The 115343-nt window shown below is 43.1% G+C and carries 110 protein-coding genes and 5 pseudogenes (1 of these 115 running past the window's edge); 44 read left to right on the plus strand and 71 right to left on the minus strand.

Going from position 1 to position 115343, the window contains the following annotated elements:
* Positions 1–397: helix-turn-helix domain-containing protein (locus C5471_RS02145; protein WP_166295576.1), on the minus strand; the 397-nt coding region annotated here is incomplete at its 3' end.
* 461 nt (positions 398–858) lie between these two features.
* Here C5471_RS02145 and C5471_RS02150 point away from each other — a divergent pair.
* Genes C5471_RS02150 through C5471_RS02160 form a run of 3 tightly spaced genes read left to right on the plus strand, consistent with a single transcriptional unit; the run spans position 859 to position 1567 of the window.
* On the plus strand, positions 859–1110 hold the full coding sequence (locus C5471_RS02150; protein ID WP_133813059.1) for a type II toxin-antitoxin system Phd/YefM family antitoxin: 252 nt from the start codon (positions 859–861) through the stop codon (positions 1108–1110).
* Positions 1107–1394, plus strand: a complete 288-nt coding sequence (locus C5471_RS02155) for a type II toxin-antitoxin system RelE family toxin (RefSeq protein WP_133813058.1) — start codon at positions 1107–1109, stop codon at positions 1392–1394. Before C5471_RS02150 ends, C5471_RS02155 begins: the two co-directional genes overlap by 4 nt.
* Positions 1395–1399: 5 nt before the next feature.
* Positions 1400–1567 (plus strand): hypothetical protein, encoded by a 168-nt coding sequence (locus C5471_RS02160; protein ID WP_166295578.1) that lies wholly within the window; start codon positions 1400–1402, stop codon positions 1565–1567.
* A gap of 54 nt (positions 1568–1621) precedes the next feature.
* Here C5471_RS02160 and C5471_RS02165 read toward each other — a convergent pair whose 3' ends face one another.
* Together C5471_RS02165 and higB are read right to left on the minus strand one after the other, a co-directional pair.
* The gene (locus tag C5471_RS02165) at positions 1622–1936 is read right to left on the minus strand and encodes a HigA family addiction module antitoxin (protein ID WP_133813057.1); all 315 of its coding nucleotides are present in this window, start codon (positions 1934–1936) and stop codon (positions 1622–1624) included.
* Positions 1936–2109: pseudogene (gene higB, locus C5471_RS02170) on the minus strand (type II toxin-antitoxin system toxin endoribonuclease HigB); the annotation flags it as partial. The pseudogene higB and the gene C5471_RS02165, both read right to left, overlap by 1 nt.
* A 347-nt stretch (positions 2110–2456) precedes the next feature.
* On the opposite strand from higB, the gene C5471_RS02175 reads away from it, so the two are divergent.
* The 4 genes from C5471_RS02175 (at position 2457) to C5471_RS02190 (ending at position 5172) form a co-directional block, all read left to right on the plus strand.
* Positions 2457–3335: an Insecticial toxin gene (locus C5471_RS02175; RefSeq protein ID WP_133813056.1), complete on the plus strand. Its 879-nt coding sequence runs from the start codon at positions 2457–2459 to the stop codon at positions 3333–3335.
* A 260-nt stretch (positions 3336–3595) separates the two neighbouring features.
* Positions 3596–4036: a cupin domain-containing protein gene (locus tag C5471_RS02180; protein ID WP_207627122.1), complete on the plus strand. Its 441-nt coding sequence runs from the start codon at positions 3596–3598 to the stop codon at positions 4034–4036.
* Positions 4037–4530: 494 nt separating this feature from the next.
* Positions 4531–4713 carry a type II toxin-antitoxin system HicA family toxin gene (locus C5471_RS02185; RefSeq protein WP_133813055.1) on the plus strand — a complete coding sequence of 61 codons (183 nt, stop codon included), beginning with the start codon at positions 4531–4533 and terminating at the stop codon, positions 4711–4713.
* 51 nt (positions 4714–4764) lie between these two features.
* Positions 4765–5172 (plus strand): type II toxin-antitoxin system HicB family antitoxin, encoded by a 408-nt coding sequence (locus tag C5471_RS02190; RefSeq protein ID WP_133813054.1) that lies wholly within the window; start codon positions 4765–4767, stop codon positions 5170–5172.
* A 274-nt stretch (positions 5173–5446) separates the two neighbouring features.
* Here the strand turns inward: C5471_RS02190 and C5471_RS02195 are convergent, their stop codons facing one another.
* Positions 5447–5809 (minus strand): hypothetical protein, encoded by a 363-nt coding sequence (locus tag C5471_RS02195; protein ID WP_133813053.1) that lies wholly within the window; start codon positions 5807–5809, stop codon positions 5447–5449.
* A gap of 2 nt (positions 5810–5811) precedes the next feature.
* Positions 5812–6201, minus strand: a complete 390-nt coding sequence (locus tag C5471_RS02200; protein WP_133813052.1) for a hypothetical protein — start codon at positions 6199–6201, stop codon at positions 5812–5814.
* 178 nt (positions 6202–6379) lie between these two features.
* Between C5471_RS02200 and C5471_RS02205 the strand changes: the two are divergent.
* Positions 6380–6683, plus strand: a pseudogene (locus tag C5471_RS02205) (phage/plasmid replication protein, II/X family); the annotation flags it as partial.
* Between the two features lie 349 nt (positions 6684–7032).
* On the plus strand, positions 7033–7206 hold the full coding sequence (locus C5471_RS02210; RefSeq protein WP_166295581.1) for a hypothetical protein: 174 nt from the start codon (positions 7033–7035) through the stop codon (positions 7204–7206).
* Between the two features lie 94 nt (positions 7207–7300).
* Here the strand turns inward: C5471_RS02210 and C5471_RS02215 are convergent, their stop codons facing one another.
* The 5 genes from C5471_RS02215 to C5471_RS02235 all read right to left on the minus strand — a co-directional run bounded on the left by C5471_RS02215 (position 7301) and on the right by C5471_RS02235 (position 15305).
* The gene (locus C5471_RS02215; protein ID WP_133813051.1) at positions 7301–8038 is read right to left on the minus strand and encodes a hypothetical protein; all 738 of its coding nucleotides are present in this window, start codon (positions 8036–8038) and stop codon (positions 7301–7303) included.
* Positions 8039–8247: 209 nt separating this feature from the next.
* The gene (locus C5471_RS02220) at positions 8248–10764 is read right to left on the minus strand and encodes a S8 family peptidase (protein WP_133813049.1); all 2517 of its coding nucleotides are present in this window, start codon (positions 10762–10764) and stop codon (positions 8248–8250) included.
* A gap of 39 nt (positions 10765–10803) precedes the next feature.
* Positions 10804–11979, minus strand: coding sequence for an AAA family ATPase (locus tag C5471_RS24165; protein ID WP_133813048.1), 1176 nt, complete (start codon positions 11977–11979; stop codon positions 10804–10806).
* Between the two features lie 792 nt (positions 11980–12771).
* Positions 12772–13980, minus strand: coding sequence for an HlyD family secretion protein (locus C5471_RS02230; RefSeq protein ID WP_242688539.1), 1209 nt, complete (start codon positions 13978–13980; stop codon positions 12772–12774).
* Between the two features lie 101 nt (positions 13981–14081).
* The gene (locus C5471_RS02235; RefSeq protein WP_242688540.1) at positions 14082–15305 is read right to left on the minus strand and encodes an ABC transporter permease; all 1224 of its coding nucleotides are present in this window, start codon (positions 15303–15305) and stop codon (positions 14082–14084) included.
* A 418-nt stretch (positions 15306–15723) separates the two neighbouring features.
* Here C5471_RS02235 and C5471_RS02240 point away from each other — a divergent pair, with 418 nt between their 5' ends.
* Entirely contained in the window at positions 15724–15996 is a 273-nt protein-coding gene (locus C5471_RS02240; RefSeq protein ID WP_133813046.1) for an LCI fold-containing protein, read from the plus strand.
* A 175-nt stretch (positions 15997–16171) separates the two neighbouring features.
* Here C5471_RS02240 and C5471_RS02245 read toward each other — a convergent pair whose 3' ends face one another.
* From C5471_RS02245 to C5471_RS24785, 4 genes are all read right to left on the minus strand, one after another.
* Complete coding sequence (locus tag C5471_RS02245) at positions 16172–17341, minus strand: DmpA family aminopeptidase (protein ID WP_133813045.1); 1170 nt, start codon at positions 17339–17341, stop codon at positions 16172–16174.
* Between the two features lie 92 nt (positions 17342–17433).
* Positions 17434–18765, minus strand: a complete 1332-nt coding sequence (gene aptA, locus C5471_RS02250) for an omega-aminotransferase AptA (protein ID WP_133813044.1) — start codon at positions 18763–18765, stop codon at positions 17434–17436.
* A gap of 144 nt (positions 18766–18909) precedes the next feature.
* Positions 18910–19470 (minus strand): PhzF family phenazine biosynthesis protein, encoded by a 561-nt coding sequence (locus C5471_RS24780; protein WP_278250139.1) that lies wholly within the window; start codon positions 19468–19470, stop codon positions 18910–18912.
* Positions 19415–19789, minus strand: coding sequence for a PhzF family phenazine biosynthesis protein (locus tag C5471_RS24785; RefSeq protein ID WP_278250140.1), 375 nt, complete (start codon positions 19787–19789; stop codon positions 19415–19417). The genes C5471_RS24780 and C5471_RS24785 overlap by 56 nt, the downstream gene beginning before the upstream one ends.
* Positions 19790–20364: 575 nt before the next feature.
* Here C5471_RS24785 and C5471_RS02260 point away from each other — a divergent pair.
* Positions 20365–20724 carry a hypothetical protein gene (locus C5471_RS02260; RefSeq protein ID WP_166295584.1) on the plus strand — a complete coding sequence of 120 codons (360 nt, stop codon included), beginning with the start codon at positions 20365–20367 and terminating at the stop codon, positions 20722–20724.
* Between the two features lie 295 nt (positions 20725–21019).
* Positions 21020–22186 (plus strand): cupin domain-containing protein, encoded by a 1167-nt coding sequence (locus C5471_RS02265; protein WP_133813042.1) that lies wholly within the window; start codon positions 21020–21022, stop codon positions 22184–22186.
* Positions 22187–22309: 123 nt separating this feature from the next.
* Here the strand turns inward: C5471_RS02265 and C5471_RS02270 are convergent, their stop codons facing one another.
* The 30 genes from C5471_RS02270 to bla all read right to left on the minus strand — a co-directional run bounded on the left by C5471_RS02270 (position 22310) and on the right by bla (position 59684).
* Positions 22310–22891, minus strand: a complete 582-nt coding sequence (locus tag C5471_RS02270; RefSeq protein ID WP_133813041.1) for a nucleoside deaminase — start codon at positions 22889–22891, stop codon at positions 22310–22312.
* A 309-nt stretch (positions 22892–23200) separates the two neighbouring features.
* The gene (locus C5471_RS02275; RefSeq protein WP_242688541.1) at positions 23201–26806 is read right to left on the minus strand and encodes a transporter substrate-binding domain-containing protein; all 3606 of its coding nucleotides are present in this window, start codon (positions 26804–26806) and stop codon (positions 23201–23203) included.
* A gap of 3 nt (positions 26807–26809) precedes the next feature.
* Entirely contained in the window at positions 26810–27436 is a 627-nt protein-coding gene (locus C5471_RS02280) for a response regulator (protein WP_133813040.1), read from the minus strand.
* A 16-nt stretch (positions 27437–27452) separates the two neighbouring features.
* Entirely contained in the window at positions 27453–28691 is a 1239-nt protein-coding gene (locus C5471_RS02285) for a hypothetical protein (protein ID WP_242688542.1), read from the minus strand.
* Between the two features lie 150 nt (positions 28692–28841).
* Complete coding sequence (tssH, locus tag C5471_RS02290) at positions 28842–31388, minus strand: type VI secretion system ATPase TssH (RefSeq protein ID WP_133813038.1); 2547 nt, start codon at positions 31386–31388, stop codon at positions 28842–28844.
* Positions 31381–34884 carry a type VI secretion protein IcmF/TssM N-terminal domain-containing protein gene (locus C5471_RS02295; RefSeq protein WP_133813037.1) on the minus strand — a complete coding sequence of 1168 codons (3504 nt, stop codon included), beginning with the start codon at positions 34882–34884 and terminating at the stop codon, positions 31381–31383. The genes tssH and C5471_RS02295 overlap by 8 nt, the downstream gene beginning before the upstream one ends.
* 15 nt (positions 34885–34899) lie before the next feature.
* Positions 34900–35523 (minus strand): DotU/TssL family secretion system protein, encoded by a 624-nt coding sequence (locus tag C5471_RS02300; protein ID WP_133813036.1) that lies wholly within the window; start codon positions 35521–35523, stop codon positions 34900–34902.
* The gene (gene tssK, locus C5471_RS02305; RefSeq protein WP_133813035.1) at positions 35520–36917 is read right to left on the minus strand and encodes a type VI secretion system baseplate subunit TssK; all 1398 of its coding nucleotides are present in this window, start codon (positions 36915–36917) and stop codon (positions 35520–35522) included. The genes C5471_RS02300 and tssK overlap by 4 nt, the downstream gene beginning before the upstream one ends.
* A gap of 4 nt (positions 36918–36921) precedes the next feature.
* The gene (locus C5471_RS02310; RefSeq protein WP_133813034.1) at positions 36922–37584 is read right to left on the minus strand and encodes a type VI secretion lipoprotein TssJ; all 663 of its coding nucleotides are present in this window, start codon (positions 37582–37584) and stop codon (positions 36922–36924) included.
* Entirely contained in the window at positions 37577–38674 is a 1098-nt protein-coding gene (gene tssA, locus C5471_RS02315; RefSeq protein ID WP_133813033.1) for a type VI secretion system protein TssA, read from the minus strand. Before tssA ends, C5471_RS02310 begins: the two co-directional genes overlap by 8 nt.
* Positions 38675–38687: 13 nt before the next feature.
* Entirely contained in the window at positions 38688–38987 is a 300-nt protein-coding gene (locus C5471_RS02320; protein ID WP_207626889.1) for a PAAR domain-containing protein, read from the minus strand.
* An 11-nt stretch (positions 38988–38998) separates the two neighbouring features.
* A complete protein-coding gene (locus C5471_RS02325; protein WP_133813031.1) occupies positions 38999–39583 on the minus strand; it encodes a DUF6931 family protein in 585 nt (194 codons plus the stop codon).
* Positions 39584–39616: 33 nt separating this feature from the next.
* Positions 39617–41623, minus strand: a complete 2007-nt coding sequence (locus C5471_RS02330; RefSeq protein ID WP_133813030.1) for a type VI secretion system Vgr family protein — start codon at positions 41621–41623, stop codon at positions 39617–39619.
* A 21-nt stretch (positions 41624–41644) separates the two neighbouring features.
* Positions 41645–42616, minus strand: a complete 972-nt coding sequence (gene tssG / locus C5471_RS02335) for a type VI secretion system baseplate subunit TssG (RefSeq protein WP_133813029.1) — start codon at positions 42614–42616, stop codon at positions 41645–41647.
* Positions 42607–44418, minus strand: a complete 1812-nt coding sequence (gene tssF / locus C5471_RS02340) for a type VI secretion system baseplate subunit TssF (RefSeq protein ID WP_133813028.1) — start codon at positions 44416–44418, stop codon at positions 42607–42609. The genes tssG and tssF overlap by 10 nt, the downstream gene beginning before the upstream one ends.
* Positions 44419–44426: 8 nt before the next feature.
* Positions 44427–44867: a type VI secretion system baseplate subunit TssE gene (gene tssE, locus C5471_RS02345; RefSeq protein WP_133813027.1), complete on the minus strand. Its 441-nt coding sequence runs from the start codon at positions 44865–44867 to the stop codon at positions 44427–44429.
* Positions 44868–44921: 54 nt separating this feature from the next.
* Positions 44922–45416, minus strand: coding sequence for an Hcp family type VI secretion system effector (locus tag C5471_RS02350; protein ID WP_133813026.1), 495 nt, complete (start codon positions 45414–45416; stop codon positions 44922–44924).
* Positions 45417–45482: 66 nt separating this feature from the next.
* Entirely contained in the window at positions 45483–46964 is a 1482-nt protein-coding gene (gene tssC, locus C5471_RS02355) for a type VI secretion system contractile sheath large subunit (protein WP_133813025.1), read from the minus strand.
* A 7-nt stretch (positions 46965–46971) separates the two neighbouring features.
* The gene (tssB, locus tag C5471_RS02360) at positions 46972–47508 is read right to left on the minus strand and encodes a type VI secretion system contractile sheath small subunit (protein ID WP_133813024.1); all 537 of its coding nucleotides are present in this window, start codon (positions 47506–47508) and stop codon (positions 46972–46974) included.
* A gap of 729 nt (positions 47509–48237) precedes the next feature.
* A complete protein-coding gene (locus tag C5471_RS02365) occupies positions 48238–48612 on the minus strand; it encodes a VOC family protein (protein WP_133813023.1) in 375 nt (124 codons plus the stop codon).
* A gap of 169 nt (positions 48613–48781) precedes the next feature.
* Positions 48782–50035: an arginase family protein gene (locus C5471_RS02370; RefSeq protein ID WP_133813022.1), complete on the minus strand. Its 1254-nt coding sequence runs from the start codon at positions 50033–50035 to the stop codon at positions 48782–48784.
* Entirely contained in the window at positions 50032–50748 is a 717-nt protein-coding gene (locus C5471_RS02375) for a cupin-like domain-containing protein (RefSeq protein WP_166295590.1), read from the minus strand. Before C5471_RS02375 ends, C5471_RS02370 begins: the two co-directional genes overlap by 4 nt.
* A gap of 5 nt (positions 50749–50753) precedes the next feature.
* On the minus strand, positions 50754–52610 hold the full coding sequence (locus tag C5471_RS02380) for an ABC transporter ATP-binding protein (protein WP_133813020.1): 1857 nt from the start codon (positions 52608–52610) through the stop codon (positions 50754–50756).
* A gap of 8 nt (positions 52611–52618) precedes the next feature.
* Positions 52619–53776 carry a cupin domain-containing protein gene (locus tag C5471_RS02385; RefSeq protein WP_133813019.1) on the minus strand — a complete coding sequence of 386 codons (1158 nt, stop codon included), beginning with the start codon at positions 53774–53776 and terminating at the stop codon, positions 52619–52621.
* Positions 53777–53836: 60 nt separating this feature from the next.
* Entirely contained in the window at positions 53837–54967 is a 1131-nt protein-coding gene (locus tag C5471_RS02390) for a cupin domain-containing protein (RefSeq protein ID WP_166295593.1), read from the minus strand.
* A 166-nt stretch (positions 54968–55133) separates the two neighbouring features.
* A complete protein-coding gene (locus C5471_RS02395; protein WP_166295596.1) occupies positions 55134–55274 on the minus strand; it encodes a hypothetical protein in 141 nt (46 codons plus the stop codon).
* 580 nt (positions 55275–55854) lie between these two features.
* Complete coding sequence (locus tag C5471_RS02400) at positions 55855–57576, minus strand: phospholipase D-like domain-containing protein (protein WP_133813017.1); 1722 nt, start codon at positions 57574–57576, stop codon at positions 55855–55857.
* A 196-nt stretch (positions 57577–57772) separates the two neighbouring features.
* The gene (locus C5471_RS02405) at positions 57773–58288 is read right to left on the minus strand and encodes an N-acetyltransferase (protein WP_133813016.1); all 516 of its coding nucleotides are present in this window, start codon (positions 58286–58288) and stop codon (positions 57773–57775) included.
* On the minus strand, positions 58272–58565 hold the full coding sequence (locus C5471_RS02410; RefSeq protein WP_133813015.1) for a type II toxin-antitoxin system TacA family antitoxin: 294 nt from the start codon (positions 58563–58565) through the stop codon (positions 58272–58274). Before C5471_RS02410 ends, C5471_RS02405 begins: the two co-directional genes overlap by 17 nt.
* A gap of 231 nt (positions 58566–58796) precedes the next feature.
* The gene (gene bla, locus C5471_RS02415; protein WP_133813014.1) at positions 58797–59684 is read right to left on the minus strand and encodes a class A beta-lactamase; all 888 of its coding nucleotides are present in this window, start codon (positions 59682–59684) and stop codon (positions 58797–58799) included.
* Positions 59685–60118: 434 nt separating this feature from the next.
* On the opposite strand from bla, the gene C5471_RS02420 reads away from it, so the two are divergent.
* On the plus strand, positions 60119–61972 hold the full coding sequence (locus C5471_RS02420; RefSeq protein ID WP_133813013.1) for a polyurethane esterase: 1854 nt from the start codon (positions 60119–60121) through the stop codon (positions 61970–61972).
* 116 nt (positions 61973–62088) lie between these two features.
* Here the strand turns inward: C5471_RS02420 and C5471_RS23880 are convergent, their stop codons facing one another.
* The gene (locus C5471_RS23880; RefSeq protein ID WP_207627126.1) at positions 62089–62343 is read right to left on the minus strand and encodes a hypothetical protein; all 255 of its coding nucleotides are present in this window, start codon (positions 62341–62343) and stop codon (positions 62089–62091) included.
* A gap of 118 nt (positions 62344–62461) precedes the next feature.
* Between C5471_RS23880 and C5471_RS02430 the strand changes: the two genes are divergently transcribed.
* Entirely contained in the window at positions 62462–62776 is a 315-nt protein-coding gene (locus C5471_RS02430; RefSeq protein WP_133813012.1) for a hypothetical protein, read from the plus strand.
* 124 nt (positions 62777–62900) lie between these two features.
* Here the strand turns inward: C5471_RS02430 and C5471_RS02435 are convergent, their stop codons facing one another.
* From C5471_RS02435 to C5471_RS02470, 8 genes are all read right to left on the minus strand, one after another.
* Entirely contained in the window at positions 62901–63341 is a 441-nt protein-coding gene (locus C5471_RS02435; protein ID WP_133813011.1) for an OsmC family protein, read from the minus strand.
* Positions 63342–63461: 120 nt separating this feature from the next.
* The gene (locus tag C5471_RS02440; protein ID WP_036837260.1) at positions 63462–63896 is read right to left on the minus strand and encodes a DUF29 domain-containing protein; all 435 of its coding nucleotides are present in this window, start codon (positions 63894–63896) and stop codon (positions 63462–63464) included.
* A 102-nt stretch (positions 63897–63998) separates the two neighbouring features.
* Positions 63999–65207: a tyrosine transporter TyrP gene (tyrP, locus tag C5471_RS02445; protein WP_133813010.1), complete on the minus strand. Its 1209-nt coding sequence runs from the start codon at positions 65205–65207 to the stop codon at positions 63999–64001.
* A 44-nt stretch (positions 65208–65251) separates the two neighbouring features.
* Positions 65252–67162 (minus strand): pyridoxal phosphate-dependent decarboxylase family protein, encoded by a 1911-nt coding sequence (locus C5471_RS02450; RefSeq protein ID WP_133813009.1) that lies wholly within the window; start codon positions 67160–67162, stop codon positions 65252–65254.
* Positions 67163–67619: 457 nt separating this feature from the next.
* A complete protein-coding gene (locus C5471_RS02455) occupies positions 67620–68636 on the minus strand; it encodes an NAD(P)H-quinone oxidoreductase (RefSeq protein WP_133813008.1) in 1017 nt (338 codons plus the stop codon).
* A gap of 321 nt (positions 68637–68957) precedes the next feature.
* The gene (locus C5471_RS02460; RefSeq protein WP_133813007.1) at positions 68958–70337 is read right to left on the minus strand and encodes an ATP-binding cassette domain-containing protein; all 1380 of its coding nucleotides are present in this window, start codon (positions 70335–70337) and stop codon (positions 68958–68960) included.
* 220 nt (positions 70338–70557) lie between these two features.
* On the minus strand, positions 70558–70827 hold the full coding sequence (locus C5471_RS02465) for a hypothetical protein (protein WP_133813006.1): 270 nt from the start codon (positions 70825–70827) through the stop codon (positions 70558–70560).
* Positions 70828–70882: 55 nt separating this feature from the next.
* Positions 70883–71020, minus strand: a complete 138-nt coding sequence (locus C5471_RS02470) for a hypothetical protein (RefSeq protein ID WP_166295599.1) — start codon at positions 71018–71020, stop codon at positions 70883–70885.
* Positions 71021–71082: 62 nt separating this feature from the next.
* Between C5471_RS02470 and C5471_RS02475 the strand changes: the two genes are divergently transcribed.
* Complete coding sequence (locus C5471_RS02475; RefSeq protein ID WP_242688543.1) at positions 71083–71958, plus strand: hypothetical protein; 876 nt, start codon at positions 71083–71085, stop codon at positions 71956–71958.
* A 46-nt stretch (positions 71959–72004) separates the two neighbouring features.
* On the opposite strand, the gene C5471_RS02480 is transcribed toward C5471_RS02475, so the two are convergent.
* Positions 72005–72775: a glucose 1-dehydrogenase gene (locus tag C5471_RS02480; protein ID WP_133813005.1), complete on the minus strand. Its 771-nt coding sequence runs from the start codon at positions 72773–72775 to the stop codon at positions 72005–72007.
* Between the two features lie 407 nt (positions 72776–73182).
* On the opposite strand from C5471_RS02480, the gene C5471_RS02485 reads away from it, so the two are divergent.
* Positions 73183–74790 carry an ABC transporter substrate-binding protein gene (locus C5471_RS02485; protein WP_207627127.1) on the plus strand — a complete coding sequence of 536 codons (1608 nt, stop codon included), beginning with the start codon at positions 73183–73185 and terminating at the stop codon, positions 74788–74790.
* A 91-nt stretch (positions 74791–74881) separates the two neighbouring features.
* Here C5471_RS02485 and C5471_RS02490 read toward each other — a convergent pair whose 3' ends face one another.
* Entirely contained in the window at positions 74882–76219 is a 1338-nt protein-coding gene (locus C5471_RS02490; protein WP_133813003.1) for a hypothetical protein, read from the minus strand.
* 589 nt (positions 76220–76808) lie between these two features.
* Between C5471_RS02490 and C5471_RS02495 the strand changes: the two genes are divergently transcribed.
* Both C5471_RS02495 and C5471_RS25200 read left to right on the plus strand, forming a co-directional pair.
* The gene (locus C5471_RS02495) at positions 76809–77408 is read left to right on the plus strand and encodes a lytic polysaccharide monooxygenase (protein WP_133813002.1); all 600 of its coding nucleotides are present in this window, start codon (positions 76809–76811) and stop codon (positions 77406–77408) included.
* A 231-nt stretch (positions 77409–77639) separates the two neighbouring features.
* Complete coding sequence (locus C5471_RS25200; RefSeq protein WP_422630900.1) at positions 77640–77930, plus strand: hypothetical protein; 291 nt, start codon at positions 77640–77642, stop codon at positions 77928–77930.
* A gap of 182 nt (positions 77931–78112) precedes the next feature.
* Here C5471_RS25200 and C5471_RS02505 read toward each other — a convergent pair whose 3' ends face one another.
* Both C5471_RS02505 and C5471_RS02510 read right to left on the minus strand, forming a co-directional pair.
* On the minus strand, positions 78113–78403 hold the full coding sequence (locus tag C5471_RS02505) for a type II toxin-antitoxin system RelE/ParE family toxin (RefSeq protein ID WP_133813001.1): 291 nt from the start codon (positions 78401–78403) through the stop codon (positions 78113–78115).
* A complete protein-coding gene (locus tag C5471_RS02510; RefSeq protein ID WP_133813000.1) occupies positions 78391–78663 on the minus strand; it encodes a CopG family ribbon-helix-helix protein in 273 nt (90 codons plus the stop codon). The genes C5471_RS02505 and C5471_RS02510 overlap by 13 nt, the downstream gene beginning before the upstream one ends.
* 329 nt (positions 78664–78992) lie before the next feature.
* Between C5471_RS02510 and C5471_RS02515 the strand changes: the two genes are divergently transcribed.
* The gene (locus C5471_RS02515; protein ID WP_133812999.1) at positions 78993–79235 is read left to right on the plus strand and encodes a type II toxin-antitoxin system ParD family antitoxin; all 243 of its coding nucleotides are present in this window, start codon (positions 78993–78995) and stop codon (positions 79233–79235) included.
* A complete protein-coding gene (locus C5471_RS02520; RefSeq protein WP_133812998.1) occupies positions 79228–79521 on the plus strand; it encodes a type II toxin-antitoxin system RelE/ParE family toxin in 294 nt (97 codons plus the stop codon). Before C5471_RS02515 ends, C5471_RS02520 begins: the two co-directional genes overlap by 8 nt.
* A gap of 206 nt (positions 79522–79727) precedes the next feature.
* On the opposite strand, the gene C5471_RS02525 is transcribed toward C5471_RS02520, so the two are convergent.
* The 7 genes from C5471_RS02525 to C5471_RS02555 form a co-directional block, all read right to left on the minus strand.
* Positions 79728–80894: a glutathionylspermidine synthase family protein gene (locus C5471_RS02525; RefSeq protein ID WP_133812997.1), complete on the minus strand. Its 1167-nt coding sequence runs from the start codon at positions 80892–80894 to the stop codon at positions 79728–79730.
* Positions 80895–81007: 113 nt separating this feature from the next.
* The gene (locus C5471_RS02530) at positions 81008–81925 is read right to left on the minus strand and encodes a DUF1190 domain-containing protein (RefSeq protein ID WP_133812996.1); all 918 of its coding nucleotides are present in this window, start codon (positions 81923–81925) and stop codon (positions 81008–81010) included.
* Between the two features lie 15 nt (positions 81926–81940).
* Positions 81941–82378 (minus strand): DUF350 domain-containing protein, encoded by a 438-nt coding sequence (locus tag C5471_RS02535; RefSeq protein WP_133812995.1) that lies wholly within the window; start codon positions 82376–82378, stop codon positions 81941–81943.
* Positions 82379–83041 carry a YjfK family protein gene (locus tag C5471_RS02540; RefSeq protein WP_133812994.1) on the minus strand — a complete coding sequence of 221 codons (663 nt, stop codon included), beginning with the start codon at positions 83039–83041 and terminating at the stop codon, positions 82379–82381.
* Between the two features lie 72 nt (positions 83042–83113).
* Complete coding sequence (locus C5471_RS02545) at positions 83114–83800, minus strand: PspA/IM30 family protein (protein WP_133812993.1); 687 nt, start codon at positions 83798–83800, stop codon at positions 83114–83116.
* Between the two features lie 20 nt (positions 83801–83820).
* Entirely contained in the window at positions 83821–84207 is a 387-nt protein-coding gene (locus tag C5471_RS02550) for a DUF2170 family protein (RefSeq protein WP_133812992.1), read from the minus strand.
* A gap of 178 nt (positions 84208–84385) precedes the next feature.
* Positions 84386–85003, minus strand: a complete 618-nt coding sequence (locus C5471_RS02555; protein ID WP_133812991.1) for a LysE/ArgO family amino acid transporter — start codon at positions 85001–85003, stop codon at positions 84386–84388.
* Between the two features lie 264 nt (positions 85004–85267).
* On the opposite strand from C5471_RS02555, the gene tus reads away from it, so the two are divergent.
* Both tus and C5471_RS02565 read left to right on the plus strand, forming a co-directional pair.
* The gene (gene tus, locus C5471_RS02560) at positions 85268–86194 is read left to right on the plus strand and encodes a DNA replication terminus site-binding protein (RefSeq protein WP_133814206.1); all 927 of its coding nucleotides are present in this window, start codon (positions 85268–85270) and stop codon (positions 86192–86194) included.
* Between the two features lie 41 nt (positions 86195–86235).
* Positions 86236–86316: pseudogene (locus tag C5471_RS02565) on the plus strand (toxin-antitoxin system antitoxin component); the annotation flags it as partial.
* Between the two features lie 76 nt (positions 86317–86392).
* On the opposite strand, the gene fumC reads toward C5471_RS02565, so the two are convergent.
* Positions 86393–87787, minus strand: a complete 1395-nt coding sequence (gene fumC, locus C5471_RS02570) for a class II fumarate hydratase (protein WP_133812990.1) — start codon at positions 87785–87787, stop codon at positions 86393–86395.
* A 179-nt stretch (positions 87788–87966) separates the two neighbouring features.
* Between fumC and manA the strand changes: the two genes are divergently transcribed.
* The 4 genes from manA (at position 87967) to C5471_RS02590 (ending at position 92621) form a co-directional block, all read left to right on the plus strand.
* Positions 87967–89142, plus strand: a complete 1176-nt coding sequence (manA, locus tag C5471_RS02575) for a mannose-6-phosphate isomerase (protein WP_133812989.1) — start codon at positions 87967–87969, stop codon at positions 89140–89142.
* Between the two features lie 134 nt (positions 89143–89276).
* Positions 89277–90827: a YdgA family protein gene (locus tag C5471_RS02580; RefSeq protein ID WP_133812988.1), complete on the plus strand. Its 1551-nt coding sequence runs from the start codon at positions 89277–89279 to the stop codon at positions 90825–90827.
* A gap of 76 nt (positions 90828–90903) precedes the next feature.
* Entirely contained in the window at positions 90904–91905 is a 1002-nt protein-coding gene (gene add, locus C5471_RS02585) for an adenosine deaminase (RefSeq protein ID WP_133812987.1), read from the plus strand.
* Positions 91906–92351: 446 nt separating this feature from the next.
* Positions 92352–92621: a CCDC90 family protein gene (locus C5471_RS02590; protein WP_133812986.1), complete on the plus strand. Its 270-nt coding sequence runs from the start codon at positions 92352–92354 to the stop codon at positions 92619–92621.
* Positions 92622–92898: 277 nt separating this feature from the next.
* Here C5471_RS02590 and C5471_RS02595 read toward each other — a convergent pair whose 3' ends face one another.
* The gene (locus C5471_RS02595) at positions 92899–93876 is read right to left on the minus strand and encodes a bile acid:sodium symporter family protein (protein ID WP_133812985.1); all 978 of its coding nucleotides are present in this window, start codon (positions 93874–93876) and stop codon (positions 92899–92901) included.
* A gap of 65 nt (positions 93877–93941) precedes the next feature.
* Positions 93942–94979: an oxidoreductase gene (locus tag C5471_RS02600; protein ID WP_133812984.1), complete on the minus strand. Its 1038-nt coding sequence runs from the start codon at positions 94977–94979 to the stop codon at positions 93942–93944.
* A gap of 161 nt (positions 94980–95140) precedes the next feature.
* Here C5471_RS02600 and C5471_RS02605 point away from each other — a divergent pair, with 161 nt between their 5' ends.
* From C5471_RS02605 to C5471_RS02645, 9 genes are all read left to right on the plus strand, one after another.
* Positions 95141–95581: a DUF2569 domain-containing protein gene (locus C5471_RS02605; protein ID WP_133812983.1), complete on the plus strand. Its 441-nt coding sequence runs from the start codon at positions 95141–95143 to the stop codon at positions 95579–95581.
* 106 nt (positions 95582–95687) lie between these two features.
* Positions 95688–96269, plus strand: coding sequence for an electron transport complex subunit RsxA (gene rsxA / locus C5471_RS02610; RefSeq protein WP_011146612.1), 582 nt, complete (start codon positions 95688–95690; stop codon positions 96267–96269).
* Positions 96269–96901 carry an electron transport complex subunit RsxB gene (gene rsxB, locus C5471_RS02615; protein ID WP_133812982.1) on the plus strand — a complete coding sequence of 211 codons (633 nt, stop codon included), beginning with the start codon at positions 96269–96271 and terminating at the stop codon, positions 96899–96901. Before rsxA ends, rsxB begins: the two co-directional genes overlap by 1 nt.
* Positions 96894–99011 (plus strand): electron transport complex subunit RsxC, encoded by a 2118-nt coding sequence (gene rsxC, locus C5471_RS02620; protein WP_133812981.1) that lies wholly within the window; start codon positions 96894–96896, stop codon positions 99009–99011. Before rsxB ends, rsxC begins: the two co-directional genes overlap by 8 nt.
* A gap of 12 nt (positions 99012–99023) precedes the next feature.
* Positions 99024–100103 (plus strand): electron transport complex subunit RsxD, encoded by a 1080-nt coding sequence (rsxD, locus tag C5471_RS02625; protein WP_133812980.1) that lies wholly within the window; start codon positions 99024–99026, stop codon positions 100101–100103.
* Between the two features lie 9 nt (positions 100104–100112).
* Positions 100113–100742, plus strand: a complete 630-nt coding sequence (gene rsxG / locus C5471_RS02630; RefSeq protein WP_133812979.1) for an electron transport complex subunit RsxG — start codon at positions 100113–100115, stop codon at positions 100740–100742.
* On the plus strand, positions 100739–101437 hold the full coding sequence (locus C5471_RS02635; protein WP_133812978.1) for an electron transport complex subunit E: 699 nt from the start codon (positions 100739–100741) through the stop codon (positions 101435–101437). The genes rsxG and C5471_RS02635 overlap by 4 nt, the downstream gene beginning before the upstream one ends.
* A 1-nt stretch (position 101438) precedes the next feature.
* The gene (nth, locus tag C5471_RS02640; protein ID WP_133812977.1) at positions 101439–102074 is read left to right on the plus strand and encodes an endonuclease III; all 636 of its coding nucleotides are present in this window, start codon (positions 101439–101441) and stop codon (positions 102072–102074) included.
* A gap of 251 nt (positions 102075–102325) precedes the next feature.
* Positions 102326–104269 carry an exoribonuclease II gene (locus tag C5471_RS02645; protein WP_133812976.1) on the plus strand — a complete coding sequence of 648 codons (1944 nt, stop codon included), beginning with the start codon at positions 102326–102328 and terminating at the stop codon, positions 104267–104269.
* A gap of 330 nt (positions 104270–104599) precedes the next feature.
* Here the strand turns inward: C5471_RS02645 and C5471_RS24790 are convergent, their stop codons facing one another.
* Complete coding sequence (locus tag C5471_RS24790; RefSeq protein WP_278250141.1) at positions 104600–104722, minus strand: hypothetical protein; 123 nt, start codon at positions 104720–104722, stop codon at positions 104600–104602.
* Between the two features lie 387 nt (positions 104723–105109).
* Between C5471_RS24790 and C5471_RS02650 the strand changes: the two genes are divergently transcribed.
* On the plus strand, positions 105110–110104 hold the full coding sequence (locus C5471_RS02650) for a putative adhesin (RefSeq protein ID WP_207627131.1): 4995 nt from the start codon (positions 105110–105112) through the stop codon (positions 110102–110104).
* Between the two features lie 69 nt (positions 110105–110173).
* Here C5471_RS02650 and C5471_RS02655 read toward each other — a convergent pair whose 3' ends face one another.
* Complete coding sequence (locus C5471_RS02655) at positions 110174–110410, minus strand: hypothetical protein (RefSeq protein ID WP_242688544.1); 237 nt, start codon at positions 110408–110410, stop codon at positions 110174–110176.
* A 319-nt stretch (positions 110411–110729) separates the two neighbouring features.
* Between C5471_RS02655 and C5471_RS02660 the strand changes: the two are divergent.
* The 8 genes and pseudogenes from C5471_RS02660 to C5471_RS02695 form a co-directional block, all read left to right on the plus strand.
* A pseudogene (locus tag C5471_RS02660) lies at positions 110730–110897 on the plus strand (IS1 family transposase); the annotation flags it as partial.
* A gap of 138 nt (positions 110898–111035) precedes the next feature.
* Positions 111036–111485 carry an Ati1 family type III secretion system chaperone gene (gene ati1 / locus C5471_RS02665; protein WP_133812974.1) on the plus strand — a complete coding sequence of 150 codons (450 nt, stop codon included), beginning with the start codon at positions 111036–111038 and terminating at the stop codon, positions 111483–111485.
* A gap of 42 nt (positions 111486–111527) precedes the next feature.
* Complete coding sequence (locus tag C5471_RS02670) at positions 111528–112988, plus strand: VPA0450 family T3SS effector inositol phosphatase (RefSeq protein ID WP_133812973.1); 1461 nt, start codon at positions 111528–111530, stop codon at positions 112986–112988.
* Positions 112989–113168: 180 nt separating this feature from the next.
* Positions 113169–113246, plus strand: coding sequence for an IS1 family transposase (locus tag C5471_RS25205; protein ID WP_133814204.1), 78 nt, complete (start codon positions 113169–113171; stop codon positions 113244–113246).
* Positions 113247–113657 (plus strand): annotated as a pseudogene (locus C5471_RS02680) (transposase); the annotation flags it as partial.
* 93 nt (positions 113658–113750) lie between these two features.
* On the plus strand, positions 113751–113987 hold the full coding sequence (locus C5471_RS02685) for a type II toxin-antitoxin system CcdA family antitoxin (protein WP_133812972.1): 237 nt from the start codon (positions 113751–113753) through the stop codon (positions 113985–113987).
* A 2-nt stretch (positions 113988–113989) separates the two neighbouring features.
* Positions 113990–114304, plus strand: a complete 315-nt coding sequence (locus C5471_RS02690; protein ID WP_133812971.1) for a CcdB family protein — start codon at positions 113990–113992, stop codon at positions 114302–114304.
* Between the two features lie 88 nt (positions 114305–114392).
* Positions 114393–114572, plus strand: a complete 180-nt coding sequence (locus tag C5471_RS02695; protein ID WP_133812970.1) for an AbrB/MazE/SpoVT family DNA-binding domain-containing protein — start codon at positions 114393–114395, stop codon at positions 114570–114572.
* A 98-nt stretch (positions 114573–114670) separates the two neighbouring features.
* Here the strand turns inward: C5471_RS02695 and C5471_RS02700 are convergent, their stop codons facing one another.
* Positions 114671–115150, minus strand: a complete 480-nt coding sequence (locus C5471_RS02700; RefSeq protein ID WP_133812969.1) for a nuclear transport factor 2 family protein — start codon at positions 115148–115150, stop codon at positions 114671–114673.
* A gap of 36 nt (positions 115151–115186) precedes the next feature.
* Positions 115187–115343, minus strand: the 3' end of a protein-coding gene (locus C5471_RS02705; protein WP_133812968.1) for a TetR/AcrR family transcriptional regulator. It continues 449 nt past the right edge of the window; 157 of the gene's 606 nt are visible here — the last part of the coding sequence; its start codon lies off the right edge, out of view — the gene reads right to left on this strand; it ends in the stop codon at positions 115187–115189.

Consider the following 115343-nt stretch of genomic DNA (forward strand, 5'->3'; position numbering starts at 1 on the left):
GTTTTTTATAAGAAAAACCCTGACGGTGTAGCCATTTATTCATGCCTGGAATGCTAAAGGTAATATTCCAGAGCTGAGCAACATAGGCCACGATTTCATGGGTGTGATGGAAAAGATGTTGAGATAAATGGTTGATTAAAAAATCAGTTTGTTCTTGGGAAAGCAAACTATCAGACCCCCCATTATCAGATTTAAGTTTCCCCTGATTGAGGTAATCACGGATATGGCGGTCAACGGTGGTCTGATGGAGTCGCAATGCCTGGGCTATCATGACAGAACTCCAGCCTTCAGAAGCCAGAAGGATAGCTTTTATTCTGTCTCGTACTTGACCATCACGAGTGGTGTCGTGAAGACGTTCAAGTTTGATTTTTTGTTCTGATGTAATAAATATTTTCATAGCGAGGATAATGATCTCCATTTCGGATAAAATCAAGCATCTTCAATGATTACGGGTATAACCGATTACGTCGGGATTTCTTTCAGCAAGTCCTAACATACCGAGTGCATTCTGTAGCTTTTTTATTTGCTTTTTTTTCATAGTGAATTTTGTCTATTATGTGGCATTTTGTTGCTGCCCGGTAGTTTAATCGAGGCTTCTTTTTGGGCTGCCAGATCTTGTTTATCGTTAAAGATTGGTATCGTACCATTTATATGACAAATTTCATCTGGGATTTATTGCTGGCATTGAAGAAATGGTGTTTGATTCATGTAATCCAGACTGGGACCTTGCAAGATACAAAAGTCACTTTTATTGGAGCTTGGACGCAAAGCCAATTCTGGTTAGTAGAAAAAAGACTGGTTAAAAGGTCTTTTGAAGCATAAAATTAAGACCTGTTTTATGGTCTCTAAAGGTGTACTATGCCAAATATTATCCTAAGCGATACAAGCGCCAGCGTCAGCGAACTGAAGAAGAACCCAATGGCGACAGTCAGCGCCGGTGATGGATTTCCTGTCGCAATACTGAACCGTAATCAGCCTGTCTTTTACTGTGTTCCAGCAGAACTATACGAAAAGATGCTCGATGCCCTAGATGATCATGAACTAGCTAAATTGGTGATTGAGCGCAGCAATCAACCATTGCTTGATGTGGATCTGGATAGCTACGTATGAGCTACACCGTCAAGTTCAGGGAAGATGCGTTGAAGGAATGGCAAAAGCTGGATAAAGCCATTCAACAGCAATTTGCCAGAAAATTGAAAAAATGCTGTGATAACCCACATATCCCGTCAGCAAAACTACGGGGAATAAAGGATTGCTATAAAATAAAACTCCGTTCATCAGGATTTCGTCTTGTATATCAGGTAATAGACGATAAATTAATTATCGCAGTGGTTGCCGTGGGTAAACGTGAGCGTAGTGATGTTTATAATCTGGCAAGCGAACGGATGAGGTAATATCAATGACTGGCATGATAGGTAGCGGTCTGAAATTCAGAATGGTTTATGAAAATGACGCTGGAGAAAAGAGGATTGTTGTTTCTGTTACTGATTCTGTTGTGACATGGAAAACCGCAAACTCAGATCTCCCGGAAGGTGCAAAGTCACAGACTGGGGTAGTGACCGGGTAGCTGCGATAATTGCCAACAAATGCAGGGCTGGCGTAGCCCCGCATTTACTATTGCTTAATGCTTTGAGATGACCTGCGACATTTCGTCCTGTTCGCCATATAAAACGATCCCGGACGTGTCGATTTGATTTTCCAACTGACGCAGGTCATAAGCGCTCTGGAGACGCAACCAAAACTCAGGTGTACTTCCCAGTGCTGCGGCAATACGAATTGCCAGTGGTGGAGTTAACGCAGTTTTACCGGCAAGAAAACGCGATACCGTAGCGGGTGTTACTCCAATATTGAGTGCAAAGCGACGACCACTAACACCCATGTCCTCTAAATCTCTGGCTATAATCTCTCCAGGATGGGAAATTTTAAACTGTCTCATTAGTGATAATCCTCATAATTCAAAATGTAAGCATCACCGTTAATGAACTGAAAAGTAATGCGCCAGTTAGCCCGGACAGTAATAGACCAGTAACCTTCGCGATCTCCTTTCAACGGGTGAAGTTTATAGATTTGACGGTTTAACTCGCCTATTTCATTTGCCGCATCAATAGCGGTTCTGTCGCATTAAGGTGTGGTCGGATAACATGCTGTTTTTTTTATAATGTTGTCTGACTATGTCACTGACCCGAAAAGCCTTCAAACTTGAAATTTATTGGGTATAGCATTTTGAGCACTACGCAATGAAATTCCAACAATTTCATTACCGAAGTGGACTTTTAGCGTTGTGTTTACAGTTTCTGATTTGTCATAAAATTAATATTTAATCGTGATGTAGGCATTAACTTGGTTTAGAGTTATTTTATATAAATATACAATATAGAGTGGAGGACATTTAAATAAGTTAATATTAATCTTATTTTTATTATTCCGCGCTTAGACTATTCAAAGGATTTATAAGTATGTTCGAGAATGACTTTGGTGTTCGCCAGCAAGTTAAGAGAGAATTTATTTGGGAAGGGCACATGAAGGCGATTGAAAAAGCGTCTAAAATGGGTAATTTTGCTGTCAGTTTTCGGGCAGCAGGTGAACCAACTCTGAAAACGCTGAGTAAAGGTGCCGCCGCGAAAGGACACGATATTCTTGAAAAAACAATTAAACCTGGTTCAATTAGAAAAGCGTATTCTGGAGATGAAGCTTCAAATGTCATAAATAAGGTACGGAAGGCATCTATTGAGGGTTATGTCGGTCACTGGGATAAAAAAAGTGGTCATCTTAAAGGCATATATATGAGCAGTGGTGACAGAAGAATTTACCCAATAGATTTAAACAATCTCGAGGCAAGTCTTTCTTCCTTAAAAAGAAAAGAGAACTGGGCCGCGCTGCCTTTCACGGGTGACTATGATATGCATGACATGATTAGTTTCACGACGCAACCACATTCAGTTCCATCTGCTTCATTAGAAGAAAAGAAAATAATTGATCTCATTAACCGATTTATTGCCCAATCTGATTTAAACCGACCATTTGAAGATATAGAACATAATGTTATCAGGCATGGTCCTCAGGTAAGTTATCCTGCTTTTGCTATGGACAAAGAGAGAGAAGAAGTCAAGAAACGTGGTGGGATTGTCAAAGCTGTTGCCGAACCTGGAGAGTTCCCAGTTGCTATCATCTGTAAAGGAAAATGGATAATAGCCAATGATATTTATGAATTAGAAAAGTTTTACAACAAGGTTGGTGCAAAAATGAAAGTGAGTTGGAGGCCAGGCGCTGGAAATCCGGGTTTTGTTCCTAATCCTGAAAAACCGGGTATGGCTAGCTTTAGTCGAAAAAAATAAACCCTACCAGCTCAGACCAAATCACCCTTTTCACGAATGAGTTAAAAGGGTGGTAAGACGTTTTGGATTTCATCGTGCCTCTTTGTTGGCACCGGTGACACTTGGTACGTCACTGGATGTAGAAGCATTTGTTAAATTAAGGCTAGATAGAGATGTATGTACTTATGACAAGAAATATAGTTCTCTCAATTGACGGAGTAACAGAAATAATTAGATAATCTTATATTGACTGCAATTATTTATGCACAAGGAATCCTATTATGTGGCTATCTATTCAAACCTTACCAGTCCTTACATCTTTTGCTTTCCTCATTGCTCCGTTTTTCACCCAAGCACATGACAACAATACTGCTGGTATTAACGTTGAAAAATTGCTTGAAACTGAAAAGTCTTGGGATGGCGTGCCTTATCAGGGATATCCTAAAGGTACACCTCAGCTTTCAGTTCTCAAAATTACTATTGCTCCAAATACCAGCCTTGACTGGCATCAGCACCCGATACCTAATGCCGCTTACGTACTGAACGGGGGGTTAACGGCAGAAAAAAAGTCCAGTGGTGAAAAACGTCTTATAAAGGCAGGAGAAGTGATATCCGAGATGGTTGACAGCACTCATCGCGGTTACACAAGCAAAGAAGGTGTTACTCTCTTGGTCTTCTACGCGGGACAAAAAGATATCCCTCTTTCTAAACCCGCTGAGTAAAAATCACTCAGGTACGAAGACGAAAGAACGTATCAGCGTTGGGATTAACATAGTCCGCTGGCGATCCACACGATACAGCAGTAAGTTGTTATTCCAAGTTTAAAATGTCACTCCATTTCCATATCAGTTACACGTAGCGAAAACCTGTTGCCAAACTAAAAATGCTGGCAACAGGTTTATGCAACATAGAACTTATGGGGGGTAAGATCAAAGATTATTCATTTAATTTATTACTTAAGACACCTTAATAAAAGACCATCCCTTATCAATGTTAGTAGAATGAGCAGAAAGACACATTCTAGTAATACCAAGACTAGGATCATATACATAATTAATATATTCATTGGATGATGAATATAAATCATAACCTGTAAGGCCTGATTGAAGCATTACTTCTAATCGAAAATATTGCTCATACCCACCATGGGTATTGGTGTTGATGGTGGGTATGATAGGTGCTATTATTCTCTTGGTTTTGATTAAAGAGAGGGATAATGTCTAGCGATGAACTAATAAAGCAAATCAAAGCGGTTGGCTGGAATTTTGTACGAGCCAATGGTTCGCACCATGTTTTTGAGAAATCAGGGGAACCCAGCCCGATAGTAATTCCGCATCCGCGCAAAGATTTGGCGGTCGGGACGTTCAATAAAATACTTAGACAAGCAGGACTGAAATAACTTAATTAAGCGGTTGAAAGGCCGCTCTTTAATCAAAGAGAAGGTGTAAGCATGAGATATCCTATTTATTTACATCAGGCTGACGACGGATCGTTTTCTGGTTTTGTGCCAGACGTGATCGGATGTTACTTTGCTGGCGATACCATTGACGACGCTATTAGCGATGCTCAAAACGCATTAGATACTTATTTTGAATACATGAGCGAAAAGGGTGAGGCTCCAGTACAAGCCAGAACTGTTGCTGACCATCTAAGCAATGAAGATTGCACTGGTGGTAGTTGGGCTTATGTTGATATGGATTTAACTAAATACGATGGAAAAGCCATCAAGCTAAACATTACTATGCCTCAATTTTTGTTGGGTAGAATTGATGAATACGTGAACTCACATCGTGAGTATCATAGCCGCAGCGGATTCTTGGCTGAATTGGCTCGGCGTGAGCTGTCGAAACACTCGTAAGATAATCCCTCTATCAAAACCATGAAAAGCCTGCTGTTAGCGGGCTTTTTCTTTTAATAATACATGACTATATTGCTGCTACAACATTGGTGCGCCTAATGTACGAATCGTTATGTTGAAAAGGCCGCTGCGATAATCAAATCCCGCAGCGGCCTCTTTAGCATAACGTCATTGTGCGAACCAACTCTTATTTACCGATACCTAAATAATTGCTAACTAACACAAGCAAAATAATAATAACAATTCCTGTGCTTAGGTCCATGATAAATCTCGCCTAAAATTGCCTTTCAGCTTTTGAGTGATAATAATATAGATATATCAATCCAACGGGAGCTATAAATATTGAGAATGCCCAACACAATCCCATTGTGATTAGCTTAGCCATTAGCATTACTGTTGTATTAATGTAAAAGATATTTTCACCTATTATAAATCCAATGATTTGCTCATATACAAACCTTGCGTATGGGTATAGTAAGGCATTGATAATAAAAAATATTACATTACCCACTTTCATCCCGGAAGGATTCTGCATACTCATATAAACCAAAAAAGATGAAATTAATGCCCCAAAGAAAAAATGACGAATATAATAACTTGCCTTTAAACCACCAAAGGTTTTATAGAGAAAACCCATAATTAATTCGTTTCCTTTTTCTTAACGAGAACTAATACACCTTCTGTGTAAGAGTAACCATATCCGTAACCATATCCACCTCTTCCATTTCCATTGCTGATAGACCCTGTATTATATTTATAAGTCCAGTTTCCTGACGTTACTGGAGTTATGCTGATAACTTCAAATCCCTCCGAGTTAAGTTTATCAATCGCCTCTATAACATCTTCATTCAATTTATCGCCATCAATTTGGCAATCCGACCATCCATCTTGCACAACTTCTTTTTTGCGAATTTTTTCTTCAATATCAAAGAATCCAAGAAATCGTTTTGTTTTTCCGGTTGGAACTTTAACCATTACTTCTTTGTAGATAGGTTGAAAGTAGCTTTGTACATAGACTGTTTTGTTCATAAATAACCCTTTTTATTAGCTTGAAAACCGTACGATCCAGAACGTGCAGTTATTGACAACAGATCTCAACATGTTTAGCATTCGTTTGTCCATGATTGAAAGACATATCTGTCTATTGACATGGTAAATACTGGTAAAAGTCATTTTGACTAATGTTTACTTGACTGCTGAGACACTGATGATCGACTGGTTTACCGGAATCCTGCCTTGTACACACCGACCATTACCGGCCGGTAGCGTCGTCAGCGTCGATGCTGACGGAGCGATTGACTGTTCGCGGCTCACATGAAGCAACGATGAAAGTGCGCTCGGTAGGCTCAAATGGCGAAGGAAAAGCAACACACCTGTATATCGATGGCAATCCGTCCAAGTTTTTGCAGGGCCATTCCGTTGTTGGCTCAGACGATATGCAAGGGCTTATGCTGACCGCATATGCCAGAATTTTATCTCTGTTACAGATCCCGCATGATCTTTCGTCTTATGTTGTCCGGCAGCGTCGCGCCGCCTGAGCCGTTTTTCACAAACGGCCTGAATGACATTAATACGGCGTAATTCTTTATCTGACATAGTCACCAACATCCGAATGTCCTTGTTGCAGAAAAGGTTTTATCCTTTATGCCGCAAAAAGTGACATTTCTATATTGCTGCTACACCATTGGTTCGCCTAATGTATATTATGTTAAATAATCTACAGAGATTCATTAGTTCACGATTGTCCTCCCCATCACGGTAGATCAGGCAGTTAGCTTTTATGAAGCTCCTCACTTTTTTGTTGTTATGTTCATAGTAGATTTTGGTTCATGTACATTATGTTCTCAGGACTAATAGTTCATGTTCTCACTCACCCAACTTGATGTGCTTGGCCAGCAACGCCAGTGGATATTAATGGATGTGGCGACCAGTTTGCCCCTTCTCTATCCATTGAGTTATTGCGCTGATCATCTCGGCTTCCGAGCATTATCAACTCAGGCGGCATCACTCCAGGCTATCATTATCCTGTTATGAAAAGTTGTCAGTGACCCTGAACAAGGTCTGTCCGAGCAGCAAACTGTCTGACACGATGGCAGATTGCTGCAAACAATCTCTACGGGTGCAGAGATTAAATAGCGTCCTTAACTTTGCCTGACAGTTTTGTGGCAAGTGATGACTCACCCAGCCCAAAAAATATCCCGGCTGCCAGCGCAATAATGCCGTTACCCGGAATCATCGCCGTTGAAACTCCCCCAATTTTGATCTCAAAGAATCCGGCCAGAAGGCAGAAAGTAACAGCCGACGATAGCGTACAGCAGTAAATCAGCCTCAGTAACAGGCTGCGATGCTGGCTGATGTTCTCATAGATTTCATCAAATACGATGCTTCCGGTTTTGATTGAAACAAACAGCCATGAGCCCAGACAGGTCCCGATGAGCACTGCAGGTACGTTCTTCAGTTCAGCATGAAAAAAGTACTGTGCCACGCCCAGAATAATCATCAGAAGCAGGGCATACAGACCGTATATTCCCATTATCCGATTTCTGACAAAGCTCCATGACGAACTGAGGATGTTTTTTTTCAGCTCATTGAGTGCCTGGCTTGCCGGAACAAAGTCAGCCTCCTGGCCTGAGAAACAGACCTGCGCAGCCTGAAATACCTGCTCGTAGGCTTCAAGCCACTTATCTTTATCTTTTTCAAACAGCGCAAGCGCATTGACAGTCTGAACAACTCGCTCCACATCAAGACGGAACGTCAGATACTCTTCGGGTACCTTCCCGTCGCCAACAGGGGAAAAGCCAATCCCCTTAGGTTCGGAATCATTCGGATATCGTGAGACGATAAAATAGCGTTTCTGTTCACTCATCGCAGAGCACCTGCTTTTTACAGATCGAGCATTCATCGGTTTCTTTGCGGGCAAGCAGAATTGAAGGCTCCAGTGAGAAATCAGGCCGCCTCTTCATTATTTCGATCTGTACAAGTATCGCCCTCACATTTTCACGGTGCTGTGGCGCTGATTCCAGCAGGTCACTAAAATAGGAGGTAAAAACCTCAAGATTTCTGGTTAACATTACTTTACTGGCCTGCCCTGATATTGAGATGTTGTGTAACGGTAATGTCTTCAAATTCAATGCCATAGGCGCTGAATTCCTGTCTGACTTCGTTGAAAAGGTCATTCGTTCTGTTCTGTGTGTCTTCGATCGTGAGCAGCGCAGTAAAGCTGACTTCCTCATCAGGGAATTCCCCCGGCGTCCTTTCTATTGAACTGATTTTCAGTCGCCACTGGTTGGAAGCTCCGACACCAGCCTGCGTTTTGGTTTCAAATTCATATTTTTTGACCGGCCACCACTTCAGGCCATGTTCAATCTGGCTTTTCTCATAGTTAACGTCTTTACCGAGCCGGACTTCCCAGACTGACTGACAGTTTTTCCGGTAAGCCCATTTATCTGTCGTGGTGTTCCGTTTGAATTGTTGAAGCACAGCATCAACGTTGATGCGGCAATATTCGGCGCCGTAGTTCTGATTTATAACGGGATCGTAGGCAATGGTCAGCGTGGCTTTGCCATGGCACTTTCCGCCTGCCGTGGTCAGGCTGCGGGGCCAGTTGAAATCAAACTCCATCACTTCGCTGCGCTTGAGGCTTCCGCTCAGAACCAGCGTAATACTGCTATCGTCACTGTTAAGCATATCTCGGGAGGTCAACGGCATGCCGAATCCGGCAAATCGCCTCGCTGAAGAGATATCAACGCTTTTGTCCTTAAGTGGCGGCGTCAGGTCTGAGTGATGAACCAGCATGGCGGCAAGGGAATTACGTGACAATTTGCCTGATGTCCTCTGATCCAGACTTGCGAGGATTTTGGATACCAGAGGCGCGGAGAAGCTGGTACCCGCCTCTTCCACGAGTTCTCCACTGCCGTCAATGGAAACCAGCCCAGTTTTACCCGATTTCAAGGAATACCCGCCATAGTGGACCACATCCGGCTTTACCCCCATAGCTACGCCAGGTCCGCGACGCGTATAGACCGTAGGCGCACCGTGAACGCTGACGTCACAACCTGGCGGGTTAATCGCACCCACGGTGATGGCGCTGACGGCCTCCCCAGGCTGAGAAATTCGGTCGACGTCCGAAAACTGCAGCGCTGCCGGTCTTGATGCCCAGGGCCCTCTGAAGTCGATACTGCGCAGGTTCCCGGATGAAATGACAAAGAGTACATCGTATTTTTTTGAGATGCGGTCGATTTGCGTGGCGGCAAAACTGTAGGAATCATCGCGGACAAACTCGCGGAAATTGAGACTGAAATTAAAGATGCGAAACCCCTTCCCAACTGCATCGCCAATCTCAAAATCCAGCCAGTCAAAAAAATCACCTGGGTCGGAAAAATAACTGGTGAACGTATTGGATTTGCTGTTGTGAACGGGGATCCAGATATCATAGAGCAGGCAGCCGTCATCATCAACTTGGGGAAGCTCCGGGTTCAGCATGCCCCCGCAGACCAGAAGGCTTGCCACCTGGGAGCCATGATTCGGATCGCAGTCATCAGCTTCAAAGCCATCGGATACTTCCACACACCACTTGACCAGTTCGTCATGGTGGATGCCGCTGTCAATAACGCCCACGCGGGGATAATCATCTCCCTTCGTTCTGACGGGCAGTGAGAAGTCCAGCGCTACCGGGGAACGCGACGGATGCGCCCGGGAAATTTTTGGCGGCAGAGAAACGCGTTTTACCAGCGGGCTGGCGCTGAGAACGAAGAGCAGAAGCCAGTGTCTGTCCGAAGAATTATCAACTTCAGAAGGTGAAAAATTTAGCTCCAGCCGCTTGTCAAAATTAACCTTAAAATCGTGGCCTGAGTCAGGTTTGAGAAGTTGGATCATGATGGTTTCAGATGAGGTCGGGTGGCGGCTCAGCTTAGTCGCATAGACGCCAGCCCCAAGTGTCTTCAACTGCTCTTTCAGAGATCGCTTCATTGAGAGTATAGCATCTCTGGTGACGGTAAACTGCCTGGCGTCAACGGGTCTGAAATCAACCAGCTCAACCTGGTAGCCAGCAAATCCCTCATCTTTATCGGCATGCCAGGCTGCGTTATCCTCTGGGGAAAAGGCTATTTTCTCTTCGCTGCCATAAAAGCTAATGCGATCGATGGCCCCAGTCTCACTTTTTGCTTCGCTGGGCTTAGCAACGATTTTGCGTTGCCTCTCGTCGTACACTTTATTGGTAAATTCTTCAGCGCTGTCAATCTTGCTGAACAGATGTACCAGATTTTTGTCTGTCACCTGAATCAGCAGTTCCCCTATTCCCAGCGCGCCCACAACAGGCGCTTTACTTACGGGAAAGAGGCTGTCAACCGGCCGGTGAGATTTCGCTAACGCCTGAGGATTCAGCTCAACTTTCACTAGACCGAGCTCATGGCCTGACCGATGAAGCTGGCTTCTGACATTCACCACTTCATCAAGGAGGTTCTTTTTATGCTTTCTGAAAGCGTCATCCCGATCGACGTAAAAATCAGTGTTGCTGCCCCCAGCTCTGGGTTGCGGTATACGTTTAAATTGTTCAGATTTTAAAATAACCTGAACTGGATTATTTCTCTTCATATATTACCCCATCCTTAGCAATCAACCTCCCGACGACAGTCAGGATTCTTTAATATTTCTGGAAACTTTTGGCTGAGTAACGCCAAAAACAAGTGCAATCTCTTTTTGGGTAAATTCATGCTTTTTGTGCAACAGGCTCATAATTACAGCATCCTGATTATGCGATAACAATTGCATGAACTCATTGACCTCACTGCCTGCATGAATAACTGCAAAGGACTGAACCATCTCAATAAAAGTCTGAGGACTTTTATTGATCGCGACCATTCTCTTGAAATTATTAAGCATTAATTGAATATCAGAACCGTTAAATCCGTCAGTTAAAACGGTCAGAAATTTTATCTCTTCAGGCGTAAAACTCAATGGATGAATATATTTTTCGATAATATTCATTCTTGCCGGATAATTTGGCTTAGGAATCAGTATCCGCATTTCAAACCTTCTCCATACAGCAGGATCCAACAATACCTCATGGTTAGTGATGGCCAGCGTCATACCACTTTTTGATCTGGCATCGATACACTGCAGCAATGTATTAACGATGCGCTTAATTTCACCTACTTCATGCTTGTCATTTCGCGCCTTTGCCACGGCATCAAACTCATCCAGAAGCAGCAGACAGTCATACTGGGCAGCAAAATCAAACAGGTTATTGATATTTCTGGCACTGGTGCCCAGTAAAGATGAAACAAGCCCATCCAGCCTGGCAAGCACGATAGGTAGTCCGAGCATTCTGGCTATATAAAAGGAAAGCATCGTTTTACCTGTTCCCGGTAATCCGAAAAGCAGGCAGCTCAGTGAGGGCATCACTCCATACCGGGCCAATTTGTCCAGATTGTTCCATTGTTCAATCAGCTGGCTGACCGCTGAAGCCAGCTCATCGGGCATAACCGGGAGCTCTGCAGTCGCGAGTTCTTCAGGAAATATAATCTGTGCAAGGGGTGACCCGCTTTCTTTGTCCACAGGCACTTTGACGTTTTCCCGGAGTTCCTGTTTTCTAAGAAATGAGACCCGGGAGAGTTCAATTCTGGCTGGCTCCAGTGTGTTGAGCGTACTGGCTCTGTTGATGAGCCCTCTGAGCAATTTTGCTTCTGCAGCCTGCTGTCCTTCTCTGAGAGCATCATAAAGGCGCTCCATCTGCTGTAAAGCACCTGCGGAGGCCCCATCCTTAATAATCTGTCGGCATAAAGCCGCCACTATTTTAAAGTTCTCCACATAACACCTGTATATTTATCCAGTTAAATGGTTTTTAGATTATAGAGAGCCCTTGTTCCACATGCAACCGCTAAAGAACATATTCGCATAAAAATCTTAAAATGTGAATCCACATCAGAGAAAAGTGCATCAAAACAAAGAAAATCGTTTTTTTATTAGCAAAAACGAATAACTCAGGAATTTACCGAGCATTTGTTTTTTCGAGTTTAAGAAATGATGTCCCCCTTTCATCTGTCAGGGCTTACAGACTTTTCTAGTGTGTTTCAGGAAGGTGGCTAAACAACGCCGATATGGAGGGCATCTGCAACCGAGCGTTAAACCCGTTTTGGCAACGATCCCTGAATCCCGGTAAGTTCAGACACATTGCGTGAAATCCTTTATTCAGTAGCATAGCATTCATGCCTGCTCGTGGTTATCAGGAGCAATTTTTCCTGCGTGCATACCGAAATGCAACGTAGGGAGAGTGAGAGATCAAGAGAACAATCGGAGAACTACTAAACTTCGTGGTTATCATAAATGTTGATTGATTCTCGGGCTGGTTCGTGAAGTTGAACTGAGCAAGTGACGATAAAATGCCTGAAAAGGCCGCATTCAGTGTTAGTTCATGAAGCAGGTGTGCTGATAAAACAATTTGATTATCAAAAAAATCATATAATACATAATGATAAGTGTTTTTTATCTTATGAACTGGATTCTCGTACAACATAAGTTAAATAAACTCCGGCGATATACAACTTCATATAGAACTGAGTGATTTTTGACAACCTTTCCTTTTCCAATTTAATGATGTATTCACCGGGCGGAACTTTCCGTCATATTCATATTAAGTGCGATAAACCCCTCTTCCAATCCATGGACCTCCATACCTTCCGGCATAGTCTCTCCAACGGTTACAGTTACCTGGCGAGACACAGCCTGACGTTTTAAATCCGGGCGCCAATTTACTATTAATTGTCCATTGCTATCGTGAGTGAGTGCGGCTTCTGGTACAACCATTCCCTGTTCATTGCGGTAAATAACAATATTAACTTTGGCACTCATACCGGGTCTTACGGGATAACTCTGGCTCATGGATGAAGTCACTTTAATCACAACATCATAATAAATCGCCGATCCTAGTTTGTCCGTACTCACACTTTGCATAGCAATGGTTTCAATTTCACCATCCAGCAGGTGGTCAGAAAATCCCTCCCCACTAATTTTTACTGTCTGCCCTTCTTTGAGTTTGGCGAGATCAGTTTCTTCAACCTGTGCCAGTACCTGATACTGTGTGGTGTCCATAATTTCCAGTAAGGGCATCCCTTCGGTAACTCGAGCTCCAGTCTGAATCGTTAAGAGCTTCTTACTTTCTCCCTGTGCTGCCCTAAGCACAACTCCCGAAAATGGCGCTTTGATTTCTTTATGTAAGTATTGTTCCTGTAGCGCCTGATAGCGGCTTGTTGCATTTTGAAGCTCCATCTTTGCGACATTTAAATTATCAAGACTTCCTTTTTGTCTAATAGACGTAAGATCGTCCTGCGCTGAAGAGAGTTCCATTAGTTGTCGGCGAAGTTGTTGCTGGAGGGTTTCCACTTCCATTTGTGGAATGATACCCCGTGAAAAAAGAGTTTGTGTTTTTGCGAGATTATCTTTCAATTCTATAACCATATGGTTCGCATTTTCGACGTTTCTTCTGGCCCGAATGACTTCTTGGCTGTTTTCCCAGTCATGCAATTGGTCAACGGCAGATGAGGCTTTGATCATCTCAACTTGCGCTTGCCGAAGCTCAATATCAAGCTTTCGGGTATCAAGCGTAACTAATGTTTGGTCAGCTTTCACCCGCTGCCCTTCTTTGACCAAGACTTGTTTGATAATTGCATCAAATGGAGCGGGGATGGTCTCAAGACGCCCAGATTGCAGCTTACCTACCAGACCGAGTTGTTTTTCTATCAGACCTTGTTTTACTTCAATCCACTGCACTGATTCCTGAGCTGGCGATTGTTCTGAGGACAAAAAGGCCAAAAAACAGGCCACCACGACAAATATGCCAGCTATAGCCCATCGATAACGTTTAATCATTGAGTGTTATCTCCCTACTCTGCAATTTTTTCTGTTCAAATTTCTTAATCATCACGTAATGCCTGTACGGGTTCCATCTGTGAAGCTTTATGTGCGGGATGAAAGCCGGAGATAAGCCCTGCCACAATCGCACTACCTATCCCTAAAGGAATGGATAAAGGGGCCAGAGAAAATGACCAGCCAGAATAAAGGACAAAAAGAAAGGAGATGATGACACCTGTCAGTGTACCAAGTATTGCTCCGGCTAAAGTCAGTGCTACCGCTTCATACAAAAAAAGGCACCGGATATCATGGGGTCTTGCACCCAAAGCCATACGCAACCCAATCTCTTTTCGTCGAGCCGAAACGTTCATGAGCATCACATTTGAAATCGCAATGCCGCCAGTAAGTAGCGAAATGCCCGCCAACCCGATCAACATAAAAGAAAAGGTTTTGTTTTGATCTGCCTGCCCTTTCAGTAGTTGTTGAGCTACCCGAACATCAATTTCAACCGCTGGAAACTTGCGCTTGAGCAACGCCAATAAATCCTTCGCATCGGTTTCTGTGGTAGCGGTCGTTATGGTGCGAGCGATGATGCCGTTCAGATCAGTATTCGGTGATATTTTGCGCATGGCATTTATAGGGGCAATCACTACCGAATCCAGAGAAAAAGGAAAGATGGGGTTTTGCCCTTTTATATCGAAAATGCCAATTACTGTGTATAAATAATTGCCAATCTGAATCTGCTTGCCAAGTATACGGGATGGGTTCCCTTGACCAAGGGTAACGGCCACTTCATTGCCAATGACCAGATAAGGCGAGTGCTGATCATAATTAGAGATAAATCGACCATGACGAAGTCGCAATTGCATAACTTTCTCAAGTTCCGCAGAGGACCCTATTATGGTAAATGTTTCTGTTTTCCCATTATAACGCCCGGGAGAAGGATAGTAGATCCAAGGTGCTGCGGAAGATAAACCAGGAATAGCCGTTGTCAGGTCGGCCATTTTAATTGACGTATTATCGACCCCATGACTATAGGAGTTCAGGTTTGCTGTAATGACGTTGATATCAAGCCCGCTGAACATCTTCAACGCAGCAAGTGTGGCGTTATGCCCGGTATTAATAAATGCCACAATAGACGCGCAACCAATCGCAATACCCGATAAAGCAAGCAGAGTACTTCTCCCCGTTGCCATTAAGTTATGCCAGGCTTCTCTCCATATCATTAATGCCGACATGCCATAATTGCCGGACTGACTATTATCATGCAATTGACCATCAATCATACGTAACTCACGCCGCAAGTAGAATTTATAAGAGCCATTGTTTTTTATAATTTCTCCGCTTTAATATTTATATTTATCATAATAAATAGCCTTTTATTAAAATAACCGACTTCTCTTCTACTAACGCTAAGAAATTAATAATTTAAACTTAATTTCATTGAATATATTTAATGGCAGTAAATTGCAATTATAAATAAATTATTTTCTTTGTGTGACTAATAATGAAATCATGATTTATCATAAATTACTATAATATAAGTTGGGTTTCTGATCTAGAGTGAAATATATAGTTGTTTTATGAGTTTTAAAATTGTAACATCATCTGGTGATGATTTGGATTTAGCATGCATTGTCACATATGATTTTATAAGTGATATATTTAAGTTGCAAATTCTAAAACTATTAAAGGAGAATTGTTATGTTCAAGAAATTATTAACAGTTGGGGTATTAGCAACAGCATTAATCGGAGGGGTTGGGATTGCATCGGCAGCAACTCAATTCCCAGGCTGCCCGGAAAATCAGGTACCACGATTCAATGGACAGGGAAAGGTATGGACTATGAATGTTGTTCATTCTTCAAACGTATTTGCTGGTGTATTTGTAAGGGGTGGAATTGAATGGCATATTAAAGCTTCTACAACTTGTGGTGACGGACTACATGTCGCTTTCTATGAGGGTAGAAAAATTTAAAATTCTACCGAAAAGCCTCTTATTAGAGGCTTTTCGGTACATTGACAAACCTCGTTAAAAATAACGGGGTTTTTGCTTTTATCATGGATAATAATATTTACTGCATTCAAGATATTGATTGCAGTGCATTACATTTCAATTATTACGCGAAACAATAAATAACTTTATTATGTAACTAATTAAGTACATTATATTTTTTTAATATTTCTTTAACCCTATCTTTAGGAATAGAATACGAAGTATTACCATTTCTCCCAACCATTTTTTTGGCTGCGATCATAGCATTAATTATTGCCTCTTCTGTTGCATTGATTGTTGCTTCATACAAAGGATCTAGTTTGTCATTTGGCAGTATTTTTATTGTTCTTGCATCCTCTCTGGAGAATGCATCATTATTTGCAGTTGAAAATGCAATAAATATCTCACCACTGGTATTCCTGGCTACACCACCAACTTTTGCAAGCCCAAGCGATACTCTTTTAGCTATTTTTTCTAATTGGTGAGGAGCTAATGGCGCATCTGTGGCTACCACTGCTATTATAGAACCGGCATCCTTTATTTTTTTCTTGTCTCCATGATATATCGGTTTGAGATCCTGTATTTCTTTACCAACCGGAATCCCAGAAATAATCAAGTCATCCCTATCACCAAAGTTGCCTTGAACAAGAACGCCAATAGTATATCCTCCATCTTTTTTATCTAGAATTCTTGATGAAGTACCTGTACCTCCCTTAAACTTAAAAAGGTTCATTCCAGTTCCCCCGCCGACATTGCCCTCTTCTATCGCTCCTGATTTAGCACTATTTAACGCATTATATACATGTTCTTTTTTTACATGCATACCGTTTATATCATTTAATATTCCATCCCATGTTTCTGCAACCACAGGTAATAACCAAAATAAGTCATCTTTTAGTGGTGATGTTAGGTTATTATCAATCATCCAGCTAATTGTTGAGTCTCTAACAACACCAACACTGTGAGTGTTGGTTATCAATATTGGTGTTTCCAAAAAACCACTTTCTTTGACCCATTGATTGCCTGTCATATCTCCATTTCCATTTAAAGAGAATGTACTCGAAAATACAGGGCTAAATTTCTTTCCTCTTGGCAATATAGCTGTCACGCCTGTTCTTATTGGACCTTTCCCAACTTCTAGCTTTCCATCGCCTTCTATTATGGTTGAATAGCCAACTTCTACACCACTAACATCTGTAATCGCATTATATTTCCCCGTTGCTCCAGAGAAAGGAATGCCTAAATCCCTTGCTCTAATCTCATTAGCTAAAGCATTAGAGGATATCATTGTCGATATAGATAAGATTATAATACTCAATATTTTCATAAATACTCCTTGTTTATCACAAGTAACGATACTTGTATATTTACCAAACTCATGATCGTTAATAAGTATGATCATGAGTTTCTTCCTTATCCTTAGCTAATGTGATGCAATGTTTCGCCGACAGCGTCAAAGAGACGATCCAAATCTGCCCTTTCCGCGTTGAACATAGGCCCGAATTGCAGCGTATCACCGCTAAAACGTACGTAAAAACCTGCTTTCCAAAGCGCGATACTGGCATCAAAAGGACGGACGGCGGTATCACCGTCACGGGCCGCCAACTGAATTGCCCCTACTAAGCCACAGTTGCGAATGTCAGTCACGTTTGGACAGTCTTTGAGAGCATGAAGGGCCGCTTCGAAATGAGGAGCAAGCGCAGCAGAACGCTGGATGAGATGGTCTTTATCCAGCAGATCCAAGGTTGCCAACCCGGCGGCACAGGCTACCGGATGTGCCGAGTAGGTATAACCATGACTAAACTCTACAAGGTGTTCCGGCAGTGGCTGAGACATAAAGGCCTCATAAATTTCACTGCTTGCCACTACTCCTCCCAGAGGAATGGCACCGTTGGTAATTTGTTTGGCAAAGTTAAGCATATCTGGCGTCACACCGAAATACTCAGCACCAGTCCAGCGCCCCATGCGACCAAAGCCGGTAATAACTTCATCAAAAATCAACAAAATATTATGTTGATCACAAATTTCACGCAGACGTTGTAGATACCCTTGAGGTGGAATAATTGCACCGGCGGAACCGGCCACAGGCTCGACAATAACCGCTGCGATATTGGAGGCATCATGCAGTTCGATCAACTTGAGCATCTCGTTGGCTAACTCCACGCCACCGGTTTTTGCCATACCTGGTGTAAACGCCATATCGGTTTGTAGCGTATGGGGTAAGTGATCCACGTCCATCAACTGCCCGAACATTTTGCGATTGCTACCAATCCCTCCCAAGCTGGTACCCGCAATATTGACACCATGATAACCACGTGCACGGCCAATCAGTTTGGTTTTCGTGGGCTGGCCTTTCACTCGCCAGTAGGCTTGCGCCATTTTGACTGAGGTGTCTAAAGTCTCAGAACCTGAGCTGGTGAAAAAGACGTGATTGAGATCACCGGGTGTTAAATTGGCAATTTTTTCTGCCAGTTGAAACGACAAGGGATGACCGAACTGAAAGCCTGGTGAGTAATCAAGGGTGCTTAATTGAGCCGCGACAGCTTGCTGAATTTCTGTCCGAGTATGACCTGCGCCACAGGTCCAAAGACCGGACAGACTGTCATAAATCTGGCGTCCTTTATCGTCTTTTAGCCATTGCCCCTCGGCAGCAACGATAAGACGCGGATCACGGTGGAAATTTCGGTTAGCACTGAATGGCATCCAGTGAGATTTCAGGTTTAACGACTCAGAAAAACGGGTTTCAGACATAGTTAACTTCCTCTCACAAAAGTAAAATTTGAGTTTAGTTCAACTCGTCTACTTTCGCCAACAATAAATTTTACTTTTGGGTTTTATGTGGGCTGTTCTACAAGTACGAACCGAACCACATTGTAGTGTGGGATTTAACATTCTTTAGACCGTGATGGTGCCATTGATACAGGTTACCGCGCTGCCACCGACGAAAATCTTACCGTTAGAGTGACTGAGCCGCAGGCTGCCCAAGCGGCCAAGCCTTTTGCCCTGTGATGAATGAACAATTTTATTGTCAATCACAGCGACTTTGTGATAGCGCATGAATGCCGCAACGCTGCCGTTTCCACTTCCGCATACAGGATCTTCATTCACACCACATGAAGGAGCGAAAGAGCGCACTTCAATATCGGCTTCTGCCCCTTCACAATAGGCACCATAGAGACAAATCCCAGTAATGTTCATTTGAGTGTCGTGTTCACTCAACTTTGCATAATCAGGTTCTGTTGCCAGCACGGCTTCCGCTCCTGTGGTATGAGCGACAATCCAGCGAGCTCCAACATCAATAAGTGCAGGTGCCAACGTGCGATCTAGCTGACAACCGAGAATGTTTTCAAGGTGTTCTGTTTGCTCGGTATTGAGCGGTGTGATAGTCGGTTCTGGCAGTTCAAATGTGATTGTTGTATGGCCCTCTTGTGTTTCGGCCACGTTCAGTGTAATCAACCCTACCCCACATTCCTGAATCAGTTGCCCCCCCGTTCGCTTTAATTAAACCGGCTTCAAGAAGAGCATATGCGGTACCTATTGTAGGATGACCCGCAAAAGGGAGTTCGCTGCTAGGGGTAAAAATCCGTACACGGTAATCTGCCAATGGATTTTCTGCCGGGAGGACAAATGTAGTCTCAGAAAGATTGGTCCAGTTAGCAATATCCTGCATTTGCATCGGTGAGAGTTCCCTTGCATCCATGACAACGGCAACGGGATTTCCCTTGAAAGGCTGGTGAGTGAACACATCAATCTGCTTAAAGGGTACGAGTGACATAAAATTTCCTTATTATAGTGCCAAAAGTGAAAAGTAATTTGTAAGTATGTTAAGAAAGATGTTAAGAGCGGAAAATATGGCAAAATGGTAGGTTGATGTCAAACAATCCATCATTAATTACAGCAATATCGGTCAGGTAATGCTTCTTGTGCTCAGGCATAGTGATCGTTTTACGACACATTGCCAACGACCAACACAACCGTGATGTGCGTTACGAGGTTTATAAAAAGAATAATCTCGATATAAAGATATGTGATGAAACTTAAAAAACTAATTAAGTTAAACTATTCATGAAATAACTCAACATTAAGCTAATTGTGTTAATAGTATTCTTATGACTTGTCAGAAAAATAAAATAGGGATGTCATCATATGATTTATCTAATGTAAAGAAGAAATCGATATTTGATTTTGTATATGGAACAATATTTTTAGTCGTATTTTTTAACATGGAAAAATTAACATGCCAAATAATCGTGTAACTTATCGGGCTGATACTCGTCCGCCTGAACAAATATTCAATATGGGATTTCTTCCCCGTTTCACTGGGGCATGAAAATACAAGATGGAGGACAAATGATAGGTGGAATATCAACATCGAAAGAACTTTCTATCGCAATGAACTATGCTGCGCTATATGAAGGCTATGTATATGCAGTCAGAGCTAATGGTGTTGATTTATTGGAGTATTTTGTAAGAATAAAAGCCCCTTCTGGGGTAATAAAAAATGCGACAACGCAAATGGAAATAGCTTGTGAAAAGATTTTGGCAAAAGATGTGCTGGCCGCACGGAGAGTGCTTATTTCAGGAAATAAAAGGGTTTTCTCTGGGGAACTTTACATCAATCCCCTTGCTGCTGAAGCACCGGAACTTCAAATTATCAGAATGTTAATGTCTTCAGATATCGCTGTTTCTGAACCTTCATTTCATTCCTAATGATAAATTTTACGAATGCAATATTCTAACATTAAAGAAATTTAATTCAGAAAATTGATAATGAGTTCCGTGAACTTTTTCGTTAGGTGAATTTTGTTCAGAAATTTCTTTACTGTTCCTCATCGGGTAACACAAATAAGCTTTTTTTCCTCATTTTAAAATCCATTTTTTACTATTATTAATAAGTCACCTTTGATTTTTCCCTTTCGTGACAACGGTTAATTTAGAAAAATTAGATTGATATACATCAGCTTGCAACCATTCTTGCAGGTACTTATTATTTGGAGAAAGCAATATGTTCTCGCGTCGTGATATCTTAAAGGCATCCGCAGTTAGCGCGGCAGCAGCCAGCGTGATGGGCAGTATGATTAAATCCGCTGTTGCTGATGATCAACGTAATCTTGTCTCACCTGACAATAAATCGCCAGGAAATGCCAAAAGCTTATATAAATATAAATTCACAAACAGTAAAAAACGAGTATTGGAATATGGATGGGCACGCGAAGCTACGGTGGAGCAATTCCCGATATCCGAAGGTATTGCCGGTGTTGATATGACACTTGAACCTGGTGGTGTGCGTGAACTCCATTGGCATGCCATTGCCGCTGAATGGGCATTTATGCTTGAAGGCCATGCACGTATTACTATTATTGATCCGGAGGGTAAATGTGAAGTGGCGGATTTTGGTCCCGGTGATGTGTGGTATTTTCCTAAAGGACACGGCCATTCTATTCAGGCGCTTGAGGATGGCGCACATTTTGTGCTGACTTTCGATAACGGGCACTTTTCAGAATTTGGCACTTTCAGTATCACTGATTGGGTGACACATATGCCGAGAGAAGTGCTTGAAAAAAGCGTTAACATGTCGGCAGAGGTTTTTTCTAAAATCAAACAGGGAGAAGCTTATATCGTCGGTGGTGCTATACCGCCAAAACTGCCTCTGCCGGTTAACGACGGAGGGCTGAATAATGCACCACTCACCCACCGGTATGAGCTCATGAAGAAAAAACCCTTCTTCGAAAACGATGCAGGGAGTATTCATAAGGTGTCATCGCTGGAGTTTCCTATTTCTACAACTATTACCGGCATTATAGAGATCATCAAACCTGGCGCAGTACGTGAGTTACATTGGCATCCTAATGCCAATGAATGGCAATACTACATTTCAGGCAAAGGGCGTATGACGGTATTTGGTTCCCACGGACACGCCCAAACCGAGAAATATGAACCGACCGATGTCGGCTATGTGCCACAAGGATTTGGTCACTATATCGAGAATATTGGGAATGAGGATCTTAAAGTGCTTGTTGTGCTGGATAACGGCATCTACCAAGATATTTCACTATCCGATTGGTTAGCTAAAACGCCATCTTATCTGTTGGCGGATAATTTCAACAATAAGATTGCCGATTGGGTAGACCGTCCCAAGGATAAGCTGGTTATATCGCGCCGCAGGACCTGATATATCCCTCATATTATGTTGCACCGAAAATAAGCCTCAGCCCCGAATGTTCGGGGCTTTATGAGAGGCTGATGTGGTTGATATTACCGGGTAAGCTAATAATTTCATTTCCAATAACTTCAATTATTTACCTCTGTTACGTTCAAGAAACAATTTATCTGTTTCATTTGCCAAGATCCCACCGACTAAAGTTATTGGGCTGTAAAATGACGATGCTCTTTCTGCAATCTCATGCGCAGAAATATCAATCTGACGGATCCCTGCATTACGAATAATACTGATAGATGTTGCCCATATTACTTCACGGATCCCGAGCCAGGCCAAGGCGCTCATGCACATCGAACAAGGTTCTCCCGTGGTATACAGCGTAACATTCTCCCATCCCTGGTTGCCATATTGAGTAATATAATGATTTATTGCCTGAATTTCCCCATGCAAGATAGGATTACTTCTACCTGTATTCACACCACGACTTAATATTTCCCCACTGTTTCTGTTGACTATTATAGCGCCAAAAGGGTACTTTGGATTCTTTATGGCCTCTTTTATTGCCTCCTGCATATATTTTTCATGTTCGGCAATTTCCTGTTTTGATAATATGTTATTGGTGATCTGTGTGTTTTTCTCTCCTGCTTGTGTGATAAAAGATATACTGATACTCATAACACCAATCATTGCCAATAATTTTCTGCGGGTTTTATTCATGATTGATCCTTTCTTGGTTGTAATTTTATTGACCTTCTATTTCGATGGAGTGAAAAATAAAAATTACAACTTGAATAATATCTACCATTAACAATGTTATTTAAAATAAATAATACTGTTAATTTATTATTTAATTCTGGTGAAATTAAATATATATTAATTTTCCCACTGATACATAAACCTTATGTTCAGTTATTGAAATTGTCAAAGATCTTAATCTGTATTTTTATTATCATGATAATAATAAAATAATTTTGTATTTCTTAGAAAATAACTGAGAGGAAGGCGGGAAGAAGATCGCCTTCCCACTCACTTTGCCAATTGCTGTTCAATCTGTTGTTGGAAATATTCCGCACGAGTTAACAAAACCTCAATCGTCTTCTCATCATAACGTTCACCCTTTTCAATACGCAGACATATACGTATTCCTTGCTGATATTGCAGCAGAGCAAAAGCGCCTTTCATACGGTGTGCGTGATGCGTGACTTTTTCATGTATTTGTTGATTTTCCGGTTGTCTCAGTTCTGCAATATCTTCCGACATCCCTTGCCTCACTGCACTGAGTAATTGGTACTCTACAGTAACATCTCGCTGGGCCAGCGCCTGAATCTCATCAAACTGTAACGTGATTTTATCATTTACCTGTCGGTAATAACGGTTGATTTCTGCCAACAATTTGCTTTGTACCAACGGCTTGGTCAATACACCATCCATTCCCGCGTCCAGACAACGGGCTTGCTCAGTAGAAAATGCGTTTGCGGTACACCCCAAAATAATAAACGGGGGTAATTGCCGTAGTCGCTCATGTTTTCTCAATAACTGAGCCAGTTCATAACCATTCATCACCGGCATCTGGCAATCCGTCAGCACGAGGTCAAAATACCCCTCTTCCATCAGATTCATCGCCTGTTCTCCGCTTTCAACTAATACGACACGATGACCCGATGGGGCTAACTGCAACGACAGCACCTGTAAATTGGCAGGTAAGTCATCAACAACCAAGATATTCAGCGATTCGTGAATTTCCCCTTCAATATTTTCAATTTTTTCGCTTACTGCTTCTTTCTCAACCGCACTGCACATAAGTGGTAACGTTACTGTAACCTGCGCGCCGCCACCGGGTGCACCGGTGATTTTCAGGCTACCACCCATTAATTCAACTAACTGTACCGAGATGGGTAACCCTAACCCAGTGCCGGTTTTACCACCACAGTTTTGCGTCACTTGTACATAGGGTAGCAAAACAGCTTCATACATGGTTTCTGGGATACCGCAACCGGTATCTGCAACCACCAGCGTGATTTCATCCTGGTTACTCTCTGGCATATGCTGATAGCTGGCGCTGATTTGTACACCACCCTGTTCAGTAAATTTAATAGCATTACCCAGTAAGTTATTGACGACCTGAGTTACGCGTGTTGCATCCAGCAGATGGTAATATTCAGACGGTAAATCGAATTGCCGGGCAAAAAACAGCCCCTTTTCCTTAGCGCGATGACTAAAAGCCACCACACAACTTCCCAGAACTTCCTGCAATGATTCCGGTTTTAGATTCAGCACCATACGTCCAGATTCTATCTTGGAAAAATCCAGCACATCACCGATTATTCCCTGTAAAGACATTGCAGCGTGCCATGCGATATGTAATGGTGCAGATGGCAGAGGTTGCTGTTTTACCTCCAGATCGAGAATACCGATAATTGCTTGCAAGGGAGTGCGGATCTCATGGCTCATGTGTGCCAGAAAATCTGATTTCTCCAAACTGGCAAGTTCAGCCTTATCGCGCTCCTGACGCAGCTCTTGCGCCAACAATTTACGCTCAGTCACATCAAACCAACCACCAATTATTCCCTGAACAACGCCTTCGGTATTACTGTAACTTTCAAGCCACAAATAAACATCTCTGTCTTGTCCCCGGATGGCAATGCTACGATCGGAGAAATGCGCAGGTGCCCCTTCCAGACAGTGCAGAAAAATCATACTGATATCTTGCTCATCGGCAGGTTTTAAAAAGCAGAGGGAAAAGAGACTGTGACCAATTACATCAGATCCGCGAGTGTTCATCTCACGGCGGAAATAAAGGTTCGCTGCCGTAACGCACATGGTCGGATCGCAGACAAACATTGGCGTAGGCATGTTATTAAATAGGGTTTCCCAATACGTCAGCAAATCCTGTAAGTTGTTTTCCGCTCTTTTGCGTCGTCTGATCTGATGGGCAAGATAACTCCCCCAAAAGGCCGAACTCAATGCAATGACAAATAACGCCCCTCCCCACAATTTCACCCAGGGAGAAATTTTATTGTCAGCATAGGTGGTCACATTTCCCATAGATAACCACTTCAGGCGCAACACCCGCAGCTCATTTGGCGGTAATGCATCAATGCTTTTATTCAATATATCAATCAATTGAGGATAAGTGGGTATGATGGCGTATTGTTCCGGTTGCAATGAGCCTTCAAAAAACTGAATAGAAATATTGGTACCATAATGACTTGCTTGCAGATAATCAGCACTTATCAAGCTATCAAAAGTTGCATCTGCTGCCCCGGCTAGCACCATATCAACACCTTGCGTCACATTATCAACTTCCATGACGAAGATCTCCGGATATTGCTTCAATACCGATAGGAGAGCATGACCGCGCTGAATCGCTACCCGATGGTGTTTAAGTTGTTCAAACTCATAGGGCGCATTACGCTCATTGCGAGTGATCATCACCCATTCCACAGTACCGTAGGGATGACTAAAAGAGAGCCAACGACGACGTTCCGGCGTACTAACCAACGAGGTCATTTGGGCTTCACCATCTTTTAGCAGTTTTTTGACCCCCACCGCGCCATCCGCCGGGATAAAATTAAAGGTAATGCCGCTTTTCTCTCCCAGCAGACGTAAAATATCCACATCCAGGCCAGTGAGTTGCCCATCTTTATCCAGAAATGAGTAAGGCGGCGCGGTACGACTAATCGCAACATTGACGACCGGATTTTTTTTAATCCAGGCTTTTTCTTGCGGCGTAAAGGTCGTCGTATCGTTATTGCCGCTCAGAGCCAGCCCGGAAACCCAACGTTGATAAACCTTATTTCTGATTTCGTGAGGAATGGCAGTCAGGATGAGATCTATGGTCTCAACCATCCCATCGTTGTGGGCAAGAAAATCATACCGCTCTCCCTGAGAAATATCTCGACGGTAAGTCAGCTTTGTAAACGGACGAAAAGCCAGCAAATAGGCAATCTGGCTTTGTCCGTCCAGATAGGCATCAACTTCACCATCCACTACTGCTTGTACGCCCTCCTGTTGGTTTTTCGCCACCAAAACACTGCGGTAATGTTTACGCAATTGCTCAATAGTATTCGGGTTACTGCCTGGTGCCGCCATAATATTCATTTGTGCAAACGGCTTATTGACTTGTTCTTTGCGCACAATCAGGGCAAGCGGTTGTACCAGAATTGGGTAAGTGTCATCTGTCCTATTTTCCGTCTGGGGTGAAGCAGAATGTGATAACAACTGAATATCTCCACGCTGTAATGCTGCGTAGGCTGATTCCCAGTTACCAAACAGCCGTACCTCCACTGGCCGTTTTAATACGGTTTCAACCAAGCGTAGATAGTCAGCGTAAATCCCTTCCAACTTGCCATCCCAACGATGGATCACCAATGGCGCACCGATGCAGCAGAGAATGCCGACTTTTAGCGTTGGAAAGTGTGGAACCAGAATTCCTTGCTCTTCGATAGGTAATTTGACGGGTAATGGCGTAAATTCTTGAGTGATGACATTCGAATAAAACTCCACTGGTAGCCCGTCTGAAGGCAGCTCTTGCGCATTACGGTATTCAAAAAGATTGAGACTCCGGCCAGATAATGGCAACAGGAGTATCAATACAGCTAACCATCGTGATCCTTTCCGGCCGACTTTCATTTATTACAATCCCAGTCCAACCTGATGCAAATAATTATAAAGCGCGGCTTCATTATCTAACCCCAGTTTTTTCATTGCGCTGATTTTTTGTGCGCTGATCGTCTGCTTAGTACGGTATAAACGTGCAGCGATATCATTCACACTCAACCCTTGCCCCAATAATTTAATGACTTCCAGCTCTTTGCCGGTCAGCGCCTTTACCACTTCCTCGTCCGGAGATTCAATAAATTGCTTGCTCAAATAAGGCTTATCGTGCCCTGTTGTACTGTACAATCCTTTCACTAATTCGTGAGACAGACTGTTTTTGTTCAAAATCGCTTTCACTTTATAATCAATTAATGAAGCAATTATCTTCCGGTCGCTGATCATCGTGATTACCACAACAGGCAAATTCGGATATTGATCACGAATTCGGCTAATCATTCGCAAACCGTCGATCTGGTTATCACCTGGCATATTGAAATCCGTAATCAGCATATCCACTTCTTTTTCCTCCAGCAGAGAAAAAAGTGTAGTCACATCATGCGCCTCCCCCACAACCTGATAATTCTCGGGTAATGTTGCCAATACGGTGCGTAGTCCTAATAAGAAGACTGGATGATCGTCAGCAATAATGACTTGTCTCGGCATTGGTTATTTCTCCATATTATTCTCTATTCGCTATTTCACGCATAGTTCCTTCAATAAAACCGGCGTTTTCGCCTACATGAACGATCAGGGCGATAATCACCGGGTTAAATTCGCCTTTACCATCAGCAATCCGAATTTTTAACGTCTGCGGTATACGCGAGACGGAACGTTTAAGCTGTTCGATTTTCTGCCGATCTTCTGTATGCACCCAAGCCAGTAACTGCGACCAGCAGACGGGGGCTTTACCACACCGCATCCAGGCCGCGTCATGATGCCAATACAGATGCCCGTCGGCACTTAACCGAAAACAATTAATCTGTTCTTGCTCCAGCATAGCACTCATTAACAAAAAATACGCTTTACGGCGATGTAATGCATTGATTATGTTATATAAACAACTACAGCACAACAGCGCAGGCAGGGTAAATGCGGTACTGTACCATGCCGCAATTTGCACGTTCTGTTGGATGCTCATTAATCGGGATGCGAATGGCCCAAAACCAAAAATGGTTGCACTCACGATCCCTACCGTACATAAGGATAAAAAGCCGCTTAATACCAGCAAATCACCTCTTAACGCCAGTAGCATCGGCAGTCCGAAGGAAAACAGGAGCGCTACTCCTTGCCAATGTATTTTCCCGGTTTCAGGTGGTGGGCTGGTAAACAATGCTGTCATGGCAAACACGGCCACCAACCATAAACCATAGGTTTTCCTGTCTTCAACCCGGCTTTTCTTGTAGGTGATGAAAGAAATCACAAAAAACGTAAACGGCAGATAACTCAACACAGAGCAGACAACAATCGGTAATGAAATAGATATATCGATAGGGTAATCCAATAAATGAAGTACCCACTTCGCCATAAATCGCTCAATAATTCCGCTTAACGAGCAAAGTACTGTCAGATTGAAGATGTCACTTGCCCGCTTCGGGGCCCACATTACACCGTAGAAAAATTGCCAGACCAACCCTGTTACTACCAGCATCACTACATTGATACCAGAAAATATCAGCGAGACGCCCACCGGTCTGCCATACCATTGGCTGGCTGTTAGTGAAATCAGAGCACCCGTTATTAACCAAACAGGCCAATACCGTGGTGCCCTGGCGCAAAAAATACCTTGTAACAGGCCCGCCGGAAACCACACCAATGACGACAGGCTCCAGACATCACGCACTTGCAAACTCAGCAGTGCCAGCGCAAAATTGACTAGCGTAAAAATAAACCAAAAGACCACTATCTTTTTCATTTTCATCAGGATCTCATTTCGTAACATTGAATGTTACATCATAAGATAATATGCAGCATCGAATATTACATCACAAGGTAATAATAGCAGAGAAGGTAGCTTCTTACCCTAATTGATCATGCCTGATAGTTTTAGTGGTTATAGTTTCTTTTATTATTACGATAGCTGTATTTGGCCTTCAATAACATCCAAGCGTACATCCTCATTCACCGGTGCATCTCCTAACAGCAATTGATCAGATAACAGCGGCAAGACGAACTGGGTTAACAGGTTATCAATTTCACGGGCACCACTTTCCGCGATCCGGCATCCTTCAGCAATAAAATCCACCAGCGCATTGCTATAGTGCAATTCGCATTGGGTTGCTTGACGATAACGCATCACAACTTTATTCAGTTTATGATGCACAATGGCATGCAGAATTTCGCCATGTACCGGCAAATAAGGAATGACCTGCAAGCGACCTAAAAACGCAGGCGTAAAGATACGTTGCAGTTCCGGCCGGATAATTTCCTGAATATCTTCAAGTGTTGCCGGATGAATTTCCCCCTGTATTTTCACGCCTTGCATCGCTGCACGCATCACCAAATCCGATGCGGCATTAGTGGTCAGGATAATCAACGTATTGCGGAAATTAATCTGCTGCCCTTCAGCATCTTCCATCATGCCTTTATCGAACACCTGGAAGAACAGCTCCAGTACATCGGAGTGCGCTTTCTCGACCTCATCAAGTAATACCACGCTGTAGGGCTGATGGCGAACCACCTCCGTCAGCACTCCGCCCTGTCCATAACCAACATATCCTGGGGGAGAACCTTTTAGACCGGAAACAGAATGTGCTTCCTGATATTCCGACATGTTGATAGTGATCAGATGATGTTCACCGCCATACAACTCATGCGCCAATGCCAGGGCAGTTTCGGTTTTCCCCACACCAGAAGGACCGGCAAGCATAAATACACCGGTTGGCTTTACCGGATCAGCCAGTTGTGCTTTAGCAATCCGAATTTGGCGGGCTATCTGACTAAGTGCATGATCTTGCCCCATTACCCGCTGACTAAGGCGCGTTTCCAACTGACGCAGCACATCGCGTTCATTTTCCACCATCCGGCCAAGAGGTATCCCGGTCCAACCGGCAACAATATCGGCGACACAGGCAGCATCAACACAGTCAAATACATAAGCATGCTGATGGTGACGTTGACGCAGTTCCGCACGTAGCACAGGTAACCGTTCGTCGTGTTGTTCCTCACAGGCAAGGATGTCGTTCACTAACTGACGTTGAGCGTGATATTCCGGCAAAATTTTCTCCAGGGATACCTGCAATTCGGTTTGACGTTGTGCTAACTTCTGTAATTGGGTTTCATGGCCTCCTTCACGCAATAATGCTTCCTGTTCGGTGGCAATGTTTGCCAACATGGCACGCAGATCTTCAATCGGTGCAGGTTCGTCAGTCTGTGAAACAGCAACACGGGCACAAGCGCTATCCAACAGACTCACCGATTTATCCGGCAACTGACGTCCGTTGATATAACGGCTGGATAATACAACGGCTTCTGTCACCGCCTCTGCAAGTACTTTGACGCCATGATGCTTTTCCATCGCCGGGGTCATAGCCCGTAACATGGCTATCGCCAGTTCGATCGAAGGCTCTTCAACTTTAATCACCTGGAAACGACGCGCTAACGCTGAGTCTTTCTCAAAGTACTTCTTATATTCCGCCCAAGTAGTTGCTGCGATAGCACGCAATTCACCACGTGCTAACGCCGGTTTCAATAGATTGGCCGCATCGTTTTGTCCGGCCTGACCACCAGCGCCAATCAGAGTATGAGCTTCATCAATGAACAAAATCACGGGTGTGGGATACCCTTTCACTTCATCCAATAATTTCTGCAAGCGACTTTCAAACTCACCTTTTACGCTGGCCCCCGCTTGTAACAGCCCCATATCCAGCGTGAATAATTCAGCTTGTGCCAGCACTTCCGGTACACGGCCATCAACAATACGTTGTGCAAGCCCCTCGATCAGCGCTGTTTTACCGACACCGGCTTCGCCGGTTAATAACGGGTTGTTTTGGCGACGACGCAGTAGCACGTCAATTAACTGGCGAATCTCCCGTTCACGGCCTAAAACCGGATCCAGTTTGTTATCACGCGCCGCCTGCGTCAGGTGATGCGTGTATTGCGCCAACGCGGATTGGGTCTTATCCCCAACGGGAGCTGTGATGTGCTGCGGTTCTGTATGTACCTGTGTACGCAGCCACTGTTCTATAGCATCAGTGTTACACTGTAACGCCTGCTGTAGCTCCGATGTGAGTGAATGATGCAGTGACGGATTCATTATCAGTGCCGCAATCAGCGCTTGCGGGGTAATCTGCAACGCTCCCCAGTGGGTACTGGCGTACATCCAGCTCTGCTCCATCCATTCTGTCAAGTTAGTCGCAAGTACCGGAGGACGATGATTACCGCTGCGTAATAACGTCAGTGACCGCTGGCAGGCATTCAGCAACGCAATAGCATCAATACCACCGTGGTGACACACCTGTTCCATCATCGGCATCTGTTTTTCAAACAAAGCCAGCAACAGATGCTCAATTTCCACTTCATGATGGGTGCGCCGTACTGCCAGATTAGCGGCCTCATCCAGACATTGACGCGCTTCCACCGTTAATTTACTGACGATCTGTTTAAGATAACTACTCACTTTTAGGTTTCCTTAATTCATTCCAATATGTGGTGATCTGTAACGGCAACGTAGAAAAGGTTCCTTTCGTCACTACCGGTTCACTTAAATTTAACAACTGGCTGTCCAGTTGGTTGCGTTGTTCCAACAACGCCGTTTGTTGCTGCTGATGTTGCTGCCATTGCCGATACAACGCTGAAACTTCCTTCCCTCCGCTGATCTGATAGCGCACAGTGATGTTATTGATCCCCAGCGCACTTAATTCATCGCGTTGCTGCGGGAATGCCTGTGCCGCCAGCGTCAATTCACCACTGGAAAAGGCATGGATAAATTGCAGCAAACCATCAGTACCGACGTAGTTTTTACTTAGCGTAAAGTCGGGGAAATACACCTCAATCTGTACCTTGCTGCATGATCCCGGACGCCAGTGCAAGGTCCTGCTGTCATTGAAATTCATGCTTTTGAGCTGCTGTACACCATCATCACAACTCAACGTCACTGAACTGCCAACCGGCAATACCCGGGCTCCTCGATTGGCAGTCGCTGGCTGACTGGTAATCATCACCTCCGCCGATTGATCCTGTTTCGGTTCCTGCTGCTCAGTCGCCAGTTCACGCTCACTTTCCAGCAAGTTGAGTTTCTCTTGCAGGCGACGACGAATATCAGATGTCGATGAAAGCATGTTGTTCGGCTGGATCAGGTTATTGATATAGAAAATGAAATCATCGTTAAACGGAAAGGCCACATCTTCTATTGCCTGGCGTTTAATACCCTCAGGACGAATATCCAGCGCATACTCTGCGGTATCCCGCACAAACGCATTGCTGTACTCATACAGCCGTGCGTTCAATTCCCGGCCATCAAACAGTTCCTGCTTGCTTAATTTTTCCATCGGCCAGATCACTTTGCTTTCCCATTGTGTTTGCAAACGGCTGGCGGCACTTAAGAATGCATAACGCAATACCAGATGTGCATCACCCTGATAGAGTCGCCACAAGGTTTCATTGACAACTTCATTCTGCTTATTTTCGGTCTCATGACGCCACAGAGTGAAAAGATTAAATAAGGTCCGTAAACCGTTATCATTCAGTTCCCCTTTCTCGCTACTCAGCGCATTTTTGACCAACAACCCTGTTTCCATATCACTGAGCAATTCACGCTGGCTATTTAACTGTACAGCCTGCCGGTAGGCGCGATAGCGTGTCAGCGTGTTGTCATCCAGCTGCACAGAGATCTGTGGTGAAATGCCAAGCCATGACATGATGCGCTGACGCAAAGAGATGTTCCCCAGTGAAACGCGCTGCATCACGTTGCTTTTTTGCACATAACCATGCAGTTGCCATAAACGCTGTTGCGTCTGCAACCAAGGCTGCTGATCCTCCTGCGCCACTGTAGATAAGTCACTCTCCAACTGCTTTAAGAAAGCGATATAGGGGCTATCATATTGACCTGTTGCCAATATCAGCGCTCTCCAGTTTTTCTTGCCGCGTACCCACTCTTCCGCTTGTGGCATAACCTGGGCGAATGCTAACCATTCTGATTGGCGTTGATTCTGGTACTGTTGATGAAACGAGCGCTGCAAAGGAACAAAAACCGCTGGTTTGTGAAGCGCTTGTGCCAGTTCATCCAAAGTAGCCTGAATATCGCGCTCACCTGCCAGGGTATAAATGCCGCGAATACGAGTGTTAATTCTGGTGGCATCATCACCGGCCAGCGGCCAGAAATCAGCCAGCGTCAGCGAACGTGTTCCTGCGGGTTGTTCGTCGGCTAAAAGCCATTGCCAATTACCGGTATCCTCCAGTAAGGAGCGCAATACATTCCGCCATTGATCAAATTCCTGCTGTGCGTTGTCCTGCTGATATTGCGCCAGACGCAGAGCCACGCGCTGTTCTGCCGATAAAGGATCATTTTCACCGCTTAACAGTGAAGCAGAATAAGCTGGCATACGTTGCAAAGTTTCCAGCGGAGCGCCATGCGCCATTGCTTGTTCAATATTGATAAAACGCGCCCAATGTAAAGCCAACAGCCGTTTTTGTGGTGCCTCAGCGTTATGGAAGCGTGTAAGCAAGTGTGTAACCACCGATTCCGGGTTGAATGCTTTAACAGGTGCTTGTTGCTGATAGTCCCTCGCCATACGTTGTTCAATCGTATGGGTAACCGGATAAAAAATCAGATGTGACAGGGTTTCCTGCAACCAGTATTCAACCTGCCGATAACGCAAGTAACTGCGCTCAAGCGGGTTTGTCCCATGGATATTTTCAAGCTGCATGACACCACGCCAGGTAGTGACTAATGCGTTACCTGCTCCGTACACCAGCATCAAACTGAATATGATAATCAACGCACGTTTGGTCAGTGTTCGCCAACCTGTCAGTAAAACGGCATCATTACGGTGAACCTGCTCGGGCAGATATTCTCCTAATAAACGGTGGCTAAAAACGCCTTCAATTTGCTGAGGTTCTGCCTGATGTTCCGCAGTAAAAAACATACCACTCAACAGACCATGTTCCAGATAATGGTCATGATCAAATAATGCGCTCAGGTAGTAGCCCAGTGCCGGTTGCAGTTGCGTAACAGTTTCCGGTAACGCCAACACTTCCGCTTCGGGCTGTTGCCGTTGCTGATTGAGCAGTTTAAGGCGCATAGCTTTCAAAGCGTTGACAATAGTGCTCATACTCTTGTCCAGCACATCGGTGACATGACTATCCGTGTGATGCTCAATAAAATTGCCGAGCAATTCAGCACGTTGTTCTACCGATAGTTGTGCGCACCAGTGGTTAAAACCCGGCAATGTTTCACTATGTGTGAGGATCAACCAAACCGGCAGGCGGCGTTCCAGACGTATCTGTAATGGCTCCAACTGTGCCCGTACATTGCGTGCTGCTATATACAGCGCTCTGTTGTCGCTTTTTAGCAACTGTTCTACTGACAAACAAACCAATACACCGGCGGGCTTACGTACTTGCGCGATCCAGCGTATCAGACGCAGCCATGCTTGCCGGTACAACGATTGCCCTTCGGTATAACGACCAGAAACCACCATGTACATAGCACGGCGGAAAAACCACCAGCGACAGGTAAAGTTATTCTCTGTAGACGATGGCAGATTCTTCCCTGTCATTGGCGCCACATTACAGTGAGCTAATAGTCCCTGTTTACCATTACCACGCTCTCCCACCACCAGAAACCACGGTGGCATAGATCCGTTACGGTGTAACCGCGAACGAAACCGGCACCAGCTTTGTAAACGTCCTCCCCACCACCAGTGCTGATACAGTAAATATTCCAGGCGGTTATTTCCCTTCCGCCAGAATTTATTTACCCCGCGCAGTTTATTCGTTATCTGCGGTAAGAATGCCATTGCTCCACGCAGCACTAATAACAACAGTAATAGGAAAAGAAACAATAACAGGCCACCTATTGTCGGCCATGAAAGCGTCACTGCAATAGCTAAACTGAGTAGCAGAAAGATAGCCATCACGCAGAACCAGCCAATGGCATAAAATAACTTTTTCATGTTTAATTTCCGAATTTATCGGCCAATATTCAATAAATAGACGTTGATGAAAATATAAATTAATGTAAGAGATAACATTAATAATATTAATTTAACTCTCCATTTATTATTGGATCGTCTATTTTTCAGAAGATTATCGCATGTATTCATTAGCCGATGATTTTCTAAAGAAATATAACGACGCAAAGTATCAGGAAGATTCTCTAATTCCTGATGAATAATATTATGCAATTCCAGATTGTCACGTTTGCCATAACGACCATAAAACCCAGAAAGCAAACAAAAAATATAGACTAGCCGAACCTGGTAATTATCCGGCACCAATGCGGCAAGACGATCAAAAAACGTGTTTCCACCAAGCTCGGCATCATAAAGCTCTGCCTGCAATGATGATTGTCGCCAAACACTCAATTCTTTTTGACCGGCGCACAGAATGGCTTCATCTGCCCAAACCACCACGGCGAAGTTTGCCTCTTCGATATCCTGCAATCCATAACCTTGCTGACGCGCTTTATTTTGTGCCTGCGTCAGCGCGGCTAACAGTGTTTGCCGCAACTCTTCGGCTTGATTCACCTGCTGTTGGATCATGCGCAGCACACCAGTGAATACCGGAATGTAACAATCTAACAAACGCATCATGATGCTCTCACTATAACGATCTCTATTTGTAAATCGTCTGGCGCATCAGCCCAGTGTACCGCCACACGCTCACTCTCTTCTATCTGTCGCCACAGAGCACCACGATTTTCTACCCGGAAATAACATGTATTTGTCCGGTTAGGTAAACCATGCGGCGCAATTTCCTGGTAATACAAACGTACACCAGGCAAAGCACGATTAATAATGCCGTCGATCTGTTCCGCCGCAGCCAGCTTAATCAAACGATCGTCAGGAATGTCACGTTCGCTATGGGTAAAGCTGTCAGAACGCAGCACCAGATAAGCTCGCTGCTGTTCACTGGCTCCCGCAACATTAAACATGGCATGATAATAACCGCGGCTTTCCTGTTGCAGAGGAATAACCGTATTTGGCTCCAGCACCAACGCATTGAGTAAATCGGTAACTGTCCGTTCACAACTATCGAGAGTCAGGGCCAGATTCAGATGCTGATATTTTTCCAGCATTTCTTCCTGCCCGTTCCATTCCCCTAAAAAAGAGCAACGGTCGGTAAAACAGGAAAGCTCGCTGATCAATTGACGCAATAGCCCAAAAATCTGTAAGGGATGCACATCCCGAGCTTCCTGAAAATGATGCAACTGCACGACATAACGCGCCAGAGTACGTAATGTCAGCAATAGTGTGCTTTTTTCCTGGGTATAAACTTCCCCTTCCAACGTTTGTGGACGTTTCAATTCTTCCAGTTGATGGACACGTCCGGTCAGCTCCTGGCACAGTTGTTCAATGCGTTGTCCCAGTTGTGGCGCAGCGTATAGCGTCAAACATGGCGGCAGATAGCGGTTATCCAACTCAATGCCGTCACCGGTACAGTGCAGTTGACCCACTGGCAACAGGGTATAACCCGTTGCTTTTGCAATCTCATCGTGCAGGAAAAAACGTAAGTTATAGGTAAGTTGTTGTACTTCTGCTTCCGGCCCCTCACCAAAAGCATCCCGCATATGCTGTTCTTGCGGCCATGTTACCCAACGGCTGGTAATATTACCGACACTTCCGCTATCCGTGATGCCGGTGACGTTACTCTGATTGTGGCTGAACATACGCAAGCCGACATAAATGCGCTGCGGTTTTTCGCGTACCAGCCAGCAATCACGTAATGATCGGGCACTGAGTACCCCATTGACACCACAATCCACATAACAACCGTCGGGAAAAATGAACGAGGCATTATGGACACTGAGCACTTCATCACTTAGCGCAGCCAGATTGAACGCCAACTTCACCACACCAAACGCATAAGGTTGAGTCAGTAACTGATAACGTCCTTGCCAGTATTCATGTTGCAGCTCATGCGCCTGAAAGTGCTGCGGCTGTAAATACAATCCTGAATACCAATACATCGGTTTATATTCAAACATGACGTTACTTCCTCAATGGGTTTCTGTCATTGCCGGATCCGGCTGTCTGTCCGGGGAAAATCACCTCATCCCCAGCGTTGCCTGCGGAGAAATCACTGCGGGTAATGGCATAACGCCCCAACATCAGCTCAACATTCATCGGAATAAATTCAGCATTCCAAGATTTATTCCACCAACCGTGCGGCTCAAGACGCAATGGTAGTGATAACACACGTACATGAGTACGATTTGTTGGTGCAGGGTAATAACCGGCAATCAGTGCGATATAACGTGTCTGTTCTGCTCTATCAATATGTAAAGAGACAGATTGCCCCGGCATCATCACATAATTATCAAGCTGTAATATCTGTTCTGTCGCACCGGTGCCGGCAAATAAATTACGTAACAACACCGGATTAGCCAGTAATTTGTCCAGTTGTTCGCGTTTTTCCGCCTGAGCAATTAATATCGTGCAACTATTCGGTATATTATTAAAAACATTCAGTTGCGCATCGGCAGTCATTTTTAAACGAATAGCATTACTGGAATAAACCGGTTTGGCCTGTTCAATCGCCTGCAAGCGTTTTTCATTATTAGAAATGGAATCACTGCAACCACTTATTAGAAAAATCACTGTTAATATTAAAAAGCTGTGTTTAATGACATTATAAAAATTTATATTATTCATCTTGCCCTCTGTTTTTATCCGGCCCTTTTATCACGCGCATAATTTCTTGTAGCGCGGAGGTATTATCTTCCATCATTTCCTCCAGCCATTCGGCCATTCCCATATTTGCCCAACGTGCTGCTCGCTCCATTAAATATGGCACTGGGCTGGTAGGTTCATTCTGTCGAAAATAATTGGCGATGTTGATCATTTGCTCAATGGCAATAGCGCGCATTTCATGATGCGTCCGACCTTCCGCCAAAAAAGTCGTGTTAATGCCGTTTGACTCTTTTCCTCCTGGCACGGTTTCTTCACCGCTGTGTTTCTGGGCTGATCCCGGGGCAACAATTTCACGAAAACGTTCGATTAATGCCACTAAACTTTGCAGATGCTGCGTACTGGCGCTCATACTGTTGCCGGATGTTGGCAACAAACCCAGCATGATTTGCTGCAATGCTTCCAGTGCGTTGCGGACCTGTTCGGCCTGTTCCAGTAACCGGTTAAACCGCCCGGCTGGTGTGGTGCGAATACTGTCGTCACATTCAGCGATACCAAAATAGCCATCACTGATCAGAGGAGCACGTAATTCACTATTAACCGCGATACGTTGTTCAAAATATTGCACCCGTTGCCAGACATTCAGGCTCAATTTGTCATCATCAGTCAGTGTCAGATTGTCCAACTGTTTCACCAGTTGTTTATCCAGCCAACTCAGGCGGCCGAGACGGGCATCCGCACTGTTTTCTTCATCATCATCCAAAGGCGGATAAAGCACCGGCCAAAAAGTTTCCAGCAAGCGGGTCAGTAACGTGATACCTCCGGCGATACCTTCCAAACCATACAGTTCCCCTTGTGCCTGGGTTAACCAACACGCTATCTGTAAGTCTTTACTGTGCTTTTCCAGTACTTCCTGACATAACGCTGAAACCTGCATCCAATCAGCCTGACGGGTTTCACATCCCCATGTATCGTCCTGGAGAAACTCTTCATCGGTTTCGCGTGCCGCATTTATTTGTTCAAAAATAGGTTCGTATTCGATATCACATCCTGCCGGTTCATCAGCAGAAATGGGATGTAAAAAACGGGCGATATCTGTTTGTGCTAAGTTCACAGTGATTTCCATTTCAGGCAATAATCACCAGCGGGTAACCTGTGGTAATTGTGCCGCCATGCGCACACAGATCACCAAGTCTGGCTGCGGGTCTCCCACCAATCAACACTGTCGGGCTGCCCATCACTACCGTATCCGGCGGTCCAACACACACCAACAGGGATCCCATTGTTGCTGCCGGCAAACCACCAATCAGTACCGTTGGTACGCCTGGCGGCATAATTGGTCCGCCCACATGGGGTATTGGTGGTACCGCTGGCGACATCATTGGACAAATATGCATATCTCCCATACGGGCTGCTGGCATTGGCATCATTGTTCTCCTTATATCGTGGCTTCGTGGTACAGATAGTTTTTGCGTCCCTGATCCTGTGACGGTGGCAATTGCTTCAGTTGACTGTGTGCCAGTTGAGAAAATTGCTCAATGTACAGCGCTTGCTGTTCCGGTTGTTCACCATAGACATGCAGGATCAGACACAACGTATCTGCCAATGCTGCAAGTGACTGCCACGGTTGCGGATAGACCGCTTCCAGATCGGGTGTTGTCATGCTGCCTTCACTCCAGAAAACTGAAAGCGCCAGACAGGAAATCGGGTTATCAAACCCCACAATCTGCGCCTGTTCGAATAACTCATGACGCAGCGGATCACCGCCATTAGCGCGCCAGCGCCGTACTTGTTGCAGCAACAAACGCTGCTCTTGCATCAGATCTCGTTCGTAAACGCAGGAGATAAATGTCAATGCCAGTTCTAAAGCCTGAGCATACGGCAACATGAAAATGGTGTAGAACACTGCGTCTTGCCACAACATTTCCTTATTGAGCGCCGATAAATTCTGTTCATGTACTGCATGTTGCTGTAATACCAATTCCGCCTGTGGAGAAAGTTGGCAGTATCGTAATTTAACCATTGTTCTAAACTCTTGTTATCCGTTGATCCTGCATTAACCGATCTTGGTCAAAATCCCTTTCACCATAGCAATGCCGGTAGCATCCACCTGAACAATGCCGCCTTTTAATTGTGCCATGGCGCTGCCTGCTACTTTTACTGTGGTCCCGGTGAGTTCCGCTACGCCGCTGCTCTTTAATGCCAGTTTTCCTGAACCTTCTACTGTGACAGACGGTGCTTTGATGGTAATTCCTGCTGGGGTAATCGATAATTTGCTGGCACCGACTTTCAGCTCAATCCCCTGACTTGCGGTAATCGTGCATTTCTGACCAACATTAATTTTAGCGGTGCCTCTGGATACTTCCAGCGCGTAATTACCTGCGCTAACGGTCGTGGTGAAATTGCCGCGATCCAACGTTTGCTTCTTATCGCCTTTTTTCACTTCGGTTAACGCGTTGCCTTCACTCAGGATTAACGTGTCATTGCCCTTCTTAATTTGGGTATCGCGTTTTTCTTCGATTTTCCATTGTGCGTTGCGATCGATCTGCGCCGAAAAATCATTTTTTACTTTCAGGCGCATATCTTTTTGTGAATGAAGTAAAATAAATTCTTCACCTTTTTTATCTTCGAAACAGAGCTGATGCCCTTGCTCCACCGTACCTTTTGCGCTACTGCGTGTGGCAATGCCGCTTTGCGTTTTCTGCCCTGGCAGCCCAAACGGGGGCATCTTCACACCGTTATAAACTGTTCCGGTTACCAACGGACTATCCGGGTCGCCGTCAACAAAACTTACTAGTACTTCACTACCCACACGTGGTACAAATTGCGCCCCAAATTTTGCGCCATTCCAGAATTGGCTCACTCGCACCCAGCAGGAACTGTCATCATCTTTTTTGTGTTCTTTATCCCAGTGAAACTGGATTTTGATACGCCCTTGAGCATCGGTATGGATCTCTTCTGACGATGGACCGACAACCAGCGCAGACAACACTCCGGAAATATAGGGCCGGATGACAGAAGGACGTGGGCGAAATACTTTATTCGCCGGAAATAAAGCGACTTGCGACGAAAACAGTAATCCGCCTTCTTCCAGGTTACTTTCCGCTTTTAATTGCTGGTGGCCCACCGCATATCGACCATCGGCACTGGCATGTCCTTTCAGCGTAAATTGATGCCCAACCTGTAAACCAGGATAACTGTTAACGGCACGTGCGTAGTGTGACTGTGATTCCCACTGTTCCATGCATAACGCCGCCTGTGCCTCCAGCTGATTACGCTCTTCCTGACGTCGGTCGTCATAGATAGAAAGCTTGGGATTGACGGAATAGCCGTTGTTCGCTTTGGCACTGGCACTGACTGCTGCGGCGTTTTTAACGTTATAACCATTCATTTCCGCTGAACCTGGGATAATCATGCGATGAATATGCCAGGTGCGTAGCCCATATCCTTGCTGATCGCCGATCTTCGATTGATACGGCAATACGGCTAAAGGCGCATGAGTAAATGTCGAAGGGTGATCAGCCAACACCAGTACATGACGCCCCTCTTCATGACGGAAGAAATAGAAAATACCTGCCTGTTCCAGCTGACGCGTCACAAAGTCAAAATCCGACTCCTTGTATTGCATACAATATTCAAGCTTCGGATAACGGCTTTTTAACGCCAGTTCAACGTCGTTAAACCCACGTTTACGGAAAATATCGCATACCATATCCGGCACACTGATGCGCTGATAAACGCGCAGATTGCGGGTTAACGTCAGCATTTTCAGCCACGGTTCAATGCGTGCCTGATAACAAAACTGGCCGTCGGTAAAACCGTGTTGCTGTAATTCAGTCAATATGCCATGCACAATACGGTAATTTGGCGCTTCACCAATACGAAATGCCAGTGATTTACCGATATAAGGCTCCAACTTGTCCCAGTCTGCGCTGGAATAGAGCTGAACAGAAAATGAATAAGGCTGAGACAGGTGTTCTTCACCTTCGATTTTACTCAGCGCCACAATATCCGACAGGCTACCGATAACCTGTAAAAAACGATTTTTTTGCCCTAACAGCATATTTTTACCTGCATTTTTTATTCAAACCGCGTAAGGACTCGCACATTCAGCCAAATAAACACGCTGAATATTGCTATCCCCGGTATCCCCTAAACAACCATCCCACCCCAATCGGCGGCTGCCATTTAACATATTGCCCTGTCCACTATGCTGCACCAGTAATTCCAGTGAAAAGGAGAGCAGCGGCCCGGCAAATTGCCATACCCACTGCGTCAATCTGCGATGTTTTTCATTTCCCGGCATAAAAGCGGCGTGCTGCCAGGCGGAAAATGGCCCCAACTGAATATGAAACCCAGATTGAATATCCCAATAAGCATGACCCAACATCGGGCTATCACCCAACAGACTGCGGCCCAGGCAACAACAATGTGCCGGTTCGGCATATTGCCAGCGCCCTTTAAAGGGATTAATGCTGACCGGCATGTTAAATTCCCGCTGCAACAGATGCTGTAAGTTCACCATTGTGCGAACCGGTGTCGCCAGTAACCCAACACAAGCAGGATGAGTGCGTTGGGTTTTGCTCTCGGTCAATTGTCCGGCTGCCGCTGCAATGACTGCCGGCAGTGCCTGAGCGCCTTGCAGTTCTGCGTTGACGTATAACCGGTATTTCTGCCATGTTTGAAAACGCAAACTCAGCAGCCGATGGGTAAAAATATCAATAAACGCCTGAGCTGATTCATCACCATAGCGATAACGCCTGTCGATCAGCCATTCGGTATAGCGCAACGGTAATGCACCAAAAGTCCCTAACAGGCCAAAGTGATGTACCGCCATGCGATACTGTTCATGCCCCTCTTGAGGAGGCATCAGGGATTCTACTTCCCTTTCCGGTGCCTCCAGTGTTGGTACAGAGCTGAATTGCACCACATCATCAGGGATGATCACTGTTTCTTCATTTTGACGATGACGTTTGAGCAACCGACGTACATTTTGATAAAAACGACCGCCCACCAAACGCACTTTGTTTTCTACCTTATTGCTTACTAAAGCCATGTCAGTTTCCCGCTGCGACGTGGCCAGCGACGCGTACTATTATTAACGGTCTCTAACTGTGTGACGGTTTGCGTGAAGCTGTTAATTGGTGCATACATAGCGATAAAACGTTCCAACAGACTGCAAAACAGATAAAAATCGACAAATTCGCCCGCTTGTGCCTGAAAGGTCAGTGTTACCTCCAGCCCCCTCGCCAGAGAATAAGGGTCTGCGGGGTTTAAGCGTGCACTTACCGGCGCAATAGCAATCTGCTGCAACTGTGCAATCAACCTCGATATGGCCGGATCACTGAGCAGGTTGTAGAGTTCCAGCGTCTCTTTTAAGCACTGAACTCCCTGTGGACCACTCAGTAACATTTGGTTCAAATTAAGTTGCGACACCAGCCGCCAGTTCAACGCACAACTGGGTTGTGGGCGTACCGGCAATCGGGGGCGGATCAATCCCAGAATTTTCACACCTGGCAAGGCACTTTCCGATTCGAAATCACCGTCAGGATGACCGTTGCTCAACTGCTGTGGTACATCGCGGTTGGTACAGGTCAGACTCAGTATCACCACATCGGTTTCTGGTTTCAGATGTTCGCCGCGACTATCAGAAAAACCGATGAACATATTCATCCCTGTGTCGTCATGTCTTAGTGAGGGGCGCGGTGACGCCTGCCAGAACAACGGAATCTGCTCGTCATATTGTGTATGTTCAATGCCAAATAACGACGGTATCGGTCTGGAACTCAATTGCTCCTGCTGACGGCTGATAACCTCAACCTGATTGATGGTATAAACTTCCATGCTTTGTGGACGACGTGCATCCGGCTGAACCAGGTATTCATGCTCGGTCTCCAGCGGAATAATCGGCTCCGCCTGATGAGGAAACAGATTGACGATGGGTACGCAATTCAGCCGGAAGGTTTCATTGCTGACTTTATCACTCATGCGTTCAATACGACGCAACGCGATGCAATCCTTAAGCCGGAAACGATATTGCAATTCGCCTGATGAACTGGTGATCAAACCGGCATCAGGCAGCGGAATATCCAGAAACAAAAATCTTTCCGGAAAACTGAAATAATCGCGGAACAGGTGGTGAGCTGGATTTATCAATAAATCATCGGCACACAAGTTGTCTTGTGGATCAAAACCCACCACTTGAATATCCCGACTATTCATGCCGAATGTGCGCTCACCCAACCGGTATTCCAGTTGCTTAACTTGTGCCAACAGCAATTCATATAAGCTGTGAGTCAGCACTGGTGCGCCATGTAAGTACAAACGGATATGGCGAGCCTGAAAACTGGCACCTGGCCACAACGTAAAATTCAACGTTAAGATAAAATCCCGGTCGTAAGGGTCCGGCGTCAGCTCCGCGTGCGTTAAATCTAACGGCAACATTTCCAGTGGATATACTGTACGGAAACGGCATGCCACATCACCTACCGGCTGAGAAATCAATGACGTATGCCGTGCTACCGACATCATCCCGGTAACGCCGGATGTCTGCGGATCCTGTTGAAATTGCACCAGCGATACCGACGGTACCTGACGTAAAAATTGCGGCGCTAGCACTTCCAACATTGCGTTACTTAGCTCCGGCATATCTTCATCAATACGTTGATGGATTTTTGCCGTTAGAAAAGCAAAAGATTCCACCAGACGTTCGACATGCGGATCTTCCGAAACGCCCTCCGCGAATCCAAGACGTTTGGCTATTTTAGGAAAACGCTGAGAAAACGCAGCGCCATATTGTCTTAAATAATTTAATTCCCGGTTGTAATAAGTCAGTATTTTCTGTGGTAATAGCATCATATTGTTTATTATTTATCCCATGAAATTGAATAGGTATATGCGGTACTGCTCCATGAAATAGAAAACACCACCTGTTCATTGAAAAAATCTCCATTCACCCAGAAAGTAATATTCTCCGGCGTATTTTTCTGTAATGTAATAACGACATTTTTCAAGCGTGGTTCGAACCAGAAAATAGCCTGGTAAATATTATTGCTCAGTGCATCAATACGTTCATCATCAGAAATATCCACATTAATAACATCGGAAACACCATAGTTTAAAACTGATTTCGGCAACTCCCCAAATAATGGTGAATTTGCAGAGATCGGTCTTGATGAAAACAGCATACTCAAATCGAAAATCAGGCTTTGTACGACTTCCTGACGTGACCCGTTCAGCGTTACACCACGTTTTTCATCGTGTGGGTAATCGTCTTTCAGACGATGGAGAAATGAGGGCTGAATCATAATATCTTTCCGGGCAGAAACCGCCGGCCAAAGGCCGGCAGTAAACAGTAAAAATTACTGTTTCTTGTTCTCGATAAGATCCCAACCTTCTGGACCTGCTTTGTTGCCTTTGGTTCCATCTGGGCTGAGTGGGGTGAATGTCCATTTAATTTTGGAATAGGTGATAGAAAACTGCTCTTGTGGAAATTCACCACTGCGTGAACAGGTTTCATGGACGTCGGAGATAATACATTCGTCCATTTCCACTTCTGCGTAAGGATGCATTTCCCCTTTGAAAATCGTACAGATTTCCAGTTTCACTTTCTTAATCGCCGTACCCTGCGCCACTGCGGACAGCAATTTGATAGAACTGATGTCCATCACCTTTACACAGTCAATGGTACGGAAACCCGCTGCACCAACGGTAATTTTACGTTTACCACTGTCTGCAATACGTGCGTGGTTGAACGCACCAAAGTTGACATGCTCCAGTTCAATCCAGTCTTTATGCTTGCTGTCGGTACTCTCACCTTTAATACCGTCGATTTGTAAAAAAATTGAAGAACTCATAATTAACTACTCCAGTTAGTTATAATAAATAAAAACAAATAGGACAAATCTTAATAAATAGAATAATCAAGCCGCCGATGACGGCGGTAAATCAGCAACCAGCCGTAAAGACATACTTAATCCTTCCAATTGGAAATGCGGCCTTAAATAAGCTACCGCTCGATATGTTCCAGGTGCTCCTGGAACTTCAACAACATCAACCCTTGCCTCACGCAATGGATGACTGGCTTTAATTTCTGCGCCGACAGTATCAGAGCCAACAATATATTGGTTGATCCAACTTTGCAGATAAGACTGACATTCTCCGCGGGACATAAAACTACCCACCTTGTCACGCACGATCATTTTCAAATAATGGGCGAAACGAGAAGTCGTCATAATGTATTGCAATTGTGTCGATAATTTTGCGTTAGCATTTGCCAGGTCGGAATTATATTTCCGCGGTTTGTTAGGCGACTGCACCGAGAAAAAGGCGGCATAGTCAGTACCTTTATAATAAACCAGAGGAATGAACCCTAATTCCGCTAACTCTCTTTCACGGCGATCAGAAATGGCCACCTCAGTCGGGCATTGCAGCATCTTTTCACCAGACACAGAGGCGTAATGATGGGTCGGCAATGCTTCTACCAATCCTCCGCCTTCCACACCGCGAATCGCTGCGCACCAGCCATATTGTTCAAATGCAGCCACCATGCGGCCTGCCAATGCATAAGCGGCGTTAATCCACAGATAACTGCTGCTGTCCCCTTCTTTTACCCGCTCTTCGAAACAGAACTGTTCAACCGGGATGGTTTTTGCCCCGTAAGGTAAACGGCCAATCACTCGCGGCAAAGTCAAGCCGACATAGCGGGAATCATCAGATTCCCGGAAACGTTTCCAGCGCAGATAATCGGATGTTTCAAACAGTTTGGACAAATCACGTGGACGTGGCAGTTCACCAAAATCATTCAGCCCCAACATGCCTGCGTTGGCTGAACTGATAAATGGTGCATGGGCTGCTGCGGCCACATGGGAAATCTGCTCCAGTAAGTACAGATCTTCCGGGCTGTTATCAAAGTCAAAATCACCGACAAATGCTGAGTAAGGTTCACCACCAAAGGTGCCGTACTCATACTCGTAAACATTCTTAAACAACATTGACTGATCGAAATCAGACGCCGATTTAAAGTCCTTAATCAAATCGGTTTTTGTCGCGTTCAACATGCGGATCTGAGTATTATCAGTTTCACTCTGGTCGAGTAATCCTTTAAGCCCTACCCAAGACGATTCCAGACGCTGGAATTCCGGGTGATGCAACACCAGGCTCAGTTGAGCGGACATCAGCGCGTCAATCGCGGCAATACGCTCTTCAATACTGTTTACTAAATCACCAGAAACCACCAGCGAACCTGACGTTACTTCGGTCAGAAACTGGTCGAGCTGGCTTTTGACCCGATCACGATCGGCTTCCCGGCGAATAGCTTGGGTGTTATCAATAATCTGATCAAGAAAATCACCACTTGTTTCCGGCGTTTTCAATTCTTGCTGTTCAACAACGCTCTGTTCCATGTTTTCCTCATTGTGCATTGTTATTTTCCGGAGTGACGTCATCCGCCGTATTTTCTGTGACTGGCGTTTCTGTCTCTTCATTATTTACTTGCGGTAATTTGTCCGCATGTTCAGCAAGAATTTCTGCCAGACGGTCACGCAATTTTTCATTGCTCAATGTGCGGCCTTTCAGATCGCTTAACTTGCTGCGAACTTCCAGCAAATTACGCAACGGTTCAATCTGCTTCGCCAAATTCTCAGGGGTAAAATCCGCCATTGATTTAAATTGCAAATCGACATTAATAAATCCACTTTGATCAGGCAGTGCACTTTCAACCTGTAATTCCAATGAAGGTGTCATACCTTCCATTACCGCATTAAAATTATCCTTATCAATATGCATGAAACGGCGTTCACGCATAGGAATTGATTGTTCAGCAAATTGACCAATGACACCAATGACCAAAGGCAATTCTTTTTTCTCGACCGCACCACCTAATTCAACATCATAAGTAATCTGAACTCGGGGCGGTCTCACTTTATCAAGCTTACGTTGAGTATTCATGGCACCTTTATACCTTTATATATGACAGGAAGTGCAAACTTACGTTAAACCGCACCAAACCTGATTGAATAACCGAACAAGATGAGATAGACGAAGAGATCAATTAACGTCTATTTATAGCAATCTAATATGCTGTGACACATTTAATGATATTTAAACTCCACCGTGTGTCGGCTGGTAAATAAGTTCTCATGTATATTGATTTAATGCAATACTTATGGGGTTAAATATAATATCGAAAATCTCTTAAATTAATTCAACTATTTGTATTTAAAGATTAAATTAAAAATCATGCATTGTAATTAAAGTGTATTTTCATACTTGTCCTATTTTTTAATCTGTTATTTATAGCAGTGAAATTCTGATTAGTCAGAAAAAATAGAATATAGATTTAATTAAAGGGTTAATTATGATTTTTATCATAATTAACCTGAAATGGTTATATTGATTATCAATTTGTTAGATTTTAAAGTGTTTAATTAAATGGAAATAACAGAGTGGAAAATAGGGAATGAAAATGATATGAATAAATATTATTTTCAATTCTGAAAAATAATCCATTGTTACCATAAGCGAGTTAGATCGGAGAGCGCCTTGCACTGTGATTGATTACGATTAATATTGAGTCATAGTGATTAACATTAATCCAATCAAGTGAAATGTCAATTTTAGGTACATATGGCAGCTCCTCGCCCTGCCGGACAAGACGAGGGTTTACGGCGATTTTTGCTAATCTAGGGGGCATACCCGAATAATATGACCGTCAGGATCTTCAACGAGGAAAGTACGGCCAAAGACTTCAGTGTAAGGTTCCTGCACGATTTTGATGTCGGGATTTTTCCGCCATTCCTCAAAGAGGCGATCTACATCTTCGTGAGATGGCAACATAATACCGATCTCAGAGAACCGCGGAACCGCGACATCTGGCTTGGTTCCACCAGACCAAATAGCAAACAGTGCTTCACCATCGGCAGCAAATGCCACATAGCGGGGACTAGAAAACACCGGTTTAGCATTGAAAATTGTTTCGTAGAAGGCTGTCGAACGTTCGATATCAGATACGTAGACAAGCTGGAGGTTGGGTTTGGGAGATACTGTCATCATGTCATTCTCATGTAAGCTTGATTCAATATAAGAAAGTAAAAACAAACTGTTATATAACTCAACATGTAACAGTTTGTTACTGTATTGCACTTATCATTTTAAAGTAATGTTGATTACATGTATATATATACATGTAATGACTGTATTTTGTGTAGCAGATACCTTACATTCAATACAAAGGTGAGTAGATACCGTGACTAGTTGTTACTGCCTTACTCAAATGGAAGAGATAGCGACTGAGTAGCCGAGCAGCCACTGTGGCCGCACCATGGGCACCTTGCGAGGCATCACCAATCTCCACAAATTCCATGCCGACGACACGAAACTGACTTAGTAGTCGCTCAAAGCAAGCCAGCAGAGGATAGAAACTCAGGCCACCCAGTACAGGAGTTGCGGTCTGCGGCACTTCAGTGCCAGACAGTACATCTACGTCAAAACTGATAAACCAGGGTAAAGAACGGTCCATGTTCCTTAACAGGCGATTATAGCCTACTGTTTCCGCCTCAAAAGCCGAGAGTACATGGAGATTAAGATCCATTTCTAACCGGAGGTTCTCAGTAGGCTGATGAAAGAAATCACGAATGCCGACCTGCCAAATTGATGCAACATGAGGCATGCGACGAACCCAGTGTATGACATTGGCATGATTGAGTTCCAAATCACAAGGTGCCCCCATAGCATACAAATCAGGATGAGCGTCAAACTGCAATATTCCCAAGCGCGGATAGCGTTCATCTAAAGCGCTTATGCTGTGGAAAGCTTGAGCATGGTCACCACCCAGGATAATTGGACATGCATCCCTTTCCACAATATTACGGCATACATAAGCAAGCCGTTCACCAACATCCGTAGCACTATCCATACCAGGACGGTATACAACATCACCGAGATCGAACAAGCGCAGCTGTTCTAAAGCCAGTTGAGTGCCAAAATCAAGATCCAGTAAGACTCCTTTTCCTGCGGTACCCAAAGGGTGCCTTAGGCACTGTACCAGTTGGGAGCGTACGTGTTGACCACCACCTGCAACCGATATCTCTCCCCCTGTCGTGGTTAGGATAGGAGCATGTAGTAGCACAGCATCATCGGCCTGGAGTTTATCAAAATCAAAGACACTAACTGATTGACCCGCTGGCTCTGGAACAGGTATACAAAGCCCACCCTCCAAGGCGGCACTGGCATTTTCCGGCAGCAGAAAGTGATACTTGACCATAGCTTCAAATACAGAGGAACCCAAACGCTGGACTATATTTTCTCCAGTCAGAACAACCTCTGCCTTTATTTGTTCCAGTAATGATCCTATTTTGCTGGACGCACGCAGTCGCTTAGTTCCAAAGGGAATACTGATCTCTATGCGTCCAGGTTCAACAGGATCGTAGCGTAGCCCAGAATGAACGCGGTACCGAAGGTTTACTTGATCTTTCATGGGATTTTCCTTCCTTCCAGCCAGGGAAGTAACTGATGAAACTCCAGGGCTCGTGCACATTGGGCTACTTGATGAGCAATTTCCGGCGATGCAAAGTTTCTGGTCAAGCTGATAGTTGGTCCTTCGTTCGCAACCTCATGCCACCAAGTGGTAGGAATGAATAACAAATCTCCCTTGTTGATCTCTAGGTAGTACCACGCACCTTTGTCACAACGCTTTTTGAGCACTTGTAAGGCCTGAGCTCTCTGCTGTTCGTATTTATGATCCCAGCAAGTTGGCGGATGTAAGGCTAATCGTTTCTTCCCCTCAATCACGGCCAGCCAGGCATGTGTTTCCAACGCATCGTAATGGAGAGCAGTGCCAGAACAATCAGCGCCTATGAATATCCATAGAAGAGGCTTGAACAACTTTTCCGGAATGCTTTGCAACAGGTCATCAACAACCGGTACAGGTTCACTAAAGTCCTTCAGCATATCTGGATTTTGCTCAAAAAACCTCCACCCGGAAGCATACAGGCCAGCCAATTTTCCTTCGCCGCTTTTCAAGGCTTGAATATATTCACACACCGGAACTTCAACTTCAAACTCCCCACTTGCATTACTCAGCGCCAACTTCTGTTCCTGCATCCCTGAAAAGAATTTCCAGGTCCAGCGCCAGTGAGCAGCCCAGTCTAAAGTGACTCCCCTCAGCAAAATAGGTGATGTCAGCATCATTTCACTCATCCTTTGGATTCGTTTCTCGCCAGTTCCGACACTAATTGGTCTTGGTCACGATATAGTAAACGCTGAAAAAGGTTATTGCGTGTCTCCAACTCACCGGGAGTCCCCATATCGATAATCTGCCCCTGCTCCATGACCACAATCAGATCAAAGCGACTCAATGTCGCAACACGGTGGGTTACAACAATCACTGTGCGTTCTGGTATTTCGTCAAGCAAATAATTGAGGATACGGGCTTCAGAAATAGTATCTACTGAGGACGTTGATTCATCAAAAATAAGCAATGGAGATTTCTTGAGTAACGCGCGGGCGACACTCAAACGCTGCCGCTCGCCGGTGGAGATCGACGCTCCACGTTCTCCGACCAGAGTATCCAAACCCTGGGGCAATCCTTCCACCAATGTCATGGCTTGCGCCATTGTCAGAGCACGCGAGACTTCTTCACTTGTGCAGACAGAAGAACCATAGGTCACATTTTCTTGCACAGACCGGTTGAACATTAAGGCAGATTGCAGAGCTTCGCTCGACGCACCATGCAAACTGTTTACTGAAAGCTTGTCCAGGGGTAATCCATGCAATTCCACTACACCAGAGTCCGGCACCACATCACCACGCAGCACTGCCAGCAGAGTAGATTTTCCGGACCCAGACGGCCCCACAATGCCAACTTTGGTGCCTGGTTCAATTCGCAGGTTAATATCACGAAGTACAGATGTTGCATCATAGCTGCTGTACACCTTAGATAATACAATTTGTCCGGGAACCGGCAATATCGATGAAGATTCCTCTTCTGGTTCAATGTCCACCGGAATTGAGGATAGTTCTCGCAAGCTGGACCGCAGTATTCCCAAAGAGTCAAATATATCGACGAAATGGAATGCAACAGACTCGAAGTGCCAGGATAAGGCAATGATGAGGGAGCAGGTCGTGATTAACTGGGGAAGTGTCAGTTGACCTTGTTCATATTGCAGACCAATATAGACTAAGGTGGCGATGCCAAATAACCATTTATAGGTGCTTTCAATCAACAAAACAAATACCCAGTAGCTGCGAACCTGTCGACAAGCATAAAGATCTTGTCGCAATGCATGACTAAAGTTATGTCGCTCTGAGCGATAAGCAACAAAGCTCCTGATCAAAGGTACATTGGCCACAATTTCAGCCAGATCTGCTATCACCTTAGCATGGGCGTCGCTAGCATCCTCAACAATATTCATGCCGGTATAGGCCAAATAACTGGAAAGTAGTAAGGCCGTTAGCATCCATATCCCAGCAGCTATTGCCATAGGTGTAGATACACTGACTAGCACCAACGTTGTGAGAATTGCCACAGAGAGCAACTTGACCACTGTCTCCGCCACCAAACCTACAACGCTTTCCAGGCTGTTGGAAGCCAGCTCAACACGCTCGATAAGATTGCCAACGGAGTTCTCTGCCAGACTCATCGGCTTAGCGTGCATCAGTCGGGTAGTGAGATGATCTGTTACACCAATACGCAGGTTTTGACTAGAGTACAACAAGGCCAGGCTGTGAAGAGCTTGCAGCAGTGGTGCAGCCACCCAAAGTGAGATAATAATGGCTAGCATTATCACCACTTGCTCCTGCTGACCTTGCAAGGCGAGCTCGGTCAACCAGCCCAGAACATAGGATTGACCAACATTACATACAGTGCTCAGCACGGTAGCCACAATCATGACGATGGTGCTCATTGGGGCACAAGCCAGGATCGCTGCACAAATGTACTTATATGTCTGGTTACCTGATTGTTCAAGTGGAATCGCCTGTGGCTTGGCAAAATCCAAAGAGGCCAGGCGGGCAATGCTATGCCGCCAGGCAGATTGAAAAATGGATTGCATTAGGATCCTCACAGGGGCTCAATTATCAGGCCACCCAAGCGAACTATCGTCCTGACGAGTTCAGCAACAGCAGCGGGATTGACTTTTCCAGCAACACTGCGCTCCAGTGTCTCATAGGGTACTTGCTCGCCAGAATTCAACAGTTCGCACAAAGTTGCAAAGAGCTCATTGGGACGTCCCCAGATCACTCTACGCCTGACAAGCAGCGCTTCCCGGTTTCCGAGTCTCATATGCAACAAGGGCCAGCATGTGGGGACATACAAAGTGCTGCGACGCAACTTTGCTTCATCAGCCGGAGCCGCCGCCACTGTACTCAATTCCGGTGGCGTTATGATGAAGCCGTTGCTGCGCACTGCTAAACGCCTAAGCTGGACCAATTCCTGTAGAGAAATAGGCTGCGTAGCCAATGCCGCAAACGATTTGTCATCTGGCGCAAACAGGCGCAGACCTTCCGAACTCTCAAGCTGCACATTGTCCGGAAACAACGTAAGCCCTAATGTTGCCGAGAATTGTTGCGTCTCAAGAATGTGGAAGTCCCCCATGGGAATGAACAAGAGATCGCCAGGTTGTAGTTCGTACCGTAATGCATGTGGCAGAAGCGACTCGTAGTTCGTTGTAGACAGCGTTCCCCCACTTAGTTCAACGTACTTCTCCCGAGGCCACACGAAGGCAATCTTGCTGGCCGGCCCCAGGTGCCAGAGCAAGGATTGATCTATATCATCATGGACACCAAATGGTGTGTAGCCGTAGTTACCGAAGAATGCATAGAAATCAACACCGCAGTCGGGCGCAGATCCGAGGGCCTCGAACAGGGGCTCCAGCATGTTTCTTTGCATTTGCTCAGTAAATAAGGGGTTCCAGGCACTCAGACCATTGAACGTGACACAGAACTCGGCACTTTCATTGGCCATAGCCAAACGCTGATTCAGTGTCAGATCAGCCCTTGATGCCAAGGAGATCAGAGCATCTGTGATGGTGTAACGCTGCCCTCCCCCAACCCAAGAGCGTACACGAGGTTGTTCAGACGGAGAGAAATGTGTGAACATCTGGCACACCACCTCCAGAACCTGCGCATAACCAGGCATTATTGCCTTGAGATGCATGGGTGACTTCAGGCCTTCCGAGGCTTCTAAGAGTCGGAGTGCCCAGTTTCGATCAATATCCATAAGACTTCATCTCATTCATTGCACAGAATGTGGATAGTGAAGGCGAACCTATCAACGCCTTCATCCCAGTCCTGCGTCCATAGCTGCAGCAAACTGCAATCCTCCCAGCCTGCACAACTGCCCCACGATGGCAAGCAGTGCATCCAGGGACACAAGCCCTCCCAGCTCCATATACAGATCACGCACACTGAATGGTGTATCAGGAATTACCTTCAGCAATCTGACACTGACTTCATTTCGAGCGAGGCGAATGCGGTTCCCACGGACAAAGACCAGCAAATCCTCGTCCACCTCAATAGTGGTTAGCGGAAAATCAGGGTCGCGGATCCAGTATGTATCTGGCGTAATCATGTCATCCTGGAAACGAACGAAAGAATAACGCAGATGCCGGCGGCTTGAAGCTCTTGCCATATTCTCAGCGTATATTCGTCTCAACCATCCCGCCTGAGAATACGCGCCCTTTTCAGCCCGTTCTACGATCTCATCAATAGAACCTCGCAAGTGTTCCTCGGTAATGGCATGTTGAAGGGTATTCGCAGTCACCTTAGCAGCTGAATACTTTGATATTGCAAATGCAACACCAATTGAGAAACCATCCGTATTGCCAATATGGTACCAATGTGGTGGAAGCAAAAAGACATCACCCGCTTCGATGACAAAAGTCTTACCATGTGGCACTAAGCGCTCTGGCTGGAAACAGTTCTTCCGTTCGCCATTTAATCGATGAAACTCTTCTTGACTGAAGAGAGTCATCTCTTTGGACGTGGGACCAGTATGAAAATGGACGACCGAGGAATAAGGATCATCAATATGAATACCAAAGGGGGTGTAGCCATAATTGCCGATGAACAGTGTCACTTCAACTGTACTCCGCCAAGCACCTTGGGCTTCGACGACCGGTGCAAAAATGCGAGCTCCCATCCGAGCCAGTGGATCAGACCATTGTTCAGCGCCATTTACAATAATGCCAAACTTGTGCCCACCGGTGACTCTGGATACATAGTCCTTGAACGTTTCTCCCACATTGGGCTGATTAAACAAAACCTCATTCTCGTACTGAGGGCTTAACATGCCGTTGATATATACCCGGAACAAGCCACCGATAGCTCGTTCAGCCTCCGCAGACATGCTGGCAAACAAATCAAAAAATAGAGCATCATCGAAAATTACCGGTTCGAAAACCCTCTTCAATAGAAGAAGAGCCATTTTGTACGGCACCTAGACTGGATTATATTCATATGCAGCGCTGGAGGATTCATGAGCACAGATGTGCTGATAAAGCGACTCCAACCGTTGCATAGATGATGCTGAAATCAAGGGATTATATTGAAGCACGTCAGTCATCAGATTAGCCTAATTAAGCATTACAAATTTGACGAACAGGACGAGCCACTGAAATATGGGGGATGTCTTCTACGACTTCTAAGCCGAGATCTTCGACGTTAGCCCCTACCTGATCACCCTTGCTTTCCATTACCGCATTTCTATCTTCGCGCATGATAACCTCCACCGAACAAATTCACCCTTACCAATTAGCTTTTTGGCAACAATAAAATAACAAATTATATTTAATATTACAATTAAATTAATTTTTTTATTGATATTTCGATGGAAATCATATAAAGAAAATTTGGCTCATTGATGATTATCCTCACTCTTGCTCTCATGATTTCAATGGCCTTGAAATACCGAATCATTTGCCAGATTCATAGCGAGATTGCCTTACCTGAAAGGCCCAACAATTGCACGGTTACTGGCTTTTCTTAACAATCGGGATAGGGAATTATTTGTGCGATAAAAGCGCAAAATTCATAACGAGTAATAATCTTAACTTAACAATAAAGTATCCCTGAGCTGAGACACTGTTTTCAATATTGGTAAATATTTCATACTCGGTATTATGAGATGCTTGGTAATATAGATTAATAATTTCAATCAATATTCAGGCTGTAAATGTTAAGTTATTTCTATGATAGTGGCTACTCTTTCCGCTTCATTTCCTCTAGCTCGTGGTATTTATTTCAAGTTATATTCCCACCAACATTTGGCGGGAATATACAGTACATTTGTTACTTACATCAGGTATTTTTATAATTAAATGAATGTGTTCCTGAGTATTTCCACAACGGTTCCCAGTAAGATTCTATGAAAGCTTTCACCGCATCTTCTCCCTCAATAAGGTAGTTGAACTCCGAAAGATATCCCGGATAGAGATTATCAGAACCAACCACGTATAGTTCATCATCAATTATTGTTACTTTTGCATGATTCCCAGGAGCTGGGGGGACTTTGGGATATACCGGACCACTTCCTTTAATTAAAGACCGGAATGGGCGTCCTATAGCACCTACCTGTGGAGGTCTTTCAGAAAGAGACGGTTCTTTTAGTGTAGAAGTATAAGAACTTTCCTCCGCAGTTGGCCATTTGTATGTCGTACCTTCAATCAAAAGATCTTCAGGCACTTTGTCTGTAAAGAAAAAAGGGGCAACTTCTATTCTTTTCAGTGCAGCTTGCCTGATTCCATCCGGATCTTCCAGTTTCTCATCGGTATGCTCATCATGTGTCAAATAGTATTTAAATATTTCAAACGTTCTTTTGGCACCAGAACCAAAAGAATATTGATCACCAGAAGCACCTGCTGCCGCATCAAGTGGCGATACAACAATTTGAACTTCCAGCTCAGGGTTGGAAAGTAATGCTTCGATCAACCATCGGCACACATGATGGTCTCGCCACTGTTTTTTCCATGCACTGACAAGATCCTGTTGGGACATGCGAATTTTTTTCTTTGCATTCTTTATTATAAACTCTTTCATTATTTCAGAGCCTTTTTTATAATCCGTTCGCATGTCAGGCCCAGACCAATATTTACCTACAGATAATATCCTGCTTGCTTTCTTATATTCCGGGTCCTCAGGTGGATTTTTTAGACCTTCTTCTTGTTTTTTGCCTATATATTCAGCAATGTACTCTTTTTTTAATGGATCTTCCGGCTTTCCCACAATACCATCTGCATTAACCCAGCTATTTTTATTTATATCAAAGAATTCTTTAGTTAAGAGGTCTGTATCAGCTTCCCACATGTTATTTAAAAATAATTGTGAGCTTAATGATGCCGCCCCTATAACTTTAACAGAGACATCATGCACTGGAGGGTAATTTTTAAAAAGATCCATATTTAAATTATGGCCCCCGACAAATGATTCAACTCCATCAACTGCGATGATTTTTGTATGATTCCATGTCATTCTGGTATCAGCTTCTGGAATCATATCTTCTGACAGCAGTTTCTTCTCTAATGATACTTTAAGTCCGTCTGTTATCCTGTAAAATCTACCAATCCATATTTCAGGTATACACTCCCAATTATTTCCCCTTCCCTGAATTAATTTAATAATATCATTCTTCAATGCCAGATATTCAGGAGTACCTTCAAAGTATGAACTCACACCGTTTAACAAAGATGTCGGTGTTTGAGCGAATAAGAACCTTATCTGAGTTCTGTCCTTCCTGTTTATTTTTTTTGTAAATGCACGATCAATAGCTGCCAGGATAACTTTTCTCCACTCTGCATCTGGGGCATTTAAGGAGGAAATATCACAGCGGTAACGCATGTTTTCCAGAATGCTTACAACAGCATCTTCAAATTCCGCTTCTCTTTTAACAGCCTGTGGCATTATATCCCTTCCAAAGGGAAGCCCCCATATTTTGGGAGTGTCAAATATTTTTACATAGTTGTTTTCACTTGTTTTATTAAAGTAACCGTCCAGTTTTTTTTGTAAACCATCCAATAAATTCATATATACATCCTCCGGGAAACAATTTTCTTATATATCAATCAACAGCCTGCCAGCATCAGGCAAACTATTTATAATCATAGCTAATTTTTGAGGGGGGAGGCTAAAAAAGATAAAACCGGATTCATTTCACTCTTTCTAATGGGATCAAACTAATAGTTTAGAAAGAACGGTGCTGGTGAACATTCCAATCATTCACTCACAACAAGGTGCTGGCAACCTCAATACAGGTTTTAATGGGTAGCCACATTTCTAGACGTGAAGGATCACTGGGTTCGGCGGATAAAAATTCATACTGCTGGTAAAACGGAATGACTTCCGGAGTCATCGGATCAACAAATAGTCCAATGGCTGATATTTGTTGTGCGACCAACACCGTTCTATAGATAGCATCAACCAGTAACTTTTCGCCTAATCGCTGTCCTTGGTGCGAACAATCCACAGCAAGTCGAGCCAGTTTTACCGCATTAAGTGGATGAGGATAATTTTTATATTCTCTGCAAGCAGGCGGTACTGTAACTGAATATCCCGTTAGAGTATGGTAACCGATGATAGTTGTGAGTGCTGAACTCCGGCAGGCCACGTAAGTTTTTGCTCTGTGCTTTACTGTTTTCTGCCGGGCTTGCTGCTGTAAGAACTGATTTAATTCATTGATGCCGCAATCAAACACTTTGCGATTGTGTTGATGGGTTATCTCTTCAATGGTTATGGACATTTACTACATCCTTGTAACCCTGGGCCGCTTTAAGCAGCTTCTTGCTTGCTTTTGGAGGATTATCCAGCGCAGCTAACAAGGCATCCGCACCAGCCATTGATAAATGCAATGTTTCGGTTCGTTCAATTACGTTAAGGGCCTTATCCATTGCTGACTCAATAAGGAATTGTGAAAGGGTTGCACCGCAGTAATCGGCTGCCCTTTGAATAATCTCTTGTATTTCTGTAGATGTTCGCGCAACCAGGCGAGTATCTTTACGCTCTGTATTAGTGACCATAATGTTACCTTTATTGGCAGTGTTGATAAATTCGTACTAGTGTCATTATGGCACACAAAAAGCACAATTGTCAATTTGTGTGCCATAATGACACACATTTTCAGAGGTGAGCTTAATTCTTAATCAATCATAAAGTATACAATTTGATTGATCTGGAAACAGGCTATCAAAATACATAATATTAGGGGTGCAACGTTGCTGCCACTTACACTTTTAGCATTCTAGGAAAAATTAGGCTAAATGTGCCATCACCAACCGCGTTGCTGAAGCCAACACATCACGGCGTGATTCAGCGTCTTTCTGATGTTGGGTAAAATAAACCGCCAGAATGACAGGTGAACCCCCCTCCGGGGGCCAAAGTACGGCGACATCATTATTGGTGCCATAATCACCGCTACCCGTTTTGTCGCCAACTACCCAACCGACCGGTGCTCCGGCACGAATACTGGCATTTCCTGTGGTATTCCCTTTGAGCCAGACAGTCAATTGTTCACGTTGTGGTGCAGCTAGAGTCTCTCCAAGCACGATTTTCTTCACACTGGCCGCCATTGCCGCTGGAGTGGTGGTATCTCTGGGATCATCGGGAATAGCGCTGTTCAAATCAGGTTCCCAGCGATCGAGCCGGAACGCAGGATCACCAAGACTTTGAGTAAAGTGGTTCACGGCCTCTACCCCCCCTAATTCTTTAATTAACAAGTTCGCCGCAGTGTTGTCACTGTATTGCAACGTTGCGGCACATAATTGTGTGATACTCATACCTTGATTCAGATTTTTGTGGGCAATTGGTGCATAAGACAGTAAGTCTGACTCATGGTAATTGATATGTTTTGCTAACAATTTTGATTGGGACATGCTTTTATGCAAAACCGTCGCTACAAGTATCAGCTTGAAAGTACTACAGAAAGGGAAACGTTCATTCCCTCGATATTGGATCTCTTGACCATTAGCAGTATTAATCAATGTCACCCCCAGACGGCCTTTTGTGCTGTTTTCCAACTCGGCAAGCTGTTGATGCAATGATGAGGAAATAGCACCAGCCCAAGCTGGAAAAGTGAAGTTGATCAAAGGAAGAGTAATACCTGCTAATAACAGCGAGCGTCGCAATGGGGAATGTTTCATGTTTAGATCTCGTAGACTACGTGAGGAAAAGCACATTATAGAGAAAGAAAAATTTATCGCACTAACAGTAACGACTTAGTCATGACGAGCTCGTCGGTGAGATTGTATAAAAATTCGCGCAATATTAATCTGTTATAAAATTTTCCCCTATTTATCCTCAATACCAATTTCAAATTACATATGTCCATCTTAACCATCAACGGTGATAGAGAGGTCAGAACGTTTATTCTCATTTGCGCGACCAACTAACATATAAAAAATAATTTTGCAATAAAAATTTAATGAAAATATCAAATTTTCATTATGGGTCACTAATTTATAAATTAACAGATGGTTACTCTTTAAAATCCTCATGAAGATCTATACTTACCTAGTTCGTTAATATTTTTAGAACACTCTTTTAACCTTATTTTAACCTTACAAGGATATGCATCATGGGTGTTTTTCAGTACAAAGATTTTGATGACACGACTTCTAAAGAGTTATTTTCTGACGCTAAAACTATCTCCGGATATGCTTACCATAATCTGGGTAGCGGATTTGCCGAAGGGTATTACAACTATGGTTATGGTTTGGGAATACCATTAACGCTGGTGACTGCACTTATCGGTAGTACAACCTCGCAGGGTGTTTCGACTAAATTGCCTTGGAACCCAGATGCGGAAAAACAAGCACGGGATAAACTAAACGAAGCGGGATGGTTTACTATCAGCGCTGATGAATTGGACTATAAGGGTAAAACGGATGCTCGAGGGACCTTTTATGGCGAGAAATCAAGTCATTCCACTGCCCAGGCTGAGGTGATGGGGAAATATGATGCCGATGGTAACCTAACATCAATTGGTATTGCATTTCGTGGCACCAGTGGCCCCCGAGAATCAATAATCACCGATACATTCGGCGACATTATTAATAATGTGTTGGTAGGTTTAGGGAAAACAGAATATTCGAATAACTATACACCAAACGCTTTTGGCCGACTGTTAGATCACGTAGCCAACTACGCCAAAGCTCATGGTCTGACTGGGAGCGATGTTCTGGTCAGCGGCCACAGTTTGGGTGGGTTAGCGGCGAATAGCATGGCGGGGTCCAGCGAGACGAAATGGGGTGGGTTTTACTCTCAGTCGAACTATATAACCTTTGCCTCGCCATCTCAGTATGAGAAAGGCAACAAGGTGTTGAACGTGGGATATGAGAATGACCCAGTATTCCGGGTTCTGACGGGTACCAGTACTACGGCGGCGTCAGTGGGTGTGCACGATGCGCCAAAGGATTCAGCTACCAATAATATTGTCAACTTTAACGATCACTACGCATCAACCGCGTGGAATCTATTGCCCTTCTCTATTGCCAACCTGTCAACCTGGGTTTCGCATGTAACGCCTTTCTATCAAAGCGGCATGCAACGGGTTATGGATTCAACGTTTTATGACTTTACCCATAAAGACTCCACTATTGTCGTTAGCAATCTTTCCAACGTCACGCGTGGCAATACCTGGGTGCAAGATTTAAACCGGAATGCTGAAAAACACACCGGCAGTACTTTTATTATCGGAACTAACAGCAACGATCTGATTAAAGGCGGCAAAGGCAACGATTATCTGGACGGTCTCGACGGTAATGATATATTCCGCGATGACGGCGGGTTTAACATGATTGCCGGCGGTAAAGGTCACAATACCTTTGATTTACAGAAGTCGTTAAAAAACGCGGAAATAGCCTATGACAAGGCGGGGACATTGTATCTGCGCGATGCATACGGTGATATCACTATCGCCACAGATATCTCCACGATAAGAAGCAAGGAAAGTACTTGGCTGTTTCTAACCAAAGAAGTGAATTCACAGGTCAGAGCCGACGGTTTGTATTCCAACCAAGGGGTAAAGCAGTACGCCAATTCGGTAACCGGTAACGATGGGAATGATACCCTTACTTCCAAAACCTCCGGCTCCTGGCTGTTCGGTCTGGATGGTGACGATACTCTGATCGGCTTCGGTAACAACAATGTCTTTGTCGGCGGTGAAGGTAACGATGTGTTGAAAAGTCAGGGTAATAACAATACCTTCCTGTTCAGCGGAGATTTTGGGCAAGATATTGTTTACGGCTACAATAAAACCGACAAACTGGTATTTTTGGGCACAGAAGGCAGCAGTGACGAAAAAAGTAGTTATCTGGATCACGCTACGATGGTGGACAATAATTTAGTGTTTACATTTGGACAGAACTCAGTCACTTTGGTTGGCGTCAGTATGGATAGCCTGTTCGCAGACAATATAATATTGGCATAACACAAAGATCATGCGGATATCCTTATCCATAATGTGGTCATGAAGAATGGCCACATTATTGGCAAAACAGGCGTTTTTACTTAATTTCTGCTGTAATATGTTCTGTAAATGATGAGTTAACCACGGCATATTTCGCCTGCCATGCTTTTGATAATGTTGTCGGAAACGTTTAGAAAAATGACTTGGGCTGGAATAATCGCGATATATTCTTCTTTTTCTCCCTCTGGTGCAACGTAATGCAATACACTCTCTGCTGCTTCTATTCCCTCAAGGCAAGCAATGGTCCAGGCAGCAAGATAGTGGGAAGCGAGACATTTATAAAAAAGAGGGCTTTTAAAAGTTAATTTCAATAAGGTTAACGAAAAAAACATTCTTATATTATTTATTAAAACAAATATCTTTTATATTGGCAGTAAGTTAGTGCAAATATTATTCGCATAATCTACACTTCAAAACACCAAGTTCTTTATTATTAACCAGGAGTTGAATGTGAAAAAATTGATATCTATGCTATTTATTTTCATTGGTATGATTAGCGCCCCCGCATTCTCAGCGGAAACAAATAGTGGCGTTGTTAAAGTTGCAGAAATTAAGGCTGATTGGGACAATCCTGCACATTATCTTTATACATTCAGCGGGAATTTAGTCGGTAACTGTGGAAAACCAGGTTATATTTGGTCAGGATCAAGCTCTGAAAACATTAATAAACTATTAAGCCAAGCTTATGCAAAGGGTTTAAATATTAAAGTTGGCATAGAGAATGTAAGTTGTAATATAACTACGGTTTACGTTATTAAACAATAGTAATGAATTACCACATTATTATCAACAAGATAAAGAGTTTAAAACCCCTCCACTTCATAGTGGAGGGGTTTTAAATTAACTTAAAAAATCTTTCCTTTGTGGAATTATTTCAACACGACGCCTATTATTCACAATATATTTCAGTGGCGAAACTTGGCGTATTCTCAATAGTGTCATGAACCGGGCAAGTTTTATTAATAAAATCGACAAAGGCATGAATTTCTTCTTTGCTATTATCGGCTTTAATATAAAATTTTGTGACTATTTTAGAAAAACCTAATTTCGCTTGTTTATTTTTACCAGTGAAACCATCAGTATCAAGTTCACCTTCCAGATCAATGTGAATATCAATTAAATTAATTTTATGCAGTTTAGCAAAGGCTTTTGCTACGATACATTTACACGCTCCCAGGGAACAGAGCAGAGCCTCAACAGGATTCATCCCCTGGTCAGTACCGCCTAAATTACGCGGTTCATCTAAATAAAAGGAGAAATCTCTTGATGTACATTCAACTTTCAATCCAGCTACAGATTTTGCTGTGGCAGTAAATAGTTCTTTCGCCATGATCCAACTCCTTATAATCAACATTCGTTTTTCGTAAGATCAAACACTGATTGTTATCATAACTTTTAATTTTTCTTTTTTGTTTTTAAAATGCTTATCTTGCTTTCAGCATCACAAATCTTAATCAGGGTAAAACTCAGAAGACAGGATTTGGGAAATACTCCAAATACATACATCAGGAAACACATCCAACCCCGTTTCATTCATTGCTGAGGCAACGGCTTTCGACCAAACAACATCAATCCAATCTGAATCGCTTAATTTCGTCTTTAAACTGGGTGATTCTTTTAAGCCATAAAGAATTTCTTTTCTTTGAGCTTTAATTGTTCTTTCCCAACTTGTTCCTCTATAACTTGGTTGATATTTCCATTTCAGTAAATGAGCAATTAATACTCCCATGCGGCTAGCCAACTCACGCTGCTCACTCTTACCCACGTCTTCGATCTCCTCAGCAATGTTGACTATGTCAATCTCAGAAAATTTACCGGCACGCAATAATGCCGCCTGCTCATTTGCCCAGGCGACTACATCAGTTTCGTAACGTGTATGATTCATAACTGCCCCCACTAATAGGCTTGCCATACAGATAATTCATATGGCAGTTTGTCAGAGAATACATTCCTGGTCAAAAAAGAACTTATCTTCAAAACAGAATGTTCATCCCACTTTCGGCAGCATCCCACTCACCAGCGCGATCTGAATGGCTATCACTGCAACACCACAGGCAAATACCAATGCCAATACTGGTTTACCGCCTAATACCCGATACCGGCGTTCATTGTGCTGGCGGGATCTAAATGCCAGCAGGCTGGGTAATACCAGTGCTAAAATGGATAAAGCAACAGCGGCATATCCCAAAGCCATCACAAAACCTTTTGGATAAAACAGTGCGAAAACCAATGGTGGAGCGAAAGTCAATAACCCGGTCTGCACACGTCCTGTTATATTATTTTTGCGTTTAAACAGATCACCCAGAAAGTCAAACAGACCAAGTGCAACACCAAGAAACGAGGTAGCAAGTGCCAAATTAGCAAACATTTGTACTGAAAGTTCCGTTCTCGGTGAAGCAACAACTTCACGAATACTGTGTAATAAGCCATTCAACCCTGAGTTTTCAGCTAAAATACCAACAAATGTGATGGAATTGATACTGCCCAGCGTCGCTAATTGCCAGAAAATATAAGCGAGTAGCGGAATGGCGCTACCGATAATAAACACCCAACGTAATTTACGTATATCTCCCCCCATATATTTCACAATGCTGGGAATACTGCCGTGAAAACCAAACGAGGTGAAAATTACAGGAATTGAGGATAATACTAACCCTTGTTCTAATGGCATAGTCAGTAAGTTAGCACTCTGAACATGTGGCATCATCATCCCCAACATCAATATTAGGAAAATAAGTTTTGCACTGAAAAGTACCCGATTGACCATATCCACGGAGCTGGTGCCAATGCAAACCACTCCACCGCCAATCAAAGTAAACAGCGCAACACCGATTGAAGCAGGCCAGGATAAACCAAACCATTTATTGAGGTTAGTTGTCAGCAATTCCCCTCCGCCGCTGATATATGCTGATGTCAGTGCATACAACAGAAACATCATGCTGAAACCTGCCAATATTTTACCGCTACTGCCAAGATAACGTTGGGCCAGTGTTCCCAACCCCGTATCAGGAGACTCATATTGATAAACTTCAACCATCAATAATGCGGTATAACTCATTAAAACCCACAATCCAACCAGCATGATAAAACTTATACCAAATCCTACACCGGCAGTTGCCAATGGCATGGCCAGCATCCCAGCACCAATCGTAGTCCCGGCTATGATAAAGGTACTTCCAAGAGTACGGTTTTTCATATTTTTTCCCTTTAAATAAACAGTAAATATTTCATAATAGAAAATCAGGCATCTTTCTTTTTTTCTTCTTCATCAACGATTTGAGTCAGTTTTTTAATAAAAATCTTCTGGAGCCGTTCCCAATACTCGTCAAAATCATCAGTATTACGCAAACAATGGGTCATGACTGCGGCACGTAACAGATACAGACTGTGAACTTTTTCCCACTCTTCCCGGCTGAAACCACAGCGTTCGACATAATGCCAAGGTGTATCACCATATTCTCCATGAACAAGGGAAGTGGATGATGTCAGAAAATCGTTAGTGTAAGTACGGCCAGAGGCATATGAGCAAAGCTCATACATGCGTTTATTAAGGCGGTTGTGATGCCCCAGATCGTCATTGCCTTGCTCTTTAAAAGTAAAATTGACCATATGGAAATCAGGATGAGGCATGGTATGAATGTCAAAACGACGTTTACCAACAACTAGGGGTTCTGCCATTAAAAGTTTTTTAATCATCCAATTGGCTGCCACAATGCCTGAAGCAATCACTTTTCCATAACCGCTGATATTCAGTGGAACCAATCGATGTGCAGCCCACATTGCGGCTGCGCTAGCTCCGGCTTTTGAACCCTCCATAATAGAAGCGCCGAGCACCACATGCTGATTAGCAGATTGCGCCTCAACGTCTTCAAACACATAAGCAGCACGGTAGGAAATCAAGTCAACAATACGCTTATCTTTCATGCATACCGCACCGGCTGCATATTGAATAAATCCAACTTTATGCGGGTCTACGGTAATCGAATCAGCCTGACACATTGCCTTGAAACTTTGATAAAGTTCAGGCTTAGGCCAAATAATATCTTCAGGAATAATGTCTAATTCACGATAACGGCAGATAAGCTCATCATATTCCATAAACTCCCCCTGCTCGTTAAGAAACATTGCGTTGGCATACCCTGCATAAGCAGCATCAATATGCAGATAAAATGAGACACCGTAACGCTCTTCACACTCTTTGCGTAGCGCAATAACTTCATCAACCCGATCAATAGCACCGACCTCAGTGGTTCCAACGACGCTCACCATAGCCAAAATCGGTTGGCCTTGCTCTATCAGGCTGAATGTGATTTCCCGCATTTTTTCAACATCAGTACGATAGTTTTCATCTACCGGCAGTGAAACAATGTGCTCTTGACCTATCCCCAGAACATCCATCGCTTTCATCCATGAATAATGCTTCGACTGCGGAACCAGAACTTTGCCAAGCATTCCTGGCTTTATCCCGATACCACGGCAAGAAAGTTCACGAACTTCTTCGAAAATACCACGCCGTTTTAATTCATCAGTCAAATCCAGAATATCTGATGACGACATATTCAACAGTTGTTGCTCTGATTTATTCTCGACCAGATCACAAGATTGCGGGTGTTTTGCAATGGCAAGCGGCATGGTTTTTAAATTACGCGCAACCCATAACCCCTCATAGTTGGCAACGGTTCCACCGGATGTGATATGCCCCCAGGCCCGGCGGGTGTCATAGCCAAACATCCGGCACAAATCCAACCCTGCTTCAATTTCCAGCCCGGTTGTTGTCGGGGATGACTCATGAGCACAGTTGTTCGGGTTGTACATCATCGCCATGACATAGGCGAGATTAGAAACCATTAAAGTATCAGCATTGATATGCCCCATATAACGGGGAGAAAACCAGGGAACAGAGGTGTTTTTCAATTTTGCTGAGAGTTGGTTCAGAATCCCCTCCGTTCTATACAGGGTTTCTCTGTAATCAGGTTCATAACGATCTACTGAAGTTACCAAGGCGGGATCTTCCGGATGAAAATCAGAACGCCAGTGCATATGCTCACTGACGGCATATTCCATCATTTCTCTAAAAAAAACTGCATTTTCTGATTTAGGGCCTAAAAACAACGCATCAATGTTTAAGTGCGAAGTAAACTGCTTACTCATAATCACATACCCTTTTTAAACTGACAAAAACGACTGCCAGCAACAGAGAGATTTCAATTTTCTTTATTTGTTAATGAAATCACTATCATTCTCTGATGAGCAGACAGAAACTTTTATGTCACCTGACTTACAAAAAGCTGTTCATACCTTAGTAATCCAGACATTAAAAAAAACCTATCAGGTGAAATTGACTAGTCATTAACATATCTACAACCAATCGTTTGTTAATAGATATAGTCCACATTTGTTAAAATATTAATAATAATGTTAAATATAAATTCTGATTTTGTGCGCGAGGACAAATAACGGATAAAAATCAATCAGAAAACAGAGGGAAATAATAGCTTATTAGATATTAAGCTTATTAATTATAAGGATTTTTTCTAACATGAAACTGTTAATAGACAAAATACAGGGCTACTCGTTGAAAATAGCCCTGATTGAAGAAGAAGTACGTTTAAGACGATACATTTACCAGCATCACTTTGCCAATAACATCACCGGCTTCCATCATACGATGTGCATCAGCGGCATCTTTCAGATCAAATACTTTACAAATTAATGGGCTGACTTTTCCTGATTTCAGTAGTGGCCAAACATGTTTTTCCAATTCCCTGGCTATCTCTGCTTTTTCTTCCACACTGCGTGAACGTAATGTAGAACCTGTATGAGTCAGACGCTTTTGCATTAAAGGCATCAGATTAAGGTTTTCAGGATTTCCTTTCATCATACCAATCTGAATAATTCGCCCGAACTTAGCAGCAACTTGATAGTTCTTATTGACATAATCACCACCGATTAAATCGACAACCACATCAACGCCGTGATTACCTGTTATTTTCAATACCCGATCAACAAAATCTTCTTTTCGATAATTAATAACAAAGTCAGCGCCTAAGCTGTGTGCAACTTTAGCCTTCTCATCCGAGCCGACGGTGGTAATCACTTTGGTGCCGAAGGCTTTTGCTAACATAATAGTGACACTCCCTATCCCGGAAGTTCCTCCATGAATCAGCAAACTTTCTCCCTGTTTCAACTTGCCAGTCTGGAAAACATTAGCCCAGACCGTAAAAAAGTTTTCCGGCAATGCCGCCGCCTGCACAAAATCCAAGCCATATATGGGTAAAGCAATGGAATCATGTACCAGACAATATTCAGCATAACCACCGCCGGCAACAAGAGCGCAAACTTTATCGCCAATATTCCAGCGTTCACAACCTCCACCTTTGGCAACAACTTCTCCTGCAATCTCTAAGCCAGGTAATGGAGAGGCATCAGGTGGCGGTGGATAAGAACCCATTCGCTGAAATATATCAGGCCGGTTAACACCCGCCGCCGCCACTTTAACGAGCAAGTAGCCTTTTTCTAATCGTGGTAATGGCGTTTGAACCAGATGCAATTTCTCCGGGCCGCCAGGCTTAACAATGCTGATCGCTAACATATATTGGGGTAATGAATTGATTTGGCTGTGCATACATACCTCTTATTATAATATGATAAGTGGGATTTGAAGTGCCGTAGGACAAAAAACCCATTAAACCATGACCATAACAGAAAACTGTTACATGACAAATATGTGAACAACTCAGAATAAGTCATTACCAGCATCATTGTCGGTTATCTGTTTGTTTTTTTCACGAGTCGTTTCTTCCATATTATTTACAAATCTGAATGAGCATCACTTTTGTCTGAAATCATCCAGGGCGTTTATTGAGGGATAAAATGGGGAATTTTGGTCGTTTTAAAGGTTCGTACAAAAAGGCTTTTCTACAGTCAAGAAGCCCCAAGGAATCGCTTACACGTTGTGACGAATCTCCACAACCAGCAAAGACTCACTTAGCTTATCGATAAGCTCGCTGAATATCTGACGAGATTGAAGATCTAAATTAGCATCCCATTCGTCTAGCATCAGGATCTTTATATCATCTGCTGCTTTAGCAGAAATTTCTTCAAGAAATTCCCGCAGTGCCTGCCCAGTCGACAGATTCTTTTCGCTAGTTCTTTCAAAAACAAGTTCATGATGTGCCGGAAGATAATAAGCCGATTCACCCAACCGCTCCTTAAGCAAGCAAAGAAAGGTAGACTTGCCCGTTCCATTGGGCCCTCTAATCGTGATTCGTCCAGACGATGGAGTTGGCTTAGCGATGAGTTCTCTTAAACTCGCCAAGTTTGGCAATGTGCCATGAGTTTCGGATTGCAAACGATTCCATTGGATTCGCTCCTCCGGATTTTGCAACGTCTTCGAGGTCTCTACAGACTGCCCTAATCCCTTGAGCCTCGCACTCAACGCCGACCAACTCGTAGAATAGAAAATCACGACATACGCGTGCTGAAGAATAAGAACTTGACGAGGTAAGGTTGCAACCAGAACTGCGAGAACAGAAGGGTTGTCCATATTTTTAAAGAAGAGAATACTTGTCCAAACAAGCACCGGTGCCATCATTAGTAACATTCCCACCGCTGAAGCAAAATTATTCCAGTATTGACTACGAACAGCTGTTCCTAAAGCCGAACTCTGTCGGACTCTCAACTCTCTTTGATAAAGAGACTGATTGTACTTATTGCCCAATAGGAAATTGTCCCACGCCAAAGATAAAACACGTTGCAGGGCCGTTCTTGCGGATTGAGCCTCTGCCCCCTCTGCATGGATTTTTTTTCTAAAGGAAAAAATGACGATTAAAACAAGGACAAGACCAACAAGGTAGGACCATGCAATCGACGAATCGAGAACAAGAGAAAGAGCAAGTACATTCAATGCAACATTTAGAACAACAGAGGTCCAATCAAAGATAAATTTGGAGCTTTCATCAAAGACCAGAAATCCCTCTGAAGATACATAGGGCAAATGATAGTCTTTAAATTCTTTACTCGTTCGAATGGAAGCTCGGTTCCAGAAATTGAGACGAAACCTTTCGACATATTTTTCAAGTGCAAGAAACTTAGACTTCTCAAGAAAAACGGCTGCTAAACTAGAAGGAATGTAGACGAGCGTAAGAGAGAGTATAAAAAGGACGAGGTACAGAGTAAGATTCTCATTGGCACCCACCTGTTTTGCCAATCCCGCTATCCAATAGGTAGAGGAAGCCACAATCAACTGTTGAACAATAAGAAAAGTCAAAGCAAAGGTAAATGCTTTATTAATTAAGAATCCAAGAGCTGATTTTTTTATTTCCATCTCAACCTCAGCTTTCTTTCAGTAGATACAAACCACTTTGAAGACGCTTGTAGTCGTGAAAGTGCAAATATCGGAGCTCGTCTATAAAAACTAAGTTGTGAGTCAGTTCATGGACCAATAATTCCGTGAGATCTTGCACATGCCAGTGCTTACGACTGTTGACCCAAATCACACCCACAGCGTTCGAAGTAGAACCTCCCCCTGAATTCTTTGAATCTCACTATCTATCACCAATCAAAGACGATTGATCTCTATCATTCAACAGAGCGTCTGTTCGATAAAGATCTGCCAGCTTGTCTTCCATTTCAGGGTCCTTGATTATCTGAGTTCCTATGTTTTCTAATCGCGGAACATTGGGTTGATAGCCCTTTAAAAAATCATGAAACCCAAGTTCTAGCTCTTCGGATGTTTTGGGAGTCGTTTTTGATTTTAATGCGCCAAGCACAGCCAGATTTCTGTAAATTTCGTAAATACCAATGAGGTGGATCATATATACCTCCTTTGAAAAAAAGGGAGATAATCGAAACAAATCCCCCTTTTTGTAGTTAAACCAGATCATCGTAGGCAATCATTCGAACATGAACGAAACAGCCTTCTTCGTTTCGCATAACTTCAACATTGTCTTGAGCTTGCATGAAATCTAGTTCGTTCAGGTCTTCTAAGATCTGTTCAAGAGTAGGCATATTTTTTCTCCTTTTTAACCGCAGTTATAAAGTAAAAGTAGAAGTTAAATAACGTACTGTCAATGTGGAGTCCTGTCCTGTTTGAAGAGGCTAGCGTGGGTGTAAGGTCGCTCATTAATAAAGGCACCATTTTAACGTACATCCAGTCAGGCTATCATTTTATATCTAAAGAAATCGGTGACAAAACTTCCACATTTTACAACTTCATGTATGCTGGATTCTTAAAATCGAAAAATACCATTGAGGTGCGAATGGAGACAATAGCCGAAGGATCCAATAACCGGGTAATAAAATCGACAAGTGGGTTTAACCAATCTGAACTTATCAAAGCACGCGTCACTAACCTTGCTGACCATTTTATTGAAGTACTTAGAAAAAAAGATCCGGATAGTATTCCCCTATTATTAACTCTGCCTGATGACGAATTTTGGGCGGAAATCAAAGGACGTGCCAACTATATTGAAATAGTGGAAACGACCACTCTGGAGAAGAAAAAACATGAGGAGTTCATTGAAAGCAGAAATGCTTTTCTTACCTATCTTGGGGAATTCGGCGGAGTCTACAAGTCCAGCAAAGTTGCTGACATTTTAGGAGTGACCCGCCCCACAGTAAATAAGTATGGTGAGAATCATAAACTCATTGTATTAAACTGGGGAGTTGAAAATTTATATCCTGTTTTCCAGTTTTCGGTAAATAAAAAAACCAGCGATAAAGGATATTTAAAAGGCGTTCCAGAAATACTGGCTAATATAGGAAAAATAAGTGATGTCAGGAAATGCTATTTTTTCATCCAGAAAATCAATACATTTGATCTTGATATCGGTATAGACGGATCCACAACAGTACTGGATATTCTCAGAAATGGCGCGTCTAATGATAAAATTACTCAGTTGGTGAGACTGGCGCAGATCTTCGGCTCTTCTGACACAAAAGCCTGAGCAAGTGTTATTTACGCTATGGTGTAAAATCTGAGCCAATAAACGATCACAACACCACTGTTTGCCCACCATCGACAAGTAGCGACACACCCGTCACAAACGACGCAAGATCCGAGCCTAACCACACCACCGCATTCCCAACCTCTTCCGGCTCACCTAGCCGCCGGAGTGGCATCCGTTCACGCAACACATCAAACGTTTTGGCAACTTCAGGCGAAGAAAGCGGAAGCGCTGTATTGATCAACCCTGGGCATACCGCATTGACGCGAATACCTGATGGTCCAAAAGCATCAGCCAACGCAGCTACCATCATATTTACGCCCGCTTTGCTGGTGGAATAAGCCGTCGTGAGTTGACCCGTCCTAATGGATCCCATACTCGACGTTGCCACGATACTCCCACGTTTGCCCAGTTTCATCATCTGTTCAGCCGCCGCCTGTGCACCGAATAGAACGCCATCAAGATTGACAGTAAGCAACTTATGAAAATCATCCGAACTAATTTGTGGGCCATCGGTAGCTAACGCGATTCCAGCGTTGCAAGCCATCAGATCAACACCACCGAACGGCGTAGAAACATCGACCAACGAGTCCATATCACTGCGTGAAGTGACATCACACCGATGAAATATCACTTTCACACCCATCGAACCAAGGCGCTGGGCCACCGGTGTACCTCCTTCACGAGGTTGATCTGTGATGTCACCGATGATCACGGTCGCTGCGCCATGACGGGCAGCCGCCAAAGCAATACCCGCTCCGATGCCACTTGCCCCACCAGTGACAATCACCACTTTACCTTCTAGCATACGGTCCATGATGTTCCTCATTATGTTGTGTTACCAAGAGACGGTGTGATATCAACCGTTGTTTTATGGTATACAAGCTACCTCTGATGAGATTATTCCGGCAACGTTTGAAAGAGGTGTTTCGGTGAGATAATTTTGGTTTTATAAGTTATGTCTCACTTTTCTTGAGCGGTTTTTGGCGTTGATTAATGCACGTTATGCAGGAGAAATGGGGTAAATGATGATAGTGATCAAGTGTAAATATAATTTAGATCACATTTTCTTGGAAACTTATGTTAAAGAAAAATGTTACACGTAGAGTTATAATAAATTTCTGTACCATATCTGGGCAGGATTACTTCCAGAAGAGTCAATGCCAAGCGTTGTTCAGTCAGCAATATTAATTTAAAAAATGAGATATTATTGGAGAGAGAATAATGAAGAAAGTAATAAAAAACATATTTTTACTCACTGGTTTTATAGTTGGAAATTTAACATTATCTCATGCGGCAATTATTCCAGAAGATACCATATTGGCAGTTAAACAAAATATCGTTCGTAATAATGGTTCAGAACCTGTATCTCTTGATGTCCATAAAGTTGAAAATGATGTTGAATTTAATATTATTCATGATTTTTTTAGTGGATTAGTCAGCACAGGCAATGATGGAAAAGTCAACCCTGATTTAGCGACTCGTTGGGAAACCAAAGATAATAAAGTTTGGTTGTTTCATCTAAGAGAAGAAATAACGTGGTCTGATGGCTCACCTATTACTGCCCATGATGTGGTTTTTAGTTGGCGACGTTTGGTTGATCCCCAAATTGCGTCTCCGTATGGCAGTTATCTTGGAAATATGCATATAATCAATGCTAAAGATATTGTTTCCGGCAGGAAAAAAACCGATGAATTAGGTGTCAAGGCATTGAATAATTTGACAGTGGAGGTAACCTTAGAACAGCCCGTATCCTATTTTTTACAGATGCTGGCTTATCCTGTTATGGTGCCTGTCAGCCAAAAGGCGGTTGAAAAATATGGTGATAAGTGGACTCACCCAGATGTATTTGTTAGTAGTGGACCATTTAAATTATCTGAATGGGTGGTTAATGAAAAAGTCGTTGGCGTCAGGAATTCTCAATATTGGGATAATGCACATACTGTTATTAATAAAGTGACTTATCTTCCGATAGCATCAGAAACAGCAGATGTGAATCGTTATTTGGCCGGAGAAATAGATATAACCAAGAATATTCCCTCAGTTTTATTTCAATCTTTAAAAACTAAATTAGGCGATCAGGTTCACATTACACCCGCATTAGGGGTTTATTATTACGATTTTAATAACCAAAAAGCACCTTTTAATGATGTCAGGGTAAGACAAGCGTTAAATTTAGCTTTAGATAAAGAGATCATAGCGAATAAAGTCTTAGGACAAGGCCAAGCACCCGCCTATAATCATACCCCACCAAATACCGGAGGGATGAATTTAGAGCAGCCTGATTATGCATTGTGGACGCAGCAGGCAAGAATTGAAAAAGCCAGACGGTTATTAAATGAAGCCGGTTATAATAGAGATAACCCATTGAAATTTAAAATTCTTTATAATACATCAGAGGAGCATAAAAGAATTGCGATTGCCGCAACTTCAATGTGGAAAAAAAATCTGGGTGCAGATATTGTTTTACAGAATCAAGAACGAAAAGCAATGTTAGATGTCATTCATCAAGGTAATTTTGAGATGGTGAGGTATGCACGGATTGCTGATTATGATAATCCTGCGACGTTTTTAAACAACTTTGTGACTAATAGTTCTAATAATACTTTCTTATATAGCAATGAAACTTATGATGATTTGATAAATAAAGCCAAAGCAACAAATGATCGAAAATATTTTCAACAAGCAGAAAATATTCTGGCAAAAGATGTACCAGCAATTCCTGTTTATTACTATATTGGTGCCAGATTAGTAAAGCCTTATATTGGCGGATATTATCTTAGTCCACTTGGCTTTGTATCGTCGAAAGATCTTTATGTTATTAAACATTAGTAGAATATCATTCCGTCCAATATCCAATATGGGAACAGAATGGTACTGTTCCCATCTCTTACTTATTGCCATCCAAATAGTTAATCGTTATTTACTTCAAGGTATCGCCAAACGTGACAGGATCATCACGATAAGCGTTGAGTTTATCTCTGACCCAAGAGTCAGGGAAGCCTTTCACCGTCAGGTTGGCCGATTTTTCGATTCGGATATTTAGCACATTCTGGTCACCAGAACTTACCGTGATAGAGCCAGGCACAGAAACGACATAAACTGTTTTCGAGACAATAAAATTGCTGGCTTCAACAGTGTAAATACCTGGCTTAACAGGAACTAGCCACGTTGAGTTTCCTGATATAATCTGGATTTGTTGTTCATATTCCATCTCTTCAGATGATAATCTGATTGATAATCCACCTTGCAACACATCACTGGTTTCTATTGTCACCGTTAATTCAGAGAAATCGGTTGTATCTACATCGTCTATTGTGACTAAATTGGCAGTGTATTTAACATCAATTAGTTCATTTTGTAATTCCACCGGAAGAACATCAAAGGTGTATATCTGGTTATTGAGATTTACAGTGTCAATAACAATATTAACTACTCCGCCACTGTTTAATTTGCGTAATTGAGTGGTTTCATTCACTTTAGTAGCAAAATTAGCAATTATGTCACCATTTATCGCATCTAATACCGTGACGTTCAATATCTCATGTTCAAGCCCCGGAATATCATCAACAGTAAAATCAATGACGCAGTAGTATTCAACTTGACCAAAGCCGACCGACACTTCTGTCGTTCCGCCTGTAGTAACCTCTATCGTAGCTGGAGTAACCAGCACCGGAGCTACGACAGTTAAATCCCCATTTTTCAGGTCTGGAGCACTCAACGAATAGTCACCAGCCAGGATGCTTTCCAACTGAGTTGTGCCCATTGCTACATTGACTGATACTGAATACCCGCCCGCAGTAGTAAACAACACCGTAGGTTGAAGGTTATCTAATGCAGGATCAGGTGACTCTGCGCAGGTAATATTAACCATCCCGTTGATATTTGGTGCACTGTCTGCGGCAAAAACAAAGGAATCAAGATATTTATTGGGATCTGTTGTCAAATCTCCATTGACACCAATGTTTATTGAATTTGGAACAACAAATACATATGGATTTGGGAAAGTTATTGTTACCGTTACAGAAAATGTATTGGTATCAATAAAGATATTTTGAACGTCAATACTCCAATTTTGCCATTCGGAAAATGACAGATTTATATAGATTGGCAATATTGAGGCCGGAGAAAGAAAGTTAAAACTCAGATAGTTATCAATGTGAACCTGCTCTCCAGTATCATAATGTAAATTATTGACAGTAATAGAGCCATAATAAGGTGTAGCACCAGGGCTCACAACAGCATTATATAAAATACTCACTATAACCTCTGCTATATATTAAAATTCAAATAATATCCCTTGGAATTACAGGGACTACTTTCTACCAATAGAAAGCATATGAATTAGCTTTCTGAGTAGAAACTGATAATTAAATTGATCCTGATGAAATAAAATTAAAAAGATAGAATTAATATGATTAAAAATTTAATTTTACGGAATTAATATCTTTTTTATATATTTTTACGATATCATTTAATATTTTCATTAATCTATATCATTATTCCATATCGATAGTTTTTACCATTCAGATTATCTGCATAAGAATAGACTGTTAGATATACATCACCATAACTATAAGTAAGTGTTTTGAAGTTAATAAATGCTACTAAAACGCACAGATTGCTTATAGCATGAATCATGTTAAATAAATTAAGAAAATCATATTGTTTTATATTACAAAAAATAATAACAGGCACATTTTAGACAGGCTTTCAATAGCTTAATGTAATTAGATTATTAATCAATTTATGAAATGGATAATCATATTATATTCACCTAAAATGAATGATTAAGTCCCGGGGCTTTACTTGTCATAGATAAATCATCCTGTCTAATGGAGGACACTATTATGTATAAACATAAAGTGAGGAATATGACTTTAGCCACTACGATAATTGCAGCTTTATTTAATAGTGCCTGGGCTCATGGTTATATTGATAGCCCCGGAAGTCGTGCATTCCTTTGTTCTGCTCAGGGAAATCAACAAAATACGGATTGTGGGCTGGTTAAATATGAGCCTCAATCTCTTGAAGCTAAGAAAGGCTTCCCACAAGCAGGTCCCGAAGATGGTCACATTGCCAGTGCTGGTATTGGTCACTTTGGTGCGTTGGATGTCCAAACAGAAGATCGCTGGAAAAAAATTGCTATTACTACCCGTAATATTGAGTTCAAATGGGAAATTGTCATTCAACACAAAACTGCAAGCTGGGAATATTTTATTACCAAACCAAACTGGGATCCCAATAAGCCTTTAACCAGAGAGCAATTTAATAGTACACCTTTCTGTTTTGAGGATTACCAAGAGAGAATGCCAGGAAATCAAGTTATTAATAAATGTACCTTACCAGAAGGTTATCAAGGTTATCACGTTATATTGGGTGTGTGGACAATTGCAGACACCCTTAACGCGTTTTACCAAGTCATTGATACAACAATTAATCCTGTCTGACATCTAGTACATATTATATAATAATTTGGGAACAGCATAATGCTGTTCCTACTCTGATTTCACCTCTGACCATGACAAATCGTTCTGGCAGCAGAATGACGCTTAATACTTTGAAGTGACCTGTAACGTTTCGTCCTGATCGCCGTATAAAACAATTCCGGACGTGTCGATTTGATTTTCCAACTGACGCAGGTCATAAGCACTCTTATCGAACGAGAGGAAAACAAATAAATGGGGGAAGTTCACAATTATCTACCGGTATTCGCCTTTGTTGAGTTGAAGCTGAATCGTGCGGTACAAGTCTTTGTCAGTGATATAGCGCAGGATATATTCGGTTTTTATGTCCTGCCCAGGTTGGTGAAGGCCTTCGATAAGCGGTCAGAGGGGAAGCTGTTTGTCAGCCGCTCCACAATCATATGTGCCGGTGCCGTACGTTCTTTTAACGATGTGGCAACATGGATCATCTCATCCCATTGCTCTTCAACAATCAACAATGTCCAAATCTACCGTTTTGTTCAGTAAGGGCGTGAATACTCCGTAATTGACGTTGCGCTCCAGCAGGCCATCAAGGACTTCCCTTGGATTACAGGAAATGGCTTTGGTGCTGTATACCGAGTATTGATCGGATACATGGGTGTAGATGCCGATTGTTGCCGTTGGGTCAGGAATTTTTCATTGGCCGTCATCTGTCATTATTCTTTCTTTTAATATCCGGCTTCTTTTTGATGTCGAACTGCTAAGATCGTTGCGATTTCACCATCGAATCGGTACAACGCGATATAGCCACTACTTCCGAAATCAATGGGCCATTCCCGAAACACAGGGTCCATATCTGCAATAGGACGCCCAGCCTCTGGCTGGTGCGCCAGAATTTTTACGCCTGCCCGGATTGTTTTGATGGCACGTCGAGCCGCTTCTCCATCTTTCAGGGCAAGGAAGCGATGGAGTCGCTGTACATCAGCGAGAGCGGGAGGAGACCAAATCAGATGTGGCACTTAGGCAGCTCCGCATCTTCGCCCTCTTCAAGTTTCGCCAGCCAAGAGTCGGCTTCTTCAAGAGTCAGGTGCAGTCCGTTTTCTTGATAAGCTTGCCAGGCGCGTAATGCATCTTGCTTGAAAGATTCTCGCTTTTCCTCACGCTCAACATAATCGCGGATCGCTTCGCACATGATCCAGTGTGACGAACGGTGTCGTGCTTCAGCCAGGTGCTGGATCCGGCTTTTCAAATCATTATCAATTTTTACTGATGTCGCCATGTTGGCACCTCGATATTAAAAGGTAATACCTTTTAATAGTATATCATAAAATTTTGTGTTGACCATCGAGTAAAGAAAACACTCGTTTTTTTTACTGCCTCTCACACCATCGGAAAGGTGACGGGTATATAGCATGCGCTGGCAGAGTTTGAGCGCGTAACCTGATCCGTGAACGCACTCAGGCAGGCCTTAGTTTCTGTTCAAATGCCCCCGCTACCCAAAGTATGTATGTTCTTCCATGATTGAAGTCATATTTGCCAATCCGCTGGCAATCATTCTTGTGCTTTGCTATCATTGTATTACTCAGTAATACAATAAGAAGAGGATTTATGGCTCGAGTAACCAGTGTTACCCTCGGTGAACACTTCAATGGATTCGTTGGTGATATGATCCAATCTGGTCGTTATGGCAACACATCCGAGGTTATCCGTGATGCTTTACGCCTGATGGAAGTTCGCGAGCAGCGTATTCAGAATGTCCGTGAAATGGTGCTGGCAGGTCTGAATTCCCCGGCCAGCAAAAACAGTATGGATGACATTTTTGTAAGGGCAGCAAGGGACTTAAATGTATAAGTTTTCCGAGCTGGCTGATGAAGACATATTTCAGATTGCCCGTTACACAATACAGCAGTTTGGTCAAAATCAGGCCAAATGTTATCACGATGAACTGAAAAGAACTTTCGAGCTACTAACCACATCGCCCTGGATTGGCAGGGAATGTGATTGGGTATACGCAGGAATGCGCCGCTTCGAATTCAAGAAGCATTCTATCTACTACATTTTGCAGGATGACGACATCTTCGTATCACGCGTCATTCACCAGTCGATGGATGTCGATGTACTCGACTTTCCTGAATAAGTCCATGCTTATGTGAAAGAGCAGACGATTACCTTTTTAGGCTGGCTCTGAATTCCTCAGGGTTAGTCAGTACCGGATTGAATGAGGCCCCCTATGGGAGTTCTGAAGTATCGAGTTATTTTCAATGCAACTCATTCCATTGGGCTTCACCCCCCTTTTATGGTGATAGGATTATTTGTATCAATAACTGCGATGAAGGGATGCAATTAGCCTAAAATAATATGGGGCACACATAACGATGTATCCTTGGTGATTAAGTCAACATCTTCCCTCACTGATAAACCCGCAGGTCTGTCATTGATGAGCCAGCTACCGATAAGAACGTGGTTATCACCAAACTTTGGCAACGGGGCATATTGTTGCACGATGTAACCTTCTTCCCCATAAGGCCCACCGACTTTCTCAATTATTTTGCCATCTTTGTGAATACTGATGTTTGCACCTTCACGGCTAAATATTGGTTTTGTTACGTAATGGGTCAGGCGTTTAGCTTTTGGGTCATCGGCAAAGTAAGCTTCAAGCAGGTTCGGATGCCCTGGGAACATCTCCCAAAGCAACGGTAAGATTGATTTGTTCGAGGTAATGCACTTCCACATTGGCTCAAACCAGTTAACACCAGCAGTTGCCAGGTGTTGAGCATATTCTTCGCGAAACATGAACTCCCACGGGTATAGCTTGAATATAGAGTCGATGATCTTACTATTGTTATCCGTAAATTTGCCGCATTCACTCAGGCCAATATCTTCAACGTAGACAAATTCTGTGTGAATGCCGGCATCTTTGGCGCAATCAGCCATGTACTCGACCGTGCCTCGGTCTTCTTCTGTATCCCTACAGCATGTAAAGTGAAGTGTGTTGAATGGCAGGAACAATTTAAGCTCATAGAAGCGATTCACAAGTAATTCTTGTAATAAGTTGAACTGGTCCGCAGAGCGTGGTACTTCTCCACGGTCAACTTTGTCTTCCAGCCACAGCCAGCTAAAAAAGCCAAGTTCATAGATCGAGGTCGGCGTATCTGAATTGAATTCTAATAATTTCGCCGGATTTTTACCATCGTAGGCAAAATCGAGTCGGCTATAAAGACTCGGATCTTGGCGTTTCCAGGATTGGCGCACCAACGGCCACATTGCCTCTGGAATTTGAAATTTAGTCATCAGCTTATCGCTGCTAACCACTCGCGCTACCGCTTGCAGGCCCAGTTGGTGGATTTCCCCTGTCGGATCTTCGATGTGTTCCTCAATCTGTTTGAGAGTAAACTGATAGTAACGGTCTTCCATCCAGTACGGTTCATCGTCAATCGTGTGGAAACCAAAACCAAATTCTTTTGCCCGCGCTTTCCAATCATGGCGTGGCGTAGTTGGGATCTGTAGCATTTTTTGACCTTTTCTCGATACTGCTTATCTGAATCTTGAAGAAAATTGTCGCACGTTTCGTATTGATGGCTTTATGCAAGAATCTGATACAAAGAGGCTAGACAAACAGCTGATTAACCGCCCCAGCTACGGCCCCAACTTGATTTAGCTGAGGATGTTGAGCCAAAACCCCCTTTAGACTTGGTGGTTACGATTGGTTTATTGTGGTCAGGGAACCGGCTAAATTGGTCCTTAGAGCCAGTTGAATAGCTGCTACTGCCACCGTAGTAGCTTCCAGATTGCTGTTCCCTCTCACGATTTAAGCGTTCTCTATACATTCTTTCCCTATACGCACTATCTCTGTTCTTGAGCAGTTCCGATGCTATATAAGCAGACCCTATAGTGCCTAGTGTCGAGTTCATACCCGAAGAGACATTTGCTGTCCCCGAAGCGATTTCTTGCTTAGGTGGCAAACGGACGGTTGCCAATGGATGCAAATAACGTTGACTCATCTCGAACTGGATATTGTCCATATTTGAGTAAGAGCCAATCACCTTGCCATCAGCGAAAAACAGATCGCCGTACAGATCGCTATAGCTTGATGTTGAAGTGAATATGGGTTGGTAGAATACATTGCGGTACTTGTCAGAAATGTTGTACTCCTTGAAATACTCAGGCTTTACATCAGCCATCATGAAGGCAGCCATCTTTGGTCGGTAACCAAGCTTACCCGGCATTTCTTCACACTCGCCGTACTCAAGTTTGCACATCGCTGCTTGCCTGAATTTTTGCGAAGTACGATCTGCTTCACGCAATGCAGCCTTATACGTGGCTTCACATTCAGCCGTAATTGTATTCTGTGGATCGTTTTGACAAGCTGCCAGATCCTTGTAGACCTTAATTGACAATTCATCTGTCGATTGACCACAGCCCACTAGCGAACCAATACCGAGTGCCAACGAAGTGAGTGAGAAAGTACGCCAATATTTACGTTTACTGTCAATGTTGATGCCTGTGCTGCGCATTCTGCGCTTTTTATTGTCGTTCGTCATACAACCTCGAGATAATTAGTAAGTCATACAAGCTGCGTTTAGAAGGCCAACAGAGATTGAAACTGCGGCCAAAACGACAGCGGCAGGGATCTCATTGTTTTCAATGCGAGAGACAATTTTTGGCATCATAAATATACGAACGATGAAGAAGCCAGCAATTTGCGCCAGTAGTGCAACAACACCCCACATCATAAAATCAGTCATACCTACAGAATTGCTGGCTGCACTGGCAATTGCAATGGTATAACCCACCAAAGCGCCGCCTAGCGATACTGCGGCGGCCGTGTTCTTTTCCTCCTTGATCAACTTCCATTCATCCTGTGGCGTCACCATGACATAGATGAATTTGAATACAATGAAGAAAACAAGCGCCAGACCAAAGCACAAGCCAAAGTTGGTTATGCTGTTAATAAATTGAGCTAAAGCCTGCTCTTCATTTGCTAATGTAATCATTTATGCCACCACTTTAAAATCTGTTTGATTAAGTTGGATACCGGTACTTTTTACCATCAGTCTGTCCAAGTTATTGCCGACAATCTTTTCTTCGCCAGCAATCAGCAACTCTTCTGTTCTGTTATCTGAAACCTGGCGAGTGTAAACCATGATGAACTGATCAGTTTCAGTGATGGTCCCATTCTGATGGTAGGTTTTCTCAGTTACAGCGACGGGCTTCGTGTTGTCCCACAACCGGGAAAACTGGGTACCGTCGAGGTCATATTGCCCGCTCGGTGTGACGATACCGCGTTGGATCAGCGCATCCCACTGAGTTTGGGCGTCGATTGGCTTGGTTTCGTAGAAGTACCAGAGGCTCACCTCTTTCACTCTATCATCACTCTCGTCTTCTTGAAGCACCTGGAGATAACCTTCATCATCGGTGTAATAGCGAACCAAACGCACATTATCACCAAGATCGACAACACCGACAGAGCATATAAGCTGAGTTGAGGCCGCGTTTTCGATGGTAAGGTCAGACTCGATCAGTTTTAGTATCAGTGGGTCTATCTCAAGTGCACCGCCAATACGCAAACCCAATACTTCTGGTACCGTCGGACCAATAGGCATGATTTCCTTGCTATCAAATGCTCTCTTAAACGCCTTGGCGATTTTGGAAAACATAGAAATATCCTTTGAATTTACAGAGGAAGATCCTGCTTAAGGAGCAGGATCTTGATTTAACAACCTGAGAGATTATTTGCCAAGAATACGGGCAAGTTCATCTTCTGCGGACGCGGAACTTGAGGTAATGCCAGCCTCTTTAAGCTTTTTGTCCAAGTCGCTTGAAGTCGCGCTATCGTGCAACTCTTGTTGAGCCTCAAACTGAGCCGCTTTCTCGGCCTGGCGTGCTTTAATGCGCTCAAGGGAATCAAGAGCAGTAGATGTTTTTGAAGACGCGCCGACAACAGAGTTATGGGTTGCAGCCTGTGCTTTTTGTACTTGTTCAGTGGCTTTAACAAGGTCAACCTGATTCTCAAGCTGAGACACTTTTTCTTTAGCTTCTTGCACCGTGCGGCGGTGGGTAGTTTCTGCCGCCTTGAAAGCATCTAGCTGTGATTGCCCGGTTTCCAGTTCACCACGCAGGTTCGCAACTTTCTGAGCACATTCCAGCGCAAGCCCATTGTCACCTTTATTAGCAGCGGAGCGAGCGTGCCCTTCATATTCAGTGATGCTGGTTTTGATGGCTGAGACCTTTTGCTCTGCCATTTTGCGTTTAGCGATAATACTAATCAGGCTGTCATCAGCACGGCGGATTTCTGTTTTGGCTTCACGAATTTCCTGATCAAGAATGGTTAATGCGTTCCCGTCAGCCACAGTTTCTGCCGCATTATTCACAGTACCTTTAATTGCTTTGAAAAGCTTCTTCCATACACTACTCATTGATATTTACCCTATTGCTGTTATTTCAGAAACTCAGAATATGCATCCAGAAGTTCATTGATGTTAGCGAACAACATAGAGACTTCAATGACAACACTCTCCACTTTTGATTCCGAAGACAAAGCGCCAAAAGCGGCATAGTAAGATTGCCCCTCTATTTTGGTAATGCCAACAGAGGTCAGAGGGATCATCTTATGCGTTTCTAAAATGAATTTATTTAAGGCAGCAGTATCCGAAACATGTTCTTCAGAAAACATCAACACTTCTACTGTAATTTGTTTTCCACAAATTGCCAGGTGCGCCTTAACACCATCTTCATTAGTGATGACAAGACACTCACCTGTTTGCTCTATAGTCCAGTTGTTGTCAGACTTTTTAAGCGCGGTAATTACTTGATCTAATTCCAAGCTATCTACTCCAATAGTTTGTGTGGTTTTCTAGTAACAATCTATCATGTTACGTTGAAGTGATTATAAACTTAGCACTTAATCACATTAATTTTAACAAGTATTGTATTTAAATAAATAGTAGATCACTTAAGAAATTCAATTTAGTTTGGTTTGAGAAATCTGAACTTTTGTCAACTCAACCATCGAAAGTGCGTAATATCAGCCAACAAGCCGTAATGAATAGGATGACAGCGACAACACATTCCATAATGCAACGCTGCCAGGGTTTCGATATACAGGCTGAGAACCAGCGTGAACTGTAGGCCAGACCGTAGAACCACATGGCCGAGGCCGTAAGCGCACCAGCCACGAAAAAAATCCGATGATTGGCAGGGTAAGGCGCTGCCGTTGATCCCAGGATGACAACAGTTTCCAGCAGCGCTAAAGGGTTCAGGAACGAGAGAGCAAGCCCACGTTTTACCATGTTGAAGGGACGGGTATTTTGTTGCCCGCCAAGGGAAATAACCGCCCCACCCTCATTTATAGCCCGTCGCACCGCCTGAAACGTCAGGAATAACAGGAACATTACCGTGAGTAACGTCAAAGCCACCGTAATTCCCCGGTTTAACGCAATGATACTTCCAACACCCAACGCACCTGTGATAATCAGGATGACATCGCAAATCACGAAAACCGAAGCGAGTAAGCCAACACGATCGTTCAACAAACCGACCCGGAGAATTTCCATGTTTTGAGGGCCAATCGAAACAACAAGCCCTAAGCAAAGAATAAAACCATTAACTAACGCTAACATAATCTTTCCAAAGCATTATTTTGATATCTGCTGGGATATCCAGATTTGCAGGAAAATCTGGATATTGGATTATTTACAGTAACTTACTCCCTAAGCATAGGACAGGGAAGGTAATTGCACTATTAATGCCATCACAATTATTAATTAAATTTATGTTTTAATGAAAATGTTTAGATGTAGACCTTGAAATGCGACTAATGAGCTTGAAGTTTGCACTTTTTGTTCTATAATAAAAAGTATGTTGTAACTAATTTTGTTATTCATATGAATAAATACTTATCAATTGAAGATTTAAATCGTTGTTTTCAAAAACAAGAAAATAAATTGAGACAACTGTATGAACTCCTTCATAGCTACCCTTTATTGGCCGCCCGTGTGTTTGTTCTGCCTGATGTTAAAAAAGGCAGCGAACATGAGCCAATAACAGAAATAACCGTTAATGAAATTTCAGGTAATGAAGCTTTAGATTTGGGTTTAAACCATTATCAAAGGCTATTTATACACCACAATAATCAAAATATTAGCAGCAAAGCGGCTGTTCGCTTGCCGGGTGTATTATGTTTTTCTGTAGATCAACAGCAATACCACTCTGCTTTAAATCTGATCGAGGAGATTAATCAGTTAAAAGCAGAACTTGAACACATCGTCACAGTACAATCAGGTGTGAATAAAGAGCAGCGGTTTGAGTTTGTTCATCATCAATTACATGGATTAATTACACTAAACGCCTACAGAACAATCACTCCCCTTCTCAATCCTGATTCAGTGCGTTTTGGTTGGGCGAATAAAAACATTATTAATAAAGTCACAAAAAACCAAATTTTGGCGCGTTTGGAGAAAAGTTATCACTCAGGGCGTGCTGTTTCCCCCTATTCCCGGGAACAATGGGCAGAATTTGTTGCCAAAGAAATTACCGATATAAAAAAATTGCCGGAGGATGTGATTTTAAAAATAAAACGGCCAGTGAAAGTACAACCGATTGCACGGGTTTGGTATGCAGAGCAGCAAAAGCAAGTGCAATATGCCTGCCCTCTTCCATTAATTGCGTTTTATGTTAACTGTGGCGGGATCCTACCAAAGATCGGCGAACTGCCTGATTATGATGCCAATGCAATAGTGCATCGCTATAAACCCAAAGTTAAACCATTGGAATTGGTTATTCCAAGACTGCATTTGTATCGTGAAATTTAGTGCACATAAAACACAAAGCAACCCACTTTGGAAAACGGTTGGATGGCGACAAAGATAAAGCAACTCAGTGGATGAAACGCCCCGTTCGAGGGTTAGGATATGTCACGCTTGAATCAATGCTGTATCGTGATCCTATACCGGCTTATACGAAAATAAAAACCGGAACACAAGGCTCCGGTTCAAATAGCTAAACAGTCATTATTTCAAGCTGCCAACCATATCTTCAGGACGAACCCACTCATCAAACTCAGTTTCTGTCAGATAACCCAGTTTCATTGCAGATTGTTTCAAAGTCAGCCCTTCTTTATGCGCTTTCTTGGCAATTTCTGCGGCTTTGTCATAACCGATATGAGTATTCAGCGCCGTGACCAGCATCAACGATTCATTCAGCAACTGCGTAATACGATCGCGATTAGACTCGATACCGACAGCACAATGTTCATTGAAGCTGCGCATACCATCAGCCAGCAGGCGAACAGATTGCAGGAAGTTATCAATAACCATCGGACGGAACACGTTCAGTTCAAAGTTGCCAGACGCACCGCCCATATTGATAGCCACATCATTACCCATGACCTGGGCGCAAAGCATCGTGACCGCTTCACACTGAGTCGGGTTAACTTTGCCTGGCATGATTGAACTGCCGGGTTCGTTTTCAGGAATTGAAATTTCACCGATGCCACAGCGAGGACCAGAAGCCAGCCAACGAACATCGTTAGCAATTTTCATCATGGATGCAGCTAGACCTTTCAATGCACCGTGAGAATGAACCAGAGCATCACAGGTAGCCAGCGCTTCAAATTTATTGGGTGCGGTAACAAATGGGTGACTGGTCAATTCAGCCAGCTTTTTAGCAACACGCACAGCGTATTCAGGATGGGTATTCAGACCGGTACCAACAGCCGTTCCGCCCAATGCCAGTTCACAAACATGTGGAATACTGTCTTCAATGTGTTTCAGGTTATGCGTCAACATGGCCACCCAACCCGAAATTTCCTGACCCAAGGTCAATGGCGTCGCGTCTTGCAGGTGAGTACGACCAATTTTGACAATATCCTTATAAGCTTCGGCTTTATCAGCCAATGTTTTTTGTAATACTTTCAGCTCAGGGATAAGGTGCTCACGCAGCGCGATAACGGCGGCAACATGCATTGCTGTTGGGAAAACGTCGTTCGAACTCTGGCTCTTGTTCACATCATCATTAGGATGGATAAGGCGTTCACTGCCCCGTACCCCGCCAAGGATCTCGCTACCACGGTTCGCCAACACTTCGTTCATGTTCATGTTACTTTGTGTTCCGGAACCGGTCTGCCAGATAGCAAGAGGAAATTCTGTCGGATGTTTACCTTCCAGCACTTCTTTCGCGGCAGCGATAATTGCGTCACTACGTTCTTTCGGCAGAAGAGCCAAATCCATATTCACACTGGCCGCAGCCTGTTTGGTCAACGCAAGAGCATGGATCAATGCAACAGGCATTTTCTCCTGCGAAATGCGGAAATGCTCCAGTGAACGTTGAGTTTGCGCTCCCCATAATTGGTCAGCAGGTACTTCGATAGGCCCCATTGAGTCTTTTTCAATGCGAGTGGCTGCCATTATTACTATCTCCTTAACACACAGAATAATCGAATATGCATAACCAGCCTTTGCAGATAAACTGATTGGCATTCCATTATCATGCCACATATTAGTTCCTGATTATGCCGACCAAGTCGTGTTTATTGTATTGTGGCCTGAAGGAAATAGATTGATTTTTTAAAAAGAGAGCAACGACCATGTTGAAGATGATAAATCAAATCCAACACTATTCATGGGGGAGTAAAACCGCCCTGACTCATATTTATGGTGTTGAGAACCCAGATGATCTGCCCATGGCTGAATTATGGATGGGTGCCCATCCTAAAAGCAGTTCGATTGTGGCAGATCCTGAAACTGGCAAACCAGTTGCTTTAAATGAATTAATCGCCAGTGATCCGGAAAAATATCTGGGGAAAAAGGTTTCGGACAGATTTCACCGTTTACCGTTCTTATTTAAAGTATTGTGCGCAGCTCAACCTCTCTCTATTCAGGTTCATCCTGATAAAACATCCGCCGAAGAAGGTTTTACCAAAGAGAACACCGCCGGTATTCCATTGAACTCACCTGAAAGAAATTACAAAGATGATAACCATAAGCCCGAATTGGTTTATGCCCTGACGCCTTTTCGGGCCATGAATGGGTTCCGTCCATTAAACGAAATTGCACAGTTATTGGCAGTTGTTACCGCCGCGCATCCCAAGATTCAGTTTTTCATTCAGAAACCAGACGAACAGAATCTGGCTTTTTTATTTTCCCAATTACTCCATATGAAAGGTAAACAAAAACAGTTGGCGCTGGGTGTATTAAAATCAGCATTAAACAGCCGTATTGGCGAACCGTGGGATACCATTAAAAAAATGACGGCGTTTTATCCTGACGACAATGGCCTGTTTACCCCACTTTTACTCAATGTTATTGAACTTGAACCCGGCCAGGCGATGTTTTTATGTGCCCGTACGCCTCACGCTTATCTGGAAGGTGTTGCCCTTGAAGTTATGGCAAATTCAGATAATGTCCTGCGAGCGGGTTTGACCAATAAACATATGGATATTCCTGAGTTAATGGCAAACCTTGATTTTGTATCAAAACCAATAAACACATTATTAACCCTGCCAAAACAGCAAAAAACAGTGCAAAACTTCCCTATTCCTATCAATGATTTCACATTTTCTGTTTATTCTTTATCAGAACAGCCAATTATTCTTGATAATGATTCAGCATCGATTGTTTTTTGTATTGAAGGTCAAACAGTTATACAATCTGGAGAACACCAGTTAAACATTTTCCCAGGTGAGTCAGTATTTATCTCTGCGGCAGAAAAAACTGTGATTATTCACGGTAATGGTTTTACCGCCCGGGTTTTTAATCAATAATGCGGATCTGGGTTTAAAATTTAATTCATAGGCTGTTAAACGCGAGGTAAATTCCAAGTGGTGTTAACGGCCATTTTTATACAAAAGAGTACATATTACCTGCGAAATATGTACTGGAAGGATGGACTTTCATTATGAAAAAATCGTTAGTGGCAGTAGGTGTCATTATTGCCTTGGGTGCAGCCTGGACTGGGGCTTCATGGTATACAGGTAAGCAAATCGAACAACGTATCGGCCAATCAGTTTCCCACGCAAATGCTGAATTGGAAAAAGCATTCCCTGAAACGGGTCTGGTACTACAGAGTAAAGATTTCCATCGCGGGATATTCAGTTCTGATGTGCAGCTTGTCCTGACGGTTAAAGATGGCGTTAAAAACGCAGAAATCAAGCCGGGTGAAGAGATTTCAATTAAGTCTGTGATTGATCACGGCCCTTTCCCGCTAGCACAAGTGAAGAAATTGACACTTATTCCCAGCATGGCTTCCGTTCATTCCGAACTGGAAAATAACGAAGCACTAAAACCACTATTCGAAATGACTAAGGGAAAATCCCTGTTCGCTGCTGATTCCCGTGTTAGTTATAGCGGTTCTGTTATTTCCGATGTGGATATCATCCCCGTCGATTTTGAACAAAATGGGGCTAAATTCAATTTTTCCGGTGCTAAATTGACTTCAGATCTCAGCCGTGATCTGAAGGAGATATCACTGGCAATAAAGAGTGACCAACTGACTATCAATAAAAACAATGAAAATTTCGTTGTTAAAGGGATTGATTTGGACCTATCCAACAAAAAAGGCAAATTTGATATCTATGTTGGTGATCAAAACATCAACATTCAGGAAATCAGCCTGAAAGGGATCGGCAATGAAGATATGGTTCTTTCCGGTGTTAAGATAAATTCAAACATCGGTGAAGACGAAACTAACCTGAAAGGGAAAGTCACTTATAGCTTAGATAGCCTCAAACTGAAAAATACCGATTTCGGTTCAGGGAAATTTGCTATTACTGCGGATCGTCTGGATGGTGAATCTGTCCGTAAATTTACCCAAGCGTACAATGATGCCACAGCTAAATCCCTCGCGTCTGGTGATCTTTCTTCCGATGCTACAAACGCGGCCATTATTGACGCCGTCTTTTCTAACTTTCCTATCCTGCTGAAAAACAATCCACAATTTGGTATCGAGCCACTGACCTGGAAAAATGCCAAAGGTGAAAGCAGCATCAGTTACAAAGTCAGCTTGAAAAACTTACCAAAAGATAAAAGCAATCTGTCTGCAATGAAAACCGAAGACGCTATCCGCACTTTAATTCAGGATATGTCTTTGAATGTCACCTTACCAAAACCCATGATGACTGAGTTCGCAACCCAGGCAATGATGATGAATGGTATGGATAAAGCGAAAGCTGAGGGTGATGCGGCAAAACAGATAGAACAGTTTGAACAATTCGGCCAACTGTTTAAAATCACCACTGTTGATAAAGATGCCATCAGCATTAAGTTTAACTATGCAGACGGTAATGTCGAAATGAACGGTAAGAAAATGCCCTTACATCAGTTCATGTCTGAATACCATTTAGCTGACCCTTCTGATGATGGGGCAACGCCAGAGCAAATAATGCCAGAAAACGACACTCACAACAGTAAAAAGGTACAAATAGAAGGTACTGTGAAACCTGCGCAATAAAACAGCCATAAACGTTTTGTTAAATTGCCAGTCAACTAATTTGACTGGCTTTTTTATATAAAAAAGGACTTGGAATATGATTGACATGCAGCTCCCGCTGACAGATTTACACCGTCATCTTGATGGAAATATCCGGCCAGCGACCATTTTAGATCTTGCCCGCCAGCATAATATCCAACTTCCGGCTAATAACCTGGAATCACTGCTCCCCCATGTGCAAATTATTGGCAATGAACCCGATCTCGTCAGCTTTTTGCAAAAATTGGATTGGGGAGTGGCGGTGCTGGCTGATTTGGATGCCTGTCGTCGTGTTGCTATCGAGAATGTTGAAGATGCTGTCAATGCCGGATTGGATTATGCCGAGTTACGTTTCTCCCCTTATTACATGGCAATGAAGCATCAATTGCCGGTTGAAGGCGTTGTTGAAGCCGTTATCGATGGTATCCATTCTGCCTGTCAAAATAACGATATCGATATTCGTCTTATCGGTATTCTGAGCAGAACGTTTGGTGAACAAGCCTGTACTCAGGAGCTGGCTGGTCTGCTGGCTCACCACCAGCATATTACCGCACTGGATCTGGCGGGTGATGAGTTAGGTTTCCCCGGACATCTTTTCCAGTCTCATTTTACCAAAGCCCGTGATGCCGGCTGGCAAATAACCGTCCATGCCGGCGAAGCGGCTGGCGCTGAAAGTATTTGGCAGGCTATTCGTGAATTAGGTGCGACGCGGATTGGTCATGGTGTAAAAGCGATTACTGATCCGGCTCTGATGGATTATTTGGTTGAAAATCGTATCGGTATTGAATCCTGTTTAACCTCAAACCTTCAGACCAGCACCGTTAATTCTTTACTGGACCATCCACTGAAACAATTCCTGGAAAAAGGTATTCTTGCTTCTATCAATACGGATGATCCCGCAGTTGAAGGTATTGAGATCCGCCATGAATATGCAGTAGCCGCACCTGCCGCCGGTTTATCTACCGTTCAAATCCGTCAGGCTCAAATGAATGGGCTGGAAACCGCTTTTATCAGTGATGTAGAAAAACAGGCATTACGCGTGAAAGCAGCAAACCGTTAAATATATAAACAGTTCAGGAATGGGGTTTCCATTCCTGATTAGGATTATTTACTTAGAGTAATTTAACACTCAATAAAATCAGGTGCCAAACTGAATGTACAAACGATAAATCTTTTCTCATTATTCATTTCAAAATCTTAAAAAATATATCGAATTATTTAAGTACAACTTAAACCCACTTATTTGTCATATTTTTAGCATAAATCATATTAGAACCCTACGTCATATCAACACAGATTTGTCTAGATTCAACTCAGCAATACTCTATAGCTGTTTTTTACCCAAACCCTAAAAAACTAAAATATTAAACAGAATACCCTGCCAGCGTTCTTTTCATCAGGTGATGGTGAATCTCATTTACTACCGTGTTGCATTTGTATCCTTATAGTCTTATTCTTACTTTAGAAGTAATCAATTGACTGTCTTATGTTTTAGAGGATGAAAAAATGGCTTCACTTACAATGAATACACTTACAGCAGTTAAAGCACTCAAAGCATCGGGTTTTAACGATGAGCAATCTGAAAAAATCGTTGAAATCATTGCGGAACTACAAAACACAAGTGCCGCCACCAAAGCAGATCTGACAGCGGCTACCGAAAGCATTAAAACCGATATTAATACTATAAAAACAGATTTAGATTGGATGAAAAAACTGATATTAGCCGTTGGCATTGCTGTTGTCATCGCGGCATTGAAATATATCTTTATCGGTTAATGTATTATGAGATTAATCGAGAATTATACTCCTCGTCAGCGGATATTTTATGTAACTTAAAAGATGCTTTGCACTTTGCAGAGCAAAAGATGGCGGGAGTATGCGAAGGGCAGTCCTAAGGCTATGAATGTGTTCAAATTAAGAAAAGTATCTAAAGTGTAACATTGCATTCATTGGATTAATGGAGAAATTTAAACAGAAACTTACAATTTTAAGCTCCACGGCCCAATATTACATTGTTGTAAATATATTAATTGCAATTAATATATTTACACATCTATTTCCGTCTTAACCTCCGCGCATAACGTTGCGCTAATACCGCACAGACCATCAATTGAATCTGATGAAAAATCATCAACGGTAACAACATCACACCAACAGTCGCAGCCGGGAACAAAACATTCGCCATCGGCACACCATTAGCCAAGCTCTTTTTCGAACCACAAAAGACAATAGTAATTTCATCTTCTTTATTAAAACCTAACCAGCGAGCGATATAAGTATTAATCATCAGCACAACTGCCAACAAAATACCGCAAACAACCCCAATCATTAATAGCGAATAACCATCAATCTTATGCCAAATACCTTCAACCACCGCCTCACTAAAAGCCACATAAACCACCAAAAGAATTGATGACCGGTCTGTTATATTAACCAGTTTTTTATGTCTCTCCACCCAACGTGCAATCAATGGCCGTGACAGATGCCCGATAATAAAGGGAACCATTAATTGAAGCACGATGGATTTTATTGCTTCCAATGTATCAGCGCTGCCTTCACCTTGTGTATGGATCATCAACCCGACTAATATTGGTGATAAAAACACCCCCAAAATACTGGATGCCGAAGCACTGCAAATAGCCGCAGCAACATTACCACCCGCAACAGAAGTAAAAGCAATAGCGGATTGAACCGTGGCCGGTAAAGCGCAAAGGTAAAGAAATCCCCAATAAACTGTCGAGGTCATGATCTCAGGGACCAGCAGATTCAACCCTAATCCGATAATCGGGAATAAGACAAAGGTGCTGAGAAAAACCACCAAATGCAGCCGCCAATGTCCCATACCAGCAATAATGGCTTGCCGGGATAATTTAGCCCCATGCATAAAGAACAGCAAAGCAATAGCAGCCGTCGTCAGCCGTTGAAACCAGACTTTTATTTCTCCCTCACAAGGCAAGAATGTCGCAATAACAACTACCGTCACTAATATCATCAAAAAAGGATCTATTTTTAACTTTTGCCACCAAGTCATTAGTTATTTTCCTTGTTTTGCCAATAGTTAGCCCGGCAAGCCGGACTAATCAATAAAAGTTACGATTAAACTGCCACTGTACGTTGCTGTTTTGCAGACTCAGTACCGGCTTCAATTAATTTCATGATTTGAATGGCTTCACTTGCCGTTACCGGATTGGGTTTGCCTATCGTAATTGCATCACGGATCGCAGCATAATAAGCAGAATAATTACCGGGCAACGTCGGGATATATTCAGTCACTAATTCATCTTCACGTGACAACGTCACAATTCCATCACGAATATCATATCCCCAATCAGCATGTGGCGGCCTTTCCCCGACTTTCAATCGTTCTTCCTGAGGATCAAGGCCATATTTCACATAGCTGCCTTCCATACCATGCAGCGTATAAACCGCAGACTCAGCCGCCGCCAGTGTTGTTGCGTGAAGAACCACTTTGATATCCGGGTAATTCAGCAATACATGAAAATAATCCACCGCTTCGGCCTGTGGACGGATCATCCCCAAATCAGCCGTAATGGATTGCGGTTTACCAAACAATTGAACCGCCTGATCAAGTAAATGAGGACCTAAATCATACCAAATACCGCTGCCTTCTCCTGCCGCCTCACGCCATCTTTGACGTACAACCGGACGATAGCGGTCAAAATGAGATTCGAAATATCTCAATTTGCCTAATCGATTTTCTTTAATCAGAGATTTTATCGTCAGAAAACCGGAATCCCAACGGCGATTATGAAATACAGAAAGTAATAATCCCGCCTGTTCTGCCTGTTGCTTTAAAGATTCAGCCTGTTCAACCGTAATGGTAAAGGGTTTATCCACCACAACATGTTTACCCGCTGCCAGCGCCTGCTGCGCCAAAGGGTAATGAGTGTCATTAGGCGTAGGAATAACTATCAAATCAATTTCAGGATCATTGAAAAGATCCTCAGGGTGGGATACGACCGCAATATTTGGCCAGTCTGTTTTCACTTTTTCAGCATTACTACTGGAAATGGCAACCAATCTAACACCGGCAGCCCCGGCAATTAATGGTGCATGGAAGGTTTTGCTGGCATAACCATAACCCACTAACCCAACCTTTAACAGGTCACTCATAACAGGCCCTCAAACTTATTATTCATATGCTGCAATTCAACATCAGTAAAAAATATCATCAGTGATTACCGTTGCGCAAATTATCTCTGACCCCATCTATTCACTAACCCGGCAGAATCGCCTACTATTTCTTTTTCACATAGCTTTATTGGGAATAGCTTATGTATAAAACTAATGATTACCACAGAATTAATGGCTGGATCCTGGCCCCAGCGGCTTATCTGATCATGACCTTTCTCAGTGCTAGTGTCATGCTCGCTTTATATATTATGACTTTTCTCAGTCAAAACCCTTCATTGAGCCTCGGAAATAATCACTTTACTTTAATGTGGTTTCTTTCCGTTGCCATTACAACGGTAATGTGGTGTTTCACTCTATGGGTATTAAAACTGCTTTTCCGCCGGTCAAAAAGATTCCCTCAATGCTTTATTATCTGGCTTATCGTTACCATATTAATTGCATTAAAAACGTTCGCCTTCTCCCCCATTCCTGATCAAATTGCTCTCCGGGCATTGGCATGGCCACTATTAGCCGCCGCTATTTTTGTTCCCTACATTAAGCATTCTCAGCGGGTCAAAATGACTTTCACACAAGATCGATAACCGCAATTTTCTTTGATTGTTATCATAACAATAGCTTGCCCCACAGTAAGGTGAGGGCATTTTTATAATCTTATAAAAAGTAAACGACTCTATTTCAGGCACAGCAATGACTGACTACTTTCTTTTATTTGTCGGAACCGTATTGGTTAACAATTTCGTTCTGGTGAAATTTCTTGGCTTATGTCCTTTTATGGGCGTCTCTAAAAAGCTGGAAACCGCCATCGGGATGGGATTTGCCACAACATTTGTGATGACATTGGCTTCAGTATGTTCATGGCTGGTGAATACCTTTATTTTACTACCATTGGACTTAATCTATCTGCGTACCCTGAGTTTCATTCTTGTTATTGCCGTTGTAGTGCAATTCACAGAACTCGTTGTACGTAAAACCAGCCCGACGCTATACCGGTTACTGGGTATTTTCCTGCCGTTGATTACGACTAACTGTGCTGTGCTGGGTGTGGCGCTGCTGAATATCAATCAATCACACGATTTTCTGCAATCCGCTATCTACGGATTCGGGGCTGCTGCGGGCTTTTCTCTGGTGATGGTACTGTTTGCCGCTATTCGTGAACGCCTGGCTGTTGCCGATGTCCCCGCCCCCTTCAAAGGCTCATCTATCGGCCTGATTACCGCAGGATTAATGTCCCTGGCTTTTATGGGTTTTAGTGGTTTGGTGAAGTTCTGATGATATCGTTATGGATTGCTATTGGTGCGCTAAGTGCACTAGGGTTAATTTTTGGGTTAATCCTGGGTTTTGCTGCCCGTCGTTTTCAGGTGGAAGAAGATCCTATCGTTGAAAACATTGATGATATTTTGCCTCAAAGCCAATGTGGACAATGTGGTTATCCTGGCTGCCGCCCTTATGCCGAAGCGGTGGCAAATAATGGTGAGATGATTAACAAATGCGCGCCTGGTGGTGAACAAGCCATGCTGAAAATCTCAGAGCTGCTTGGTGTCGAACCACAACCACTGGATGGTGATGAAAGCGTAAAAAACCCCGTCCGCAAAGTCGCATTTGTTGATGAAGAGAATTGCATTGGCTGCACTAAATGTATTCAGGCATGCCCTGTAGACGCTATCGTCGGTGCAACCCGCGCCATGCATACCGTTGTTGAGGATTTATGTACCGGATGCGACCTGTGCGTTGCTCCTTGCCCGACAGACTGTATTACGATGATCCCTGTAGCAACAACTACTGCGAACTGGAAGTGGGATTTAAAAACCATTCCGGTAAAAAATATCACTGTTCAGCCATCCCAGGCAGCTTCCGTTAACAGTATCCCGGTTAAAAACATTGAGGTTGAACACCATGCTTAATTTGTTCAATTTACTCAACAAAAACAAAATATGGGATTTTGAAGGTGGTATTCACCCACCTGAAATGAAGTTGCAATCCAGTCAGACACCATTGCGCATTGCACCACTGCCGGACGAGTTAATCATCCCGCTGCAACAACATTTGGGTACCGAAGGTGAATTGCTGGTTAAAGCCGGTGATAAAGTGCTTAAAGGCCAGCCTCTGACGTTTGGCACTGGCCGTACCGTCCCGGTTCACGCATCAACTTCCGGTACCATCATTGCCATTGAACCCTGCATAACAGCACACCCATCCGGGCTGAAAGAGTTGTGTGTTCGTTTGCTCCCTGATGGTGCAGATCAATGGTGTAAACGCATTCAGACACCTGATTATCAATCACTTGATGCAGACACGATCCTTAACCTCATCCATCAGGCAGGGATCGCCGGTTTAGGTGGCGCGGGCTTTCCTACCGCAGCCAAACTGCAAAGTAGCCGGCATGGTATCAAGACGCTGATCATCAATGCCGCAGAATGCGAGCCTTATATTACCGCTGATGACCGCTTAATGCAGGAACATGCGAACGAACTTATTGAAGGCACTCGTATTCTGGAACATCTGCTTAAACCGGAGCAGATCCTGATTGGTATAGAAGATAATAAACCAGAAGCAATAAAAGCACTGAAAACCGCTCTAAACGGCGATAACGCTATTATCGTCCGGGTTATTCCGACCAAATACCCTTCCGGAGGTGCGAAACAACTGACCAAAATTTTGACCGGAAAAGAAGTACCTTCCGGTGGACGTTCCTCGACTATCGGTGTTCTGATGCAAAACGTCGGGACTGTGGTTGCGATCAAACGAGCCATTATTGACGGCGAACCTTTGATTGAACGTATCGTCACCCTTACCGGCGAAGCAGTAGCTTCACCGGGTAACTTCTGGGCACGACTCGGAACGCCGGTACAATTTCTTCTCCAATTAGCCGGTTTTCAACCACAATCAGAACAAATGGTGATTATGGGTGGCCCTCTGATGGGATTCACTCTGCCTGACTTGAATGTACCGGTTGTTAAAATCAGTAACTGCATTCTGGTGCCATCACATCAGGAAATGGATTCAAATACAGCGGAAGAGGCTTGTATCCGTTGTGGGTTATGTGTGGAAGCCTGCCCTGCCAATTTATTGCCACAACAACTCTACTGGTTCAGCCGTGGACAAGAGCATGAGAAAGCCAGAGATCACAATCTGTTCGACTGTATTGAATGTGGTGCCTGTGCTTATGTCTGCCCGAGTAATATTCCGCTGGTGCAATATTATCGCCAGGAGAAAGCTGAAATTCGGGCTTTGGATCAGGAGAACCTCCGTTCAGCCGAAGCCAAAATTCGTTTCGAAGCTAAACAAGCTCGTATGGAACGGGAGAAACTGGCCCGTGAAGAACGCCATAAAAAAGCCGCTGTCCAAATCGATAATACCGATAAAAGCGCTGTACAAGCCGCGCTCTCCCGTGTGAAGGAAAAACAAGCTGACGCAAGCAAAGTTGTTTCTATAGAGCCGGGACAAGTGCCAGACAATTCAGCCGTCATCGCCGCCCGTCAGGCAAGAAAAGAGCAGCTTCGTGCTCGTCAGGCGGAAAAACAAGCTACTGAAAATACCCATACTGTTACACCTGAACCAACAGGTTCAGAAGATCCTCGCAAAGCCGCATTGGCAGCCGCGATTGCCAGAGCTAAAGCGAAGAAAGCCACCCAAAGCCAGGAAGTGACACCGTCACTTAAAACAATAGAACCGGAATCTACCACTGATGAAAAGCAAGATTCTCGTCAGGATGCGGTCGCAGCTGCCATTGCCCGTGTTAAAGCCAAGAAAGCTCAAACACAGCAATTAACTGAAATTCAGGCAGAAACACCACCAACAAAGGAAACGGATCCGCACAAAGCTGCCGTTGCCGCCGCTATCGCACGTGCTAAAGCCAAGAAAACCGCTCAAACACAGCAAGTAACCGACATTCAGGCAGAAGCACCACCAGCAGAAGAATCAGATCCACGCAAAGCTGCCGTTGCTGCCGCTATCGCCAGAGTTAAGGCAAAGAAAGCCACTCAGGAACAACAGAAAATTTCAACAGAATAGTGATTGTTATCAATGAAATTCAGGCCCGTTCAAACTGACAATAAAAAGCTAAAAGTCGCAAGTTCGCCTTTTACACATAATCAGCAAAACACCAGCCGCATTATGCTGTGGGTTATGCTGGCAGCGATACCCGGTATTGCGATACAAACTTACTTTTTTAGCTACGGTACATTGTTCCAAATTCTGCTTGCAGTTATGACTGCCCTGCTGGCGGAATCATTTGCTCTATCTCTGCGTAAACAATCGATTATGACTCGTTTGCAGGATAATTCCGCGTTGCTGACAGGCTTACTTTTGGGAATCAGTCTGCCACCACTGGCTCCCTGGTGGCTGATTGTATTGGGAACAGCTTTTGCAGTGATTATTGCCAAACACCTGTATGGCGGTCTTGGTCAGAACCCGTTCAACCCGGCAATGGTTGGTTATGTCGTGTTACTGATATCATTCCCAGTGCAAATGACCAGTTGGTTGCCGCCTATGGATTTGCTGGCAACACACATCACACCACTGGACAGCTTGATGGTAATCTTCACCGGACAAACTCCCGATGGAGCAACATTACAACAGTTGCAGCAAGGTTTCGACGGAATAAGCCAGGCCACACCACTGGATAGTTTCAAAACCGGTTTACTGACTCACAATATTGATGATGTTCTGCGTCAGCCAATATTACAGGGATCTCTGGCAGGCATCGGCTGGCAATGGGTCAATATTGCCTATCTTGCTGGCGGGCTTATTCTGCTTAACAGAAAGGTGATAAGCTGGCAAATTCCTGTGGCATTTATCGTCATGTTAGGTCTATGTTCACTCACAAGCTGGCTAATTGATCCCAGCCGTTATTCCCCGCCATTATTGCAACTATTTTCTGGCGCAACCATGCTGGGCGCATTTTTTATTGCAACCGATCCGGTTAGTGCATCCACAACTCCCAAAGGCCGTTTAGTTTTTGGCGCAATGATTGGCTTGCTAGTCTGGGTCATCCGTGTTTATGGTGGTTATCCTGATGCGATAGCATTTGCCGTCCTATTGGCGAATATCACCGTGCCACTGATTGACCATTACACTCAACCCCGCGCTTACGGGCACAAATAAGGAGCCGTTATGTTAGAAACAATGCGACGTCACGGCATCACGCTGGCTATTTTCGCTGCAATCACTACCGGACTGACGGCTGTTGTGAATTCACTGACTAAAAGTACCATCGCAGAACAGGCCGCGTTGCAGCATAAATCACTGCTTGATCAGATTGTTCCACCTGCTTTGTATGATAACGATATGCAAAACGAATGTTATCTGATCAGTGCCGATGCTCTGGGAAACAAACTACCTCATCGTCTTTATTTGGCCCGCAAAAATGGTCAGCCGGTGGCGGCAGCGTTGGAAAGTACAGCACCCGATGGCTATTCAGGTGCTATTCAGTTACTGGTCGGTGCAGATTTCTCAGGAAAAATATTAGGCGTGCGGGTGACAGAACATCATGAAACTCCTGGCCTGGGCGATAAAATTGAAACCCGGATTTCAGACTGGATCAAAGTATTCTCAGGGAAAACCGTAAAATCAGATAATAACCGGCACTGGGCGGTGAAAAAAGATGGTGGTGAGTTTGATCAATTTACTGGTGCCACGATTACCCCACGCGCTGTGGTAAACTCCGTCAAATGGACCGCTCTCTATTTACAAACCGTACCTGAACATCTCTCTTCTCTGGAACCCTGTGGAGAAAAATCATGAGTGAAACCAAAAACTTGTTTAGCCAAGGATTGTGGAAAAATAACTCCGCTTTAGTACAACTGCTGGGATTATGTCCACTGCTGGCGGTGTCTTCCACTGCAACCAATGCGCTTGGTTTAGGGCTGGCAACCACACTGGTTCTAGTCTGCACCAACATTGCTGTGTCCAGCCTGCGTCGTTGGGTTCCCAATGAAATCCGCATCCCGATTTATGTCATGATAATCGCTTCGGTTGTCAGTACCGTACAGATGCTGATTAACGCCTACGCTTTTGGCCTGTATGAATCACTGGGAATTTTCATTCCGCTGATTGTCACTAACTGTATTGTTATTGGTCGTGCGGAAGCCTATGCTGCCAAAAATCCGGTCATGCCTTCTGCCATTGATGGTTTAGCCATGGGGTTAGGTGCCACTTTTGCGCTGTTTGTTCTTGGTGCGATGAGAGAAATTCTCGGCAATGGAACCCTGTTTGATGGTGCTGATCTGCTGCTGGGCAATTGGGCTAAAGTGTTACGGATAGAAATTGTTCATATGGATTCCCCTTTCCTGCTGGCTATCTTGCCACCGGGCGCTTTTATTGGCCTGGGGTTAATGCTGGCAGCGAAATACCTGATTGATGAAAAAATGAAAACCAGAGCAATAAAAGAAAAGAGCAATGCAGTCGCAATGTCACCAAGACCAGAGAGTTCCATTTAATATGAACAAACAAAAACGGATCGAAATGTTAACGCGTTTACGCGATAACAACCCAAAACCAACGACAGAGTTGGTTTTCACCACCCCCTTTGAGCTGCTTATTTCAGTACTACTTTCAGCTCAGGCGACAGATGTGAGTGTTAATAAAGCGACAGCGAAACTCTATCCGGTTGCCAACACACCTCAGGCCATTCTTAACCTTGGCGTAGATGGGCTGAAAGAGTATATAAAAACCATCGGCCTGTATAACACCAAAGCGGAAAACACCATTAAAACCTGCCGGATCTTGCTGGAAAAACATGGTAGTGAAGTTCCTGAGGATCGTGCGGCGTTAGAAGCACTGCCAGGCGTTGGCCGCAAAACAGCCAATGTGGTATTAAACACCGCTTTTGGCTGGCCGACCATTGCGGTAGATACACATATTTTTCGGGTGTGTAACCGTACTCATTTTGCTCCCGGTAAAAATGTCAATGAAGTCGAAAATAAATTACTGCAAGTCGTTCCGGCTGAATTTAAAGTCGATTGCCATCACTGGCTTATTTTACATGGACGTTATACCTGTATAGCCCGTAAACCTCGTTGCGGTTCTTGCATTATTGAAGATTTATGCGAGTACGATTGTAAACAAGATATATAAAAGGCTAAGGTCCGTTGCGGTGAGACGTACCAGTTGATTAATTTTGCAGATGCGATTTTCATCTTTGACTACGTTATATTGCTTTTAAGTTTAAAGAAAAAGTTTACCCCAAGTAACTATTATAATTTTCATTGCAAAATCCATACTGTTTTATGTTATTTTGCAGATGTTGCTTGCTCGACACCGCTGATTCGCGTAAAAATGTTATTCTAAAACTACCTGATAATAACCCTCAACTTTCTCCGGATATTATGTTTCAAAACAATCCGCTGCTTGCACAGCTAAAACAGCAACTTCATTCCCAGACACTCCGCGTAGAGGGCCTCGTAAAAGGCACAGAAAAAGGTTTCGGATTTCTGGAAGTCGATGGGCAAAAAAGCTATTTCATTCCGCCTCCACAAATGAAAAAAGTAATGCATGGCGATCGAGTTACCGCCGCTATTCATACTGATAAAGAAAGAGAGATCGCCGAACCAGAAACATTGGTCGAACCATTTCTAAATCGCTTCGTTGGCCGTATCCAGAAAAAAGAAAATGATAATCGTCTATGGATCGTTCCTGATCACCCTCTGCTAAAAGACGCCATCCCTTGCCGCCCGGACAATCAAGTCACTCATCCGTTTCAGAACGGTGATTGGGCTGTCGCTGAAATGCGCCATCATCCTTTGAAAGGAAGCCGTGGCTTTCATGCAGAAATTACCGGCTATATCACCGAAGGCGACAATCACTATGCGCCTTGGTGGGTAACACTGACCCGCCATAATCTGGAACGTAATGCGCCAGAGATGACTGCCGATTGCCAACTGAATGATGGTGATCTTGAGCGTATAGACTTAACTTCTCTGGATTTTGTCACTATTGACAGTGCGACCACAGAAGATATGGATGACGCTTTGCATGTCGCCAAACAAGATGATGGCAGCCTGAAACTCAGCATAGCCATTGCTGATCCAACAGCTTATATCGCGGCTGACAGCGAACTGGACAAGATTGCTCATCAACGTGCTTTCACTAACTACCTGCCGGGTTTCAATATCCCCATGTTGCCACGCGACCTGTCAGAAAACTTATGTTCTCTGCGTCCTAATGAGCGTCGCCCCGCATTGGTTTGTCAGGTGTCTATTCTTGAAGATGGTCAGCTTGGTGACGATATCGCGTTTTTCTCTACTTGGGTTGAATCAAAAGCGAAGCTGGTTTATGACGAAGTTTCTGACTGGCTGGAAGGAAAAGGTACCTGGAAACCTGCTTCTGAATCCATTACAACTCAAATCAATCTTTTGAAAGAAATGAGTGAACGCCGTAACCAATGGCGTCATCAACATGCCCTTATTTTCAAAGATCGCCCTGATTACCGCTTTGTTCTTGATGAAAATGGTTATGTACTGGATATCGCCGTAGAACAACGCCGTGCATCAAACCGTATTGTCGAAGAAGCTATGATCACCTCTAACCTGTGCGCGGCAAAAATACTGCGCGATAAGTTAGGCTTTGGTGTCTACAATGTCCATACCGGTTTTGAGCCACTCCAGATTGATCAAGTAGTTGAATTACTGAAAGAAAACGGTATTGAAGAAAATGCAGAAGAGTTACTGACATTGGATGGCTTCTGCAAATTACGCCGCGAATTGGATAAACAACCAACACAATTCCTTGATAGCCGTATTCGCCGTTTCCAGACTTTTGCAGAAATTAAATCTGAACCTGGTCCCCATTTTGGCCTTGGTTTTGATGCTTACGCCACCTGGACATCACCAATCCGTAAATACAGCGATATGGTTAACCATCGCTTACTGAAAGCAATTATTCAAAAAACGGATGCAGAAAAACCAGCAGAAGAAACCTGCTTGCAACTGTCTGAACGTCGCCGCCTGAACCGTATGGCTGAACGCGATGTGGGTGATTGGCTGTATGCGCGCTTCCTGCAACCACATGCCGGAACCGAGCAACAATTTACCGCAGAGATCATCGATATTACCCGCGGAGGTTTGCGTGTCCGTCTGGTAGATAATGGCGCGGTCGCCTTTATACCGGCACCATTCCTGCACGCTGTGCGTGATGAACTGCAATGTAGTCAAGAGACCGGCACAGTGATTATCAAAGGTGAAGCTGCTTACCAATTAAACGACATTATCAATGTCCGTATTGAAGAGGTAAGAATGGAAACACGTAATATCGTCGCGCGTCCCTCTGTCTGACTTTCCTCATAAAACGATGTTGAATCAAACTACAGCAATTAAGCTGTAGTTTGTATTAAAAAAATCAGCTATCAGAAGCCAGAAATTACATCATATTCTGTTCTGCACGGGGTGTCACCATGTTGAACCAGAATGGAAAGTTATCCAGCATACCAAGGAACTCATTAAACTTAGCTCAATCGCCCTTAAATTGGCCAAGTCATAACCACAACACAAATACCAAACAGAAATAAATAAAATAATTTTATAAATTTATTTTCAGCCACGCAGTAGTCATTCAGTTGCTCCCATCCCTGAATACGCGGCTGAAATGCGTCTGATCATGCCACATCAGATACCTTTTTTCTTAATACTGTCTTCTTTAACGCCTGTTTTTTCATCCCTTGTCCCCCACCCATCTGTATCTGATTCATTAAAAAGGACTTTATTAATTTTTCTTATCATCTCAGTCATCAGTTAAATCGCTACAATCAACCTGTAACCTCCTTGTCGTTCACCTGATACGGGAGGTTCACTAAGACACTTATCATAAAAAATAATAAGTAAATACTTATATATAATTAAATAAATTAATAATTTCTACTTACATTAATTAGTATTTTAAATTAATTGACTTTGATTATAATTGACCAACTTGATTAATGTGATTTTAAGATTATGGGTAATATTTAATTATCAATAGTAATCAGATCAATGTAGTAGTGATTCAGTTAATGCTGATAATCATCCCCATTCATCCTCCCATTAATTTAGTAAATGCAGTGAAAAAATTATAAAAAAATATAACAACATTGAAGTTCTTATTTTTCATCTATAAATATAATCAACTAGGAGGATTATATGTCACATTCCGATTATGATATTGAAAATACCAATAGCAATGTACCCTATGTAAAAGGAGAAAATAACAGCATTTTATCGCCAATAGCAGAATCTTCATCCTGGAATCAACGTTATCCTGATCAAGAAGAAACAGAACATACTGTAGTCCAGGGAAAATATTGGGAATACCAGAGTAATAGTCATAAAGATTGCAAAAATAATAAATGTAATAAGAATAGCGATGAGGTATTTGTCTCTCTGTTGAAGGGTAATCAGAATTACCCAACCTGGATCACATCCGATATTAAATCAACGAGCCTATACATAGTTGAAAATCTATTTTCTTATCGTCAATATTCACCTGAATTCCAAAATTCTTTAAAAGAAAAATTGAGCATAGTTTTTGAAAACTATTCTGAAATAAAATATTCCGACTTACTGCATACAATAAATAACGTCCTCAACCTTATTTTTATAAAAGATTATAAGAAAACAGATAGTGATGCAGCAATAAATACTCTACTGGCAAAGATGGAGATTCTTAACAAACTGGAAAATCTGCATAAAGATGAAACTGCCACAGATAAAAGCAAAATAGATATATGGGACGAATTAGGTATCAACCCCGAAGAACCCCTACTGAAAATATATCGTGAAGCATTTTCTACAGGCGATATCGATGATGAAATTTACTCAGATGCACTGCTAACTTTTATGTCAGATGGCAATATAGAGTTAAGTGATAAAGAAAAATTAGATTATAAAAAGCGAATTAAAGATAAAGAAGATCTTTTTAATTCGTATAAACAAGGAATTGAAAAAGTAGCGAAGATAATTACCTCAACTAATATTAACCCAGGCATACCCATTATTCACACGGAAACAAATCAAAGTATTAATATTGGTGATGATATATTATTAGCCCAATTAGCCAAAGAGGAGATCGCACTAAAAAACCAAAATCGTACCGAATATAGCCAGGAAGATATTTTTGAACTGCAAACACTACAAGCAGCCAAATATCATTTATTAGTTTTATCTTCGTTAGGTGCCCTGCTTTATCAAATTGCGCCTAAAGTGGGAAAAATGACTAAAGGTCATGGTGATTATCGCGATGTTATTTTCTCCCAAGATCAGGCTGAGTTATTATTCAAAAAACATAATATTCAATATGATACTGATCATGTTCTTACCCAGGAATCGAAACATATTGATATGGAAGGCTGTATTATTTTAACAGCAGCAATCATTTATCGAATGAGAAAAGAGAACGCTAATGTGGAACAAGCTTTTAATTACTCCACATTAGATACAATAAAATTATTTGAAAATGACAAGATAAAACTTAACCCTTTCAATAAAAAAAATGTAAAGCCGGCAGGATACTTTTCTTTTATCGATTTCAAAAAGAGAGATAAATTTGATTCACAATACAATTTTAATGAGCAATTTAATGTTTATAAGAATAAATACAGTCATTATGAATCCATTTACCTCAGTAAATTAATCTTTTCATCTCCAGCGGAAAAATTAACACCAGAAGAGATTGTTAATCCGCCAGAAAAAGCTTTCCTATATTCGGTTGAACAAGGAATGGGAAATGTTGGCATGATAAAAATGTATAAAGGAGATTGGTTAGTTATCTCAACTATACAAGGTGGAGTAAAAGCAAAAAAATACTCAAATCAGGAAGTTAATAATCATCCAACTTTGCGCGCCATGTCTAGACCTAATGAATTCTTCTTACATGAAAGAGTACTGGAAAGAGGTATAGGAATATTAATGGCGAATGTCATGGTTAATACAGGAAAAAGACTTTTCCCGATTGGTCATGAGAGAGCCAAAACACTCAGTGGCTATTCAAAAACACATCGGTATAAATATTCTTATGACGCGTTTTGGAATGATTTTTATCATATCACGTCAGGGATGAATGTCGGCATTAGCTTTACCCATTCGCCAAATTTCAATTTTCACGATGATAACTTGCTTTCTATTACTGCGGCTATGGTACAAGAAGGCCTAAATGATATCGCAATAAAAAGCAAAACCGCGCTGGATATTACTTCCGGATGGCATATAGCTGCAACCATTTTGATTCCTTTCTATAATGTTATCTATAAATCGACAACAGATAGTGAATATCATCTCACCGGCGAAGATATTGGTTCAATTATCTTCGATTCTGCCAGTGTGCTTTTGGTTGTTGCGACCGTGGGTTTGTCGCTGACGGAATCAATGGCGGAAAAAGTAACACAAACTACATTACGCCTCAGACAAGCAGGTCTGTCCGGAAGAGCGTTAATTCAAGCTGTCATCAGGACATTACCAGAGCATGGCATAATTACCTTACGCCAATCTTCCAATATTATACTCGGCGGATTAATTGATTTAATCGAACCTTTACCTATCAGATCGACTCTGACCTTAACTTACCGGGGAGTCATAAGCGCAGTGGGTGCAATGAGAAATAGTATTAAACTTGAGAAAAGTTTCGCTGATATTTTTGGCAAAAGCGCTAAAGGATTAGGTAAACTTAAAGGTGAATGGAAAGTCAGTCATCTTCCATTCGACGGAATAGTGCCTCATTCAAATGAAGGAATATATAAAGGGATTTATTCAATACGCCCGGCTAATGTAGAAGCAGCCGTAAAACCGAACTACTATATAAAGGAATTTGGCGCTAATTATCAAGTCAAATGGGATGAAGCAAATCATACCTGGCGTGTCGTTAACCCGGCTTACCCCAAACAACTTAGTTACTGGCCTGCGGTTAAATTAAATAAAAATGGGCATTGGGTTACTCATGCCGATGTATCTAATAAATTTCTTATCCTGGAGCAAAGTAAAAAAATAGATCAGGAACTTGAAGCAGCACACAGTAATATTAATCATGATAAGATATTGGATGCATTCATTCATATCAATACCGCATTCAAAAATTGTGAAAAATATGATATCGATAAACTCTCAGATATTACTGATACATTAACACATTTTTTCGAAAAATCGCTAAAACTTGGAGATAAGACCGCGCTACTCAGCACAAAGGTAGCAGATATCCAGCAAGCTTGGATCCGTGAAGTTATTTTACCATTACAAAACAATCCGAGTATTTCAATTGAAAAAATCAATGCTATTAAAACCGAACTTCCTGATTTACTGAGAGAAATACTTTCCTTTGAAAATCAATTACCCAACCAATCAGAGATAAATAAAATTGCCCTTGCTATCGAGGAAATACCATTCACACCAATACCAAAATATACTTCAGATAATATCACAAGAACGGCTCAATATATATCGATAGAGAGTAACCGTGTTGATATTCCGCCTATCGGGATCACAATAACAGGTAATGAATTATTTATTAATCAAGTCACTCATGCACTAAACGAAATAGACCAAATACCATCTGGAAATATCGTTATTCAGGAACTTGAAAAACAGGGTTTTAATATACAGCCTCCGACGATGAGTGCCATTGTCCGTGAAAAAAATGGGCAATTTTACGCCAAAAACAGCGCCGGCAGCAGTATCGTCTTTGATCCAGAGAATCACCTGATTGGCATGGAAGAAAAAATTGCCGAGGAACCTTGGCGTTCTCGCGAACCTGCGATTGCCTTATATCATGAGATGCTACATATCTATTATAATCGTTACCCAACATGGTTTACTTCTATCGATAATAAAATAATTGATAAGAAAGTCAGTGGTGGTTTTTCTGCGCTGGAAGAATCACGTATTGTAGGAACAAAATATTACGTCAATGATGAAAATACGCTATTTGATTTCAGTAGTTCTGATTATTTACTGGAGAATAATTCAGCTTTGTTAACGGAAAATAGATTCAGAGCGGAATATGCCATATTTAAAGGCAAAAATGAGTATATTATCCGGCCTTATTCTGACAAGGGCAATAGTCAAATTCCACTGACAAATATCAAAATAAACATAAACGAATCACACCGAAATGTCATGGGCGTGGGTGATGGAAAACCTGAAAAAATGCCTAATGAATCGGCAACTGATTACCGAAACAGAGTGAGAGAATGGAGGAAAGCCAATAAGAAACCAGAAACAGAGATTGGAACAGGTGATATTAGAAAAACAAAAGCGGAAGCCAGGATTAAACATTTACATGAAAGCTATCCTCAGTTAGAACCACAAAAAATTGAGTTAGGTGGTGCATTCCAATTATGGACGGTACCGAATGAACCGGCTAATAAATTAGTATTAAGCTCACACGGATACTTTTTCTCTGACAGTGCAGGGACACAAGTACCGGCGGGTAAGACAATTCAATTTCTCGGTCCTCATAGTAAAACATTGCTGGAAGCACCAGAAGATCCACTTAACTCGCCTTTTGATGTCACATTGGGTAATAGTGGTCTGAATATACAACCTTATGCAACAATTAAAGCAGGTAACACAGCAAGTCTGGCTAATGTAAAAATAGGTGATAAAACTTTTACCATAAACGATATTCAAAATATGACTGCCAATGATGTTGAAAACTATCTGCTTGCTACCGGAGTAGAAGCTAATAGATCGAATCATGGCAGGGTAAGAAATTACGGTATCAAGTATTATGAAAAAATGCCTGATGAAGAAGTTAAAGCAGCAATATGGAAAAACAGAGCGGACGACACGACTATCAGTAAATTTGATGCACTGGTAATTAGCCCAGAAGCAGGAAACCGTAAAAAACTGTCTGATATTTTTGCCCTGATGAAATCAGACAAGAGAATGGCAAAGTATGACGAAATTACCTTTGTTGCCTGTCGTGAAGAACTTAACAGAATAAACATGAAATCAGTACATGATACCGGCCTTGGCGGCGGTTATGAACCCAAGCTGGAACCAACAGTTATTTCTTCACGCCGGCGGCGGGAGGCGACATTCACGGCTGATGGCGCAATAATTTATTCTGTTATTACGGTAAATTTGCACCATAATCTCACAACAGCAAAAATCGTCGGTATAGCACCTTTCTCATTTATAGATAATTAAAACGTACCTTTATATCATCTGAAATACCAAACTAAGGCGGGGAGCCCCTCCCCACCTTGTCCGCGCGCATCAATCAGGAGGATCAAAAAAATGACGGTACGAAAGCCACGGGAGAGCATCAAGTTCGAAGTCGATTTTTTCAATCAACCCCGTGCGGGTATCCACAGAGAACGGGACCACCTGCTGGCCGTGGTTAGACCACAACCAATGGGTGATATAGATCGGATTAACGCCAATTTCCGTTGGCACCAAAACGCTGCCGCAAGACCGCAACAGCCAGACCAGACGTAAACCATCGAATCGCACCAGAGACTCTACATCGGTAGTGATGTCATCCTGGTAGATTTCCGGCAGCTTATGTTCGGCGGCGAGAGAGATCATTACGGATTTGAGGTAGACCCCATGATCTCCAACCAATATCTGTCAAAAACTAGTTGATATTTCACTGTTTCTGATTAATTGAAATTTCAGTGTTTAGAGGATGGAGAGACAAGACATGGAAGAAGAGTTTAGCAGATATGACATCGCTGAAGCCAGAACCACAGGAAATGAACAAGAGTGTGATGAAATTGATTGGACAGTTAAGTCAAAATAAGCAGCATGTAGATTCTTAAGAGTCCTGCGCGAGATACATCTGATCGGGAAAATCTTCACACAGCGTATCGAGCGTAACAATCTGAGGCTCAGAACGCGCATCAAACGATTGGCTCGTAAAACCATCTGCTTCTCTCGCTCTGTTGAAATCCACGAGAAAGTCATCGGCGCTTTTATCGAAAAGCACCACTTCAACTGATTGGAGGCGTCACCCAATAAAAGTTATTAAAAAAATAAAAAAATCCGCCTGTACTTAATATCATACAGTTCCCTCATCTTTATAATCCTTCTTACTAAGAAGAATAACCATCAAAAAATAATATATAGAAGGAACACAATGGATATCTATCAGGAAAGTATCAGCTTTTTAGGTAACGGTGCCGATTTCGATGAAAATGGATTATTTCAATGTGAGTTATCATTCGATACTAATGACCATGATGAGGCGCTTTTCTTAACCATATTTAAGAATGAAACAACCATTAATTTACACATGTCTCTGACCAGTCCAGTTGAATTACCAACGCCTCTTCCAGAAGCGATTGCAATCGCGATCGGTGAACACGCGCTAGAACCTTTTAGAGGTGGTTTTGGTATTGGCTTAATGCCTGATAGCCGTAGATTAACGATTTATAAGATTATTTCTCTATCAAATAAGCCTCAAAGTTATGTGCAAAACATCTTTCAGCAACTGTTAGAAAAAATGGAGCAATGGCACCGTTTTATTGAACAAACGAATAATGCAGAAACGATCCCAGAAAAACTACCTGTCGGGATTTTTATTTAATCCCGGCAGCGAACGCCCCTATTTATAATATGAGGTTAATTTATGTCAACAATTCAAATTAATAGTCAGCACAGAGGTAGTTTAGACTTCGCGGATATTCAAAATATCAAAACCAATGCGAAAGAAGGTGATACGGTTAAGTTTGGCTCTGTATTTGGTAAAGAATACAGCGTTACTAAAAACAGTGATGGTGAAGTTAGCCTAAAACAAAAAGAGAATCGCAGCTTTTTTAACCGCTTCTTTAGCAATACAGATTCATCGAAAAACAGTGATTTAAAACTGAATCTGATGAACCAACAGCTGCACAAAAAAGAGAACAGCGGCAACGTTAAGGTCTTAACATTAACCTACAACCAGGCTAACCAAAAGATGCCGGAAGAGACTAAGAACTACTTCCAGAATCTGATCCAAAAAGGTGATTATGATGTGGTCTTGTTTGCTGAACAAGAGTCTAAATTGCTTGCTAACGACCTAGAACTCGATGGCATGAACCTCCTTAGCCAAAACACAATGAAAGTAATGACCAAAGGTCTTGGTGAAGGTGTTAGTTATACTTCTATGTCTGTTTTTGCTAAAGATGGCGTCGATATTAACGTGAAAAAAGAGTCTGAGTATCGTCACGGTATCATTGGTAACAAAGGCGGGGTGAAAACCGCTTTAGAGATCAATGGCCAAGCTTTAAACGTGATTTCCGCGCACTTGGATTCTAACAAAGAAGTAAAGCGTGAATTCGAAGGAAACAAGTTGATGGAGGGGATCAAACCGAATGAAGAGGTTCTGATCACCGGCGATCTCAATGAACGTGAGAAGCGTGTTGCTGAAGGCTCTGATGTGCTGTACGACCCAATTGCACACGATGATACGCATTTAGCAAAACATGGCTTTAAGTTCAAACCACTCGATAGCCATACCTACATGCAGCTTGATAAGCACACTGGCAATATTAAACAGAAAGAAGGTCGAGATCGCCCTGATTTCGGTGAGCTCGATAATACTGGTTTAACCAACAAAACGGGTAACTTACAGAACCATGAAACCAGTGTGATCACTGATGGATTTGTGAATGTCAGTGACCACAAACCAGTGCAGTCTACGTTTGAGGTAAGAAGTTTCTCTCAAAAACTCATAGAAAGCGCGATGACTCAAAATGCTGGTGACTTCAAAAATGACGCGGCATACCTAAAGCCTGGTACTGATCCAGCTAACGCGACGTTTGACGATGTCACATCCGCTAACCAGGCACGTCTAGGTTTAGAAAGCTTAAGTCCCAATGAACAAGAGTTCGTAAAAGAGAACTTTTCGAGTTTTATTATCGGTAAAGATGCACTCTTCAGTCAGTTAACTAGCGGCTTTATGGAAGAGATGGGTCAACTTCACGCATCTGATCTTGCTAAAAACCCATCTCAACTACAAACGCAGCAAATTGCATTGAGTGAAAAGTACGAACTTCTCAGTGATAAAGTGAATGCTGAATTTAATAAACAATTCGTTGCTAACCTCTAATAGCAATCTAACAATTGCTCTCTGTTAGATATTAAAAGCAAAGAGTGGTCAGTTTTTGAAGGGGCGTTTATCCCGAAAAAAGTATGCCAAATTGAAAAATTGGCATACTAATCAGCTCGAACATAACGAAGGCGATTCTACCTTAATCGGGTGATGCCTCCGATCGGTTGAAGCGGTATGATGGGTGCTTTTGAGACTCAGCACTTCATAGCATCCATCACCGTTCACTGTCCTCGTTGCCACTCCGACCGCGTATAAGATAGTCCTGAAATATGGCTGAAAATCTCTGACTGTCCTGGAACAATAACGCCGAAATACATGGGAGCGGGAACGCTGGTCAAAGAAAAGAAAAACCGTATTAATGGTCATTTTTATACATACAAGAAATTACCTAAAGGGCGGAAAAGTAAACGTTCAAAAGGCAGGCCAATGTATACTAAAACAGACAACGAGTACCGGCAGTCAGCAAAAGAAGCCTGGCTTATTTTCAGTAGTACAGACGATTTAAAGCCACGGGAGAGCATCAAGTTATACCGTCGTCGCATGCAGATAGAGCAAAATTTTCGCGATGAAAAAAGTGAGCGTTTCGGATTTGGTCTTCGTGCCAGCCACAGTCGCTCTGCGGGTAGAATGCTGGTACTGAGCTTACTGGCAACACTGAGCACATTGGGGCTTGGAGAGCATAAAAAGCCGACATTCAGAACTACAACTCGTGTACGTACACGTGTACACTACACGCATACTCAATGCCGGAGATAAATCATGACAGCAAAACAACGCAACACACAGAGCGTCACAATGACTGTAGAACGAAGCTTACTGAGCCGGGCACGTGAAGCAGGTATTAACTTTAGTGCTACACTGACCGCCGCCTTGGATGCTGAATTGAGCCATCGTGAGGCGCTGAAATGGCAGGAAGATAATAGGGAAGCTCTGGCGGCGTTAAACCGTTTCCATGACGAACATGGTTGTTTCAGTGATGAATACAGGACATTTTAACGATGCAATTCACCGTTTACCGTAATACTGGGAAAACCGTTGTTTATCCCCTGTTGCTGGACGTCACGAGTGACATTATCGGGCAGTTAAACCGCCGAATTGTGATCCCACTTCTGCCAGTTGAAAAATATCCTGACAGCAGTCGCCCTGCTCGAATGATCCCCCTTATCAGGCTAATAGACGACAAAGAATATGCTGTCATGACTCACGAACTAGCCAGTATATCTGTTCATACTTTGGGTGCTGAATTTTGCGATGCATCGCAATACCGTAATCAGGTAAAGGCGGCACTTGATTTCCTCTTTGACGGTATTTAAGTCGGATAAGCGCAGACTGTTGCCAAACTGCGCTTATCCGACCAACTCCCTTACGTTGTGCACATATATTAAACAAAAGGAGGTTCACATGCGTACCGTAACGGATTTTGATGGTATCGCCGAATTAGAAATTTCCTGTATCGGGGACTCCATTATTCTGAAACCAATAAAACCTACATGGGACTCTTTTCTGTCACAGGAAAAAGCTGATAATAATTTTTTAGAATCACGCCCTGATATTATCGAAGAAGGTCGCGTGAAATTATGAAAAATATTTATATGCTGATAACGTAAAAAGCATCACGGCTGGCTTATTAAGCACACCTATAAACCAGCCATATCTACAATTTTCTATTTACTATTAAATTACAATCCCAAATCAGATAATCCAGTATGATCATCAGGGCGACGACCTAAAGGCCAATGAAATTTTCGTTCAGACTCTTTTATCGGCAGATCATTAATACAAGCATAGCGGTTGTACATCAAGCCATCTTGGTTAAATTCCCAGTTCTCATTACCATATGAACGAAACCAGTTACCTGAATCATCGCACCATTCATAAGCATAACGAACCGCTATTCTATTATCAGTAAAAGCCCACAATTCTTTAATAAGCCGGTATTCGTGCTCTTTCTCCCATTTTCTGGCTAAGAAATCCTGAGCGTCTTTACGGCTATGAACGAATTCAGCGCGATTACGCCAATGAGTATCCAATGAATAAGCCAATGAAACCTTTGCCGGGTCACGGCTGTTCCATCCATCTTCGGCCAAGCGAATTTTTTGAATAGCCGTTTCCCGGGTAAATGGCGGTACTGGCTGGCGAATTTCTTTTGTATCAGACATATTTTGTCTCCTAATTAATTATAATTAAATTTTTCATTAACTCACATTGTATTTATTCAATAATGCCTTAGCGATATTCATTGCTTCCAAAGCATAATTTCTATCATTCATTATATGGGCAGTTGTAATAGCGCCTTCTATCAGAATCAAAAATTTCCTGGCTAAATCCACCGATGAATCCGGTGATATTTCT

It is taken from the genome of Photorhabdus tasmaniensis (assembly GCF_011189505.1).
GTDB classification, from domain to species: domain Bacteria; phylum Pseudomonadota; class Gammaproteobacteria; order Enterobacterales; family Enterobacteriaceae; genus Photorhabdus; species Photorhabdus tasmaniensis.

What these genes read in the sequence shown, in the direction of transcription:
- C5471_RS02600 (WP_133812984.1), bottom strand. Translation starts at nt 94,979, where the DNA reads ATGAGTGACCTGTTAAAGGTTGGGTTAGTGGGTTATGGTTATGCCAGC.
- C5471_RS02465 (WP_133813006.1), bottom strand. Translation starts at nt 70,827, where the DNA reads ATGATCCACCTCATTGGTATTTACGAAATTTACAGAAATCTGGCTGTG.
- C5471_RS02645 (WP_133812976.1), top strand. Translation starts at nt 102,326, where the DNA reads ATGTTTCAAAACAATCCGCTGCTTGCACAGCTAAAACAGCAACTTCAT.
- C5471_RS02635 (WP_133812978.1), top strand. Translation starts at nt 100,739, where the DNA reads ATGAGTGAAACCAAAAACTTGTTTAGCCAAGGATTGTGGAAAAATAAC.
- C5471_RS02540 (WP_133812994.1), bottom strand. Translation starts at nt 83,041, where the DNA reads ATGTTTTCCAAAATCGCCAAGGCGTTTAAGAGAGCATTTGATAGCAAG.
- C5471_RS25205 (WP_133814204.1), top strand. Translation starts at nt 113,169, where the DNA reads ATGGGTGCTTTTGAGACTCAGCACTTCATAGCATCCATCACCGTTCAC.
- C5471_RS02275 (WP_242688541.1), bottom strand. Translation starts at nt 26,806, where the DNA reads ATGAAAGTCGGCCGGAAAGGATCACGATGGTTAGCTGTATTGATACTC.
- C5471_RS02200 (WP_133813052.1), bottom strand. Translation starts at nt 6,201, where the DNA reads ATGAACAAAACAGTCTATGTACAAAGCTACTTTCAACCTATCTACAAA.
- C5471_RS02400 (WP_133813017.1), bottom strand. Translation starts at nt 57,576, where the DNA reads ATGAATTTATTGGATGGTTTACAAAAAAAACTGGACGGTTACTTTAAT.
- rsxB (WP_133812982.1), top strand. Translation starts at nt 96,269, where the DNA reads ATGATATCGTTATGGATTGCTATTGGTGCGCTAAGTGCACTAGGGTTA.
- C5471_RS02605 (WP_133812983.1), top strand. Translation starts at nt 95,141, where the DNA reads ATGTATAAAACTAATGATTACCACAGAATTAATGGCTGGATCCTGGCC.
- C5471_RS02495 (WP_133813002.1), top strand. Translation starts at nt 76,809, where the DNA reads ATGTATAAACATAAAGTGAGGAATATGACTTTAGCCACTACGATAATT.
- C5471_RS02440 (WP_036837260.1), bottom strand. Translation starts at nt 63,896, where the DNA reads ATGAATCATACACGTTACGAAACTGATGTAGTCGCCTGGGCAAATGAG.
- C5471_RS02690 (WP_133812971.1), top strand. Translation starts at nt 113,990, where the DNA reads ATGCAATTCACCGTTTACCGTAATACTGGGAAAACCGTTGTTTATCCC.
- C5471_RS02195 (WP_133813053.1), bottom strand. Translation starts at nt 5,809, where the DNA reads ATGGGTTTTCTCTATAAAACCTTTGGTGGTTTAAAGGCAAGTTATTAT.
- C5471_RS02365 (WP_133813023.1), bottom strand. Translation starts at nt 48,612, where the DNA reads ATGATGACAGTATCTCCCAAACCCAACCTCCAGCTTGTCTACGTATCT.
- C5471_RS02475 (WP_242688543.1), top strand. Translation starts at nt 71,083, where the DNA reads ATGTGGAGTCCTGTCCTGTTTGAAGAGGCTAGCGTGGGTGTAAGGTCG.
- C5471_RS24785 (WP_278250140.1), bottom strand. Translation starts at nt 19,789, where the DNA reads ATGTCACTCGTACCCTTTAAGCAGATTGATGTGTTCACTCACCAGCCT.
- C5471_RS02405 (WP_133813016.1), bottom strand. Translation starts at nt 58,288, where the DNA reads ATGTCCATAACCATTGAAGAGATAACCCATCAACACAATCGCAAAGTG.
- fumC (WP_133812990.1), bottom strand. Translation starts at nt 87,787, where the DNA reads ATGGCAGCCACTCGCATTGAAAAAGACTCAATGGGGCCTATCGAAGTA.
- C5471_RS02515 (WP_133812999.1), top strand. Translation starts at nt 78,993, where the DNA reads ATGGCTCGAGTAACCAGTGTTACCCTCGGTGAACACTTCAATGGATTC.
- tus (WP_133814206.1), top strand. Translation starts at nt 85,268, where the DNA reads ATGAATAAATACTTATCAATTGAAGATTTAAATCGTTGTTTTCAAAAA.
- C5471_RS02420 (WP_133813013.1), top strand. Translation starts at nt 60,119, where the DNA reads ATGGGTGTTTTTCAGTACAAAGATTTTGATGACACGACTTCTAAAGAG.
- C5471_RS02235 (WP_242688540.1), bottom strand. Translation starts at nt 15,305, where the DNA reads ATGATTGATGGTCAATTGCATGATAATAGTCAGTCCGGCAATTATGGC.
- C5471_RS02395 (WP_166295596.1), bottom strand. Translation starts at nt 55,274, where the DNA reads ATGCGCGAAGATAGAAATGCGGTAATGGAAAGCAAGGGTGATCAGGTA.
- add (WP_133812987.1), top strand. Translation starts at nt 90,904, where the DNA reads ATGATTGACATGCAGCTCCCGCTGACAGATTTACACCGTCATCTTGAT.
- C5471_RS02155 (WP_133813058.1), top strand. Translation starts at nt 1,107, where the DNA reads ATGAGCTACACCGTCAAGTTCAGGGAAGATGCGTTGAAGGAATGGCAA.
- C5471_RS02350 (WP_133813026.1), bottom strand. Translation starts at nt 45,416, where the DNA reads ATGAGTTCTTCAATTTTTTTACAAATCGACGGTATTAAAGGTGAGAGT.
- C5471_RS02160 (WP_166295578.1), top strand. Translation starts at nt 1,400, where the DNA reads ATGACTGGCATGATAGGTAGCGGTCTGAAATTCAGAATGGTTTATGAA.
- C5471_RS02530 (WP_133812996.1), bottom strand. Translation starts at nt 81,925, where the DNA reads ATGACGAACGACAATAAAAAGCGCAGAATGCGCAGCACAGGCATCAAC.
- C5471_RS02520 (WP_133812998.1), top strand. Translation starts at nt 79,228, where the DNA reads ATGTATAAGTTTTCCGAGCTGGCTGATGAAGACATATTTCAGATTGCC.
- C5471_RS02180 (WP_207627122.1), top strand. Translation starts at nt 3,596, where the DNA reads ATGTGGCTATCTATTCAAACCTTACCAGTCCTTACATCTTTTGCTTTC.
- tssF (WP_133813028.1), bottom strand. Translation starts at nt 44,418, where the DNA reads ATGATGCTATTACCACAGAAAATACTGACTTATTACAACCGGGAATTA.
- C5471_RS25200 (WP_422630900.1), top strand. Translation starts at nt 77,640, where the DNA reads ATGGGGGAAGTTCACAATTATCTACCGGTATTCGCCTTTGTTGAGTTG.
- C5471_RS02370 (WP_133813022.1), bottom strand. Translation starts at nt 50,035, where the DNA reads ATGAAAGATCAAGTAAACCTTCGGTACCGCGTTCATTCTGGGCTACGC.
- C5471_RS02545 (WP_133812993.1), bottom strand. Translation starts at nt 83,800, where the DNA reads ATGAGTAGTGTATGGAAGAAGCTTTTCAAAGCAATTAAAGGTACTGTG.
- manA (WP_133812989.1), top strand. Translation starts at nt 87,967, where the DNA reads ATGTTGAAGATGATAAATCAAATCCAACACTATTCATGGGGGAGTAAA.
- C5471_RS02210 (WP_166295581.1), top strand. Translation starts at nt 7,033, where the DNA reads ATGTTCTCACTCACCCAACTTGATGTGCTTGGCCAGCAACGCCAGTGG.
- C5471_RS23880 (WP_207627126.1), bottom strand. Translation starts at nt 62,343, where the DNA reads ATGTTTTTTTCGTTAACCTTATTGAAATTAACTTTTAAAAGCCCTCTT.
- rsxA (WP_011146612.1), top strand. Translation starts at nt 95,688, where the DNA reads ATGACTGACTACTTTCTTTTATTTGTCGGAACCGTATTGGTTAACAAT.
- C5471_RS02590 (WP_133812986.1), top strand. Translation starts at nt 92,352, where the DNA reads ATGGCTTCACTTACAATGAATACACTTACAGCAGTTAAAGCACTCAAA.
- tssK (WP_133813035.1), bottom strand. Translation starts at nt 36,917, where the DNA reads ATGTTTGAATATAAACCGATGTATTGGTATTCAGGATTGTATTTACAG.
- C5471_RS02190 (WP_133813054.1), top strand. Translation starts at nt 4,765, where the DNA reads ATGAGATATCCTATTTATTTACATCAGGCTGACGACGGATCGTTTTCT.
- C5471_RS02580 (WP_133812988.1), top strand. Translation starts at nt 89,277, where the DNA reads ATGAAAAAATCGTTAGTGGCAGTAGGTGTCATTATTGCCTTGGGTGCA.
- C5471_RS02310 (WP_133813034.1), bottom strand. Translation starts at nt 37,584, where the DNA reads ATGAATAATATAAATTTTTATAATGTCATTAAACACAGCTTTTTAATA.
- C5471_RS02150 (WP_133813059.1), top strand. Translation starts at nt 859, where the DNA reads ATGCCAAATATTATCCTAAGCGATACAAGCGCCAGCGTCAGCGAACTG.
- C5471_RS02165 (WP_133813057.1), bottom strand. Translation starts at nt 1,936, where the DNA reads ATGAGACAGTTTAAAATTTCCCATCCTGGAGAGATTATAGCCAGAGAT.
- C5471_RS02455 (WP_133813008.1), bottom strand. Translation starts at nt 68,636, where the DNA reads ATGCACAGCCAAATCAATTCATTACCCCAATATATGTTAGCGATCAGC.
- C5471_RS02325 (WP_133813031.1), bottom strand. Translation starts at nt 39,583, where the DNA reads ATGGTTAAATTACGATACTGCCAACTTTCTCCACAGGCGGAATTGGTA.
- C5471_RS02330 (WP_133813030.1), bottom strand. Translation starts at nt 41,623, where the DNA reads ATGCTGTTAGGGCAAAAAAATCGTTTTTTACAGGTTATCGGTAGCCTG.
- bla (WP_133813014.1), bottom strand. Translation starts at nt 59,684, where the DNA reads ATGAAACATTCCCCATTGCGACGCTCGCTGTTATTAGCAGGTATTACT.
- aptA (WP_133813044.1), bottom strand. Translation starts at nt 18,765, where the DNA reads ATGTCTGAAACCCGTTTTTCTGAGTCGTTAAACCTGAAATCTCACTGG.
- C5471_RS02695 (WP_133812970.1), top strand. Translation starts at nt 114,393, where the DNA reads ATGCGTACCGTAACGGATTTTGATGGTATCGCCGAATTAGAAATTTCC.
- C5471_RS02320 (WP_207626889.1), bottom strand. Translation starts at nt 38,987, where the DNA reads ATGCCAATGCCAGCAGCCCGTATGGGAGATATGCATATTTGTCCAATG.
- C5471_RS02375 (WP_166295590.1), bottom strand. Translation starts at nt 50,748, where the DNA reads ATGATGCTGACATCACCTATTTTGCTGAGGGGAGTCACTTTAGACTGG.
- C5471_RS02215 (WP_133813051.1), bottom strand. Translation starts at nt 8,038, where the DNA reads ATGAGTGAACAGAAACGCTATTTTATCGTCTCACGATATCCGAATGAT.
- C5471_RS02670 (WP_133812973.1), top strand. Translation starts at nt 111,528, where the DNA reads ATGTCAACAATTCAAATTAATAGTCAGCACAGAGGTAGTTTAGACTTC.
- C5471_RS02460 (WP_133813007.1), bottom strand. Translation starts at nt 70,337, where the DNA reads ATGGAAATAAAAAAATCAGCTCTTGGATTCTTAATTAATAAAGCATTT.
- tyrP (WP_133813010.1), bottom strand. Translation starts at nt 65,207, where the DNA reads ATGAAAAACCGTACTCTTGGAAGTACCTTTATCATAGCCGGGACTACG.
- C5471_RS02510 (WP_133813000.1), bottom strand. Translation starts at nt 78,663, where the DNA reads ATGGCGACATCAGTAAAAATTGATAATGATTTGAAAAGCCGGATCCAG.
- tssB (WP_133813024.1), bottom strand. Translation starts at nt 47,508, where the DNA reads ATGAATACTCAACGTAAGCTTGATAAAGTGAGACCGCCCCGAGTTCAG.
- C5471_RS02380 (WP_133813020.1), bottom strand. Translation starts at nt 52,610, where the DNA reads ATGCAATCCATTTTTCAATCTGCCTGGCGGCATAGCATTGCCCGCCTG.
- tssG (WP_133813029.1), bottom strand. Translation starts at nt 42,616, where the DNA reads ATGGCTTTAGTAAGCAATAAGGTAGAAAACAAAGTGCGTTTGGTGGGC.
- C5471_RS02270 (WP_133813041.1), bottom strand. Translation starts at nt 22,891, where the DNA reads ATGAATAAAACCCGCAGAAAATTATTGGCAATGATTGGTGTTATGAGT.
- rsxC (WP_133812981.1), top strand. Translation starts at nt 96,894, where the DNA reads ATGCTTAATTTGTTCAATTTACTCAACAAAAACAAAATATGGGATTTT.
- C5471_RS02175 (WP_133813056.1), top strand. Translation starts at nt 2,457, where the DNA reads ATGTTCGAGAATGACTTTGGTGTTCGCCAGCAAGTTAAGAGAGAATTT.
- C5471_RS02650 (WP_207627131.1), top strand. Translation starts at nt 105,110, where the DNA reads ATGTCACATTCCGATTATGATATTGAAAATACCAATAGCAATGTACCC.
- C5471_RS02300 (WP_133813036.1), bottom strand. Translation starts at nt 35,523, where the DNA reads ATGATGCGTTTGTTAGATTGTTACATTCCGGTATTCACTGGTGTGCTG.
- C5471_RS02450 (WP_133813009.1), bottom strand. Translation starts at nt 67,162, where the DNA reads ATGAGTAAGCAGTTTACTTCGCACTTAAACATTGATGCGTTGTTTTTA.
- C5471_RS02240 (WP_133813046.1), top strand. Translation starts at nt 15,724, where the DNA reads ATGTTCAAGAAATTATTAACAGTTGGGGTATTAGCAACAGCATTAATC.
- C5471_RS02385 (WP_133813019.1), bottom strand. Translation starts at nt 53,776, where the DNA reads ATGGATATTGATCGAAACTGGGCACTCCGACTCTTAGAAGCCTCGGAA.
- tssC (WP_133813025.1), bottom strand. Translation starts at nt 46,964, where the DNA reads ATGGAACAGAGCGTTGTTGAACAGCAAGAATTGAAAACGCCGGAAACA.
- C5471_RS02245 (WP_133813045.1), bottom strand. Translation starts at nt 17,341, where the DNA reads ATGAAAATATTGAGTATTATAATCTTATCTATATCGACAATGATATCC.
- C5471_RS02685 (WP_133812972.1), top strand. Translation starts at nt 113,751, where the DNA reads ATGACAGCAAAACAACGCAACACACAGAGCGTCACAATGACTGTAGAA.
- C5471_RS02525 (WP_133812997.1), bottom strand. Translation starts at nt 80,894, where the DNA reads ATGCTACAGATCCCAACTACGCCACGCCATGATTGGAAAGCGCGGGCA.
- rsxD (WP_133812980.1), top strand. Translation starts at nt 99,024, where the DNA reads ATGAAATTCAGGCCCGTTCAAACTGACAATAAAAAGCTAAAAGTCGCA.
- C5471_RS02185 (WP_133813055.1), top strand. Translation starts at nt 4,531, where the DNA reads ATGTCTAGCGATGAACTAATAAAGCAAATCAAAGCGGTTGGCTGGAAT.
- C5471_RS02265 (WP_133813042.1), top strand. Translation starts at nt 21,020, where the DNA reads ATGTTCTCGCGTCGTGATATCTTAAAGGCATCCGCAGTTAGCGCGGCA.
- C5471_RS02285 (WP_242688542.1), bottom strand. Translation starts at nt 28,691, where the DNA reads ATGAAAATGAAAAAGATAGTGGTCTTTTGGTTTATTTTTACGCTAGTC.
- rsxG (WP_133812979.1), top strand. Translation starts at nt 100,113, where the DNA reads ATGTTAGAAACAATGCGACGTCACGGCATCACGCTGGCTATTTTCGCT.
- C5471_RS02470 (WP_166295599.1), bottom strand. Translation starts at nt 71,020, where the DNA reads ATGCCTACTCTTGAACAGATCTTAGAAGACCTGAACGAACTAGATTTC.
- C5471_RS02480 (WP_133813005.1), bottom strand. Translation starts at nt 72,775, where the DNA reads ATGGACCGTATGCTAGAAGGTAAAGTGGTGATTGTCACTGGTGGGGCA.
- nth (WP_133812977.1), top strand. Translation starts at nt 101,439, where the DNA reads ATGAACAAACAAAAACGGATCGAAATGTTAACGCGTTTACGCGATAAC.
- C5471_RS02555 (WP_133812991.1), bottom strand. Translation starts at nt 85,003, where the DNA reads ATGTTAGCGTTAGTTAATGGTTTTATTCTTTGCTTAGGGCTTGTTGTT.
- ati1 (WP_133812974.1), top strand. Translation starts at nt 111,036, where the DNA reads ATGGATATCTATCAGGAAAGTATCAGCTTTTTAGGTAACGGTGCCGAT.
- C5471_RS02700 (WP_133812969.1), bottom strand. Translation starts at nt 115,150, where the DNA reads ATGTCTGATACAAAAGAAATTCGCCAGCCAGTACCGCCATTTACCCGG.
- C5471_RS02435 (WP_133813011.1), bottom strand. Translation starts at nt 63,341, where the DNA reads ATGGCGAAAGAACTATTTACTGCCACAGCAAAATCTGTAGCTGGATTG.
- C5471_RS02485 (WP_207627127.1), top strand. Translation starts at nt 73,183, where the DNA reads ATGAAGAAAGTAATAAAAAACATATTTTTACTCACTGGTTTTATAGTT.
- C5471_RS02280 (WP_133813040.1), bottom strand. Translation starts at nt 27,436, where the DNA reads ATGCCGAGACAAGTCATTATTGCTGACGATCATCCAGTCTTCTTATTA.
- C5471_RS02410 (WP_133813015.1), bottom strand. Translation starts at nt 58,565, where the DNA reads ATGGTCACTAATACAGAGCGTAAAGATACTCGCCTGGTTGCGCGAACA.
- C5471_RS02220 (WP_133813049.1), bottom strand. Translation starts at nt 10,764, where the DNA reads ATGAAGAGAAATAATCCAGTTCAGGTTATTTTAAAATCTGAACAATTT.
- C5471_RS02295 (WP_133813037.1), bottom strand. Translation starts at nt 34,884, where the DNA reads ATGAAAAAGTTATTTTATGCCATTGGCTGGTTCTGCGTGATGGCTATC.
- C5471_RS02260 (WP_166295584.1), top strand. Translation starts at nt 20,365, where the DNA reads ATGATAGGTGGAATATCAACATCGAAAGAACTTTCTATCGCAATGAAC.
- C5471_RS02595 (WP_133812985.1), bottom strand. Translation starts at nt 93,876, where the DNA reads ATGACTTGGTGGCAAAAGTTAAAAATAGATCCTTTTTTGATGATATTA.
- C5471_RS02535 (WP_133812995.1), bottom strand. Translation starts at nt 82,378, where the DNA reads ATGATTACATTAGCAAATGAAGAGCAGGCTTTAGCTCAATTTATTAAC.
- tssE (WP_133813027.1), bottom strand. Translation starts at nt 44,867, where the DNA reads ATGATTCAGCCCTCATTTCTCCATCGTCTGAAAGACGATTACCCACAC.
- C5471_RS24790 (WP_278250141.1), bottom strand. Translation starts at nt 104,722, where the DNA reads ATGACTGAGATGATAAGAAAAATTAATAAAGTCCTTTTTAATGAATCA.